The organism is Cryobacterium sp. SO2 (assembly GCF_026151165.2).
Taxonomy (GTDB): domain Bacteria; phylum Actinomycetota; class Actinomycetes; order Actinomycetales; family Microbacteriaceae; genus Cryobacterium.
Genome location: NZ_CP117849.1, coordinates 627561 through 742903 on the forward strand (window position 1 = coordinate 627561; position 115343 = coordinate 742903).

Sequence of the window (115343 nt, forward strand, 5' to 3'; positions counted from 1 at the left end):
AAAATTGGAACCCTAATTGGGGATACCCGTTCGGGGGACAGCACGTCGGGGTCGCCCTAGCCGCCCCTCAGGCCCCGGTCTATGGTGGCGACACCGTTTACCCGACCGGTGCCAGGAGGCAACCCGATGCCCACCGAACAGTCCGCTCCCGCGCGCCATCGAGCCGCCCCAGCGCCCGGCCGGAAGGCCTGGCGCATCGTTTTTGTGGTCTTCAGCCTCTTCGCCGTGATCGTGATCGGGGTGGCCGGCATGACCTTCTGGAACCTCACCAGCAGCTTCAACGCGGTGGAACGCATCCCGGAGGCGTTCCCGGACGATGACGCGGCGCGGCCGCCGGCATCCACCGGGGAAGCGGCCACGGCGCTGAACTTTTTGCTGCTCGGCTCCGACACCCGGGGCTCCACCGGTTCGATCGCCGACATCAGCGGGCAACGCTCCGACACCATCGTGATCGTGCACATCCCCGCCGACCGGTCCACGCTGTCGGTGATGTCGATCCCGCGGGACAGCTGGCTGGAGATCCCCGGGCACGGGGAGGCGAAGATCAACGCGGCGCTCTCCTACGGCGGGGTGCCGCTGGCGGTGCAGGCGGTGGAGGGGCTGATCGGCGCCCGCATCGATCATGTGGCGGTGGTGGACTTCGCCGGGTTCAAGGCGGTCACCGACGCGCTCGGCGGGGTGACCATCGACAACCCGATCGCGTTCGATTCCTACCATCTCAAGGGCCGGGTGTTCCCGGCGGGCACGCAGCACCTCGACGGCACCGAGGCGCTCGCCTTCGCCCGGGAACGGTACGCGTTCGCCGACGGCGACTTTCAGCGGGTGCGCAACCAGCAGTTGCTCATCGGCGCGCTGCTGAGCGGGCTCATGCAGAAGTCCACCCTCGCCGACCCGGTGAAGGTAGGCGCCGTGATCGGGGCCGTCACCCCGCACCTGGCCATTGACAACACCCTCACCACCACCGACCTGGCAACGCTGGGGGTGCAGCTGCGCGATGTGCGCTCCTCCGACGTGACCTTCTTCACGATCCCCACCAGCGGCACGGGCACTTCCGGCGACGGCCAGTCGATCGTGAACCTGGACTGGGCGGCGTTGCCGGCCCTGCAGGCCGCGTACCAGTCAGATTCCGTCGCGGCGGTCGCGCCGACGTTGCAGGCGGCCGGGTAGGAGGTGGCTGATGGCCACAGTTGAGTCCGATGCGCCGCGTCAGCAGACCGACCTGCCTGGCCGGCGCTTGGGCTGGAAGATCGTGCTCGTGGTGGGCGGGATCGTCGCCCTGGTCGCCGCAGTGACCATCACCGCGGTGGTCTGGACGATCACCAGCGCCTACCAGTCGGTGGAACGGTTCCAGCTCGCCTTCCCACCCGACGCGGAGCGCCCACCACTGACGACCGGCGACGCGGCCGGCGCGCTCAACTTTCTGCTGCTGGGTTCCGACAGCCGCGGTGCCTCCGGCTCGGCCGCGGACCTCACCGGGCAGCACTCCGACACCATCGTGATCCTGCATATCCCCGCCGACCGTTCGGCGCTGAGCGTGATGTCGATTCCCCGGGACAGCTGGCTGGAGGTGCCCGGCCACGGCGAGACGAGTATCAGTGCCGCGCTTTCCTTGGGCGGTGTTCCCCTGACCGTGCAGACGGTGGAGGGGGTCATCGGGGTGCGGGTCGACCATGTGGCGGTGGTGGACTTCGCCGGGTTCGAGGGGCTCACGGATGCATTGGGCGGGGTGGATGTAAACAACCCGATCGCCTTCGACTCCTACTACCTCGAGGGCCACGCCTTTCCCGCGGGCACCCAGCACCTCGACGGCACCGAGGCGCTCGCCTTCGCCCGGGAACGGGCCGCCTTCACCGACGGCGACTTTCAGCGGGTGCGCAACCAGCAGTTGCTCATCCGCGCCCTGCTCGACGGGGTGATGCAGCAGGAGACGCTCACGAACCCGGCCAAGATGGTGGATGTGGTCGGCGCCATCACCCCGCACCTGGCGATCGACGAGAAGCTCACCTCCGGCGACCTGGTGGCGTTGGGGGTGGCGTTGCGGGAGGTGCGTGCCGACGACGTGGAGTTCTTCCTGATTCCCACGAATGGCACCGGGTCCGGCACCACCACCGAGGGCCACCCCATCGTGAACATCGACTGGGCGGCAGTGCCGGCCCTTCAGGAGGCGTTCCGCACCGACGCCCTCACCGGCTTCGCGTCGCAACTGCAGGCGGCCGGCTGACCGGCCGGTGTGTAGTGCCTCGCGTCGTGCGCATAAGCTCGCGAGGTCTCGACAAGCTCGACCAGCGTGTGGTGGGTCGTGCCCGATCTTTGGTCGAGCTTGTCGAGACCCGGTGACCCGGCCTGTGGGTCGTGCCCGATCGTTGGTCGAGCTTGTCGAGACCCGGTGACCCGGCCTGTGGGTCGCGCCTGATCGCTGGTCGAGCTTGTCGAGACCTGGTGACCCGGCCTGTGGGTCGCGCCCGATCGCTGGTCGAGCTTGTCGAGACCCGGTGACGTGTCCGCTGTGTTGGCTCGTATGCAGGTCGTCTTGCGGGGTCTCGACAAGCTCGACCAGCGAGGGGGGCCTCGACCAGCGAGGGGGGGCTCGACAAGCTCGACCAGCGGGGCGGGGCGGGGCGGGCGTTCCTAGGAGAACGAGATGATGGCGTTGATGATCGTGGGCCCCAGCACGGCGATCATCAGCACCGGCAGGATGAAGAGCATCAGCGGGAAGAGCACCTTGACGGGGATCTGCATGGCCTTCTCCTCGGCGCGCTGACGCCGTTTCAGGCGCATCTCCTGCGCCTGCATCCGCAGCACCGTGCTGATCGAGATTCCATAGGCATCCGCCTGCACCACCGACCGGATGAACGTCTTGAGATCGGGCACCGACACCCGCTCGCCCAGGGCCAGGTAGGCCTCCCGCCGGCTCATCCCGAAACGCATGTCCTGCAGAGTGCGCACCAGTTCTTCGGCGAGCGGTCCCTTGCCGTTGTTGCCGGCACGCGCCATCGCCGCTTCGAAACCGAGGCCCGCCTCCACGGCGATCGTCATCTGATCGAGCGTGTCGGGCAGTTCCAGGCCGATGGTGGTTTGCCGCTCCTGCCCGCGGCTGTACAGCAGCAACTCGGGAAGGAAGTAAGCGATCACGGTGACGAAGACGATGAGTGCCAGCACCGGTCCGCTCAGCCGGCTACCGAACAGCAGCAGCGCCAGCAGCAGGGCCACGGCGGCGAGCACCGGTTTCACCGCGAGCACCCGGGCAAGCGGCCACGCGGCGGGCCGGCCCGCGGCGGCGTGCAGCTTGCCGAGCAGCGCTACGTTGCGCGGCACGGTGAGCTTGCGGGTGAATTCCGCCCAGGCCGGTTCGCGGGCGGCAGCGGGCGCGGTATTCGGGTGCAGGCCGCGGGCGAGGTTGGCCTGGATCTGTTTCTGCGCGCCGGAGCCGCCGCCGCCGGGCACGAATAAGGCCCAGAGGATGGCCGGCACGGCGAGCGATACGGCCAGTACGGCCAGGAGCACGGTCAGCGGCATGGGGTGGCTCCTCGGGACGAGGCGGTTGCGGGGGCGCCGGCGGGGTGCCGGCGTGCGGGAACGGTCAGAATTTGAACGTCACCACCTTGCGCATCCAGAGGCCGCCGACGGTCATCATTAGAACCATCAGGCCGATCAAGCCGAAACCGTAGATGCTCTGGCCGAACTGGGCGATATACGACGGGCTGGTGAGCGAGAGGATGCCGATGACGACGACCGGCAACGCCATCAGCACGTAGGCGCTCATTTTGCCTTCGGCGCTGAGCGACGCCACCTGGCGGCGGATCTGGTTGCGCTCCCGGATGGTGGCGCCCACCTGGTCGAGCACCGAGCCGAGGTCGCCGCCGACCTCCCGGTGGATGGCGATGGCCTGGGCGACCCAACTGAAATCCTCGCTCTTCATGCGCGCTGCGGTCTGGTCGAGGGCGTCATTGAGGTCGCGGCCCAGGCGGGTCTCGTTCACCGCCCGAGCGAATTCTTCGGCGGTGGGGGAGGCGGCCTCCTGGGACACCGCGTCGATTGCGCGCAGCAGGCTGTGCCCGGCGCGCAGACCGCCGGCGAGGAGCTGCAGGGTGTCGTCGAGCTGGTCGGCGAACGCCTTCTGCCGGCGGGTGGTGAGCACGCTGAGCAGCAGCTTGGCACCGACCGGGGCGACGAGCGCGACGAGAAGGGCCAGCGCCGGGCCGCCCAACAGCAGGCCGAAAAGGGCACCGACCACGGTGGCGGTGCCCACAAGCACCAGGAAGTCGGCCGGGGCGGACCGGATGCCGGCATGCTCGAGCGCGTCGGCGAGGGCGCGCGTCCAGCCGTGCCGGTCGAGCACGCCGCCGATCCCGTCGGTGGTGCGCCCGGTGAGGCGGCTCAGCCGGGAGGCGGGCGCGATGCTGGGCGGCCGTCGTCGTTCCTCGGGCAGACGCGGGGTGGCTGAGCGGGTGACGACGAGGAACAGTACGGCCAGGGCTAAGGTCCAGCAGAGCGCGCCGGCGATGAGCATCAGCGGGCCTTGGGGCGGTCGGGGGTGGCGAAAACAGACGGGGAGAGCGTGATCCCCAGGTCGTTGAAGCGGTCCACAAAGCGGGGGCGCACCCCGGTGGAGACCGGCTTGCCGAGGAAGCGGCCGGTCGGGTCGATGCCGGCGCTGTAGTCGAAGACGAAGGCATCCTGCAGGGTCACGATCTCGCCCTCCATGCCCTGCACTTCCGTGATGTGGGTCACCCGGCGGGTGCCGTCCCGAAGCCGGGTGAGTTGCACGATCACGTCCACGGCCGACGCGATCTGCTCCCGCACCGCCCGCAATGGCAGGTCCATGCCGGCCATCAGTACCAGGGTCTCCAGCCGGGAGATGGCGTCGCGGGGCGAGTTGGCGTGCACGGTGGAGAGCGACCCGTCGTGGCCGGTGTTCATGGCCTGCAGCATGTCCAGCGCTTCCCCGCCGCGGCATTCGCCGACGACGATGCGGTCGGGTCGCATACGCAACGAGTTCTTGAGGAGGTCACGGATGGTGATCTCACCCTTGCCCTCGATGTTCGCCGGCCGGCTCTCCAACCGCACCACGTGGTCCTGCTGCAGCTGCAGTTCCACGGCGTCTTCGATGGTAATGATGCGTTCCCCGGGCGGGATATAGGAGGAGAGCACGTTGAGCAGGGTGGTCTTGCCGGTGCCGGTGCCGCCGGAGACGATGATGTTCAGGTGCGCGGTGACGCAGGCGTCGAGCAGCTCGGCCATTTCGGGGGAGATGGTGCCGAAGCCGATCAGGTCGCGTGCCTTGAGCGGGTCGGCGGAGAACTTGCGGATGGTGAGGCTGGAGCCGTTCACGGCCAGCGGCGGAATGACCGCGTTCACCCGGGAACCGTCCTCGAGCCGGGCGTCGACGAGGGGTGAGGACTCATCGATTCGCCGGCCCACCCTGGAGACGATCTTCTCGATGACCCGGCGAAGGTCGCTCTCGGATTTGAACCGTGCCCCGCTGAGCGTCACCTTACCTGCGCGTTCCACGAAGATCTGATCGGCGCCGTTCACCATGATCTCGGAAACCGCGGTGTCGTCCAGCAGCGCCTGCAACGGGCCGTAGCCGAGCACGTCGTCACCGATCTGCTTCACCAGGCGCTGCCGTTCCTCCGGGCTCAGCGGCACCCGATCGGCCTCCACGATCTGGGCGAGTTCTTCCCTGGCGTAGGCGAGTAGGTCGTCTTCGGTGAGGGTGGGATCGTTCAGTCGGTTGCCGAGGCGTTCGAAGAGGGCCTCGGCCACCCGGTTCTTCAGGGCTACCACGGCGTCAACGACATTTCCGCTGGTCGAGCCTCCTCCGCTGGTCGAGCCCCCGCCGCTGGTCGAGCTTGTCGAGACCCCGTCACGAGGTCTCGACAGGCTCGACCCACGGTCGGTCGGGACCGGGTCGCCGGGTCTCGACAGGCTGGACCCACGGTCGGTCGCGCCAGTCTCGCTGGTCGAGCCCCCGCCGCTGGTCGAGCCCCCGCCGCTGGTCGAGCTTGTCGAGACCCCGCGAGCCGGCCCGTTGTCGCTGCCCGCCCCACCCCGGAGCGCATCCATTCGATCCGACAGCTTCATCTCAAGTCCGCTCTCTTGTGTAGCCCGGTGCGGGTGGCGCCGGCCGTGCTGGGGTCAAAGCGCGCCACCAGGCGGCGCATGGCCTTGGCGGCGGAATCGCGCGAGGGGTTTTGCAACAACGGTTCTCCCTTGTTGATCGAGTACACGACGGCGCGCGACCGGGGCACGACAACATCCACTGCCTGGCCCAGAGTTGCCTCGATGTCGCGCACGGACAGGCCGCTGTGCCGGTCGGCGATGTTCACCACCACATGGCGGCTCGCCGGCATCAGGCTCAACTCGCTGAGCACGTCGGTCTGCTTGCGCAGCCCGCGCACACTGGGCACGTCCATGCCGCAAAGCAGCACGGCATCTGTCGATGCCTCGAGCGCGGCGAGTACGTGTTCGCCGAGCCCGGGGGCGGTGTCGATGACCACGTACTGGAACTCGCTGGCGAGCTGGCGGATCATGTGGGTCACGTCGTCGCCGGTGATGCGGTCGGCGTGCGCGGGGGACAGCGGAGCGGCGAGAGCGTAGATGGAACTGGGGTGCACGCTGAGAAACGCCTTGAGCACAAGAGTGTCTTCGGCGGCGGCGCCGGTGACGGCGTCCAGCAGGGTGTGCTCGGGGTCGATGCCGAGCGCTGTGGCCACGTCACCGAACTGGGCGTCGAGGTCAACCAGCACCGTCGACATCGGTGCGATGCGGCCCAGGCCCACGGCGAGATTGGTGGCCACGGTGGTCTTGCCCACGCCGCCCTTGGGTGCCGTCACGGTGATGACTCGGCCGGTGGGCCCATCCACGACCGGTGCCGGCCCGAGGCCGCGGCGGCGGCTGGCGGCCGAGTGGCAGGCCCGCTCGAGCACCACCCGGACGGTGTCGGTCTCGGCGAGCGGGTCGACGAGGTCGCGGATGCCGGCGCGCATGGCGGCCAGGGCCAGGTCGGGGCCGGGATCGCAGACCAGCACGGCGCTTATCTCCGGGTGCTGCACGTCGAATACCGCGGCGAGGTGCAGGGCGTCCTCGGCCAGTACGCCGGGGCCGAGCACGATCACCTCGGGGGCACCGCCGGGCACCGCGCGCAGCAGTTCGCCCGGCGACTCCGGCAGCCGCACATCGGTGAAGGTGTGCATTGCGCCCGGTAGTCCGGCGATGGCAAGCTGCATCCGCTTGGCGAAGTCGGGATCATTGGTGATGAGTAGGAACCGGCTCATCAGTACAGGTCCGCCTCCGTGACGATCTTGGTGCCGTCCTCGTTGTCGTCGTCGGTCTGCAGTGACAGCCAAATGGACGCATTCTGCACGGCGAAGATGATGCGCTCGGCGTCGGCGGCGGTGAGCGCGAAGGTGATCATCAGTGCGCCGTCCGGGGTGGCGGGGGTGGCCGAGTCGTCGGTTGCCCCTGTCTCGGTGGTGACCACCGCAGGGGCGCCCTGCACGGTGGTGACGAGCACCTTGTTGAAGACCAGGTTGGTGGAGGGTTGCTGCGCGTCGTTGGTCTTGGTTACGAAGACGCCCACGGTGTCGCCGGCGGCGACCTGGCCGCCCACCATCGCGTCGGCGGCGAGGGAGATTGTCACCTCCTGCATGCCCTCCGGCACCCGGATCTTGCCGGGGGTGATGAGGTCTTCCGGGTTGGCCAGACGGCTGGTGAGCAGCTGTTCGCCGGGCAGCAGCTGCACGGTGGTGATCATGCCCGCCACGGTGGCCAGGTCCGTGACCGCGCCCTCGGCAACGGCGGCGCTGGGCAGCACCTGAACCCGGAGGTATTCGCCGAGAACTTCGGCCGGGGTGGCCACCGGAATGAGTTGGTCGACCACGTAGACGTCCACGGGGGATGCATCCGCCTGAGCGCGCTCGTCGGCGCCGGTGACGTACCCGGCAATGAGAACTGTGCCCGTGATGGCGAGGAGGAGCGCGGCGACGGCGGCGATCAGGCGGATTCTCATTGGTGTGGTACCTAGCGGGTCAGGGTGACAATCGACGCGCCCAAGTTGGGCCCGCCGGTGGTGAAACGGTCGTCGAGGGAGACAAAGGAGACGAACTCGCCGATGACGCCCTTGCAGCTGCCGGTGCAGCGCGCGCCGGTGTACGTGTTGTTGTTGTAGCTGGACGACGGGAACCGCCAGCCCAACAGTTTGAATGCTGCCCAGCCGCGGATCGTGTAACTGCCGCCGGAGCCGGAGCCGGTGGCGCTGGAGAACACCGGAAGCAGCACGGTTTTGCCGAGCGCAGCGGTGAGGACCGCAGCGCAGCCGGTGGGCAGGTTTGCACCGGTGTCGCTGCTCATCGCGGCGCTGGTGGCGATGTTGACGGTGGCGCGGCAGGTGCCGGTGGGGTCGTCGAGCCAGCCGAACCCGCCAGGCAATGGCGTACCCGACCCGTTGACGAGCGGGCAGGTCGCCGAGGAGCCGGTCGTGCCACCGGTGGTGATCACCTGCACCCCGGTGCGTGCGAAGGCGCACTCGGCGAAGGCGAGCGGGAGCATGGCGGGGCCGGAGGCGGGGCTGCCCCAACTGGCGGTGGCGGATGCGGCAACGGCCTTCGAGTCGATGCCCAGCACCGGGGCGAAGCTCAGGGCCAGCGTGCCGGCTCCGGTGGCGCCGTCCTTGGTGCTCGTTTGCACCCGCACGGTGGTGGGCGCGGCGGTTGACGGAGCCGTGACCGACACCGCGGCAGCGCCATCGTTGGCGCTGGCGTTGGCGAAGCTCTGGGCGGTGGCCTGGATGTTCCCGCAGGCACCCTTGGCGCAGTCCTGGGCCACGGCGAGGGCGGCGGCGTCCGCGCCGTTCTGCAGCTGGGCCCGCTCGGCGTAAAGCGCGCCGGTGTCGATGGCCAGGGCGGTGAAGCCGAGCAGCACCACCATGCTCACGGCCACGATCACGGCGACGGCGCCGTGCTCCTCGTTCCGCAGGGCGGCGGCGAGCCGGCGAACCGAGACGCGTAGGGCGTCGCTCATCCGCCGCATCGCATGGCCGCCCGCCCGGTGATGCCGAAGGACGGGCCGAACAGTCCGGTGAGGGCGGGAAGGGAGTAGCTGATAGTGATCTTGGCGGTGGCGCCGGAGACGCAGGCGCCGGAAATGGCGATTTGGGTGTCGGTGAGAGCTGGATCGAGCACCGGTGAAGCGGCGCGGGCGGCCGTGCGGGCGGCCGCGGGGTCGTTGCCGATGGCCATGACGCGTGCGGCCTCGCGGGCGGCGGCCGTGACGCTGATTTGGGCACTGTAGAACATGCCGAACTCCATGATCCCGATCAGCAACGTGACCAGTAGAGGCAGCAGCAGGGCGAATTCCACTGCCACGGCGCCGCGTTCGTTCCGCCATTTCCGCATGAGTGCTCCCGGGCTGGCTGGAAAGTGGGAAGGCGACGCTGCCGCGGTTCTGGGGGAGAACCGCGGCAGCGCCGGAAATGGGGGGACTGCTACGGAGCGGTCGTGGATCCGACGGCCGGGATGCTGTCGGATACACCCTGGAAGAGGCCGGCCAGCTGCGGCCCGAGGATGACCAGAACCGCGATGATCGCAACGGCGATGAGACCGATGATCAGGCCGTACTCCACGGCGGTCGCGCCGGTCTCCTCACGGGACAGACGCGCCTTGGCGCTGACGGCGAACGAATTTAGGGTCACGAAAAGAGCCAACATGGGACTGTCCTTTACTGGGAGATGAGAGACCAAACAGCACATTCAAGCGGTACCGGCCAAACAAAGAGGAGACCAATGACGAACAGTACCTGTGCTGGTAGAAGGGTATTGCTCACTTCCTGTTGCGCAAACCGACACGCCGTGCGGGAGTGAGAATTGATCACTCTCCCACCCGTTTGTGCCCGATTCGGGCGGTTTCGCCGCAAAAATATCGGCCGCCGACGCTAAATGACGACACAACGAAGACGTCGTCTCAGTACAACGCGGACGCCCACAGCACTGCCGCAAACGAACCGGCGACCATCGCCGGCCCGAACGGCACGGTCGAACCGCGGCGGCGGATGAGTGCCACCAGCCCCACCATTGCGCCGATGACGAACCCGGCCAACGCTCCCGCTAGAAGCACGGGCCAGCCCAGGTAGGCCAGGAACAATCCCACGACTGCGGAGAACTTCACGTCGCCCATTCCCATGCCCGATGGAGAGATGAGCGCCAGGGCCAGGTACGCGGCGAAGAGCACCGCAGCGCCGGCCAGAGCTCGGCCGAGTGCCGCCCAGTCGCCGGCCAGGCCGGAGGTCACGGTCAGCAGCCCGACCCCGGTGAGGAAGACCGGCAGGAGCGCCTTGTTGGGCAGCAGTTTGTGGCGCACGTCCACAACGCTCAGGAATATTCCGCTTGCGGCATAGAAGAGCCAGGCGCCCAGTCCGGTCGCCGGCGAGAGTGTGAGCGCCAGTACAGCGAACATCGCGGCGGTTGCCACGGCCCCCAGGATTCTATTCGTGTAGCGGCCACGGCGGCCATTCAACGGGGCCGGGCGGACGGGCCAGAATCTGTCGGCGATGACGCCACCCAGCCAGCCAACGATGAGTCCGGCAAGGCCGAATCCGGCCACGCCCCATCCGAGGCTGAACGCGTTGACCATCATGTTCACAGCCTCGCACACACCCGGCACACCCTCATTTGGGTGCTCGAGTGCCCCAAAGCAGGGGCAATTGGCCGACATTCAGCGAAACTTGAGCAAATCCGGTGGCAATCTTCACGGAGACGTACCAAGATCGACGGTGAACTACGGATGAGAGACCCCCGTAGTCGTTACGGCTTACTCGGCCGCGTGTCTGAGAACACCGGTCGATCGCCGTGTGAGAAGCCTCCGGCTGAGACCCCGGGGGCTTCTCGCACGCTGCCCGCCGTCCCGGTGACCTCGTCCCGCTGGTCGTCCGAGTCCCGTTGGTCGTCCGAGTCCCGTTGGTCGGGCAAGTCCCGCTGGTCGAGCTTGTCGAGACCTCGCGACCGATCAGCGAGGTTGTCGCGCCTCTCCCGTTGGTCGAGCTTGTCGAGACCTCGCGTCCGGTCAGCGAGGTTGTCGCGCCTCTCCCGTTGGTCGAGCTTGTCGAGACCTCGCGTCCGGTCAGCGAGGTTGTCGCGCCTCTCCCGTTGGTCGAGCTTGTCGAGACCTCGCGTCCGGTCAGCCCAACGAATGCGGCCCACCTCCCCAGCCGACCCGCACGAACACTATCCACAGGCGCGCCCCGCGCACCCCCGAGCCGCACACTGCCTGCGACCCTCCTAGCATGCCATTCATGTACATCCTCCATTGCTCTGACGGGTCGTTCTATGTCGGCAGCACGTGGGACCTCGAGCGCCGGGTCGCGCAACACAACACCGCCGATCAAGGCGCGGGCTACACCCGTCGTCGTCGCCCGGTGCAACTCGTCTACTTCGAGCAAACCGACCGAATAGCTGATGCCTACGCTCGTGAGAAGCAGATCCAAGGTTGGGGTCGTGCCAAGCGAATCGCGCTCATCGAGGGCCGCTATGACGACTTGCCTGGCCTGAGCAGGCCGCAGGACCCCTGAGCATTGCATCGGTATCGACAAGCTCGACCAGCGGGGCGGGGCCGGCCATCCGCTGATCGAGCCTGTCGAGATCCCGTGAGAGGGGAACGTTCTTGACGCCGGGTCACTGGGTCTCGACAAGCTCGACCAGCGGTTCGGGCCCGACCAGCGGTGATGGCCCCGACCGGCGGGGCGGGGCCGGCCATCCGCTGATCGAGCTTGTCGAGATCCCGCCAGACGGGCGGGCTCAGCCAGCGCGTGCGCTGAGAGTGCGGGAGCGGGCGGTGACGACGGCGAGGAGTCCCACCGCTAGGAGGGACCCTAGGGCGGCACCGGCCGTGTTGGCGATCACGTCGAAGGGTGTCGCGAAGCGGCCAGGCAGGAACACCAGCTGGCTCAGCTCGATGGCGACGCTGGCTACGAAACCGATCAGGGTGGCCAGCAGCCAGTCGTGTCGGCCGAGCAGAACCACCCCCAGAAGCCCTACAGGCACGAATAAGGCGATGTTCGCCGTGAATTCGACTACCGGGTAGTCGAACCACTGCGGCAGGCCGTGAGCGTGCAGGAAGGCGAGGGCGTGCACGATCGACCCGTGTGCACCGCGATCCACAGGGGTGGGCCAGAGCGCGATCAGTGCGAGGGCCACCAGGTACGCGGCGCCTAACCAGCGAGCGGCCACGCGGAGGGCGGCATGGCGGCGCGTTGTCAGAGCGTTCACGTGACCTCTCTCTGGATATGGTCACGGCCTCCCGCAGTGTGCATTGCAGGAGGACATTACCGTCAACGGATGAGGTGACCAGACTAGTGAGCCGGGCATCCCAGGGGAAGGTGCTTAGTGGCCGCCGGGAACCTCGACGCGCTTGGGTAGCAGGAACACCAGCAGCAGCGCCACCACGCTGAGCGCGGCACTGACGGCCATGGCAAGGGTGGCACTGTCGGTGAATCCGGTGGCCACGGCCTCCGGGCCCGGGCCGGCCACGACGAGGGTGCCGAAGAACACGCTGCCCACCACGGCGATGCCCGCGGCGCTGCCGACGCGCTGCATGACGCCGACGACGCCGCTGGCGGCACCAGCCTCGGAGCGGTCGACGGTGGCTACGATGAACGCCACGTTCGGGGCGATGAAGCAGCCGCTGCCCAGGCCCGCGATGAACAGCGGCGGCAGCAGGATCCAGTTGGTGAGGTCGGCAGGGGCGGTGAGCAACAGCACCAGCCAGATCCAGACGAGGCCGAGGGTCACCAGGGCGACGCCCGCGACGAGCACCGTGCGGCCCAGCCTGTTGGTGAGCCGGTTGCTCTGCGACGACGCGATGATCGAGCCGATCGCGAACGGGATGGAGACCAGGCCCGACTCGAGCGCGGTGTGGCCGAGGCCGGCCTGCCAGAGGATCGAGATGGTGAAGAAGATGCTCGTGAAGGCCGCGAAGTAGACCAGCGCCAAGATGACACCGCCGGTGAAGGCGGGGTGGGAGAACAGGTGCGGCGGCACCAGCGGGCTCTCGCCGCGCTTGCTCACCCGGATCTCCCACGCGCCGAACGCCACGATCAGCAGCGCGCCGGCGGCGAGCACGAGGTAGGTCCAGAGCGGCCAGCCCTGGTCCTGACCCTCAATGAGCGGCACGAGCAGGGCCACCAGGCCGGCGGAGACGAGCAGAAGGCCCACCCAGTCGATGCGGGAAGCGGCGGGGGAGCCGGCATCCGCTTTGGTGCCGGTGCCGGAGGGGAGCAGGATGGCGGCGGCGATGAGGGCGGCGGCGCCGATGGGCAGGTTCACCCAGAACACCAGGCGCCAGCCGTTCTCCACGCCGAAGGCCTCGATGATCAGGCCGCCCACGATGGGGCCGAGCGCGGTGGAGACACCGATGACCGAGCCCATGATGGCGAAGGCCTTGCCGCGGAAGCGCGGCGGGAACATCAGCTGGATGACGGCGGTGACGGCGGGCACGAAGATGCCGCCGGCCAGGCCCTGGAGGACGCGGGCGACGATGAGCTGCAGTTCGTTCTGGGCCAGGCCGCAGGCGAGGCTGGCGACGGTGAAGAGGGCCAGGCCGGTGAAGAACACCCATTTGTGCCCGATCCGGTCGCCGATGCGGCCGGCCGGGATGAGTGCGAGGCCGAACGCGAGGGCGTAGCCGGAGATGATCCAGGACAGCGTTGCCTCTGAGGCGCTCAGGCTGGTCTGGATGCTGGGCAGGGCCACGTTGACGATCGTGGTGTCGAGCAGCGCCATGAACATGCCGGCGAGGAGTACGACGAGGGCCTGCCAGGCGCGGCGGGACACGACCGGGGCCGGGGCGGCGGAGCGGGGGTCAGTCATGGTGTGCCTCTCGGGTGAAGGGGAACAGAAAAACCCCCACTCGCATGAGTGGGGGTTTATTTCTGTCGGGGTAACAGGATTTGAACCTGCGACCTCGTCGTCCCGAACGACGCGCGCTACCAAGCTGCGCCATACCCCGATGGCCCTGTGGACCTCGACAAGTATAACCCCATCGGGTCCTCGGGTCTGGACCACAACGCTGGCGGCGTTTGCGCGACGGCCCACGGGGTCTCGACAAGCTCGACCAGCGAGGTGGGTGCGACCGTGCGCAGGTCGCGTCTTCGAGACTTCGCGATGGGTGTGGCGGTCGCGACCCTACGCTGGTCGAGCTTGTCGAGACCTCGCGACATGCTCGACCAGCGTTGGGCTGGGCGGTGCTACTTCTTGCCGACGACCACGATCACGGTGCCGCCCGGCACGGCGGGGGAGCCGGCGACCGGGTTCATCACCGTGACCTTGCCCACCTGCGCGGGGTCGCTCACCTTGTCTTCAAGCACCTGGAGGCTGAAACCGCTCAGGGTGGCTCTGGCCTGCTCGGGTGTCTGCCCGACAACATCCGGCAACAGCACCTGCGAGCCGTTGCTCGTGTACGCCGTGATGATGGAGCCGGTGCTGGCGGTGCCGCCTCCGCCCGGGTCCGTGCGCGCCACCGTGCCGGCGGGCAGCTCGGAGTCGGTGATGCCGCCGTCGGCGAAGCCGAAGCCGGCGCCCTCGATCTTGCTCTTGGCGTCGGCCATGCTGAGGCCACGCACATCCGGCACCGACACCTGGGCGCCCTGGATGACGTTGTTGGAGGCGGCGTCGAAGTCGTCACCGCCGTACTTGGCGTTGGCCGCGCTCATGATCTGCGGCCAGATGCGGTGGCGGGCGGTGGCGACCGGGCCGCTCTCGAAGTTGCGGGCCTTTCGCTGGTTTTCGAACCCTGTGACGTTCACCACGCCCACGACGGTGGCGACCTTGGTGCTCGCCCCGCTCATCCAGGTGGCGTAGGCCTCGTCGGTGGTGCCGGTCTTACCGATCATCGGTACCCGCGGGTAGGTGTTGGCGTAGGACTGTCTGGCCGAACCGTTGGTGAGCACCCGCTCCATCGCATAAGCCATGCCAGCAGCGACCTCGGGTTCCACCGAGGCCGTGCAGGTCGACTTGGGTGCAGGAACGTCCTCACCTGCAGAGTTCACGATCCGGTCGATCACGATGGGAGTGCAGGTGGTGCCCTTGTTGGCGATGCCGGCGTATGCCACGGCCATGTTCAGCGGGGCGATCTCGTTGGTGCCCAACACTGTGGCGGGGGTCTGTAGAAGAGTGCCACCGTCGGCGCGCTTGATCCCGAATGCTTCGGCGGTCTTGCGGATGCCGCAAAGGTCCAGACGCTTGGCCATGCCGATGAATCCGGTGTTGATGGAGTTGATCGTCGATTCAAGGGCCGTGTAATTGGTGCCGGCCTCGTCCGCGTCGTTCCGGGGGTTGAAGTCGAAGCTGGAGTTGCCGTCGCAGCTGTCCTGGAAGACGCCCCAGTTGGTCTTGCGCGCCGAGTCGACCCGCTCGCCGAGAGCGTGGCCTTCCTTGAGCCATTCAGCCAGGGTGAAGACCTTGTAGGTGGAGCCCGGCTGGAAGCCGGTGGAGCCGCCCTCGTTGTAGTTGGTGTTGTAGTTGATGCCGGTGTACTCCGGGCCGGGAGCGACCTCCAACTGGGTGTACTTCTTGTTCTGCGCCATGGTGATCACGCGGCCGGTGCCCACCTGCACGCTCGTGGCCACCGCGCCCACATCCCAGCTCGCGGTCATCGGCACCTGCGAGTTGATGGCGTTCTCCGACGCCAGCTGCAGGTCGAGGTCGAGGGTGGTGTAAATCTGGTAGCCACCGCGACGGAAGTTGAGCATCCGGGTGTCTTCGTCTTCACCGAAGGTGGGGTCGTTGCGCAGCACGTGGGTGACGTAGTCGCAGAAGAACGCGGCGCCGCCGGCGGTCTGGCAGCCTGTGGACGGTTCGGTGATGTGCGGCTCGATCACGCTGGCGATGGCGGCGTCGTAGTCGGCCTGGTTGATCTTGTCGTACTTGAGCATCTCCGTGAGGATGTAGTCCCGGCGGTCCTTGTTGGCGGCGTAGCCGTTCGCGGCGCCATTGGTTTCGCTCTCGGGCACGTCGAGACGGAACTTCTCCGGGTTGTTCACGATCGCGATCAGGCTCGCGGCCTGCGGCAGCGTGAGGGTGGCGGCGCTAGCGGCGTAGTAGTACCGGGAGGCGGCTTCAATGCCGTACACGGTGCCGCCGAAGCCGGTGATGTTCAGGTAGCCCTGCAGGATCTCGTCTTTGGTGTAGACCTTCTCCACACCGATGGCCAGGCGCATCTCCTTGAGCTTGCGCTCCGGCGTGGTTTTCGTGGCCTCGAGGAAGCAGGCGTCCAGTTCCTCCTGCACGGTCATCACCTCGCACTTCTGCACGAGCACGTTCTTCACATACTGCTGGGTGACGGAAGAGCCACCGGAGACGTCGCCGCCCGGGGTGAGCGTGGAGAGGGCGCCACGGATGGTGCCCTGCAGGTCGATGCCGCCGTGCTCGAAGAAGCGGGGGTCTTCACCGGCGACGACGGCGTCTTGCACAAACTGGTTCATCTGGTCGATGGCCACTTCGACGCGGTTCTGGTCGTAGAACGAGGCGAGCGGGTACGGGTTGCCGTCGTTCTGCACGGCGTAGATGGTGCTCACCTGCGAGAGTTCTTCGATGGCCAGATAGTTCGGCAGGTTCTCGAAGGTGTTGATCGTGGTGCGGGTGGCCACCCCGGAGATCGCCAATGCAGGCGTGATCGCCACGGTGATCAGCAAACCAGCCACGGCGCTCATCGCGACGAGGCCGATGAGCCCTCCGACGACACCGGCGAATGAACGTTTGTATTCCCCCATGGTCGTGAGCCTATTGGAAGATCGGCGACGCACGCACGCCGCCTGCCCCCCAAACCCGGGGGTCAGCGGGCCTTGTTAGGCGGCGGTGAGGGTGAGCAGGGTCGCCTCGGGCGGGCAGGCGAACCGCACCGGCGCGTAGATCGAGGTGCCCAGACCCGCGGAAACATTGAGGAACGCGGTGCGCAGCCCCACGTTCCACAGGCTCAACCCCTTGACCTGGCGACGGGGAATATCACAATTGGTCACCAATGCGCCGAACTTGGGGATGCAGACCTGTCCGCCGTGGGTGTGGCCGGCCAGGATCAGCTGCGCGCCGTGGTTCACGAACGAGTTCAGCACCCGCTGGTATGGGGCGTGCACCACGCCCACGGTGAGGGTGGAACGCGCGTCGGCGGGCTGACCGGGGTCCGGCCAGGTCTCCTCGGCGAGCGGGTCGTTGCCGCGCAGCTCGTCGATCGCGCCGGTGATCAGGTCGAGCCGGTCGCGGCGGATGTGCGGGTCGTCGACCCCGAAGATCTCCAGGTGAGTGCCGTTGATGTCGAGGGCCTCGGCGGCGTTGTTCAGGTCGTGCCAGCCGAGCTCGGCGAACACCCGGTGCAGGTCGTCGGTGTCGAGCTCCACGTTGCGGTGGCGCAGCAGCGACGGGCCGCCGAAGTACTTGAGCGGGTTCTTCGGCTGTGGGCCGAAGAAGTCGTTCGATCCGTTCACGAAGATGCCCGGGATACCCGCGAACGGTTCGAGGGCGTACTCAACGCCCGCGATGCCGTCTTCGTGGCCCAGGTTGTCGCCGGTGTTCACCACCAGGTCGGGTTTCAGCGCGGCGAGACCGCGCACCCAGTCCTGCTTGTCGCGCTGCCAGGGGGCCATGTGCAGGTCGGAGAGGTGCAGCACCCGGATCGGGGCGGCGCCCGGTGCGAGCACCGGCGCGGTCACCTCGCGCAGGGTGAACCGGCGGCGCTCCACGAGGGAGCCCCAGGCGAACGCGGCCAGCCCGGCCGCCGTCACGGCGGCGGCCGAGGTGAGGAGAGCGCGGCCGGTGCGTGCGGCGCTCAACCTGCCGCTCCCGCTCCGGCGACCTTGCCCACGACGAGCGTGACGGTGCTGCCCTTGGTGGCCGCGGTGTCAGAGGAGGGGGTCATCGAGATGACCTTGTTGTTCTGGTCGGCATCGGTCACGGCCTGGTCGCTGGTCACGACGTTGAAGTCCGAGAGGGACTTCTTGGCCTGCTCCAGGGTATCTCCCACCACATCCGGCAGTAGTACCTGGTTGCCGCTGCTGGAGTACAGCGTGACTGTGTCGCCGAGGCTGGCGGTGCCGCCGCCGGCCGGGTCGGTGCGCGCCACGGTGCCGGCGGGCAGCTCGGAGTCGGTGGCGCCGCCGTCGACGACGTTGAAGCCGGCTCCCTCGAGAGCGTCGGTGGCGTCATCCACAGACTGGCCGCGCACGTCGGGGATACTCACCTGGGCGCCGCGGATGACGTTGGTGGACGCCTCGGCGAAGTCGTCTCCGCCGTACTTGGCGTTGGCGACGCTCATGATGTCCGGCCACATCCGGTGCCGGGCCGTGGCGGCCTGGCCGCTGTCGAAGTACGTCTGCCGCTGATTCTTGTCGCCGGTGACGGTCACGACACCCACGACGGTGGCTACCTTGGTGCTCGCGCCGCTCATCCAGGTGTCCTTGGCGTGGTCGGTCGTTCCGGTCTTACCGATCATCGGCACCTTGGGATAGGTGGCGGAGTTTGACTGTACGGCCGTACCCTCAGTCATCACACGCTGCATGGCGTAGGCCATGCCGGCGGCGACGGACGTTTCCACAGACTGCGTGCAGGTGGAGGTGGGCGGCGCGATCTCGGCGCCGTCGGCGCCGACGATCCGGTCGATCACGATGGGGGAGCAGGTCGTTCCCCCGTTGGCCATGCCGGCGAATGCCACGGCCATGGTCAGCGGAGCGATTTCCTGCGTGCCCAGGACCGACGAGGCGCCCTCAGACAGCTCATCCCCGTCGGCGCGGTGCACACCGAAGGATTCAGCGGTCTCCTTGATCCCGCAGAGGTCGAGTTTCTTGGCCATGCCGATGTAGCCGGTGTTGATCGATCCGATGGTGGACTGCAGAGCGCTGTAGTTGCTGCCCGACTCATTGGAGTCGTTCTTGGGGGCGAAGTCGGTGCCGTAGCTCACGGTGCCGCTGTCCACACAGGTGTCCTTGAAGGTGCCCCAGTTGGACTTGACGCTGGAGTCGACCCGCTCGTTGAGGGAGTGGCCCTCCTTGAGCCATTCAGCGAGGGTGAACGTCTTGTACGTCGACCCGGGCTGGAAACCGGACGACCCGCCCTCGGCCTTGTCGGTGTTGTAGTTGATGCTGGTGTACTGCGCGCCCTGCGCGAGCACATCGGGGTCTTGGCTGTACTGCTTGTTCTGCGCCATCACGAGCACGCGGCCCGTGCCTACCTGCACGCTGGTGGCAACGGAGCCCAAGTCCCACGCCACGCCGGTGTCGGGGTCGACGAAGGTCTGGGGCACATTCTCGGCCAGGGTGGCCTCGGCAGCGGACTGCATTTCGAGGTCGAGGGTGGTGTAGATGTCATAGCCACCGCGACGGAAGTTGAGCATCCGGGTGTCTTCGTCTTCACCGAAGGTGGGGTCGCTCTTGAGGATGTGGGTGACGTAGTCACAGAAGTAGGCGCTGCCGCCGGCGGTCTGGCATCCGGTGCTCGGCTCGGTGATGGTGGGCTCGATCGCACTGGCGATGGCCTCGTCGTACTGCTCCTGGGTGACCTTCTTGTACTTGAGCATCTCGCCCAGGATGTAGTCGCGGCGCTGCTTGTTGTCGGCGTAGCCGCTCGCGGCGCCGTTGGTCTCGCTGTCCGGCCGGTCGAGGCGGAACTTCTCCGGGTTGTTCACGATCGCCATCAGGCTGGCCGACTGGGCCAGGGTGAGGTTGGCCGCGGTGGTGTTGAAGTAGTAGTTCGCGGCGCTCTCGATGCCGTAGACGCTGCCGCCGAACAGGGTGATGTTGAGGTAACCCTGCAGGATCTCGGCCTTGCTGTAGGTCTTCTCCACGCCGATCGCGTAGCGCATCTCCTTGAGCTTGCGGTCTGCGGTGGTCTTGGTGGCGTCCTCGTAGCAGGCGTCGAGCTTGTCCTGATCGGTGAGCACCTCGCACTTCTGCACCAGAACGTTCTTCACGTACTGCTGGGTGATCGACGACCCGCCCTGCGTGCCGCCGCCGGTAATGGTGGAGAGGGCGCCACGGATGGTGCCCTGCAGGTCAACGCCGCCGTGCTCGTAGAAGCGGGGGTCCTCACCGGACACCGCGGCATCCTGCACGAACTGGCTCATGCTGTCGAGCGGAACCTCGATGCGGTTCTGGTCGTAGAAGGAGGCCAGCGGGTAGGGGTTGCCGTCGTTCTGCACGGCCCAGATGGTGCTCACCTGCGAGAGCTGGTCGACCTTGAGATAGTCGGGCAGGTTCTCGAACACGTTGATGGTGTTCGTGGCTGTCATGCCGGTAACGGCCAGAGCCGGGGTGACTGCAACGGTGACCAGGACACCGGCTACAGCGCTCATACCGATGAAACCGAGGAGCCCGCCGAGCGCTCCACTGACCGTACGTTTTTTGGCAGACATACAATTGAGCGTAAGGGACAATTCTGAAAAACAGCCTGAATCGGAGCCGCATGACCGCCTGGGAGTACCTCACCACACCGCTGATGATCCACAACACCGCCGCGATCCTGAACAACTGGGGTTCGGAAGGATGGGAGCTCGTTCAGGTCGTCACCGGCCCGGAGGGCGGCCTCGTCGCCTACCTCAAGCGTCCCGTCGCCGGCGCGGAAGGAGCCTGACATGGCACTGATTGAAGCCCGCCTGGCCGAGTTGGGAATCGAGCTGCCGTCGGTCGTCCCGCCGGTCGCCACGTACGTTCCCGCCGTCGTGAGCGGCTCGCTGGTGTTCACCTCCGGGCAGCTGCCGATGGTGTCCGGCGCGCTGCCGGCCACGGGCAAGGTCGGCGACGGCCACGGCCTCGTTCCGGCATCCGACGCCAAGGACTATGCCCGGCAGTGCGCGCTGAACGCGCTCGCCGCCATCCAGAGCGTGATCGGGTCGCTCGACCGGATCACCCAGGTAGTCAAGGTCACCGGTTTCGTCGCTTCCGCGCCCGATTTCACCGGCCAGCCCGGCGTGGTCAACGGCGCCTCCGACGTGCTCGGCGAGATCTTCGGCACCATCGGCGTGCACGCCCGCTCCGCCGTGGGCGTGGCCGTGCTGCCGTTGGACTCGCCCGTCGAGGTGGAGCTCATCGTCTCCTTCGCCTAAGTTTCACGCGCGTCTCTCGCGAGCCGTGAGTTGAGCCCCATCCGGACGCCCGGGTGCGTGCTTACCTCACGGCTCGCGTGCGTTTAACCCGCGCCTGAGGAGATCTTCAGGCCCCGGCCCCCCCACGCCCGGCTGTCGCCCGGTCTGAGTGGCGTTCCCCTCCGCTGGTCGAGCTCGTCGAGACCCCGCGCCCGATCTCTGTGCGCGGGTACCGCTGGTCGAGCTCGTCGAGACCCCGTGACCCCATCTGCGTGCGCGACCACTCATCCCGCGAGCCGTGAGTTAAGCCCCTTCCCGGTGCCCGTTTTGGGGCTTAACTCACGGCTCGCGGGTCTGTGCTTGCACCTGCGGGGCGGCGGGGGCGGGGTGCGGATGCCCGGCCGAGAACGCGGTGCCGGCGCGGGTGGCCAGGGTCTGCGCGGGCAGCTCCACCCAGCGGTACATCAGCTGGGCCAGGCCGAGGCTCAGCGGCACCGAGATCAGCGCGCCCCACCACCAGTGCTCCGGGCCGGCGAGCTGGCCGAAGGTGACCACGATGGGGAAGTGCACGAGGTACAGGCTGAAGCTGATCGCGCCGAGCCAGGCCAGCAGGCGCCCGCTGAGCATCCGTTGCACCGGCGGCCACAGCGCCACGGTCGCCACGATCAGCGCCGCGCCCGGCACCCGCAGCGCGAGGGTCAGCTCGCTCCACGGTTCGGTGAGCACGGGCCGCAGCAGCCAATGCGCGATGAGCAGCAGCGGGCCGAGCACCGCGATCAGGGTCCAGACCAGGGTGCCGCCGGGGCGCCGGGCCAACCGCGCCGACCGCGCCGCCAGGCCCTCGTGGTTGGCGGCGAGCAGGGCGCCGAGCCCGAACGCCGGCAGGTACATCAGCGGTTCGCTGCCGAGCAGGTACCCGGCGGTAGAGGCGCCCAGCAGCACCGCCACCCAGGCCAGCGGCCACCGTCGGGTGGCGACGGCGAAGATCACGCCCACCGGCAGGAGCAGCGAGAACCACAGCTCCCAGGCCAGCGACCAGAGCGGGGGATTGATGTCGGGGCGGCCGGTGAACCCCACGATGCTGGCCTCGCGCAGCAGGTTGCCGATGCCGAGGTCGGGGCTGCCCTGCTTCGCCATCCAGGCGCCGCCGTCGCCGGTGCGCGGCACGAGCAGGATCCACAGGGCGGCCAGGGCCACCGAGACGATCACGGGTATCGCCAGCCGGATGATGCGGCGCGGGTAGTACGCCAGCCAGTCGTAGCCGTGTGGCGGGGCCGGCGCATCCGTGGTCGGGGCAGCTGCGGAGGCCCCCGCCGGCGCATCGGCGGCGGCACCCCGGGCGGGCCCGCGCAGCCACGGCCAGCGTCGCAGTGGGGTGAGCACGAGCACGAACCCGCTGAGCACGAAGAACACGAGCACGAACTCCGGGCCGGCGAAGAAGATCTTCAGCGGCGAGAGGGTGGCCCACCAGCCGGTGGAGAACACGGCCACGTGGGCGCTGGAGGAGTACGCGGCCGAGATCGACGGCGCGGTCATCGACACGTGGTGCACGAGCACGATCACGGCCGCGACCCCGCGCAGGGCATCGAGGGCGACGAGTCGGGTGCGGGGTTCAGCTGCAGCCATTCCGCCCACCGTAAATGCCCTTCGTGAACGTTTCCTCCGAAACCCGCCCGCCGGCTCCCTGCCGGCTCCCCGCCGGCTCCCTGCCGGCTCCCCGCTGGGAGGTCGCACTGCCACCCCCGCGAGCCGTGAGTTGGGCCCCTTCCCGGGCCCCGGATGCGTGCCTACCTCACGACTCGCGAGGTTTGCTGGCCCGCTCCGGGTGCCTCTCGGCCGCAACTGGTGCCCGCGCGGACAAGTGGTCCCGGTGTGCCGGGTGCAAATGTCCGATCGGGCAACAGTTACGCGCCCGCGGCCGTAGCGGATGCCCGCAGGCGGCCGGCCCGCGGGCGGCCGGCCCGCAGCCGCGGGCGCCGCGATGACGGCCTTCAGCCTCGCGCCGCAGGTCTACGGCCTACGGTCTAACTGTTCCCCGTGCGGACAATTGCGTCCGGTGCGCCGGACGCAGAAGTCCGCTTCGGGAACAGTTAGGCCTCGGGGCTCGGCTCAGCGCATGCTGTCCGTGATGATCTGCATGATCGAGGTGTCGGCGAGCGTGGTGGTGTCGCCGATCTCGCGGCCCTCGGCCACATCGCGCAGCAGCCGCCGCATGATCTTGCCCGAGCGGGTCTTGGGCAGCTCGTTCACGATGAAGATCTCCCGCGGCCGGGCGATCGCCCCGATCTGCAACGTCACATGCGCACGCAACACGGCGCTGATGTCAGCGTGCGACGCCGCATCCGTCTGGCTGTACTTGATGATCACGAACGCCACCACGGCCTGCCCGGTGGTCTCGTCGTGCGCGCCCACTACCGCGGCCTCGGCCACCGTGGGATGCGCCACCAGCGACGACTCGATCTCCGCGGTCGAGAGCCGGTGCCCGGAGACGTTCATCACGTCGTCCACCCGGCCGAGCAGCCAGATGTCGCCGTCGCGGTCCAGGCGGGCGCCGTCGCCGGCGAAGTACAGCGGGCCGTTCGGCGCATCCTGGAACTTCTCCCAGTAGGTCTCGATGAAGCGCTCCGGGTCACCCCAGATGCCGCGCAGCATCGACGGCCACGGTTCGGTCACCACGAGCAGGCCGCCGTTGCCGTGCCCCACATGGTGGCCGTCTTCGCCGATCACGTCGATGGAGATGCCGGGGATGGCGACCTGCGCGGCGCCGGGCTTGGTCTCGGTGAGGCCGGGCAGGGCGCTGATCATGATCGCGCCGGTCTCGGTCTGCCACCATGTGTCCACCACCGGGGTGAGCTGGTTGCCGATCACCTCGCGGTACCACATCCAGGCCTCGGGGTTGATCGGTTCGCCCACGGAGCCGAGCAGGCGCAGGCTGGTCAGGTCGAACTTCTGCGGTTCCTGCCGACCGATCTTCATGAAGGTGCGGATGGCGGTGGGCGCGGTGTACAGGATGCTCACCCTGTACTTTTCGATGATCTCCCACCACCGGCCGGGGTGCGGGGTGTCGGGGGTGCCTTCGTAGAGCACCTGGGTGGCGCCGTTGGCCAGTGGCCCGTAGACCACGTAGCTGTGCCCGGTGATCCAGCCCACGTCGGCGGTGCACCAGAAGACGTCCTTCTCCGGCTTGAGGTCGAAGACGTTCTTGTGCGTGAAGGCCACCTGGGTGAGGTAGCCGCCGCTGGTGTGCAGGATGCCCTTGGGCTTACCGGTGGTGCCGGAGGTGTAGAGGATGAACAGCGGGTTCTCGGCGGGGAACGGCTGTGCCTCGTGCTCGGCGTCGACGGCGGCGAGTTCCTCGTGCCACCACTTGTCGCGTTCGGTCCACTCCACGTCGCCGCCGGTGCGCTCCACGACGAGCACGGTGTGCACCGAGGAGTCGCCGCTGGCCAGGGCCGCGTCGACGGCCGGCTTGAGTGGGGTGGCGCGGCCCTTGCGGTAGCCGCCATCCGCGGTGATCACGACCACCGCTTCGGCGTCGTCGATGCGGGAGCGCAGGCTCTCGGCGCTGAAGCCGCCGAAGATCACCGAGTGCACGGCGCCGATGCGAGCCACGGCGAGCATCGCCACGACGGCCTCGGGGATCATCGGCAGGTAGATGGCCACCCGGTCGCCGGCGCGCACGCCCAGGCCGAGGAGCACGTTCGCGGCACGCTTGACCTCGGCGGTGAGCTGCGCGTAGCTGATGGAGCGGGAGTCGCCCGGCTCGCCCTCCCAGTGCAGCGCCACCCGGTCGCCGTGGCCGGCGAGCACGTGCCGGTCGAGGCAGTTGTACGCCACGTTGAGTTCGCCGTCGTCGAACCACTTCGCGAACGGCGGGTTGGTCCAGTCGAGGGTGCGGGTGAACGGCTTGTGCCAGTGCACGAGCTCCCTGGCCTGGTCGGCCCAGAAACCGAGCCGATCTGCTGCGGCCTGCTCATAGAGGGCCTCGGTGGCGACGGACTCGGCGGCAAACTCCGGCGAGGGTGGGAATCGGCGGGATTCGTGGAGAAGGTGGTCGATTTGCACGCTCATGATGTGTCGCTCCTTTGCGATTACAGGCAGTGTCGAGGTGCCGCGGCGGCCTCATCCCTGAACCCTACACGGCGAGGGCGGCCCATCCGACGGTGATTCGCACCGGAAGAAACACCGATTTTCTGCCACGAATATATTCGGAAATGGCGTCTCATGAGCACTTCTTTCCGTGTCCTCATTTAGGGGGACCCAGAGGACTTGCGCATCTGATTTTCCCCAGTATGCTTATCCATGTCTGAACGAAAGTTTTGACCTGTGGTGCGTTTGGTTCCCCCCAATCAGCGCACTGCCGAGGCGGCACCTGTTCCCCCCAATAGGTGCCGCCCCCCTCTTTTAACTGCACGCCTGCGCCTCTCAACGGCGCACCCGTGTTTTCCCCGCCCGGCTCGTGCGCACCGTGCGAACCGTGCAACCTGCGTGACCCGCTGTACCGCACTATCGCTGTATCGGCCCCCTCCAGGCAGAACTGTTGCCCGGCCGGACATGTGCGCCCCGTACGCCGGGCGCAGAAGTCCGACCGGGCAACAGTTGTCTCCGGCCTCATGCCGGTCGAGTTCGTCGAGACCCGGCGACCCGGTCCGTGGGTGGCTCCCGTCTCGTTGGTCGAGCTCGTCGAGACCTCGCGACCCGGTCCGTGGGTGGCTCCCGTCTCGTTGGTCGAGCTCGTCGAGACCTCGCGACCCGATCTGTGGGTGGCTCCCGTCTCGTTGGTCGAGCTCGTCGAGACCTCGTAACGTGCGTGCGTGTCGTCCCCCGAGGGCGCTCCCTCGATTTCGCGAAAGCGGCCTTGAGACTGCTTCGTAGCGCTGACGTGACCGTTCCACCGCTTTCGTGGGCGCCATAGTTCGCGAGAGCGGCCTTGTGGCTGCTTCGTGGCGCTGAGGCGACAGTTTCGCCGCTTTCGCGTTTCAGTTCGATCGGGCAGCGACGGGATGAAGCTCCTGCCGCCGCTCCTCCACACCCCGGATGCCCGCGCCCGCCCCACCGCCCGGCCCGCCACCGGGCGCACCCACCTGGGCTCGGGCTAGCGTGCCCGCATGCTCGAGCCCTACGTCGCCGTCCCCTCCTACCTGCCGCATACCCCTCCGCCCCGGCCGGGGGAGAGCATTGCGGATGCCGGCGCGGCCCGGCATGCCCGCGCCGCGCCCATCCGCTCGGCGCCGCCCGACGGCACGGCGCCGTCCGATGGCACGGCGCCGCGCGATGGCTCGGCGCCGTCCGATGGCCCAGCGCGGCCCGGCGGCCCAGAGCCTTCCGTGGGCCAGGCGCTCCCCCCGGGCCGGGCGCAGCCCGAGGGGCGCGACCACCCACCCCGCACCGACCTCTCCGCCCTCGGCCCGCTCGCCCGCTTCGCCCACGACGCCGACGTCACCGACCTGTTCGTAAACGGCGAGGCGGGCCTCTGGCTGGATGCCGGCGCCGGGCTGGTGCGCGCGACGGATTGGCAGGGCGAGGAGACGGGCATCCGCGAGCTGGCCGTGCGGCTGATCGCGCTCGGCGGGCGGCATATCGACGAGGCCAGCCCCTGCGTCGATGTGCGGCTGGCCGACGGCATCCGGGTGCACGCGGTGCTGCCGCCGGTGTCGAGCACGGGCACGCTGCTCTCGATCCGGCTGCCCCGGGTCACCCGGCAGAGCCTGGACATGCTCGCCGACGGCGGCCTGTTCGGCGCGGGAGAGGCCGCGGCCGCCCAGACCCTGCGGCTGCGCGCGGCGGTGCTCGGCCGGGAGAACCTGCTCGTGACCGGGGCCGCCGGCAGCGGCAAGACCACCCTGCTCGGCGCGCTGCTGGGCGAGGCGCCCGCCGCCGAACGCATCGTGGTGATCGAGGACGTCGCCGAACTGCGCATCGACCACCCGCACGTCGTGGCCCTCGAGGCCCGCCAGGCCAATCTCGAGGGCGCCGGCCGGATCGGCCTCGACGCCCTGCTGCGCGAGGCGCTCCGGATGCGTCCGGACCGGCTGGTGCTCGGCGAGTGCCGGGGTGTGGAGATCCGCGAACTGCTGGCCGCGCTCAACACCGGGCATGACGGCGGTGCCGGCACCCTGCACGCCAACTCGTTGGCCGACGTGCCGGCCCGTCTCGAAGCGCTCGGCGCGCTCGCCGGGATGAGCGCCGCGGCGGTGGCCCGGCAGACCGTGAGTGCCATCGGGCTGGTGCTGCACCTCGAACGGCACGACGGGCAGCGCCGGCTCGCCCAGGTCGGCCGGTTCGTGCTCGACCCGGCCGACCGGCTCAGCACGGTGCCCGCATGAGCCGGCGCCCGCCGCCCACCCCGGCGATCGAGGAGGTCGCCCGCGTCGCCGAACGGTTGGCCGTGCTGCTCTCCGCGGGCGTCTCCCCGGTCTCGGCCTGGGACTACCTGATTCCACCCGGCCCGTCGGGGTTGGTGCCGCCGACGGCGCGCTCGTTCGAGTCAGCCGAGCCAGCCGGATGGGACGCCCCGCCTGCCGTGCCCGGCGCCGGGATGCCTTCGCCCGGGTTCTCGCCCTCTCCCGAGGTGCGGGCGCGCCCCCGCAGGCGCCGTCGCCGCAGCCTCCGATACCCCTGGCGCCGCCGCCCCGATACCCGGGACAGCCGCGCGCTGCTGCAGGCCGCATCCGTGGCCGCGCACGCCGGCGGCAGCGTCGCCGACGCGATCAGCGCCGAGGCCGCGCTCCTGGCGCCCCAGGCCGGCGACGCCTGGCGGGCGTTGGCTGCGGCGTGGGATGTCGCCACCCAGGCCGGCGCCCCGCTCGCCGCCTGCCTGCGCGACCTAGCCGGCGCGTTCCGCGACCTCGGCCAGCTGCACCGCGACCTCGACGTGGCCCTCACCGGCCCGCGCGCCACCGCGCGGATGGTGCTGGTGCTGCCGGTGGTGGCCCTGCTGTTCGGCACCGTGCTCGGCTTTGACACCCTGCACACGCTGTTCCTCACCGTGCCCGGCCTGGCCTGCCTCACCGTGGGGTGCCTGCTGATGCTCGCCGCCGCACGCTGGAACCGGCGCCTGGTGGCCGCCGCCGGCAGCCAGGGCCCGGCGCCTGGCCTGGAACTCGACCTCACCGCCATCGGCATGGCCGGAGGCGGATCGCTGGCGCGGGCCCGAGCGACCGCGCGCCGCAGCGCCGAACGGTTCGGCCTGCGCTCGACCGGCGGCACCGACAGCCCGACCGAGAGCCCCGCCGATGCCATCATCGACCGGGTGCTCGACCTCTCGGCCCGGGCCGGCGTGCCCGCCGGCGAGTTGCTGCGCAGCGAGGCCGCCCAGGCCCGCCGGGATGCCCGCACGGCCGGTCGCCAACGGGCCGAAACCCTCGCCGTGAGCCTGATGATCCCGCTCGGCGTCTGCGTGCTGCCCGCGTTCATGCTCGTCGGGGTGGCGCCGCTGCTGCTCAGCGTGCTGTCCTCCACCCTCGGTGGTTTCTCGTAAGGATGCCCGGGCGGCGTCTCCACGGAGTGCTCGCGAGAGCGGTCGTGCGGCTGCTTCAGCACGGTGAGGCGACCGCGCGGCCGCTTTCGCGGGCGGTGAGGCGCTTCCCTTTGCGCGAGAGCGGTCCAGTGGTTGCTTCAGCACGGTGAGGTGACCGCGCGGCCGCTCTCGCGGGCGCGCCTCGCCAGAGCTGGCGCGGTTGCGGTCAGCGACTTGCCGCGGTGCGAGCGTCAAGCTCCCGGGGCTCCCGGGGCTCCCGGGGCACCCGGGCCTGCCGGGCCTGCCGGGGCCGCAACGGTGGGCGTAATGCGCAGGGTGCGTTCGTGGGTGGCCGCATCGGTCATGCCGAAGCTGCCGCCGTACTTCTGCACGTAAGCGCCGTCGATCTCCGTGTGCACGGGATCGCCGCTGTGGAGGTGCGTGAAGATCGCGGGCCACTCGTGACCCTCGATGCGCACCATCCCGCACCGGGCGTCTCGCGCCCGCGGAAACCACTCGCTCACGCCGCCGTACCCCGCTCCTGCTCGCACGTACACGTCGGCGCCGATGCGCACCATCCACATGGTGACGAACGAGCGGATGCTGCCATCCTGACGCCGGGACGCCAGTTGCAGTTCGGGTGCGCGATCGACCAGACCAAGCTCGCTGGTCGACCACGGTCGGGTGGTGTCGGTCATCCGGTTCTCCTCGCTCGACAACGGGCTCTCCTCCACAGTCTGTCGTTGGACCGACTCTGCACCGACGGGCCGCCGACGTCCAGGCGCCCGGTGGCGCCGGGGCACGCTGGTGGTACTCGAGCCGCTTGGACCGCGTCCTGCACGCGAAAGGAGATCCACCATGACCACTCTCACCAGCACGCCCGCCCCGCCGACCGAGAACGACCCTGACGGTGAGGAGGTCGCCGGCACCGAGGCGGAGGCCGAGACGCCCGACTCGGGCCCTGCCACGGCCGCCGCCCCGTCGCGGTACCGCCCCAGCGTGGGAACCGGGGTGCGCAACGGACTCGTGCGCACCCGAACGGTGCGATCCAACACCCTGCGAGCTCTCTGGCGCATGAAGGATGAGCGCGGTGCAGCCACCGCCGAGTACATCGTGGCCACGATGGCGGCGGTCGGCTTCGCCGGGCTGCTCATCGTGATCCTGCGCGGCGACGAGGTGCGCGGCATCCTCACCGACCTGGTGCGCAGTGCGCTCACCGTGGGCTGACCGGCATCGCGGCAGCGTCACGGCCGAGTTCGCGGTGGTGCTGCCCGCCGTGCTGGTGGTGCTCACTCTGTGTCTCGGCGCCGTGCAGGTGGTGGGCCAACAGGTGCGACTCACGGATGCGGCCGGCTCGGCCGCCCGACTGCTGGCCCGCGGGGAGAGCCCGGCACGTGCCGCCGGGTTGGTTGACGGGCTGGGCCTGCACGCCACGGTGGCGGCGGAACCGGTGGGGGAGTTCGTCTGCGCCCGGCTGAGCGCACCGAGCGGCTTCGCGCCCTTCGCGGCGGCCGGCCTCACCCTCGGAGCACGCTCCTGCGCGTTGGCCGGGCTGCCGTGATCGTCGGGCCCGTCACGACCGCCCGGCATCCGGTGACCGCCCGGGTGGCTGGGCGCACGGCTGGCCGCGCGGCCGACCGTGGGTCGGGGTCGGTGCTGGCGGTGGCCCTGCTCGGGGCGATCGTCGCCCTCACCGTGCTGCTCCTGCCGGTGCTCGGCCTGCTGGTCGTGGCCGGGCAACTGCGCACGGCGGCGGATGCGACGGCGCTCGCCGCGGCCGACACCGCTTCCGGCTTGCTGCCCGGGGTGCCCTGCGAGTCGGCGCAGCGTACCGCCACGCTCAACGCCGTGGAGCTGTCCGGATGCGAGGTGGACGGCCTCATCGCCACCGTCACGACGACCCGCGTCGCGGCCGGCTTCCTGCTCAGCGCCCGGGCGCGGGCAGGGCCGCCCCCGGCCGAACCGGCCGAACCGGCCGAACCGGCCGTTGTGGACTCAGGCTGAGGAGTCCGGTGCGTCGAAGAGTGCCTCCAGGTAGCGGTAGTCCACGGCGGAGGGTTGGTCCGGGTGCTCGGTGGAATCGAACTCCAAGCCCGCGGCACGGGCGTAGAGGTAGCGCTTGCCGTGCGAGTCGGCGGGGATTTCGATCCTGGGTCGAGGATCCCCGGACTCGAGGAACGCGGTGGTGACGGTCTTGCCTTCGAGCGGGCCATCCGTGAGCTTCGCGGTGTATGTGCCCTGCGCTGCAGTACTCATGCTTCCATTGTGCGTCTCCCCATCGAAGAGGCAACCCCTTGATCCGCATCCGAGCTCGCTGGGAGGCGGCTGGAGGTTCTCGGGATGGAGTCCGAGAAGATGTGCGCGCCCGTGATCTTGCCCTTGTATTGAGCCGCACCGGGGCTACGGTGGAGGCGATTGGGGGCACTCCCACGCGGGCTCGATAGGCGCGCACTCGATTCCTGTGTGTATGGTGTGGCTTGGTCGTTACACAGACCGTTACCTATAAAGAGGAGTCTGGTGCCAGGCACTAAGAAGCTGGTCATTGTCGAGTCGCCGACGAAGATGAAGTCGATCGCCGCCTATCTGGGCGACGGATACGAGGTTTTGTCGTCGGTCGGGCATATCCGAGACCTGATCGAGCCCAAGAATCTGCCGCCGGAGCTGAAGAAGGGCCCGCTGGGCAAATTCTCGGTTGACGTCGACAACGGTTTTGAACCGTACTACGTCGTCTCCGACGCCAAGAAGAAGACCGTCAGCGACCTCAAGCGCGCGCTGAAGAACGCCGACGAACTCCTGCTCGCAACTGATGAGGACCGCGAAGGCGAGGCCATCGCCTGGCACCTCCTGCAGGTCCTGCAGCCCAAGGTCCCGGTCAAGCGGATGGTCTTCCACGAGATCACCAAGGACGCGATCATCGCAGCCACCAACAACACCCGCGATCTCGACACCGCTCTGGTGGATGCGCAGGAGACCCGCCGCATCCTCGACCGCATCTACGGCTACGAGATCTCGCCCGTGCTCTGGCGCAAGGTCGGCCCCGGCCTGTCCGCCGGCCGTGTGCAGTCCGCTGCCACCCGCCTCGTCGTCGACCGCGAACGCGAACGCCTGGCGTTCGTCTCCGCCGGCTACTGGGACCTCATCGCCCAGCTCGCCCCCGGCGCCAGCGCCGAGAACGGCTTCCAGGCCAAGCTCGTGCGCCTCGGCGGCGAACGCATCGCCACCGGCAGCGACTTCGACGACTCCGGCAAGCTCAAGCCCAAGGTCGTTGCGGCCACGCTCGACGAGGCATCCGCCCTCGCCCTCGCCGACGCCCTCAAGGTGCCCGGTGTGCCGATCACGGTCACCAAGGTCGCCTCCAAGCCCTACCGTCGCAGCCCCGCCGCGCCGTTCACCACCTCCACGCTGCAGCAGGAAGCCGCGCGCAAGCTGCGCTTCACCGCCCGCCAGACCATGAGCGTGGCCCAGTCGCTGTACGAAAACGGCTACATCACCTACATGCGTACCGACTCGCCGTCGCTGTCGCAGCAGGCGATCACCGCCGCCCGCAAGCAGGCCGCGTCGCTCTATGGCGCCGAGACCGTGCCGGCCAGCCCGCGTCTGTACAAGGGCAAGAGCAAGAACGCGCAGGAGGCCCACGAGGCCATCCGCCCGTCCGGTGACACGTTCCGCACGCCGTCGTCGCTGTCGAGCACCCTGCGCGGCAACGACTTCAAGCTCTACGACCTGATCTGGAAGCGCACCGTTGCCAGCCAGATGGCGGATGCCACCGGTTCGACCGCATCGGTGACCATCGCCGCGGGCCCCACCGGCACCGCGGCGCACCCGGCCGCGTCCGAGGCGCTCGCCGAGTTCGCCGCCAGCGGCACCGTCATCACGTTCCGCGGTTTCATGCTCGCCTACGAGGAGTCGAAGGACGAGGAACGCAACGCCTCCACCGACGCCACCGAGTCGAAGCTGCCGCCGCTGGAGGAGGGCCAGACGTTGGCGCTTCTCGAGGTGGAGGCCAAGGGCCACGAGACCACGCCCGCCGCCCGGTACACCGAGGCCAGCCTGGTGAAGAAGCTCGAAGAGCTCGGCATCGGCCGCCCGTCGACGTACGCGTCGATCATCTCCACCATCACCGACCGCGGCTACGTCACCCCGCGCGGCCAGGCCCTCATCCCCAACTGGATCGCCTTCTCGGTGGTGCGCCTGCTCGAGGAGTTCTTCTCCGACCTGGTGGAATACGACTTCACCGCCGAGATGGAAGACGACCTCGACCGCATCGCCGGCGGCACCGCCGACCGGGTGGACTGGCTGACCAGCTTCTACTTCGGCTCCGAGAAGCACCGGGGACTCCGCCAGGTGGTCGACAACCTCGGCGAGATCGACGCCAAGTCGATCAACTCGATCCACATCGTCGACGACATCACCCTGCGCATCGGCAAGTATGGCCCCTACCTCGAGGTCGTCGACCCCAATGCCGATCCGGATGCCACGCCCCGCCGGGTGAACATCCCGCCGGACCTGGCACCGGATGAGCTCACCCCCGCCAAGGCCCGCGAGCTCGTGGATGCCCCGGTCGTCACCGACCGCGTCATCGGCGTGAACCCGGACAACGGCAAGGAGATTGTCGCCAAGGACGGCCGCTTCGGCCCCTATGTGACCGAGCTCGAGCCGCCCGCAGACACCGACGGCCCCGGCGAGACCGTGGACCCGCTCACCGGCGAGGTCACCTCGCTGGCCGACGCCGCCGCGGCGGCCCCCGCCGGCGCATCCGCTGCCGCGACCAAGCCCAAGCGCAAGGCCCCGGCCAAGAAGGCCGCCGCCGCGGTGAAGCCGCGCACGGCGTCGCTGTTCAAGTCCATGGACCTGGCCACCGTTGACCTCGACACCGCGCTGGCGCTGCTGAACCTGCCGCGCGTGGTGGGCCTGGACCCGGAGACACAGACCGAGATCCTCGCCCAGAACGGCAAGTTCGGTCCGTACCTGAAGAAGGGCGTCGACACCCGTTCGCTCACCAGCGAGGACCAGATCTTCGAGATCGACCTGGCCGGCGCCGTGGACCTGTACGCGCAGCCGAAGTACGGCGCCCGCCGTGCCTCCAGCGCGCTCAAGGACTTCGAAGAGCCCGACCCAGAGAGCGGCAAGGCCATCAAGATCAAGGACGGCCGGTTCGGCGCCTACGTGACCGATGGCATCACCAACGCCACCATCCCCAAGGCCGAGAGCGTGGAAGAGGTCGACTACGAGCGGGCCGTGCAGCTGCTCGCCGACAAGCGCGCCAAGGGCCCGGTTGTGAAGCGCGGCGCCGCCGCGAAGAAGGCCCCCGCCAAGAAGCCGGCTGCCAAGAAGCCGGCCGCCAAGAAGGCGCCGGCGAAGAAGGCCGGCGCGGTCACGAAGACCGCCGCCAAGCGGGCTCCCGCCAAGAAGACCGGCACCTCAACGGCCACCCCGGGCGTGCGCGCCGAGCGCACCCCGGAGCAGAAGGCCGCCACCGCCGCGAAGGCTGCGGCCACCCGCGCGGCCACCGCGGCCGCGAAGGCGGCCCAGGCCGCCCAGTCGTGACGGATGCTGTGACGCCCGGCCTGTTCATCACCCTGGAGGGTGGCGACGGGTCGGGCAAGAGCACCCAAGCGCAGCTGCTCTCCGAGTGGCTCCAGGAGCAGGGGCGCACGGTTGTGCGCACCCGCGAGCCCGGCGGCACCGAGGTGGGCGTCGCCATCCGCGAAATCGTGCTGCACCACCGCGGCGAGGTCTCACCGCGCGCCGAGGCCCTGCTCTACGCCGCCGACCGTGCCCAGCACGTGGCCACGCTGGTGCGCCCGGCGCTCGCCCGCGGCGAGATCGTCATCCAGGACCGCTACCTCGACTCATCCGTGGCCTACCAGGGTGCCGGCCGGGTGCTCGGCGGCACCGAGGTGCGCGACCTCTCGCTCTGGGCGGCCGAGGGGCTGCTGCCGCACCTCACCCTGCTGCTCGACCTCGACGAGACCGCCGCCCGCGGCCGGCTCGACGCCGACAAGAAGGTCTTCGACCGGCTCGAGGCCGAGAAAGGTGAGTTCCACGCCCGCGTGCGCGCCGCCTTCCTCGACCTCGCCGCCGCCGAGCCCGACCGCTTCCTGGTGCTGGATGCGTCCCTCCCGGTCGCCGAGCTGGCCGAGCGCATCCGCGCCCGCGTCGCCGCCCTGCTCTAGCGTCCGCGGGTGTCCGCGCCCGGGTCCCCGCCCCGGCTGCCCGGGCGCCCCGCGAGTTGCCGCAAAACGCCCCTTCCGAGCGCCCGAAGGGGATGTTTGCGGCAAGTGGGCAAGAACCACTGTGCCGACTTGCCGCAAAGTGCCCCTCAGCGGGCGCCCAAGGGGAACTTTGGCGGAAGTCGGCGAATGCTGCCTCCGCGAGTTGCTGCAAAGTGCCCCTTCGCGGGCGCCCAAGGGGCACTTTGGCGGCAAGTCGGCAGGTCTTTTCGGCAGGATGCGTCGGTGCGCGCAGCTGTCCTATCTCGCGAGTTGCCAGTTGCGGCCCCTTCGCGGGCCTGCAGGGGGCGCCAACTGGCAACTCGCCGGGGCGCACCTCCGCGAGTTGCCAGTTGAGGCCGTTTGGTGCGCATCCATGGGGCTTCAAGTGGCAACTCAGTGACGCCGGCGTTGCTCGCGGGTGCCCTGCTCTGCCGCGAGTTGCTGCAAAATGCCCCTTCGCGGGCGCCCAAGGGGAACTTTGACGGAAGTCGGCGAATTCTGTCTCCGCGAGTTGCCGCAAATGTCCCCTTGAGGGGCGCTCATGGGGCACTTTGGCGGAAGCCGGCGGCAGTGGGCGGCAGCGGGGGAAGGCTGGAGTGGGACGGAACCTGGGAGCACCGTCTTGTCACCGGCGGCAGGTACCCTTGACGAATGGCAGTGTGGGACGACCTGACGGGTCAAGCAGACGCGATCGCCATCTTCCGGGCCGCCGCCGAGCGGCCGGGAGCGGTCGCCACTCTGGAGCGCCCCGACTCAACCGCTGACACCCCCGCCGGCACCGGCACCGCCCCCGCATCCGGCAGCACGGATGCCGCGCCGAGCACGTCGTCGTCGATGACCCATGCCTGGCTCATCACCGGTCCGCCCGGCTCCGGCCGCTCCAACCTCGCGTTCGCGTTCGCCACCGCGCTGCTCAGCCCGGGCACCCCACAGGGCGACCTTTCCACCCAGAAGCTCGTCGATGCGCGCACCCACCCCGACCTCACCGTGCTCAGCACCGAGGGCGTCATCATCAAGATGGAGTCCGTTAAAGAGGCCGTGTCCCGGTCCCAGTACTCCCCGTCGGTGGGCCGCTACCGGGTGATCGTCGTCGAAGACGCCGATCGCATGGTGGAGCGCACCTCCAACGTGCTGCTCAAGGCCCTCGAAGAGCCGCCGGAACGCACCGTGTGGATCCTCTGCGCCCCGAGCGAGGCCGACCTGCTGCCCACGATCCGCTCCCGGGTACGCACCGTGCGCCTGCGGGTGCCGAGCATCGAGGATGTCGCGACCCTGCTCATCCGCCGCACCGGCGTTGACCCCGCGACCGCCGAACGCGCCGCCCGAGAAGCGCAGAGCCACATCGGCATGGCCCACCGACTGGCCACGAACGCCGAAGCCCGCTCCCGCCGGGAGGAGACCCTGCGCGCGGCGCTGGGCCTCACCGGCATCGCGAGCGCCGTGAACGCTGCCGCCCGGCTGCTGGCCATCGCCGGCGACGACGCCAAGGCCATCACCCTGGAACGTGACGCCACCGAGCGTGAGGGTGTGCTGCGCTCGCTGGGCGTGGAGCCCGGCCAGTCGGTGCCGCCGGCCCTGCGCGGCCAGATCAAGAACCTCGAAGACGACCAGAAGCGTCGCGCCACCCGCAGCCTCCGCGACGGCATCGACCGGATCCTGGTAGACCTCACCTCGCTGTACCGCGACGTGATGATGCTGCAGCTGGGCCGGGAGAGCACCATCATCAACCGCGAGCTGCTCCCCGAGCTGCGCCGGGCGGCGGCCGCGTGCGGCGCGGCGGCGACGGTGGCCACGATGGATGCGATCGCCCTGGCCCGGCAGAGAATTGAAGCGAACGTAGCACCGGCACTGGCGCTGGAAGCCATGCTGGTGTCGATGATCCGACGGTGACGGCGCCGACGGTGCGGCACCCCCTGCAGCAGAGAAGAGGAACCCTGTGACCAAGCGCTCCCGCGTATTCACGACCATGGCGGCCGCGGTGGCAGTGACGCTCGGACTCACCGGCTGCGTGCCGTGGTTCCTGCCCCAGCCGGCCCCATCCACCTCCACGCCCACCGGCGAGAAGGTGGAGTCGGATCTCGACCCGTTCTACAGCCAGGTGCTGGACTGGACCGACTGCGACGACGGCATGCAGTGCACCACCGCGACCGCCCCGCTGGACTGGGACGACCCGGCCGCCGGGTCGGTGGAGCTCGCCCTGGTGCGCCAGCCCGCCACGGGGGAGCGCATCGGCTCGTTGCTGGTCAACCCCGGCGGCCCCGGTGCTTCCGGCTATGAGTTCGTCAAGGATTCCGTCGACTACGCCACGGATGCCGCCCTGCAGGAACGCTTCGACATCGTCGGATTCGATCCCCGCGGCGTCGGTAAGTCCTCCGCGGTGGCCTGCTACGAACCCGCGCAGATGGACCAGTACCTGTACGGGCTCACCGAGGCTGAACGCGGCAGCGACGCCTGGATCCAGGAGCAGGAGGCCAGCGCCACCGCGTTCGCCACCGCCTGCACCGAGAAGACCGGCGCGTTGCTCGGTGAGGTCGACACCCAGAGCGCCGCCCGCGACCTCGACCTGCTCCGGGCCGTGCTCGGTGATGCGCAGCTGAACTACCTCGGTTTCTCCTACGGCACCTTCCTCGGCGCCACCTACGCCGAGCTCTACCCCGACAAGGTCGGCCGGCTCGTGCTCGACGGCGCGTTGGACCCGTCCACCAGCAACTTCGAGGTGACCGCCACCCAGGCGCAGGGCTTCGAAAGCGCCCTCCGCGCCTACCTCACCGACTGCCTGGCCGGCACCGACTGCCCGTTCGACGGCACCGTCGACGACGCCATGGCCACGATCAAGGCCCTGCTCGCCTCGGTCGACGTGAACCCGATCACCGCCACGGATGGCCGCCAGCTGGGCGCGAATGCGCTGCTCACCGCCATCATCTACCCGCTCTACCAGGCCACGGCGTGGGACTACCTGAGCGACATGTTCGACACCGTGCTGCAGGGCAGCGCGGATGGCGCGATGCAGTTCGCCGACGCCTACAACGGCCGCAACGCCGACGGCACCTATGCCGACAACTCCACCGAGGCGTTCATGGCCATCAACTGCGTCGACTACGCCTACGACGACGACCCGGCCGCGATGCGCGACCAGGCCGCTCAGATCGAGGCGCTGGCTCCCACCATCGGCACCTACATGGCCTACGGCGACATCTCCTGCGCCAACTGGCCGTACGCCTTCACCGGCGAACGCCAGGAGATCCACGCCACCGGCGCCGCCCCAATCCTCGTCGTGGGCACCACGAACGACCCCGCCACCCCCTACGTGTGGGCGCAGAACCTGGCCGAGCAGCTCGACAGCGGCCAGCTCGTCACCTACAAGGGCGAGGGTCACACCGCCTACAACAAGTCGAACTCCTGCGTGAACGACGCCGTCGACAACTACCTGATCGACGGCACCGTGCCCGCGGCCGACCCGATGTGTTGACGAATGGCCGCAGAATCTGAGGAGATGGGCCTGCGCGAGCGCAAGCGTCTGGCGACCCGCCGCGAAATCCAGCGCGCCGTACTCACGCTCTGTTCGCAGCGGGGGATCGACAAGGTCACCGTGGAGGAGATCAGCCGTTCGGCGGACATCTCGCCGCGCACCTTCTTCAATTACTTCGCCTCCAAGGACTCCGCGCTCGTCGGCGACGAACTGGAGCTGGCCTGCGACTCCGATATCGAACGGTTCATCGCCGGTGAACCGCACGGCGAGATCATGGCCGACCTAGCCACCCTCATCGGCCAGAGCCTGCAAAACACCGACGGCGACCGCGAGATCCATGAGCTGCGCCGCGCGGTGATGAAGGACAACAGCTACCTCTTTACGATGCGGATGGCCACCCTGCGCAACTTCGAAGCGGGCCTGCAAGACATCGTCGAGCGCCGGTTCGCGGCCGATGACCCCCGCCTCGCCGAGGATCCGCGGGCCCTATCCCAGCGGGCGCTGCTGTTCACCCTCGTGGCCATGGCGGCCACCCGGCACGCCTGGCGCTGCTGGGCCGAAGCGGATGACCTCAGCCCGCTGTCGGCCTGGGTCGCCAAATCCTTCACCGAGCTGTACACCGTGACCTCCGCGACCGACTAAGCTTGGATGCTGTGTCACCGAGCGGCTTTCGTAAGGAAGTATTCGGTCTCACGCCGCCTTAGCTCAGTTGGTAGAGCGATTCACTCGTAATGAATAGGTCATCAGTTCGATTCTGATAGGCGGCCCTCTCCTTCCCGCAGCTCCCGGCCCATCCGCTGGTCGAGCCCGTCGAGACCTGGCAAAATTGGGCATCCGAACGAGGGTCGTAGCCACTAATGTGATCGAAACGACTATCAGCACTCGCTCAGGTCGCGGACAGAACGGCACCCTCGTGAACGACCACAGCCTGAACGAAGACTCACTGGCCCACACCATCCCGCTCGAGCCGGACAACGCCCCCCGCGGGCTCAGCCGCAGGACACTCGTAAAGGGCGCCGCCTGGTCCGTCCCCGTCGTGGTGCTGGCAACTGCGACGCCGGCCGCCGCGACCAGCATCGGCCCGGGCGTGATCGTCATCGAAGACTCGTACTGGATTCCGGCAGGTGAACGCATGGGAGTGCTGTACGGCAGGGTGGATCCCGAGGCCTATCCCGATCTCGATCTCTCGTACTTCAGCTACAGCACCACCGCCGTGCGATCGAGCAGCGTCAATTACTACGGGTCGGGCTCGCAGTTCAGCCTCTACGTCACGACAGACGATGCCGTGGGGCCGAACTCCTTCACCGTCACCGTCGCCATTCCCGGCTACCCCACCGTTCAGAAACGGATGGCTGCCGATGGTGCGCTCGGCACCCTGGCCGTGACGGAAAAGTACTGGGACCCGTCCATGAATTACGGTGCGGTGTCGGTGCAGCTGAGCCCCGCTCCGGGCCCGGATCTGGACACGGGCCAACTGGTGTACGACGACCTGACGATGGTGACCGGCGGCTACGAGTACACCTCCCTCGACCGCGACACCCTGACTTTCAACTTCAGCAGCTCATCCCCGGCGCCGGACACTTTCACAGTCACAATCACCCTGACCGGCTATGAGCCCTTAGACGTCAACGTCCTCACCGTCTGAGTCACCACGACCTGAGGAGTACCGTCATGACAGTCAATGTGCCAGCTGCGAGCAGCCCCGACCCCGCCCGGCGGCTTCTCATCAAGGCCGCCGCCTGGTCCATACCGATGGTGGCCCTGGCCACGTCCGCTCCGGCGGCAGCGTCCAGTGTGCCGCCCGGCGGCACTCTCGTAGAGCTTTCATCCAGCTGGGACGCGCCCAGCAACTACGGTGAGGTGAAGGTGTTGCTGAGCCCTGCCCCGGGCCCGGCAGCCAGTGCCGAGTACGTCGTCTTCAGCGACACGGCTTTCGAGGTCGCCTCTGCGGAGTACGACGACGATGACAAATCGATCTTCCGAGTCACCTTCACAGACATCGCCCCGCCGCCCAACCAGTTCACAGCCACGGTGTCCATTCCCGGATACACCCCGCTCGTTGTGCAGTTGTTCGCCGCCGGGTGAGCAAGCAGAGCGTGACCGCGCCCAACGCGCCGGTGGTGCATCGGCCAGCACCCACATCGGTAGTCGCGGCGGCTCTCGGCGTGCACATCACCATCGCGACCGCGCCGCACCTGGCCGACACGGTGCGCCGCGCCTGGAGTGGGGCCACGGCGCTTCCGCACGACGTTGCGGCGCTCGTGGCCCGCAGTGTGCCGGCCGAGCAGCCGCACGAGGCTGAGCTCGATCTGGCCGGTCTCTCCACCCGGGTGACCCTGGCGGCGATCGAGGCCCGGCGCGGCGAACTCACCATGCTGCACGCCTGCGGGCTCGCGGCAACGGATGGCGCTGTCGTCGCCTTCGTGGGCCCGTCCGGCCGGGGCAAGACCACGGTGGCGGCCACCCTCGGCCGGCACTTCGGCTATGTCAGCGACGAGACCGTCGGCATCGGCGCCGACTGGTCTGTGGCGGCGTACCGCAAACCCCTGTCGATCCTGCGGGCCCCCGGCACACCCAAGGAACAGCTCTCGCCCGACGCCCTTGGCCTGCTCCCGCTGCCGACGGCGCCGCTGCGGGTGGTCTCGGTCATCGTGCTCGACCGCTCCCCGGATGCCCCGGCAAGCCCCGAACTGCACAGGCTCGGCCTGATCGACGCACTGCCGCTGCTCATCCCCAATCTCAGTTATCTGAACGACCAGGCGCAGGGTTTGAAGGTCCTGAGCGAGCTTGCCGACCGCGTCGGCGGCTTCGCCCAGGTGCGGTACCGGGATGCGGTCGACCTGGTCGACATCGCGGCCGACCTGTTCGCCATCCCCCTCTCGCCCGTGCCCTCGGTGACCGGCACCTATCGGCTCACCCCGGAGCTGGCACCTCATCACCCCGGGGCACGCAGCTTCGCCCGGCGTCCCGGCGTGCACTGGGTGCACGACCGCGGGCGCACCGCCATGCTCGGGCACGGGCAGGTGCGGATCCTCGACGGTATCGGCCCGGCGATCTGGGCCGGCCTCGAGCAGCCGGCGACCTTCGACGAGATCCTGCGCAGCGTTCTCGCCGAGCTGGGGCCGCCGCCCACCGGCGATCCGGCCGACCCGGTCGCCCAGGCCCTCACCGACCTCACCGGCCTCGGACTAGTGGTTGTGCGGGAGTAGCCGACGTGCGCACTGCCACCTGCGGCGCCGCCGGGGACGGCGCGGATCAGCCGCGATCTGCCCCGCGAACGAGCAGACCCGCCGCGGCCAGGCTGTCGACGAACATGGTGAGATCGTGCTGCAGAGCGGCCGGCTGCACAGCGAACTCGGCAGCCAGGGCTGCACCGATGTCGCCGAGGCTGGCGCGCCCGTCGATGCGGCGCCAGATCACGCCGGCGGAGCCCTGGATCGCTCGGGGGACACCATCAGAGCGCAACCGGGCGAGATCGAGCACGAACACGTCGTCGCCATCTTCGACCACCGCCGCATCCGCCGAGTGCGACCACACTTCGGCCGATCGGGCAGCGGCCGATGGTTGCGTTTGCGTCACGGTTGATCGTCTCCCAGCCCGTCGCGACGGTCGTCGCGTTTCTCCCCAGAGCGGGGTGAGATGATGATAGCCGCCGCGGAACCCTGACCTGCACCAGGTCAATCAGCTCACGATCCCTCGTCGGGATCGCCGCATCGTTCGAAGGGGATCCGCCGTGGAATTGGAAGACTATCTGCGGGCTTTGCGCCCGCACTGGTGGGCGATCCTGCTCATCACCCTGCTCGGCACCGGGATCGGCTACGGCTGGACCCTCGTGCAGGACGAAGTCTTCCAGGCGGATGTGACCGGGGTCGTGCAGCCCATCGGGACGGAAGGCGTGAACGAGGAGATCATCGCCCAGAACCTCGCGATGTCCAAGGTCGTCGCCTACGTCGAATACGGGTCGTCCCGGTCCGTGGCCGAACGCGCGATCGAGTCCCTCGACCTCGCCACCAGCCCCGAGGCACTGGTGCAGCGAGTCTCCGTGACGAACCCGCTCGACACCGCCATCATCAAGGTCACCGCAAGCGCGGGCACACCGGTGCAGGCCCGCGACCTGGCGAACGCCTGGCTGGCCGGCATGGTCGCCGAAATCAACGAGATCGAGGGCGGCACCGGCGAGACAACGGATGCGGCGCCCACCGGGTCGACGGCCGTTCTCGCCCTCGTCCCCATCGACTCCGCCCGCCTGGCCAGCACACCCAGCTTCCCGAACGTGCGCCTCACCCTCGCCTTGGGCGCCCTCATCGGCCTGGCCCTCGGTGTGGCCTACGCGCTGGTGCGGCACACCCTGGACCGGCGCATCCGCTCGGCTGAGACCGTGGAGCAGCTCACCGGCGTGCCCGTGGTGGGGCGGATCCCGCTCAACCACGACTTCACCGCGGACAACCACATCGTGCCCCTCACCACGGCGCAACGCCGGGACGCCGAGGGCCGCCGGCACAGCCGCGACGACGCCGCGACGGCTGAGGCGCTGCGGGAGCTGCGCACCAACCTGCAGTTCATGGATGTGGACAACCCGCCACGGGTGATCGTGGTGACCAGCCCGGCGCCCGGCGACGGCAAATCCACCATCACCGCCAACCTCGCCATCACCATCGCGGCCAGCGGCCAGAATGTCGTGCTCGTCGACGCCGACCTCCGCCGCCCCACAGTTTCGGCCATGTTCGGACTCCCGGCCGGCGGCGGGCTGAGCGACGTGCTGGCCGGGCGCGCGGCACTCGACGACGTCATGCACCGCTGGGTCGGGGCCGATTCGATGCGCATCCTCACCGCCGGCAACATCCCGCCCAACCCCAGCGAGGTGCTCGGCTCCGCGCGGATGATGGCGTTGATTGCCCAGCTGGCCGAGAACGCGATGGTCATCATCGACGCTCCGCCGCTGCTGGCGGTCACCGACGCGGCTGTGCTCACCGGCCGGGCCGACGGCGCCTTCGTGGTCGTGTCCGCCGGCAAGACCACCTTCGACGCCCTCACCAACGCGTTGAACATCCTGAACCGCTCCAAGGGCCGCACGATGGGCGTGATCCTCAACCGGGTGCCGCGCCGCGGGCTGGGGTCCGACCGCTACGATTACCGGTACACCTATCAGAGCGGCCCGGCGCTGACCGCCCAGAGCGTGGACGACCTGACCCTGATCGAGCCGGATTCGGCTCTGACCGGGCAGGACTTTGCGGCGCTTCTCGGCGAGGGCGACGACCCGCCCCGGCCGGCCGGCCGGCGACGGCTCTGACGCTGGCGGCTGCGTTCATCGAGCCGGTAGTGTGAGCACACCAGCCGCACCACAGTCGTTCGGCGCCCCCAGCCGAGGAGACGATTCCGTGAGCACCGAACCAGACAACCAGCCTGACGCCAACGACGCCCGCGGCAGTCGTCGGGCCCTGATCAAGGCCGCGGCCTGGTCGATCCCGGTCGTCGTCCTCGCCACCGCAACTCCGGCGGCCGCGTCCAGCTGACAACGGCCCGCGCCGGGCGTCCACTCACAGCCCGGCGGCGCTGAGCGCGTGCACGATCGTGAGCACCGCCGGCCGGATCTGCCGGGCGCTGCTCACCCACACGGCCTGCGGCCGGCGGTACGGGTCCAGCACGTCGAGTGACTCGTCGGCGGGCAGGCGCACGGCCGTGCGCTGCAGCGATGCGAGGTCGACGATCTTGGCCAGCCGCGCCTCCGGGTCATCGGATGCGCCGAGCTGGGCGAGTCGGTGCACCCCGAGGTCGTCGATCAGCGCGGCGAACTCGCGCAGCGTGAACACCCGCCGGGTCAGCCCGGGGGAGAGCTCGAGAACCTCCGCGGAGTGCGTCCTGGACAGGGTGAGGACCAGGCCGGCGCCCTCGAGGATCGGCCCGGTGAGCTGTCGTGCCCGGTGCGTTGACGCATCCGCGCCCAACTGCCGCACGATCTCCGCGCCGATGGGCTCCATCGGCCCGCCGACCAGCGCGCCGGTGCCGGCGCTGGCCACCTCCACGTTCGCCAGGCCCGCACGCAGCCACGCTTCGGCCATCGGCGAGCGGCAGACGTTGCCCGTGCAGACGGTGAGGATGCGCGCCGGCCGGGACGAGGAGCCGTCCGCGGTCGTGCTCGCGCCGGTCGGCACCGTCACCGCCGGGTCCGCCGGGCCCGCACGATGCCGCCCAGCGCCGTGGTGCCCCGACGTGCGCGCCGCCACCGGGCGCGCAGAATCGGCAGAGCTCCCGCCGGCAGGTCGGGCTCGTTGCGCCGGATTTCGGCCGTGGGCAGCCAGACCGCGCGGAGCACGGCGCCGGGCTTCTGCCGCCAGGGCACTTCACGGATGTGCATGAGCCAGATGTAGGTGCCGTAGGCGGGGCTCATCCGCACCCGCCAGGCCTTCGCCTGGCGGGAGTTCTCGTCAGACGGCTCCACCTGGATGCCGGCCGACGACAGCGTGCCGCGCAACGCATACCCGGCCCCCAGCCCCCGCACGATCGCGGTCACCTCGTCCTGGTCCGCGCGGGCGAGGGCCTGCACTGCGTTCGTCAGCTCGGTGTCGCGTGCGGGGTCCCCGATGTTGCGCAGGCTGTGCAGCGCGAGCAACACCGCATGGCAGAGCGGGTCAGGCACCACCACGCTGTGCCCGGCGAAGACCTGCTGTGTGCGCCGGTCCCAGAGCACCTCGAAACTGTCGGCCGGATCACGTACGAGGCCCGGGATGTACCGGTGCAGATCGAGGTCGCCCCGCCACTGGTCGTGTACCAGAGTGACCGAGTGCGGCGAATCGGCCGCGCCGGCACGCTGGTGCCAGCCCAGAGCGCGAAGCCCCCCGACCAGGGCAGGCAGTCCGCCCGGATCGACGAGCACGTCCACGTCGGCCGACACCCGCTCGGCGCGCAGCCCCTGCCGGGCCAGGGTGGGCCCTTTGATGAGGAGGACCCGCACTCCCGCATCCGTGGCCACCCGGCTCACGAGAGCGTGCAACAGCTCGATCGAGACGGCGACCGGTGGGGCGACGGATTGCATAGCGCCAGTTTGGCATGCAGCCCGGCGACCCGTCCGCCCGTCTGCCCACGGATGCTGCGCCCGGGGTGCCGCGGTACAGTCAAAGCGTGCCTGACTGGACCGAACACGTGATCTGGTGGCACGTGTATCCGCTCGGCTTCGTCGGCGCCGACACCACCGGGGTCGACCGGGCGCCCACGCATCGGCTGCGGATGCTCGAGCCCTGGCTGGACTACCTGCTCGAGCTCGGCGCAAACGGGCTGGCCCTCGGACCGGTGTTCACCTCGCGCACCCACGGTTACGACACCACCGACTACTTCGAGGTGGACCCGCGGCTCGGCGACACCGCCGACCTCGAGCACCTCATCAGTGAGTGCCACCGCCGCGGCATCAAGGTGATGCTCGACGGCGTGTTCAACCACGTGGGGCGGGATTTCGGCCCGCTCGTCACGGCGCTCGCCGACCCGGCCGCGCCCGAGAACGCCCTGTTCCGCCGCACCCCGGCCGGCGAGCTGCTGGCCTTTGAGGGGCATGACGCCCTGGTGACACTCAATCACGACAACCCGGCCGTAGCCGAGCTGGTCACCGCCGTGCTGACCCACTGGCTCGACCTGGGGGCGGATGCCTGGCGGCTCGACGCCGCCTACGCCATCCCCGCCACGTTCTGGGCGGGCGTGCTGCCGGGGGTGCGGGAGCGGCATCCGGAGGTGTACGTGATGGGCGAGGTGTTGCACGGCGACTACGCCGGTTTCGTTGCGGCCTCCGGGGTCGACACGGTCACCCAGTACGAACTGTGGCAGGCGATCTGGCACGGCATCGCGGAGCGCAACTTCTTCGAACTTGACTGGGCGCTCACCCGGCACACCGCGTTCCTCGGTGCGTTCGTGCCGTATACCTTCGTGGGCAACCACGACGTCAGCCGGCTGGCGAGCCAGATCCCCGACGCGCGGCACCACGCGCACGCCCTCGTGCTGCTGCTCACCCTCGGCGGCACCCCGGCGATCTACTACGGCGACGAACGCGGGCTGCGCGCGGTGAAGGAGCAGCGCGCCGGCGGCGACGACGCCATCCGCCCCGCGTACCCGGCGACCCCGGCCGACCTGCCGCCCGGCGATCAGGATCCGATCGGCGCGGCCACCTTCGTGCTGCACCAGGAACTGATCGGGCTGCGCCGCCGGCACCCCTGGCTGCACCGGGCCACGAGCCGGCCGCTCGACCTCACCAACACCGGCTACGTGCTCGAGGTGACCGACGGCATCCACCGCCTGATCGTGGCGCTGAATCTCGGCGATGAGGCCCTGTCGGCGGCCACGGATGGAGCCCGGCGGCTTGCCGGCACGGCCGACACCATCCCGACCGGGCACGCGGTGCCGGCGCACGGCTGGGCGATCTTCGGCTGACCGTTCGATGGCGCTCGGAGCAGCTTCGCGGCTCGCCATAGTGCTCGCGGCTCGCGATATTGCGGCACATAACCCACGCCACGAGCACTAACCTGCGCCACGAGCATCCGCCCGCCCGCGACACGGCCCGGCGCGGGCGTGATTGACTTTGGTATGGCTGACACAGGGCGCGAACGGGTTGAAACGGATGCGCGGGCGCGCGGACTCGAGATCGACATCGTCGAGCGGCCCGCCGCCGACAGCCTCGAGAGCGCGGCCCGGCTGCTGGGTCTCGACCCGGCCGGCATCGTGAAGTCGCTCGTGGTGAAGCGGCACGACGGCGACTACATCTTCGTGCTCGTGCCCGGCGACCGGCAGATCAGCTGGGCCAAGCTGCGCGCGCTGGTGGGCGTGAACAAGCTCTCGCTGCCGCACGAAGACCTCGCGCTGGCCGCCACCGGCTACGCCCGCGGCACCATCACGCCGCTGGGCAGCAGCACCGCCTGGCCGGTGTTCGCCGACGAACGGATGCGCGGCACCCGCGTAGCCATGGGCGCGGGGGAGCACGGCTACTCCGCGTTCGTCGACGCGGACGCCCTCATCACCGCCTACGGCGCCACGGTCGCCGACATCACCGACGAGCTCAAGCCGCGCCCCTGACCCCCGGCGCCGCCGGCTCGCGGCACTCGATAGGTACTCGCGGCACGCAGACGTACACGTGCCCGCGCGCCTTACCCGTGCCGCGAGCTCCGCCGATCAGGTAAGCGCGGCGAACCACTCTTTCAGCTTCGGCACCTGCGTGGCCGTCCAGGTCGCCGAGAGGTGGTTGTAGTCCCGGAAGACCGGCACGCCGTCGTCGATCACGGCGCAACGGTCCGCCGTGCAGATCTGGTCGGTCACGTCGAACACCTGCGTCACGCCGGTCTCGGTCCAGACCTTCTGGCTGAGATCGTTGAGCGTGGAGACCTCGTCGAACGCGTCGGCGCGGGAGGACGAGCAGTCGTCGGGGAACAGGTGCCAGCGCACCAGGCACTCGTTCGGTTCGAAGTCCAGGCGCGGGTTGTCCACCACCACACCGACCGTGCCCGTCGCCGGGGTGAGCTCGGCAAGGTAGCTCTTGTACGCGGTCTCCCAGGTGGCCAGCTGCTCGGACTCGGGGATGGTGGAGCCGTTGTCGGCGATGATCTCGCCGTCATAGGCGGAAGACTGCGACACGATCACAGCGGTCGGCTGCAGTTCCTTGGCCAGCTCAAGAGTCTGGTCCTGGTACGGGGCGCAAGACTTGTCACGCACGTTGTCCAGGGCGAGAACCTGCACCTGGATCGCCGGGCAGGCGCTGTGCCAGCGCATCACCAGACGGATGCCGCTCTCGCTGGCCGCGGTCGCCATGGCGGCCTTCCACTGGGCGGCGTGGGAGTCGCCGACGAGCATCACGGTGGTGGCGCTGTCCACGTCGCCGAGTTCGCAGATCGGGATCCCGGACTCCGAGGGCGTGGTGCGATCGCAGCTGTCGTCGGGTGTGATGCTGATGGCCACCTTCGCGGCCGAGGCGATCGGCGAGAGCGGCAGCTGGTTGATGTAGCGTCCGGCGCCATAGACCGACCCGGCGAGCAGGCACAGGCCCGCGGTGACCGCCGCGGCGAAGATGAAGGTGCGCTTGAGCGAGACGGTGAGCCGGCGGCTGTAGCGCAGCGGGTTCTCCACGAAGTAGTAACCCAGGGCGGCGGCGCCCAGCGACGCGATTGCGGCCACACACTTGACCAGCACCGAATCGGTCTGCAGCGCGGCAGCGGTGAGGATGATGAACGGCCAGTGCCAGAGGTACCAGGAGTAGGAGATCGTGCCGATCCACTGCACCGGCCGGGCGGCCAGCAGCCGGGACGGCAGGCTGTGATCGTCCATGGTGGGCGTCGAACCGCCCGCGATCACCAGCAGCGTGCCGAGCACGGGGATGAGGGCGATGTAAGAGGGGAACGGGTCGTTCTCGGTGATGCCGAAGAAGGAGTACCCGAGCAGGGCCAGGCCGGCGACGGTGACGATCGTGCCGACCCGGCGGGTGCGGATGAGCCGGGAGACCGGCAGGGTGGCGAGCAGCCCGGCGGCGGCGAACTCCCACGCCCGGGTGGGCAGCATGTAGAAGGCCCAGGTGGGGTGGGCATCCGTGGCCCAGATCGACAGCCCGAGCGACACCACGAAGGTGATGCCGAACGCCACGGCGAGCACCCGGCGCAGCGGGATGCGGCGGCGGTAGGCGATCCAGCAACCCAGCAGGATCAGGAAGGGCCACACCACATAGAACTGTTCTTCCACACCGAGCGACCAGGTGTGCAGGAACGGGCTGCGGTTGACGTCGACCGCGAAGTAGTCGGTGGACTGCTGCGCGAAGAGCAGGTTGGAGAAGTAGAGCAGGGAGGCGCCGGCCTGCTTGCCCAGCAGCGGCCAGCGCGACGGGGAAGCGAGGAGCGCCGCGACGGGTAGGGCGACGAGCACCATGAGTGCCATCGCGGGAACCAGGCGGCGCAGGCGTTTGGCCCAGAACGTGCCGAACCGGATTGTGCCCGTTGCCGTGGCTTCCTTGAGCAGGATGCTGGTGATCAGGAACCCGGAGATGACGTAGAAGATGTCCACGCCCACGAACCCGCCGGGGATCGCGGTGATGCCGGCGTGGAAGACCACGACCGGGATGATAGCGAACGCCCGGAGGCCGTTGATGTCGCCGCGGAACCACTTCTTCGGTGTTGCTGGATCGCTATTGGTCACGTTCGGTGCCTTCCCCCGTGGTGGCGTGAGCGCCGTGTGACATGGTAGCAACTCTTGTCCGTCGCCCAGATCGCCCTCACGGGTGCCGCTGGGCGAGGCGCCCCGGAACGGATCCTAAGCTGGAGGCCATGGCCATCGATCACCCGACCTCGCCCCGCCGGGGCCGGCGACCGCGCTGGCAGCTGCTCGCGGCGCTCGGGCTGGTCGGCCTCATCCTCGCGGCCGTGACGGCGGCGGTGCTCTCCGGCCTGGGCGGCGCATCCGCCGGCACCCCGCTGCTGCCGTCGGTCACGCCGTCGGCGACCCCGTCGGTCACGCCCGCCCCCACGCCGTCGCCCACCCCGACGAGCCCGCCGGTCGCGTTGTTCCTCGGCGACTCCTACACGCTCGGCCGCGGCGCATCCGACCCCGCGCTGCGCTGGACGACGTTGGTGGCGAGCAAGGCCGGCTGGAAAGAGGTGAACCGGGGTGTGGGCGGCTCCGGGTACGACACGGTCTCCGGTCTGGTCGGCTGCAGCGCGGACTACTGCCCCACCTATGTGACCCGGGCCATGGACGTGATCACCGCCCACCCCGACATTGTCATCATCTCCGGCGGTCAAAACGACCGGCCGATGCTCGCCGCCGACCCGGATGCGGTGCACACGGCCGTGAACGAGACCTACCGGCTGATCCGCCAGGGTTTGCCGAACGCCCGCATCATCGCCGTCGGGCCGTCAACCCCGGAGGCGGCGACGCCGGCCGTGATCGCGCTGGACTCCTGGGTGCGGGCCGCCGCGACCGGGGTGGATGCCGAGTACGTGAGCCTGCTCGACCCCGTGGTGATCACGGCGCCGATGGTGGCGCCCGACGCGCTGCACGTCAACGACGCCGGACACCGGGCCATCGCCGCCCGGGTGCTGGCCGCCGTGACCGCGCCCGCCGCCCCGACTGCGACCCCGACCCCGACTCGGACTGCGACCCCGGCCCCGACTCGGACTGCGACCCCGGCCCCGACTCGGACTGCGACCCCGGCCCCGACTCGGACTGCGACCCCGGCCCCGACTGCGCCGTGACCATGAACGTGCCGCGACCCTGACGTCTCCGTCTCCGTCTCCGTCTCCGTGTCCGTGTCCGTGTCCGTGTCCGTGACCGGCTGAGGCCGCCCGGCGTCGACGCGGGTGGCCTCGGCGGCTCCTATGCTGGGGCGATGGACACCGGGTCTGCGCGTACCTCTCCGGCCGGTACCTCTCCGGCCGGTGCGTCGCGCCGCCGGCTGCCCCTGTGGCTGCTGGCCGGCGTGGTGCTCGCGGTCGCCGTGGGCGGGGCGGTGGCGGCAGTCGTGCTCGGCGGCGCCGGGCGGAGTGCGCCGGAGTCGCTGCTGCCGCCGGCGGAGACCCCGCCGACGATAGTTCCCGGCGACACCGTGGCCGTGTTCCTCGGCGACTCCTACACGCAGGGCTGGGGCGCCTCCGAGCCGTCCCGCCGCTGGTCGGCCCTCGTGGCGGCGGAATCCGGCTGGGTGGAAGTAAACCAGGGCCAGGGCGGCACCGGGTTCGTGAGCACGTCAGGCCGGGGCGGCTGCGGCCTGGACTACTGCCCGACCTACCTCGAGCGGGTGCCGGACGTGATCGCCGCGCATCCCGACATCGTCGTGATCGCGGGCGGCCAGAACGACCTGTCCGAGTTCGCCGCCGACCCCGAAAAGGTGCGCGCGGCCGTGACCGAGACCTATGGGCTGATCCGCCAAGGCCTGCCGGAGGCGCGCATCATCGTGGTGGGCCCGTCGCTCGCACAGCCGGGCAACGCGCTGATCACGGACCTCGACGAGTGGGTGCGGGCGGCCGCGGTGCAGGTGGACGCCGAATACGTGAGCCTGCTCGCCCCCGCCGTGATCGACCCGGCGATGGTGGCCGCGGACGGGGTGCACGTCAACGACGCCGGCCACCGGGCGATCGCCGACCGGGTGCTCGCCGGCATCCGCGCCCCGTGAGCGCGCCCTCTCGCCCGCCATCACCCCACACCCCTAGGCGTCTGACGCTGACCTCTCCACCCGCCGACTTGCTTCATATCGCCCCATGGATGCCCGCCAAGGGGACTTTTGCGGCATGTCGGGGAGTGGATCTCCGCCGACTTGCTTCATATCGCCCCATGGATGCCCGCCAAAGGGACTTTTGCGGCAAGTCGGTGAGTCACATCCCACCACCAGCAGCGCTGTGCCGAGCCGAACGGAACCTCAGCGCGGCAGCTTGTGGTCCTTGAGCACGAGCACCACGAACACGTAGACGCCCACCAGCTGCCAGAGCGCCCGGAAGAGCAGATCGGTGGGGGAGTTGCGCGCGGCGAAGGCGGGCTGGGCGAGCACCGCGCGGCGCGGCAGGGCGACGGGACTCGGCACGGCTTGCTGGGGCGGGGCCGGACGACGGCCCAGAAGCAGATTCTCGGTCACGGGCGCCAGCGTACGCGCGCCCGGTGACCGGGCGGCAAACGTCCGGTGAAAACCGGTCCGACTACTCCGAGGTCGGTTTGCCGGGTCGCACGGCGGCGGTGTCCGCGATGTCGATGCGGGTGGGCCCGTCGTCGGTCTCCTCCACGGTCACCCGGGGCGCGGCATCCGCCTCGCTGGCCTTGGGCGCGGTGGTGAGCTGGTCGTGGCGCTTTTCGTCGAAGGATTTTTCGCTCATGACCGGCACAATAACACGTCAATCTGGTGTGCCGCCATGCGTTGTCGCTAGGCTCGCAGCATGACAGATGCACTTCGCTGGGGAATCCTGGCCACGGGCGGAATCGCCCATCAATTCGCCGGTGACCTCGTGAAGAACGGCTTCACCGTGCAGGCCGTCGGGTCCCGCAGCCAGGCGGCAGCGGATGCCTTCGCCGCCGAGTTCGGCATCCCCACGGCGCACCCGAGCTACGAGGCTCTCGTGGCCGACCCGAACGTGGACATCATCTACGTGTCCACCCCGCACCCGTTCCACGCGGCCAACGCCAGCCTCGCCCTCGAGGCCGGCAAGCACGTGCTCGTGGAGAAGCCGATCACCCTCAACGCCGCAGAGGCGCGGCAGCTGGCGGCGCTCGCCGAGAGCAAGAACCTGCTGCTGCTCGAGGCCATGTGGACCCGGTTCCTGCCGCACATGGGCCGCATCCGCGAGATTCTCGCCGCCGGCACCCTCGGTGACGTGCACTCGCTCATCGCCGACCACACCCAGGACCTGCCCGACGACCCCACCCACCGCATCAACTCGCTGGCGCTCGGTGGCGGCGCGCTGCTCGACCTCGGGATCTACCCGGTGTCGTTCGCGTCGGCGCTGTTCGGCCGGCCCGAGACGATCCTCGCCTCCGCCACGTTCAAGGACACCGGCGTGGATGCGCAGATCGCCACCATCTTCCGCTACCCGGGCGGCCAGATCGCCACCCTGCTCTCCGCGAGCGACACCAAGGGACCCAACACCGCCAGCATCCTCGGCACCGAGGGCCGGATCGACATCGACGCGGTCTGGTACTCGCCCACCACCTTCCGGGTGCTGAACGGTGCCAATGAGGTCGTCGAGTCGTACGAGACGCCCGCGTTCGTGGGCCGGGGCATGCACTTCCAGGCCGTCGAGGCCGAACGGCTCGTGGCCGCGGGGCTGATCACCAGCGAGCTGCTCACCACGGCGGAGTCGGTGCAGATCATGGAGACCCTCGACGAGATCCGCTCCCAGATCGGGCTGGTCTACGCGGGCGACTGACGCCGCCGCACTGCTCGAGCGTGGGTGGCTTACGTCGCGGCACGTGTTAGGTCCGGCGGCACGTGTTGCTACACGTGCTGCCGGGACGAACGCGTGCCCCAAGCGTGCGTGCGCATGCCGCCGGGACGAACGCGTGCCGCGGGCTACTGCTCGCGGCGTGTGAAATTCCTCACGGCGGAGGTAGGTGCTCGTGGCACGCGAAAATGCGCGCAAGATCGCGTGCCACGAGCATTTTCGCGTGCCGCGAGAGTTCTCGCAGGCCACGGGCGCATCCCAGCGGCACGCAGATTGGGTCGCGGGGTCTCGACGAGCTCGACCAGCGATTGCTTCGGCGCGCAGATTGGGCCGGGGGTCTCGACGAGCTCGACCGGCGGCGGGTGCGGCGCGTGGAGTGGGCATCAGTGACGGAGCCTGGCAGGGCTCACACCCTCACTCGCTAAAATACTGCGGTGGATACACCAGACCCGTCTGTGCCGGACAAGGACGCCCCCTCAGAGGCCTCGGCCGATCAGCCGACCGAGTTCCTCGCCGCGCAGCCGGCCGCCGACGCGGATGCCGCGCACCCGGCCTCGGCCGATCAGCCGACCGAGCTCCTCGGCGCGCAGCCGGCCGCCGACGCGGATGCCGCACAGTCCGCTACCTCCACCGACCCGGCCACCTCCGCCACCGCCACCGACCCGGTCACCCCGCATGCCGCCCCCGCCGGCGCCGGCCGCCGGATCACGGTGCTCGTCGCCGCTGCCGTGGCCTTCGTGCTGCTGGGCAGCGGCGCCATCTGGGCCGGAGCGGCCACCGCCGGCAACCCCGAGCCGGTTGCGGTCGCCGCCCCCACCGAATCCGCCACCGCGACACCCACCCCCACGCCCACCACCCCAGCCGCCCGGCCGGGCCCCACCGCGGCCACCGTCGCGAGCCCGCTGCGCACCTGCTCGGTCGCGGGACTGGCCGCTGACTCCCGGCTGGGCGAGTTCCAGGCGCAGGTCGTGAACGCTGACACCGGTGAGGTGCTCTTCGACCGGGGCGGCAGCACCGCATCCCGCACCGCCAGCGTGCTCAAGGTTCTCACCTCGGCCGCGGCGCTGAGCGTGCTCGGCGCCGACTACCGGGCCACCACCACCGTTGTCGCCGGCACCGAACCCGGCCAGGTGGTGCTCGTCGGCGGCGGCGACCTCACCCTGTCGAGCACACCCACCGGCGACGAGTCGGTCTACGAGGGTGCCGCGCACCTCGACGCCCTCGCCGAGCAGGCCCGCACCGCGATGGGCGGCACCCCGATCACCTCCGTGGTGCTGGACTCCAGCTACTTCGGCGATCCCGGCTGGGAGCCGAGCTGGAACCGCAAGGAGCAGACCGACGGATACATGCCCCTGATCACCGCCCTGCAGGTGGACGGCGACCGCGACAACCCGTACAACAACACCTCCCCGCGCAGCGACGACCCCGTCGGCCGGGCCGGCGCCGCGTTCGCGGCCGAGCTCGGCGGCGACGTGGCCGTGAGCGTCGGCACCGCCCCGGCCGGCGCCGCGGTGCTGGCCTCCGTGCAGTCGCAGCCGGTGGGCGTGCTCATCAAGCAGGCGCTGATCGTGTCCGACAATGCCATCGCCGAAATGCTCGCCCGGCTCGTGGCCGTGGAGTCCGGCTCCGGCAACACCTTCGCCGCCATCCAGCCCGCCGTGCTCGGCGGCCTGGCCGACTACGGCATCGACACCACGGGCATCCTCATCGCCGACGGCTCCGGGCTCTCCGACAACAACGCCGTGCCGCCGGCCTACCTCACCAAACTGTTCCGGCAGACCAACACCAGGGAGGGCAGCCTGGGCGAGATCTTCGACGGCCTGCCCATCGCCGGCGGCAACTCCGGATCGCTGTCCTACAGCGACCGGTTCTCCGGCGCCAACGCGGATGCCGATGGCGCCGTGTTCGCGAAGACCGGCTGGATCGACACCGGCTACACCCTCGCCGGCATCATCCGCGCCCAAGACGGCAGCACCCTCACCTTCGCCGTATACGCGCTGGGTGATGTGGGTGATAATGCGAAGCAGGCGATCGACACCATCACGACGGGGTTCTTCCGCTGCGGAAACAACCTCTCGAACAACTGATTCTCAACCGACAGGAGTGTTTCCGTGACCCGCGCACTGATCATCATTGACGTTCAGAACGACTTCACCGAGGGCGGTGCCCTCCCGGTCACCGGCGGCGCCGCCGTGGCCGGGGCGATCACCACCCTGCTTAAAGCGCATCCGCACAGCTACGATCACGTCTACGCGTCCCGCGACTGGCACGACGCCGAGGGTGGCAACAACGGCCACTTCGCGGTGGACATCGAACCCGACTTCATCGACACCTGGCCGGTGCACTGCGTGGCCGACACCGCCGGCGCCGAGTATCACCCGGCGCTGAGCCTGCCGGAGTCGACGGTGCACATCCTCAAGGGGCAGGGCCAGCCCGGCTACTCGATCTTCGACGGCGTCGACGCGGCGGGCGTGAGGTTCGGCGAGCTGCTCATCGAGGCGGGTGTGACGGATATCGACCTGGTCGGCTTGGCCACCGACTACTGTGTGCGGGCGTCGGGGCTCGACGCGCTCGACCATGGCCAGCACGTGCGGGTGTTCACCGACCTCGTGGCCGGGGTGGCGCCGGAGTCCAGCGTGCAGGCGTTGGCCGAACTCGCCCACGCCGGTGCGGTGTTGGCCAGCTCGGAGCTCGTCGAGCACGCCTGACCCGCGCTGCCCTCGGATGCGCCCGCCCGCGTTGCCAGGGCTGCGCCGAGTTGCCCGTGCCGCCCGCGTTGCCAGGCGCCGCCCGCGCCCGCGCTCACCCGCCCGCGCCGCCGGGGATGCGCCGAGTTGCCGCAAAGCACCCCTTCACGGGGCCCGAAGGGGGCTTTTGCGGAAAGTGGGCGAGAAACACTGTGCCGACTTGCTGCAAAGTGCCCCTTGCGGGCACCTGAAGGGGGCTTTTGCGGCAAGTCGGGATTTCTTGTGGGCAGGTGCATCCGAACGGGGGTGTGCTCCGGAAGTAACGGGTAACGGGAATCCAACTGGTTCCCACTCTCGTTCCACTGACTGGAGGACACCATGCGCAAGATCCTATTCGGCGGCATCGCAGCCGGCGCCCTTGTCGCCCTCGTGGGGATCGCCCCGGCGCACGCCGCAGACGACGTCGCCCAGCTCTCCGTGCTGCACGGGGTGCCCGGCCTCACCGTCGACGTGTACGTGAACGGCGACCTCACCCTGGACGACTTCGCCCCCGGCGATCTCGCCGGCCCGCTCGAACTGCCGCCGGGCACCTACACGGTGGCGATCACCGCCTCGGATGCCGCCGACGCGAGCGCGCCCGCCATCGGCCCCGTCGACCTGCCGTTGGAAGCCGGCCAGAACTACACCGCCGTGGCCCACCTCGACCCGGCCGGCACCCCCACCGCCACCCTGTTCACCAACGACATCAGTACGATCGGCGCCGGCGACGGCCGGCTCACCGTGCGACACGTGGCCGCGGCGCCCGCCGTGGACGTTCTCGCCGGCGGCACTGCCGTGATCACCAACCTGGCCAATCCCGCCGAGTCGCTGCTCACCCTGCCGGCCGGCACGGTGTCGGCGTCGGTGGCCGCAACTGGGACCACCGAACCGGTGATCGGCCCGGCCGATGTGAACGTGACCGAGGGCACGAACACCATCGTCTATGCCTGGGGCAGCCTGGCTGACAAGAACCTGGCGTTCGCCGTGCAGACCATCGACGGCCTGCACTCCACCCCCGGCGGCGTCCCGGCCGGTAGTGCGGGCCTGGTGGCCACGAACCAGCCCGGCGACAGCACCGGGTGGTGGATCGGAGGCGCGGCAGTCGCGCTGGCGCTGGGCATCAGCGCGGCGGCGGTCTACGGCACGCGGCGCGTCGAGGCCCGGCGCTGAGAGCGTCCCGGACAGAGGAGGCGGGTCGCGGTGAGCCTGTTCGGGTGGCGCACCCCGGCCCGCACCCTGCCCGGGCGCCGGGCGGGTTCGCCCGGTCACGGCACAGACCGGCAGCTCCGCCGGTTCCCCGGCCGGCCAGCCGGCCCGGCACCGGTCCGGTTCGGCACGGTGGCGGCGATCGGGCTGGTGGTCGCCCTGTTCAGCGGATGCGGGGCCCACGTTCCGGGCTCCGCTCCGGCCGGCGCCGTGTCCAGCGGCACCGCGGCAGCAGGCCCGGGTCGGGCCGCAACCGAGCGGGGCGGCGCTGATCCCGTCAGCTCCGCTCGGGCCGAGAACGGCCTCGCCGGTGTTGGCGCGTCCCGTGCGGGCGTGTCCGCGCCGGCGCCGAGCGGTGCTGAAGCGGCCGAAGCCGATTCCCCAGCCGTTGTGGACGGCACCCTCGGCAGTCTCGGCGGGCCTGCTGCCGCAGCCATGCCCGGCGGCCTCCCCGACCGGGCGGTCGTCCGGATCGGCACCGGACCGACAGACGGTCTCACCGGCAGCCCGACCGGCAACACCCCCCCGCCGTCGACCCTTTGGCCGCCCGTACCCCCGGCGCTGGCCGCGGCGGCGCCCCGCGCCCCGGAGCCGCCCCGGGCGTCCGCTGACCTCGCCGGTCAGCCGGCGCCGGTGAGCGCCCCGGTGCGGGTGACGGTCGACGCCCTCGAGATCGACATGCCGATCGAACCCGTGGGCCTGGCCGACGACGGTGCCCTGGCGCTGCCGGCCAACCCGGCCGTCGCCGCCTGGTACCGCTACGGGCCCGGCCCCGGCAGCGCGGCCGGGGCCACCGTGGTCGCCGCGCACGTCGACTCGCTCGTGTACGACCTCGGCCCGTTCGCCCGACTGGCCGATGCCCCGGCCGGCACCGAGATCGTGGTGCACACCAGTGACGGGTCGGCGCATCGGTACACGATCGCATCCATAAACACAGTGGAGAAGCAGGCGGTGCCGTGGGCGGGGGTGTTCGACCGGGCGGGGGAGCCGCGGTTGACGCTGGTGACCTGCGGCGGCGAATTCGACTATGAGGCCAGACGGTACCTGTCGAACGTGATCGTGACGGCGGTGCCGGCGCCATGACGGCCGAACGGGGCGTGCCGGTATCGGCCGGACGCGGCTATGCTGGGCGCACCTGCGGCCCAGGACGGCCGAGCCGCGGGCACCGAGAGCACTGAGATGGACACCCGCACAACGCGTGACCGATCCCGGAGGCAGCCCCCTGACGTGAGCGCACCTTATGCGAACAGCACCGACGACGACCGGGACCTGGCCGGCTTGGTCGCCGGCTTTCGCGCGGGCGACGAGCGGGCGCTCGCCGAGGCCTACGCGCGCTGGTCGTCGCTGGTCTACACCCTGGCGATCCGGTCGCTCGGCGACACCGGCGAGGCCGAGGACGTCACCCAGAAGGTGTTCATCGCCGCCTGGCGCGGGCGGGCGGGCTTCGACCCGGCCCGGGCGGCGCTGCCCGCCTGGATCGTGGGCATCGCCCGGCACACCATCGCCGACGCGCACGAGGCCAGGGCCAGGCGGCGACGCCTGGAGCAGACCCTCGTCGACGACGCCGAGTTGTACACCATCGACGAGTCCGCCGACGTGGCCGAACGGCTGCTGCTCGGCGAGGAGCTGAACCGGCTGGAACCGGTGCCGCAACGGGTGATGCGGCTCGCGTTCTACGACGATCTCACCCACGTGCAGATCGCCGATAGCCTCGGATTGCCGCTGGGCACCGTGAAGAGTCACATCCGCCGCAGCCTCACCCGGCTGCGAACACGATTGGAGGCGAACGATGACGCATCTTGACCGCGACACGCTCGCCCTCGTGGCGCTCGCCGAGCTCGAGCTCAGCACCGCTGAACGTGACCACCTGGCCGCCTGCCCGGCCTGCACCGGCGAGTTGGATGCGCTGCGCCGCACGGTGCTGATCGGTCGAACCGCCGGCAGCGTCGACCTGGTCGAACCCGCGGATGCGGTGTGGGGTCGCATCCACGCGGCGCTCGGCCTTTCCGACGCCGTGGCCGCTCCGCCGCGCCTGCCCGGGGCCGAGTTCGAGGCAGAACCAGCGTCCGTGCCCATCGGCACCGGCATAGTGCCCGATCCCCTCGCCGAACCGGCGACCCCCGGCACCCGACCGGCACCGACCGCGAGCGCCTCAGCGGCCGACGCCACACCATCGGCGGACAAGCCGGCATCCGTGGTGCCCCTGGCCGACCGCCGCCGCCGTGTGTGGCTGCCGGTGGCCGCAGCGGCCTGCGCGGTCGGCATCGTCGGCGGCATTGCGGCTGGAGCCTGGTGGCAGTCGACCCGTGCCCCGGCGCCGGGCCCGGTGATCTACGAGGCCCAACTCGACGCCCTCCCCGGCTGGACGGCCAGCGGCAGCGCCGAGGTGGAGGAGTCCGCCGACGGGCGCCGCGACGTCGTGGTGGACCTGTCCGCCGCCGACGCCGCCGGCGCTGGCCTGCGCGAGGTATGGCTGCTCACCGCCGACGCCACCGGCCTGGTGAGCGTGGGCCTGCTCGACGGCTCGACCGGCCGGTTCAGCATCCCGGCGGGCATCGACCTGGCCGAGTACCCCGTCGTGGACGTCTCGGCGGAGCCGGACGACGGCAACCCGGCGCACTCCGGCGACTCCATCGTGCGCGGCACCCTGCGAACGACCTGACACGGGGCGGTACCGGGCACCCGAGCGGGGGATTGTCGTCCCCCCGGCGCGGGAGCACGATGAGGTCATGACCCGCGACACTGCCACCACGTCCCGCATGCCCGCCGACACCCTCGCCGCACCCCGGCACTGGCGGATGGCCCTGCTGGTGGTCGGCTGGTTCAACCTGGTGTCGGCGGTGGGCGGGGCGCTCGGCCTGGTCTTCGCGAACGGGATGGGGATGCCGCTCAGCTGGCTGGCCGGCACCCCGTTCGACTCCTTCGTGATCCCGGGGCTCGTGCTGCTGCTGATCGTAGGTGGCACCCAGGGGCTCGCCGTGCTGCTGCAGCACCGGCGCCATCCGTGGTTCCCGGCCGCGGCCGGGGTGGCCGGGTTCGGCATGGTGATCTGGATCTACGTTGAGGTGGCCCTGCTGCCGGTGTACTCGATCCTGCACACCATCTACTTCACCACCGGTGTCCTGCAGCTCATCTTCCTCCTGCTGTGCCTGGGCATCCTGCCCGCCGACCGGATGGCGCGCACCGCGAAATAGACACCGCCGGCGCCGGTCAGGGGCCGGCCAGCGGCACGCGAGTACATTTGGAGGCGACGACTTCAGGAGGCATTTGTGGCGCACGTAACCGAAGCAGAGCTGCTCCAGCACGTTCCCAACGAGCTGTACATCAACGGGGAGTGGGTGCCCGCCGCTGACGGGAACACCCTCACCGTGCACGACCCGTCCACGGGGAAGGTGATCAAGACCATCGCTGACGCCGGCGTCGCCGACGGCCTGGCCGCCCTCGATGCCGCCGTCGACGCCCAGGATGCCTGGGCCGCGACACCGCCGCGGGTGCGCGGCGAGGTGCTCCGCCGCAGCTTCGAACTGCTGCAGGAGCGCAAGCATGAGTTCGCGCTGCTGATGACGCTCGAGATGGGCAAGCCGCTGGCCGAGGCCTACGGGGAGGTCGCCTACGGCGGCGAATTCCTGCGCTGGTTCAGTGAGGAGGCCGTGCGCATCACCGGCCGGTACGGCACCAATCCAGAGGGCACCGGTCGCATGATCGTGTCGCAGCACCCGGTGGGCCCCAGTTTCCTGATCACACCGTGGAACTTCCCGCTGGCGATGGCCACCCGCAAGATCGCGCCGGCGCTCGCGGCCGGCTGCACCGTCGTGATCAAGCCCGCCGAACTCACCCCGCTCACCACCCTCTACCTGGTGAAACTGTTCGAGGAGGTCGGCCTGCCCGCCGGCGTCGTGAACGTGCTCACCACCTCCACGTCGGCGGCCGTCTCCGGGCCGATCATCGCCGACCCGCGGCTGCGGAAGCTGAGCTTCACCGGCTCCACCGGCGTCGGCCAGAAGCTCATCCAGCAGTCGGCGCAGAATGTGCTGCGCACCTCGATGGAGCTCGGCGGCAACGCCCCGTTCCTGGTGTTCGAGGACGCCGACATGGACCGCGCCGTCGAGGGCGCCCTGGCCGCGAAGTTCCGCAATGTGGGCCAGGCCTGCACCGCCGCCAACCGGTTCATCGTGCAGGCGTCGGTGGCCGACGAATTCGCCCGTCGGGTCACCGAGGCCGTCACCGAGTTCACCGTGGGCCGCGGCACCGAGACCGGCGTGAAGATCGGCCCGCTGATCAACGCGGATGCCGTGACCAAGGCCGACACCCTCGTGCAGGATGCCCTCGGCCGCGGCGCTACGCTGCTCGCCGGCGGGCACGCGCTCGACCGGGCGGGCACGTTCTACGAGCCCACCGTGATCAGCGGCGTGCAGCCGGGCAGCGCCATCCTGCGGGAGGAGATCTTCGGACCGGTGCTGTCGATCGTGCCGTTCGACGACGAGGACGACGCCGTGCGTATCGCCAACGACACCGAATACGGCCTGGTCAGCTACGTCTTCACCCAGGACCTCGCCCGCGGGCAGCGCATGATCGAGAGGCTGCAGACCGGCATGATGGGCCTGAACATGGGTGTGGTCTCCAACGCCGCAGCCCCGTTCGGCGGGGTCAAGCAGTCCGGCCTCGGCCGTGAGGGCGGTGCAGAGGGCATCCACGAGTACCTCTCCACGAAATACACCCTCACTCCCGACCCCTTCGCCGACCACGACTAGCGCCACCCCTCCGCGAGCCGTGAGTTGAGCCCCGAAAACACGCGAGTTTCGGGGTCATACTCACGGCTCGCGTGCTTTGACGGGATCGTTAAGCTCAAGGGTGCCCGTTTTTGAGATATGCGATTTAGCCGACCCCCGGCTGGCCGACTACAACCAGGCGACGGATGTGGCGCTCAAGAAGGCGCGTGACACCGAGCACGGCCTGTACATCGCCGAGTCCGCGCTGGTGCTCGAGCGGGCGCTGCGCGCCGGGCACCGACCCCGCTCGGTGCTCACCCTGGCGAACACCCTCGACGAGGCCCGCGCACTCGTCGGCGACGACGTGCCGATCTTCGTGGGCCAGGGCGAGCTGCTCACCGAGCTCACCGGGTACGTGCTGCACCGAGGCCTGATCGCCGCGATGCACCGGCCCGCGCTGCCGGAACCGGCTGCGCTGCTGGCGGACGCCCGGCGCATCCTGATCCTGGAGAACGTCACCGATCCCACCAACGTCGGCGCCATCTTCCGCTCGGCCGGCGCGATCGGGGCCGACGCGATCCTGGTCACCCCGCGTTGCTCCGACCCGTTCTACCGCCGCGCCATCCGGGTGTCGATGGGCACCGTGCTGCAGGTGCCGTGGACCAGGGTGGGCGACTGGGCGAGCACCCGGCAGCTGCTCAGCGAGCACGGCTTCCACGTCGCCGCGCTCGCGCTCACCCCGGATGCGGTGAGCCTGCGCGATTTCCGCGGCGACCAGCACGCCCGGCTGGCGCTGCTGCTCGGCGCCGAGGGCGAGGGGCTCACGGATGAGGCGCTCGCCGCGTCGGACTCCGTGGTGCAGATCCCCATGAAGCACGGCATCGACTCCCTTAATGTCGCCGCGGCCAGCGCCGTCGCCATGTGGGCACTTTCCGGCTGACTGAGGTCGAACTCTGAGCCTCGCGTCATCTGTTGTTTACACAGGGGCCCTCTCTGGAATGTGTTGGAAACAAAGTCTGGCTGAAGGTGTAACACAGCCCTGTCAAGGTGTGTTCTACCCGACGCGAGCCGCTGCGTCCGTGCAGAGAGGTTTTTCAAATGGATCAAGGCAATACCGCTTTCTTGCTTCTGTCCGCAGCGTTCGTGCTGCTCATGACCCCAGGCCTGGCCTTCTTCTACGGTGGACTGGTCAAGGCCAAGAGCGTCATCAGCATGATGATGATGAGCTTCGGCGCTCTCGGCCTGATCGGCGTGCTCTGGGTCATCTACGGCTACGCAATCGCGTTCCCCGGATCCGAAGGCACCGTCGCTCCGTGGGCCATCGACTGGTCCAACATCGGCCTGAACGCCGCCCTGGTCACCCCGGAGGGCGCCGCTTACCCGCCGCTCGCTTTCGTCGCGTTCCAGGCCACGTTCGCCATCATCACGGTCGCACTCATCTCCGGCGCCATCGCCGACCGCGCCAAGTTCGGCTCCTGGATGATCTTCTCCGCCATCTGGGCCACCGTCGTCTACTTCCCGGTCGCTAGCTGGGTGTTCAACTTCGGCCTCGCCGAGGACGGCAGCTTCGCTTACGGCGGCTGGATCACCCACGGCCTGCAGGACGTCTTCGGCCTCGGCGCGATCGACTTCGCCGGTGGTACCGCTGTGCACATCAACGCCGGTGCCGCTGCCCTGGCCCTCGCCCTGGTGCTCGGCAAGCGTGTCGGCTTCCAGAAGGGCGTCAGTGTTCCCCACAACCCGCCGTTCGTTCTCCTCGGCGCCGGTCTCCTGTGGTTCGGCTGGTTCGGCTTCAACGCCGGCTCCGAGCTGGCCGCGGACGGCATCGCCGCCCTCGCCTTCGTGAACACCATCGCGGCACCCGCCGCCGCCCTGCTCGCCTGGCTCGTCGTTGAGAAGATCCGCGACGGCAAGCCCACCTCGGTCGGTGCCGCATCCGGTGCCGTCGCAGGCCTCGTCGCCATCACCCCCGCCTGTGGTTCGCTGCAGCCGATCTGGGCGATCCTGCTCGGCCTGCTCGCCGGTGCGATCTGCGCCATCGCGGTCGACCTCAAGTTCAAGCTGGGCTTCGACGACTCGCTCGACGTCGTGGGCATCCACCTCGTCGGCGGCCTGCTCGGAACCCTGTACCTGGGCTTCTTCGCCAACGGCACCGGCCTCTTCCTGGGCGGCGACGGCACCCAGCTGCTCGTTCAGGCGATCGCAGCGTTCTCCGTGCTGATCTACTCCTTCGTCCTCGCGTTCATCATCGCGTTCGCCATCGAGAAGACCATCGGCTTCCGCGTGAAGAACGAAGACGAGATCGCCGGCATCGACTCTGTCGTGCACGGTGAAGAGGGCTACGTCCTCGTTGACGCCAAGGCCTGAGTAACCTCAAGTCCCGAGTAATCCCGAGATGTGCTGGATGGTTGAAATGCGAACCATCCAGCACATCTTTGTGTCGGCCGACGCCGGCCCAGCCCGGCCCGGCCAAGCCAGGCAATGAGCAGCACCGCAGGAGCGGATGACGGCGTCGATCCCCAGAGGATCCCACCCCGCGCCATCCGATTCTCCGAACTTCCCCGCCAGCCGCTCGACCAGGGCAGAGGCAGCGCCCGCGAGATCGCGGCTGACCTCGGCTACGACCTGACGCTGCGCTGGCAGCTCCGGGTCGTGGAGATCAAGGACTCCACCGGCCAGCTGGTCGGCCCCGCCGGCACCCACCACTTCGTGGTCGGGCTCTCCGGCCCGCAGGTCGCGGTGCGCAACGCGGAGTCGAGTCGGGTGCTCCGCCGCGACCATGTCATGCCGGTGCCCTCCTCCACGGTGTACTTCGAGCGGCCCAAGCTGCGTCCTCCCGGGGCGAGTTCCCTCATCGTGCTCACCTTTCCCGGCGCCGGTGAACCGCCCGGTTTCGTCATCAGCATGGCCGACCCGGATGCCGACCTCGGCGCGGGCGCGCAACTCCTGGTGGCCCTGCGCGGCACCGCGCACGTGGACGGAGCCGAGGTCGGCCAGGGGTCGGCGCTGCAGCTGGATCCGGCGCAGAGTTACCGTCCGCTCGCCTCCTCCGCACAGCTGCTCACCGTGCACAGGCCCGGATCCCTCGAGGAGTCCTAGGCTGGGGGCATGAGCACTGATGCTGTCATCGTCGACGTTGTCCGCACACCATCCGGCCGCGGCAAGCCCGGCGGCGCGCTCTCGGGGGTGCACCCGGCCGACCTGCTCGCCGGGGTGCTGAAGGACCTGGTCAACCGCAACAACCTCGACCCGGCCCTCGTCGATGACGTGATCGGCGGATGCCTCACCCAGGTGGGCGAGCAGAGCACCAACATCACCCGCACCGCGCTGCTCAGTGCGGGGTTCCCCGAATCGGTGCCCGGCACCACCATCGACCGGCAGTGCGGCTCGAGCCAGCAGGCGGCCACATTCGCCGCGCAGGGTGTGCTCGCCGGCAGCTACGACATCGTGATCGCCTGCGGGGTCGAGTCGATGAGCCGCATCCCGTTGGGCTCGGCCGGGGGACCGGTGCCGGCCGGCGGCTCCGACGCCGCCGCACGCTCCGAGGGCTGGGGCTCGCCCACCGCCTGGTCGGCCATCGCCAGCCAAGACCCGCACGGCCGGCTCATGCACGCCCGCTACCCGCAGGGCCTGGTGGGCCAGGGCGTCTCGGCCGAACTGATCAGCGCCAAGTGGGGCCTCACCCGCACCGAGCTCGACGAATACGCCGCCCGGTCGCACCGGCTCGCGGCGGCGGCGGCCGACCGCGGCGACTTCGACGCGGCCCTGCTGCCGGTGGCCCTGCCGGACGGCCGGCTGGTGACGGCCGACGAGACCATCCGGCGTCGCAGCACCGTGGACACCCTCGCCGACCTGCCGCTGGCCTTCCGCACCGACGAGCTCGCCGCCCGGTTTCCCGAGGTGGACTGGCAGATCACCGCCGGCAACTCCTCACCGCTCACCGACGGCGCCTCCGCCGCCCTGATCATGAGCGCCGACCGCGCCGCCGCGCTCGGCCTCACGCCCCGCGCCCGGTTCCACAGTTTCGCGGTCACCGGCAGCGACCCGCTGCTGATGCTCACCGGCGTGATCCCCGCCACCCGGCGCATCCTGGCCCGCTCGGGGCTGGGCATCGACGACCTCGATGCCTACGAGGTGAATGAGGCGTTCGCCTGCGTGCCGCTGGTGTGGCAGTCCGAACTGCACGCCGACCCCGCGCGGCTCAACGCCAGCGGCGGCGCGATCGCCCTCGGCCACGCCCTCGGGTCCTCCGGCACCCGGCTGCTCGGCACCCTGCTCAGCACCCTCGAGGCCGGCGGCGGCCGCTATGGCCTGCAGACCATGTGCGAGGGCGGCGGCATGGCCAACGCCACCATCATCGAACGGCTCTAGGCATGCGCGTCGACGGATGCTCCGCCCTCGTCACCGGCGCGGCCTCCGGGCTCGGCCTGGCCACCGCGCGGGCCCTGCACGCGGCCGGCGCGCACGTTGTGCTGTTCGACCTGCCTGGCTCGGCCGGGGCGGAGCGCGCCGAGGAGCTGACCGAGTTTGCCAGGTCAACGGTCGATTCCGCGAGTGTCGGCGGCACACCCGGTGCGGCGGTCGCGGCTGTATTCCGTTCCGGGGATGTAACCGTGGAGGCCGAGGTGCAGGCCGCGGTGGATGCCGCCGGTGCCCTGGGTCCGCTCCGGATCGTGGTGAACTGCGCCGGTATCGCCCCTGCCGCCCGCACGGTGGGCCGGCACGGCCCGCAACCCCTGGCCGACTTCGAGCGCGTACTGCGGGTGAACCTCCTCGGCACCTTCAACGTGGTGCGTCTGGCCGCCGCGGCCATGCAGGCCACCGACCCGATCGGCGGCACCCCTGAGCGCGGCGTGATCGTGAACACGGCATCGGTGGCGGCCTTCGACGGGCAGACCGGCCAGGCCGCGTATGCCGCCTCGAAGGGTGGCGTCGCGGCGATGACCCTGCCGCTGGCGCGGGAGTTTGCCCGCTCGCTGATCCGCGTCGTCACCATCGCACCCGGCCTGTTCGACACTCCGCTGCTGCAGGGGCTGCCCGCCGAGGCCCGCGCCTCCCTCGGCGCCCAGGTGCCGCATCCGGCCCGGCTCGGCGACCCGGCCGAGTACGCCGCCCTGGTGCGCCACATCGTGGAGAACCCCATGCTCAACGGCGAGACCATCCGCCTCGACGGGGCCATCCGAATGGCCCCGCAGTAGCAGCTCCGTGCTCGCGGCAGGTGTTAATCCCGGGGGCACGTGTTCATACGCGGGCCCCGAGCACCCAACGCGTGCCGCGAGCACCAACACCTGCCGCCACATCCGCACCGAACGGCAGCGACGGGGCCACTACACTCATCAGAAAAACCCCCACAGGGAAGGTGCCAGCGTTGACATCATTCGACTCCGAGCTGCGCCGGGTCGTGCAGCCGCGCGCCCGGGTCATCATCGACAACGACTTTTCCGGCGACCCAGACGGCCTCGTGCAGCTTGCGCACCACGTGCTGTCGCCGTCTGTCGAGATCCGCGCGATCATCGGCTCGCACCTCAAGCCGGGCGACCCGTTCGACCCCTCGGAGCACACCGCCGACAACGCCGCCGCGGCCGCCGCCACGGTGCTCGAGCTGCTCGGCCGCGCCGGCGCGATTCCGGTGCTGGCCGGCTCCAATCTGCCCATGACCGACCCGCTGTCGCCGCTCCGCTCGGCGGCAACGGATGCGATCATCGCCGAAGCCATGCGCACCGACACCGACCTGCCGCTGTTCGTGGCCTGCGGGGCCGGCCTCACCGAGATCGCCAGCGCCTACCTGCTCGAACCCCGGATCGCGACCCGGCTCACCCTGGTCTGGATCGGCGGTCCCGAACACGACGGCCTCGCCGTGCCGCCGCCCGGGTCGCACGGCCCGGAGTACAACCTGGCCATCGACATCCCGGCCGCCCGGGTGATCTTCGACTCGTTCATGCCGATCTGGCAGGTGCCGCGCGACGCGTACCGGCAGACGCTGTTCTCCTGGGCCGAACTGCTCACGGATGTGCGCCCGCACGGCGCCATCGGCGCTCACCTCTACGACGCCCTCGCGCAGGTCGCCGTCATGGCCGGCAGCCACGGCCTGCACATCGGCGAGACGTACATCCTCGGCGACAGCCCGCTCGTGCTGCTGACCGCGCTGCAGTCGTCGTTCGAGGCCGATCCTTCCTCGAGCGAATACGTCACCCGCACGGTGCCACGCATCCGCGCCGACGGGTCGTACGACATCATCCCGCGGCAGGGTCCCCGACCGATGCGGGTCTACACCCGGCTCGACCTGCGGCTGCTCTTCGCCGACTTCACCGCCAAACTCGCCGCCCACGCCGTGGCCGGCTGAGCGCCCGGCCACCTCGGGCTTCCAGCCCGCGCGACGCGCGACGCGGGCAGCGCGCCGTTCCGCGGGTGGCGCGCCACCCGCGAAACGGCGTATCACCCGCGCACCGGCATCCGGCGGCGCGGCGCGGCGAGGCGCGGCGCGGCCGCGCGGGGCTAGAGCTCGACCGCGAGCAGGGGGTGCAGGTAGTTGCGCATCTCCTGGGCCATGTCCAGGGAGTCGGGGGTGAGCAGCCACTGCACCTGCAGGCCGTCGCTCATGGCGATCATGCCGCGCGCCGCGCTGGTGGGATCGATGCCGATGGCCAGCTGTCCGGCAGCCTGCATCGCCTCGAACGCCTCGGTGAGAAATGAGAGCACCCACGCGTACCTGCGCACGAAATAGTCGTGGGCCGGATGCTCCGGTGAGGTCGCCTCGGCCGAGAGCACACAGTGCAGTTCCACCAGGCCGGGTTTCTCGCGGGCGTTGTAGTCGATCAGGCGCACGAAGCCGCGGATGGTCTCGATGTCGGCCTGGCCCGCGGTGTCGACGTACTCGGTGGCCCGGTCGTCGCGGAGCTCCAATACCCCGGCCAGCAGCTCATTCTTGTTGGAGAAGTGGTGCAGCAGTCCGGCCTGGCTCATACCGACGACCTCGGCGATCTCGCGAATGGAGCCGCTGCGGAAGCCGTTCGTGGCGAAGACATCCATGCCGGCCTCGAGGATCTCCCGGCGTCGTGCCGCCGTCTTGGCGTAGGCGCCGCGCGGCTTTCGGATCGTGGCGGTAGGGATCATGGGCCGACTCTATCGCGGTCGGTAACAATTTGGCGAAAACCTACCAAGTATTCGCTTTTCGTGTTAGCTTCGGTTTTCGAGGCGGCCCAACGAAGGATCGCACGTACCGAAAGGGAACACCGATGTTCCGATGGAAAAGCGTAACAGCGGCAGTCGCCGTTGCGGCCCTGGCTCTCACGGGTTGCTCCGCGAGTGACACGTCATCCAGCGACTCAGCGTCCAGCACTCTCACCCTGGGCCTGATCGTGCCCGCCACGACTTTCGAAGCCGCGAACATGAACTTCGCCAACGAGTCGCCCTACGGCCAGGCCGTCTACGACACCCTGCTCAAGGAAGACCCCTCCGGCGAGCTGCTCCCGAGCCTGGCTACCGAGTGGTCGTACAACGACACCAACACCGTGCTCACCCTCACCCTGCGCGACGACGTGAAGTTCACCGACGGCACCGCCTTCAACGCGGATGCTGCGGCACAGAACCTCACCCGCTTCCGCGACGGCACCTCGCCGAACAAGTCCTTCCTCGCCTCGCTCGGCAGCGCCACCGCGATCGACGACACCCACGTTGAGCTCACGCTCACCCAGCCGGACCCCGCGCTGCTGCACTACCTGACCCAGAACGCCGGCATGCAGGGCAGCCCCGCCGCGTTCGGCGCCGCTGACGCCAAGACCAACCCGGTCGGCTCCGGCCCGTACATCCTCGACACCAAGAAGACCGTCGTGGGCACCTCGTACGAGTTCACCGCGAACCCCGACTACTGGGACAAGGACAGCGTGCACTACGACAACCTGTCGCTGAAGGTCTTCGCCGACACCACGTCGATGCTGAACGCCGTCAAGGGCGGCCAGGTCAACGGAGCCAAGCTCGGTGACAACACCAACAACGCCGAGGTGGAAGCCGCCGGGTACACCCTCAACCCGTTCGAGCTCGACTGGACCGGCCTGATCCTCTTCGACCGCGCCGGCACCCTGAACCCCGCCCTCGCCGACGTCAAGGTTCGCCAGGCCCTCAACTACGCCATCGACGGCCCCGCCATGCTCAAGGCAGTCGGCGAAGGACTCGGCACCCCCACCACGCAGATCTTCCCCGAGTCCTCCGCGGCCTACGACAAGAAGCTCGACGACCGCTACGCCTACGACCCCGACGAGGCCAAGAAGCTGCTCGCCGAGGCCGGCTACGCCGATGGCCTCACCCTGGACATGCCCAGCACCTCGCTCGGCAACCCGGCGGTCTTCACTCTCATCGAGCAGCAGCTGAAGGATGTCGGCATCACGGTGAACTACACCGACACCGGCACCAACTTCATCGCCGACATCCTCGCCCCCAAGTACGGGGCCACCTGGATGCAGCTGCAGCAGGACAACGACTGGGCGCTGATTAACTTCGAGCTCACCCCGAACGCCTCGTTCAACCCGACGCACTACCAGGACCCGACCGTCGACGCCCTCGTCGCCACAATCGGCACCACCACCGGTGACGAAGCCGACGCCGCGCTCAAGGAGCTCAACGCCTACGTCGTCGAGCAGGCCTGGTTCGCCCCGTGGTACCGCGTGCAGTCCAACTACGCGACGGATGCCAAGACCCAGGTGGAAACCCAGGTCGGCAACGCCTACCCCTACCTCTGGAACTTCACCCCCGCCTCCTAGGTAGCTCTCCGGCCGGGCCGCGCCACGCGCGCGGCCCGGCCCCTCCCCGGCCCATCCCCACGGGCCGGTTCCCTCTCACACGGGTCGCACAACAGTCAGGAACAATGGTGTTCAGATTCATACTCCGGCGGCTGCTCTCGGGCGTCGTCCTCCTCTTCCTCATCTCCACGATCGCGTTCTCCCTCCTCTACGTCGGCGGCGGTGACATCGCCCGCCGCATCCTGGGCCAGATGGCCACCCCGGAGACCGTCGCCCAGAAGAGCGAGGAGCTCGGCCTCAACCGTCCGCTCTATGAGCAGTACGTCGACTGGCTCTCCGGCGCTGTGCGCGGCGACCTCGGCTCGTCCTGGTTCACCGGGCAGCTCGTCACCGAGGGCATCACCTCCCGCCTGGCCGTCACCCTCTCCCTGGTCATCGGCGCGATCATCCTCATCGCCATCGTGGCCGTGATCCTCGGCGTCTGGGCCGCCATCCGCGGCGGCTGGGCCGACAAGTTCGTGCAGGCCATCTCCATCCTCGGCTTCGCCATCCCCGGCTTCCTCATCGCCCTGGGCCTGGTCACCCTCTTCGCGCTCAACCTCAAGTTGTTCAAACCCACCGGCTACACGGCGTTCACCGATTCGCCCAGCGGATGGGCCGCCAGCGTCACCCTGCCCATCATCGCGTTGGCCATCGGCGGCATCGCCGGTGTGGCCCAGCAGGTGCGCGGCTCGGTCGTCGATGCGCTCCGCCAGGACTACGTGCGCACCCTCCGTTCGCGCGGCCTCTCCTTCAACCGGGTGGTCTTCAAGCACGTGCTGCGCAACGCCGGCGGTCCCGCCCTGGCCGTGCTGGCCGTGCAGTTCGTCGGCCTCCTCGGCGGCGCCGTGATCGTGGAACAGATCTTCGCGATCCCGGGCCTCGGCCAGGTGTCCGTGCAGGCCACCACCCAGGGTGACATCCCCATGGTGATGGGCCTGGTGGTGGCCACCGCCGCCATCGTCGTCATCGTCAACCTGCTCATCGACCTGCTCCAGGGCTGGCTGAACCCGAAGGTGCGCCTCTCATGATCGACCTCACTCCCACCGTGATGGCCCCGGCGCTGCCCCGTGCCGCCCGCCGTTCGCTGTTCAACCGCCTGCTGCGCAACCCCGTCGGCCTCGGCACGATGCTGTTCCTGGCCCTGCTCGTGCTCAGCGCGATCTTCGCCCCACTGCTCGCGCCGCACGACCCCAACTCCTCGTCCATCCAGGACGTGCTCGGCGGGCCCGCCGACGGGCATCCGCTCGGCTTCGACAGTTCGGGCCGCGACGTGTTCTCCCGGCTCATCTTCGCCGGCCGGTTCAGCCTCGCCGGCGCCGCCCTGGCCCTGGTGATCGCCCTGGTCATCGGCGTGATCGGCGGTCTCATCGCCGGCTACTACGGCAAGTGGTTCGACTCGGTGTCGTCCTGGCTCACCGGCCTGCTGATGGCGCTGCCCGGCATCGTCGTGCTGCTGGCCGCCCGCTCGGTGCTCGGCCCGTCGATGTGGCTGTCGATGATGATCTTCGGCGTGCTGCTCTCGCCGGCCTTCTTCCGGCTCGTCTACGCGTCCGTCACCGCGGTGCGCAACGAACTGTACGTGGATGCCGCCCGGGTCGCCGGCCTCAGCGACACCCGCATCATCGGCAAGCACATCCTCACCGTGGTGCGCGCTCCCGTCATCATCCAGTCCGCCATGGTGCTCGGCATCGCTATCGCCATCCAGGCCGGGCTCGACTTCCTCGGCCTCGGCGACCAGTCGATCCCCACCTGGGGCACCATGCTTAACGACGGGTTCCGGCAGATCTACAAAGAGCCGATGCTGATCCTCTGGCCCAGCGTGGTGATCGCCCTCACCTGTGTGGCTCTCACTCTGCTGGCCAACACCATGCGCGACGAACTCGAGCGCAGCGGCAAGGCCAAGCGCCGCCGCCGCCCGCCGCTGCGCCCGGTCGACGTGAACAAGACCGCCGCCGTCTTCCACGCCGACGACCTCTCCTCCTCCGGCCGCACCGGCGAGGTGCTGCTGGATGTGCGCGACCTCGCGATCGGCTACGACCAGGCCGACGGCACCGTGAAGACCGTCGTGCACGACGTGTCGCTCATCGTGCGCCGCGGCGAGGTGCACGGCCTGATCGGCGAATCCGGGTCGGGCAAGACCCAGACCGCCTGGTCGATCCTGCGCCTGCTGCCCGACGGCGGCCGGGTCACCGGCGGCGCGATCTTCTTCGAGGGCAAGGACCTCGCCCTCGCCTCTGAGAAGGAGATGACGAAGATCCGCGGCAAGAAGATCGCCTACATCCCGCAGGAACCGATGTCGAACCTCGACTCCGCGTTCACGATCGGCAGCCAGCTGGTCGAGCCGATGCGGGTGTGCCTGGGCCTGTCGAAGAAGGCCGCAACCAAGCGGGCGCTCGAACTGCTCGCCCGGGTCGGCATCCCCAACCCGGAGCGCACCTTCGCCGCCTACCCGCACGAGGTGTCCGGCGGCATGGCCCAGCGGGTGCTCATCGCCGGCGCCGTCTCCTGCGACCCCGACCTGCTCATCGCCGACGAGCCCACCACCGCCCTGGACGTGACCGTGCAGGCCGAGGTGCTCGACCTGCTGCGCGAGCTGCAGAGCGAACTCAACATGGGCGTCGTGCTCGTCACGCACAACTTCGGCGTCGTCGCCGACCTGTGCGACCGGGTCTCGGTGATGCGCGACGGCCGGGTGATCGAAACCGGACCGGTGCGGGCCATCTTCAACGAGGCGAAGCATCCGTACACCCAGTCGCTGCTCGCGGCGATCCTCGAAGACGGCGAAGCGCGCGGCGACCTCGCCGAGGGCAACTCCGCCACGGCCGCCGCCGTCGCCCTGACGACCCCCAGCATTTCCGACACCATAGGAGCGCAGTCATGACCGAGCTTCTCCTCGACGTGAAGAACGTTGTCGTCGAATACCCGATCAAGGGGTTCCGCAAGGAGCCGTTCCAGGCTCTCAAGGGTGTCTCGCTCGACATCCGCCCGGGTGAAACCGTGGGCCTGGTCGGCGAGTCCGGCTCGGGCAAGACCACCCTGGGCCGCGCCGTACTGGGCCTGGCCCCGGTCACCGGCGGGGAGATCCTCTACCGCGGCAAGGACATCGCCCACCTGGGCCGCCGGGAGCGCAAGGCGCTCTCCAGCGAGATCCAGGTGGTCTTCCAAGACCCGTACACCTCGCTGAACCCGAGCCTCACGATCGAGCAGATCCTGGTGGAACCGCTCACCGTGCGCAAGGTCGCCAAGAAGGACGCCTCCAAGCGGGTGCTCGACCTGCTCGACCAGGTGGGACTGCCCAGCAACGCCGCCGATCGCCTGCCCCGGGAGTTCTCCGGCGGGCAGCGGCAGCGCATCGCGATCGCCCGCGCGCTGGCGCTGGACCCGCGCCTGATCGTCTGCGACGAACCCGTTTCGGCGCTGGACCTCTCCACCCAGGCCCGTGTGCTCGACCTGTTCAAGGAGATCCAGGAGCGCACCGGCGTGGCCTACCTCTTCGTCTCGCACGACCTCGCCGTGGTGCGGCACCTCAGCCACCGGGTCGCCGTGATGTACCACGGTGAGATCGTGGAGTGGGGCGCCGGCGACCAGGTCACCAGTGACCCCGTGCACCCGTACACGCAGAAGCTGTTCCTGGCCGCGCCGGTGCCGGACCCCGACCGCCAGGAGCAGCGCCGGGCCGTGCGCCAGCGGCTGATGTTCGAGCAGCAGCAGGCCGAGCTCCAGGCCGGGGCGGCCTGATGGCCGGCTTGGGGGAGCCGCCCTTCGACGGCATCCGTTTCGGCGCCGCCTACTACCATGAGTACCAGCCCAGCCCCCGGCTGGACACCGATCTCGACCTGATGCAGGAGGCCGGCTTCACGGTCATCCGGGTGGGCGAATCGGTCTGGTCCACCTGGGAGCCCGAGCCCGGCGTCTTCGACCTGGACTGGCTGCAGCCGGTGCTCGACGGCGCCCACCGGCGGGGGATCGGGGTCATCCTCGGCACCCCCACCTACGCCATCCCGATGTGGATGAAGCGGCTGCACCCCGAGGTGGCCGGTGACTCGGCCACCGGCACGCCCAACCACTGGGGCATGCGGCAGGAGATGGACTTCACCAACCCGACGTTCCTCTTTTATGCCGAGCGCATCATCCGTGCCATCATCAACCGCTACGCGGACCACCCCGCGGTGATCGGTTTCCAGGTCGACAACGAGCCCGGCATCCGGCTGCTCTACAACGAGGGTGTGTTCCAGCGGTTCACCGACGAACTGCGGCACCTCTACGGCGACGTGGAAACCCTCAACCGGGAGTGGGGCCTGGTCTACTGGTCGCACCGGCTGTGCACCTGGGCCGACCTGTGGCGGCCGGACGGCAACTTCCAACCGCAGTACGACCTGGCCTGGCGCCGGTTCCAAGCCAAACTCGTCACCGAGTACATCGGCTGGCAGGCCGACATCGTGCGCGAGTACGCCCAGCCGCGGCACTTCGTCACCACCTGCATCTCCTACGACCAGCTCGGCGTCGAAGACGTGAACCTATCCGCCAACCTCGAGATCGCCAGCGGCAACGCCTACTACGAGGGCGAAGGGTCGCTGGCGCACCCGTCCACCGACGAGCGAAGCGCCGACTGGATCGTGAAGGGCACCTGGGCGCTCTACCACCTGGCCGACGTGATGTACTCGTCGAAGCAGGCGCCGTTCCTGGTCACCGAGACGAACGCCTCCTCGATCGGGTTCTCCCAGCTCAACTTCTCGCCCTACGACGGCCAGTGGCGCCAGGCCGCCTGGGCGCTGGTGTCGCGCGGCGCGGGCATGATCGAGTACTGGCACTGGCACACCCTGCACTTCGGCGCCGAAACCTATTGGGGCGGCGTGCTGCCGCACAGCCAGAAACCCGGCCGCGCCTACCGGGAGCTCGCCCGGATCGGTCAGGAGTTCCAGACCGCCGGCGCAATCGTGGCGCGGGCCCGGCCCGACTACGACGTGGCGGTGCTCTACGACTCCGACAGCAAGTTTGCGCTCTCCGCGCAGGCCCCGTTCTCGGCCCCTGGCCAGTACTTCGACCCGGATTCGTACCGGCGCATCATCGCGTCCTTCGTGCGTGGCGCCTTCGACGCCGGCCTGCAGACCCGGCTGGTGCGGCCGCAACAGATCTTCCCCGGCCGTGCCACGGCCGGGGTCGACCAACTCGAACGCGGCGACGCGGCCGATTTCGCCGTCGCCTACCCGGTGCTCCTGGTGCCGGCGTTCTTCACCGCCGCGGATGCCGAGCTCGACTGGCTGGCCGCCTACGCGGCCGCCGGCGGGCACCTCGTGCTCGGCCCGCGCTCGGCGTACGCCGACAGGGAGGGCCGCGCCCGGCAGGACGTGCAGCCGGCCCGGCTCAGCGACGCGGCCGGGGCCTGGTACGACGAGTTCGCCACCCTCACCCAGCCGGTGCCGGTGACGGATGCCGGCGCCGGGTTCCCGCTGCGACCCGGCTCCGCCGCCACCGCCTGGCTCGACGGGCTCACGCCCGCCGGCGCGACCGGGCTGGTCGGCTACGAGCATCCGCACTACGGCCGCTGGCCGGCGGTGACCAGCCACGCCCACGGCGACGGCACCGTCACCGTGGTGGGCACGGTGCCCAACCAAGCGCTGGCGCACTCACTGGCCGAGTGGCTGGTGCCGGCGCCGGTGGCCGGCTGGGCCGGGCTGCCCGAGAGCGTCACCGTGACCACCTCGACCGCCCCGGACGGCTCGCGGGTGTTCTACGTGCACAACTGGTCGTGGACCCCGCAAACCCTCACCGCACCCACCCAACTGAGCGACCTGCTCTCGGGCAGCGCCCACGACGACGGCTCCAGCCTGGAGCTGGGCGCCTGGGACGTGCGCGTGTTCACCGACAGCGCCGCCGAATAGTTTTTCCACACTCAGAACCGATTCCCACGAAAGCGATTGCACCATGACGATCTCCGAAGACCTCGACGCCGCGGTCACCGACCACACCACCGATTCCAGCACGGATGCCCGACTCAGCGCCCTGCTGGACCGGCTCACCCTCGAGGAGAAGGTGCTGCTGCTCACCGGCCGCGACTTCTGGACCACTGCGCCGATCGAGAAGATCGGCCTGCGCCGCATCCTCGTCTCCGACGGCCCGAGCGGTGTGCGCGGCGAGGTCTGGGACGAACGGTCGCCGTCGCTGAACCTGCCGTCGTCGACGGCGCTCGGCGCCGCCTGGGACCCGGATATCGCCCGCCGGTACGGCAATGTCGCCGCCGTCGAGGCCCGCCGCAAGGGCGTGGACGTGGTGCTCGGCCCGACCATCAACCTGCACCGCTCCCCGCTGGGCGGCCGGCACTTCGAGGCGTTCAGCGAAGATCCGCATCTCACCGCCAAGCTCGCCGCCGCCTACGTGGCCGGCGTGCAGGAGAACGGCGTGGGCGCCACCCCCAAGCACTACATCGCCAACGACTTCGAAACCGACCGGTTCACCGCCAACGTGGTCGTCGACGACCGCGCGCTGCGGGAGCTCTACCTGCTCGCCTTCGAAGAGGCTGTCACCGAGGCGCACGCCTGGCTGGTGATGAGCTCCTACAACTCCGTCAACGGCGCCACCGTCACCGAGAACGATCTGCTCGAGACCCCGCTCAACTCCGAATGGGGCTTCGACGGTGTGGTGATCAGTGACTGGACCGCCGTACGCAGCGTGAACAGCGCCCGCTACTCGCAAGACCTCGTCATGCCGGGCCCGGCCGGCCCCTGGGGCGAGGCCCTCGTGGCCGCTGTCACCGCCGGCGAGGTGGACGAAGCCGCGATCGACCGCAAGGTGCTGCGCATCCTGCGGCTGGCCGCCCGGGTGGGCGCGCTCGAAGGCTTCGAGCCGGCCGTCGCCGCGCCCGTGGTCGTCGAAGACGGCATCCGCTTCGCCAAGGAAGCCGAGGTCGCCGGCAGCGTGCTCGTGGCCAACACCGGGGAGCTGCCCTGGCAGGCCGAGACGCTCACGAAGGTGGCCGTGATCGGGCACAACGCCCGGTTCGCCCGCACCCAGGGCGGCGGCAGCGCCACCGTGCTGCCCGAGCGCGTGATCACCCCGCTGGACGGCCTCATCGCCGCGCTGCCGAACGCCTCGGTGTCCTACTCGGTGGGCGCCGTCGTGCAGGAGGGCATCGCCGAACTGCCGCTGACCAGCATCGTTAACCCGCAGACCGGTGAGCCCGGCGCCCGGGTGCGTTTTCTGGACGCCGACGGCGGCGAACTGTTCGTGGAGGACCGCCGCGCCACCGCGCTGGTCTGGTTCGGCGGCGACGCCCCGATCGCGGAGTCGAAGGTGCTGGAGTTCAGCACCCGCTACACGCCCGAGGCCACCGGCGAGATCCTGCTCGGCTTCGCCAGCGCCGGCAACGGCCGCATCATCGTGAACGGTGCCCTGCTGCACGAGGAGACCGTCGTTCCCGAGGGCACCGACCTCGGCGCCGCGTTCCTGTCCCCGCCGTCGGCCTCCGTTGCCGTGCAGGTGACCGAGGGCGTGCCCATCGAGCTCGTCGTCGAGTACGACATCGCGCCGGAGGGCGCCCTGATGGGCGCGCTGTCGATCACCATCGGCATCGAACCCGACCTCTCCAGCCCGGATGCGCTCATCGCCGAGGCCGTCGCCGCCGCGGCCGCCGCCGACGTGGTGGTGCTCGTTGTGGGCACCAACTCCAAGGTGGAGTCCGAGGGCTACGACCGCTCCGACCTCGACCTGCCCGGCCGGCAGGACGACCTCGTGCGCGCCGTGGCCGCGGTCAACCCGCGCACCGTCGTGGTCGTCAACTCCGGCTCGCCCGTGCTGATGCCGTGGCGCGATGATGTCGCCGCGATCCTGCTTAGCTGGTTCGGCGGCCAGGAGTACGGCGACGCCGTCGCCGCCATGCTGCTCGGCGAGGCCGAGCCGGGCGGGCGCCTGCCCACCACCTGGCCGGCGACGCTCGACGACGTGCCCGTGTTCAACGTCACCCCGGAGGACGGGGTCGTGCGCTACGACGAGGGCATCCACATCGGCTACCGTGCCTGGCTCAAGGCCGGCACCGCACCGGCCTACGAGTTCGGTCACGGCCTGGGCTACACCACCTGGACGCTCGACGGCGTGACCGTGGACGAAGCCGCGTTGCCGGCCGTGGGCGCCACCAGCGTGTCGGTGAGCCTGACCAACACGGGTGACCGCGCCGGCAAGCAGGTCGTGCAGGTCTACGCGTCCCGCGCCGACTCCTCGATCGACCGCCCGGTGCGCTGGCTGGTGGGCTTCGCGCCCGTGACCGCGGCCGCCGGCGAGAGCGTGAGCGTGGACATCCGCGTGCCCGAACGGGCCTTCGCCGACTGGCAGGACGGCTGGCACTACGAAACCGGCCGGTACCTCTTCGAGGTGGGCACCAGCGTGAGCAACCTGCCCCTGTCCGTGCCCGTCACCCTGAACTGAGCGGAACGATCATGACCGACACAGTGCAGAACGACACCGCCCAGACCGACTTCGCGCCGCCCGCACCGGCCGACAACGCTTGGCCTAACCCGCTCGTCGCCGGCTTCTACCCCGACCCCAGCGTGGTCAAGGTGGGCGGGGACTACTACCTCGCCAACTCCACCTTCGAGTACCTGCCCGGCATCCCGATCTTCCACAGCACCGACCTGGTCGACTGGACCCAGATCGGCCACGTGGTGGAGCGTCCCGGCCAGCTGGCGTCGGCGCACGTGCCCACGCTCGGCGGCGCCTGGGCGCCCACCATCCGGCACCGCGACGGCATCTTCTACGTGGTGGTGACGGATGCGATGGGCCGCGGCATGCTCATCTTCAGTGCCACCGACCCGGCCGGCCCGTGGAGCGACGGCACCCTCATCCAGGGCATCCACGGCATTGACACCGACCTCGCCTGGGACGAGAACGGCCTCGCGTACATCACCTACTCCGGCCTGGACGTGACCAGCGGCGAGCTGCCCACCGGGCACAAGGGCATCCTGCAGTTCACCGTGGACCTGGAGACCGGCGTGCCGTTGTCGCAGCCGGTCTCGGTGTGGTCGGGCACCGGGCTGAAGTTCCCCGAGGCGCCGCACCTCTACCAGCACGGCGAGTACTGGTACCTGATGATCGCCGAGGGCGGCACCGAACGCGGCCACGGCATCAGCGTGGCCCGCGGCGCGCGACCGAACGGCCCGTTCACCGAGGGAGCGGCGGCGGGCGGCCCGGCCAACCCGATCCTCTCCGCCCGCAGCACCAACCGACCGATTCAGAACACCGGACACGGCGACCTCGTCGAGACGCCCGACGGCGGCTGGGCGATCGTGATGCTCGGCATGCGGCCCACCGGCATGACCCAGGCGTTCTCCGCGCTGGGCCGGGAGACCTTCATCACCAGTGCCCGCTGGGAGAACGGTTGGCTGGCCGCCGACCCGGTGCTGCTGAACCCGAGGCCGGGCGAGACCGTGTTCGCGGATGACTTCGCCGGCGAGACGCTCGCGCCGGAGTGGCTCGCCGTGCGCCGCTACCCGGCCGAGGTGTCGACGCTCGCCGCCGGGCCTGGCGATGCCGGCGCGGATGCCCCGGGCGGTTCGGCCGTCGCGGACGCCGCATCCGCCCCCGGCCGGCTCGTGCTGACCGGCGAGGGCAGCACCCTCGACGCCGAGCAGCCCGTGCTCGTGGGCGTGCGGCAACGCAACCCGTGGTCGAGCACCTCGGTGCGGGTTGGCGGTGTCGCCGGCAGCGGCACCGGACTCGGCGGCCTGGGCGTGCGCTACGACGAGGAACACCACTACGAGATCGAGGTGGGCAACGGCGTCGTGACGGCGCGGGCCTGCGTCGCGGGCATCCGCCAGGAGTGGACGGTGCCGCTGGCCCCGCAGCACCTGGTGGACGGCGCCGTGACCCTGGGTTTGGACACCGTGCCGCCGGATGCGTCGTCGATGCTGTCCGGCCTCACCAGCGACATCGTGGTGCTCAGCGTTGGCGCCGGCGCCGACCGGGTGGAACTCGCCCGGGTGGACGGCCGCTACCTCTCCCAGGAGACCGCGGCCTCGTTCACCGGCCGGGTGCTCTGCCTGTACGCGGTCACCGGCGAGGTCTCCTTCGCCGCCTTCCGCTACGCCGGCACGGAGTAACAGATCCGCGAGCCGTGAGTTGGGCCCCAAAAACTCCAGTTTTTCGGGGCCCAACTCACGGCTCGCGCGCGTAATCGCACCCGCTTACGCCCGACCCCACGCGCTCGCGCCCGCATCCGCCCACGCCTAACTGTTCCCCGTGCGGACAATTGCGCCCGGCGTACCGGACGCAGAAGTCCGCACGGGTAACAGGTGCGTCGGGTGCGGGCCCCTAGGGGCCCGTCCCCGGCCCCGGCGACGGGTCTCTCGCCCGCCCCGCACATCCCGCGAGCCGTGAGCTGAGCCCCGAAAACTCGCGTTTTTTGGGGCCCAACTCACGGCTCGCGGATGCTCACGGCTCGCGCGTTGAGGTGCTCCAGGAGGGACTCCACCCGGGCCACACCGGCCGGGGGCATCATGATCAGCGACGTGCCCAGCGGCGAGTTGCTCTTCCAACGGCCGCCGGTGGTCCAGCCCAGGCCGATGAAGTAGCCCAGCTCGGCGAACAACCCCTGCAGGGCGGATGCCGCGTCGGCGTCGGTGATGATCTCCGACAGCGAGGTCTGCATGTTCAGCAGCGCCGGGGCGGCGGTCGCCACGAGCGCGGCCACATCGGTGACCCACTCGTGCGCACCGGAGCCCACCTCCTCGGTCTCGGTCCCTCCCGGCAGCCGCACCACCGCGGTGGTGTTCGGCGGCACCGACACGGCCAGCGCGAAGGTGCTGCCGGTGAGGGTCCAGTCCACGGTGACTGGGCCGTAGCCGGTGTCGAGCGAGGCGGACGCACTGGTGAGTCCGCCGCCGAGCACCGGCGCCACCAACACCACGCGCGAGCCGGGCTCGCCGGTGGCGATGCCGCCGATGGCGCGGTGCATCCAGTCGGCGACCGCGCCGAGGGCGTAGTGGTTGAACGAGGTCATCTCGCCGGGGTTGATGCTGCCGTCCGGCAGCATGCTGTCCCAGCGCTCCCAGATGGTGGTGGCGCCCATCGACACCGGGTACAACCACGACGGGCAGCCCTCCTCGAGCAGCAGCCGGTACGCCACGTCGCTCTGGCCGCCCAGGCACAGCGCGTCGCAGATCAGCGGGGTGCCCACGAAGCCGGTGCCGATGCGGTAGCCGTGCGAGCGCACCAGCTCGGCCAGCCGGGTGCCCGCCTTCTCGATCAGCGCCGGGTCGGTGAGCAGGCCGAAGCCGATCGCCAGGGCGTACGCGGTGTGGGCGTCGGAGAGCATCCGCCCGGCCGGGGTGACGTATTCGGCCACGAATGCGGCGCGGATGTCCTCGGCCAGCCCGGCGTACCGGGCCGCGTCGGCGTCGTGGCCGAGCACCTCCGCGGCGGCGGCGAGCCGGCTGGTGGAGCGGAAGAAGTACGCCGTGGCGACGATGTCGGGGTCGGTCTTGGCCGCGGCCGGGTTCTCCGGCGGGGCGCTCGGGTCGAGCCAGTCGCCGAACTGGAACCCGCCGCTCCACAGGTGATCGGGGCCGGCCAGCCCGTCGACCACATCGACCCAGGCGCGCATGCTTTCGTATTGGCTGGCCAGCGCGGCCCGGTCGCCGTAGCGCGCGAAGAGCGCATCCGGCACCAGCGTGGCGGCGTCGCCCCAGGCGGCGGCGGCCATCGGCGTCATCGGCAGCGGGTTGGGCACCACGAACGGCACCACCCCGCCGGCCCGGCGCTGGTCGGCGTCCACGTCGCGCAGCCAGGAGCCGAGGAATCCGGCCACGTCATAGAGGTAGCTCGCGGTGGGCGTGAACACCTGGATATCGCCGGTCCAGCCGAGCCGTTCGTCGCGTTGCGGGCAGTCGGTGGGCAGGCTGAGGAAGTTGCCGCGCATGCCCCAGACCACGTTCTGGTGCAGCTGGTTGAGCAGCGGGTTGCTGGTCTGCAGGTGCCCGGTGCGCACCATGTCGTTGTGCACGACCACCGCGCGGATGTGCTCCGGCCGCAGGTCGCCGGGCCAGTCGGTAACCTCCGCGTAGCGGAAGCCGTGGAAGGTGAAGGCGGGGCTCCAGACGCGCGGGCCATCGCCGTCGCCGGTGAAGTGGTCGGTGGCCTCGGCGAACCGCAGCGGCCGCACGCCGAGCTCGCCGTTCTCGAGCACCTCCGCGTGCCGCAGGGTCACGGTGTGCCCGGCGGGTGCATCCACGGTGAGCTCGAGCCAGCCGACCAGGTTCTGGCCGAAGTCGAGCAGGGTCGCCCCGCTCGGGCTGGTGCTGATCTGCTGCACGGCCAGGTGTTCGATCCGGCGCACCGGCGGAGCGAACGACGGGGTGAGCCGGACCGGGTTCGCGATGTCCGTACCGAGCACGGTGACGGGCAGCGGATGCGGCAGCGCCGTCCCCGGGTCCACCAGCGCGGCATCGTCCAGCCGGGCGTCGAAGCTCTCGCCGGGGTAGATGCCCGCGCGGGTGACCGGGCCGGTGTCGCTGGCGGTCCAGGTGTCATCGGTGAGAACCGTCTCGACCCGGCCGTCGGCGTACTCCAGCCGCAGCTGCAGCGACAGCGCCCGGGGCCCGGGGTAGCCCTGCTGGAAGTTGCCGTCGAAGCCGAACCGTTCGCGATACCAGCCGTCGGCCACGGTGGCGCCGAGCACGTTCGCGCCCTCCGTGAGCAGCCCGGTCACGTCGTAGGACTGGAAGGTGAGCCTGTCGTCGTAGCTGGTCCAGCCGGGGGTGAGCACCTCGTCGCCGACGACCTGGCCGTTGATCACCGCCTGGTAGATGCCGTGCGCGGTGGCCGAGAGCACGGCGGAGACCAGGCCGGGGCCGGTCTCGACGAGGGTGCGGAACCGGGTGCTGCCGCGGTCCTCTGGATCGGTGGTTTCCGATGTGGCCGCGATGAAGGGCGCGGTCCAGTCGGCGGGGGAGAGCGGTCCGGTGCGCAGCTCCAGCCACGGGCTGAACTCCGAGACCGACCCGTCGGTTCCGGTCACCCGCACCCGCACCGCGGTCGACGTGTAGGGGCCGAGCGGCTCGGCCGGCCAGGGCTGGTGCTGGGAGTGCACGGTTTGCCGGCGCTCGCCGCGGATGGTCGACCCGAGCCGGGTTTCCAGCTCGTAGGAGTGTTGCAGCCAGCCCGGCGCATCCGTCTCGATCTGCCAGGACAGGGTGGGCGAGCCCGTCGCGAGGAAGTCGGGCCGGCCACGGCCCTCCGCCCAGAACGCGGTGACGGTGACGGGAAACGCGGCGGGCTGAGGCATGAATCTCTCCATTGAGACGGTGGCGCAGGGGCAGAGCAGACGCGGGAACAACGGGCACCGGATGCGGCGCCCGAACACCCTAAAACCATATAGTCATTCGGTATTTGTTTTCTAGTGCCGGAACCTATTCTCGTGGCGCACCCTGTTCATGGTGGCGCAGGTTCTACCCTGCGCCACCAGACATATCCTGCGCCACGAGGCCCTACGACGCTCAGTGCCCGTCGACGTCCGAGTCCACGCCCACACCGGGGCCCTGGTCGAGGGTCGCGATCGCTGCGAGGTCGTCGGCGTCGAGGCTGAAGTCGAAGATGTCCAGGTTCTCTTGCAGCCGGGTGGCACTCGCCGACTTCGGGATCGCCACCAGGCCCAGCTCCAGGTGCCAGCGCAGCACGACCTGGCCGGGGGTCTTGCCGTGCTTTGCGGCCAGCCCGCTGATCAGCGGCTCGGCGAGCAGGGTGTTGCCCTGGCCGAGCGGGCTCCACGAGGTGGTGACGATGCCGTGCGCCGAGTCGTAGGCGCGCTGCTCGGCGCGAGGGATGTATGGGCTGATCTGGATCTGGTTCACGGCCGGCACGATGTCGGTCTCGGCGCGCAACCTGTCCAGGTGCGCCGGCGTGAAGTTCGAGACGCCGATCGACCGGGCCTTGCCGGCGGCGAGCAGCTTCTCGAAGGTGCGCCAGGTAGACACGTAGAGATCGCGCGCGGGCACCGGCCAGTGGATGAGGAGCAGGTCTACATAATCCAGGCCGAGCCGGCCGAGCGAGGCATCCAGCCCCGCGATCGCCCTGTCGTCACCCTGGTAGACGCCGTCGAGCTTGGTCGTGACGAAGAGTTCCTCACGCGGCAGTCCGCAGTCCCGCACGCCCTGCCCCACCCCGGTTTCGTTGCCGTACTTCACGGCCGTGTCGATGTGCCGATAGCCCAGCTCCACCGCGGTCACGATCACCGGGGCCACCGCGGCGTCGGTGAGCGGCCAGGTGCCCATGCCCAACTGGGGAATGCTGTGGCCGTTGTTGAGGGCCAATTCGGGTACAGACATGGTGTGCCTTCCTAGGCTGGTCCGCGAAGCAATCCAGTCATGTTATCCGGCGACGATGCGGTCCCGTCGTTGAGGGCGAGCGTCATGAAGACGCTGTGCGGGTCGAGGGTGTAGTCGGCGAACGGCGGGCAGTCGGTGAAACCGTGCCGGGCGTAGAGCCGGCGGGCCGGCGTGAAGAACTCCTCGCTGCCGGTTTCGAGGAACAGCTGCTCCAGCCGGCGCTCGCGGGCCTCATCCATGACCTGGGTGAGGAGAAGCGTGGCGACGCCACGGCCCCGCGCGGCGGGCGTGGTGCGCATCGACTTGATCTCACCCTGCTCGCCGGTCAGCAGTTTCAGCGCGCCACAACCCAGCAGCGCGCCGTCCTCGCGGGCCGTCCAAAAGCTGATCTCCGGCGCGGACAACGCCGAATGGTCCAGCGCGTGCACGCTCTCGGCCGGTGAGGTGGCGAACATGTCGGCCAGGTGCTCGTCCAGGAGGAGTCGCACATCCTCCCGCATGGGGTCGTCGCGTTCGATGAGAATCATGGCGATCAATTTACCGGCCGGGCGGCGACGGCGCACACTCGCCCCGACGCCGAGGGCAGTCGCGGCCCGGGTTTATCCCGGCGGCGCGTGTTGCAACGAGTGCCGCCGGGACGAACGCGTGCCGCGAGCGGCCAAGGTCACGGCGCCGGCGGCAACCCGGCGGCGATGGCCTGCAGTGCGGCGACGTGGATGCGCATGGCGGCGACGGCGCACCCCGCGGTCTACGTCAAACGCAGTAGAACAGCTGATCCCTCTGAACGATTCGGCCCTCTGTCGCCGACGTCACACTCGGAATTACAGTTTCCCGCACATCTGAGGAGTAGTAATGTCCAGGTTTCTTGCACAGATCGGCCGGTTTAGCGCCCGGCACCGATTGGTCGTGATCGGGGCCTGGCTCTTGATCTTCGCCACCCTCATCGGAGCGCTGGTGGTCGGCAGCAACAACGGTTCGACCGACGAGGCGACCACCTCCATCCCTGACTCGCCCGCGTCGCAGGCGCTCGAGCGGATGAACGACGAGTTTCCCGCCGCCGAAGCCACGGGCAGCACTCTCCAGCTGGTCTTCCAGCCCAGTGCCGGCACAGTGTCCGATCCCGCCGCCGCCGCCGAGATCGCCGGCGTTCTCAGCGACGCCGCCGACCTGCCCGGTGTCGAATCGGTGAGCGACCCGTTCGATCCGGCCCAGCCCTACATCTCGGCGGACCAGAGCATCGCCGTGGCGACTCTGGCCTACGGAGACCTGTCCGACGAGGACCAGGTCACCTTCTATGACGCGGCCCTGCAGCTGCAGGCCGACTCCGCGAGCGATCTGGGCGTCGAATTGGGCGGCAACCTCGTTCCGCTGGGCGCTCCGGCACCCGGTATCGGCGAGGGCGTCGGCGTGATTATCGCCTTCCTCGTGCTGATCCTCACCTTCGGTTCCATGCTGGCGGCCGGTGTCAACCTGCTGATCGCGGTGTTCGGGGTCGGCGTGAGCATGGTGGGTGTCATCGCCTATGGGCTGTTCTTCCCCATCGGTGAGAATGCCATCATTCTGGCGGCCATGCTCGGCCTGGCGGTGGGCATCGACTACACCCTGTTCATCCTGTCCCGCTTCCGCATCGAACTTCGTGGCGGAAAGAGCGTTGAGGATGCCGTCGCCCGCGCGAGCGGCACCGCAGGCACGGCCGTCGTGTTCGCCGGACTCACCGTGATCGTGGCCCTGGTGGCCCTGCTGGTGGCGAACCTCAGCTTCATCACCGAGATGGGTTTCGCCGCCGCCGCCGCGGTCGCCGTGTCCGTCCTGCTGGCGCTCACCCTGCTGCCGGCGATCCTGCGCACCATGGGCACCAAGGCGCTGTCGAAGAAGCAACGCCAGGACCTCGCCAACGGAGTCCTCTGGCAGGAAGGCGCCGTGCAGAAGCACGGGATCATGCGCGGCTGGGGAAGCTTCGTCGTGAACCGGCCGATCATCTCGGTCATCGCCGGCGTGGTCATCCTCGTCGTCGTCGCGCTGCCGTTCTTCAGCATGAAGACCGCGTTCAACGTGCCCGGCGGCTCGGACCCCAGCTCGACCGAGCGCACGGCGTACACCCTCATCGTCGACGAGTTCGGCGGCATCCAGAGCCCGCTCATCGTTCTCGCCGAGGGCGACGACATCGCCACGAAGACCGCCGGTCTCGAGGCCGACCTGGCCGCGCTCGACGGAGCGCAGACGGTGGTGCCGGCCGAAATCTCCGTCGACGGAACCATGGCCCGGATCATCATCATCCCCGCGGAAAGCCCCATCGACGAGCAGACCAAGGATCTGGTGCACAGCATCCGGGATGACGCAGATGCCGTGACCGGGGTACACCTCGAAGTGACCGGCGAGACGGCGATCGGCATCGACCAGGACGCAGCGCTGATGAGCGCCCTGATCAAGTACATCATCGTCATCGTCGTGATCTCGATGCTGCTGCTGATCGTGATGTTCCGCTCGCTCCTCATTCCCCTCATCGCCACACTGGGCTACCTGCTGTCCGTCGGCGCGTCGTTCGGTGCGAGCACCGCCGTCTTCCAGTGGGGCTGGCTGGATCCCTTCATCGCGGCCCCGCAGGGCGACCCGATGCTCAGCCTGCTGCCGCTGCTGCTGGTCGGGGTGCTGTTCGGCCTCGCCATGGACTACCAGGTGTTCCTGGTCTCCCGCATCAAGGAGATGCACGACAAGGGGATGCCGCCCAAGCAGGCCATCCGCGAAGGCTTTGCGCGTTCGGGCCCGGTGCTCGTGGCTGCCGCGACCATCATGACCGTCGTCTTCGGCGGCTTCGCCACCGGCACCTTCGCAATCGGCGCATCCATCGCGTTCGGTCTCATGGTCGGTGTGATGGCGGATGCCTTCATCGTGCGCCTGGTGCTCATGCCGGCGATGCTCAGCCTGCTCGGCGAATCGGCCTGGTGGCTGCCGAAGTGGCTGGACCGCATCATCCCGAACATTGACACCGAGGGCCACGCGCTCGATGCCGCCCCGGCTGCCGAGGAGAAGCCGACGCTCGTCGGCGTCTAGGTGCTGCCGAACAGGGGCCGTCGCCGGGAGGCGACGGCCCTCTTGTGGCTGTAATCATCGTCTCCGATGACAGGCGTTTATCAGGACACGGGCAGAAAAGGGCCCTAGCTCCAGTCCGTGCCTTGTGCAGCCCCGGGGAGAGGGCATCCATCTGGATCGGGTGCAGGCTAGATCGGCTCGATGAGCAGGCTGTTGATCAGGCGGCGGATGTCCTCAGCCATATCGACCTCGAGACCATTGAGCCAGAGGAGTTCGAGACCCTCGGTCGTGGCGAGGGTGAGGAGGGCTGCGTTGCGCGGGTCGACTCCGTCTCGCAGCCCGTTGACTGCGCCCACCTCCTCGAAGGCCAGGGTGACGGCGGCGGCGATGCGCTCGAAACGGTCGACGAAGTAGTCGTGCGCCGGATGATCGGGGTCGGTCGCCTCGGCGGACAGGATCGTGTAGAGCTGCACCACGCCGCGCAGCCCTGCCTGGGCGCGTGAGATTTCGACGAGGCTCGCGAGAAAATCCCGGCCGCTGCGCCCGTCGAGCAAGAGCTCAGCCCGGGTGTCGCGCTGCTCGAGGACGGCCTGCAGCAGGGCCAGTTTGCCGGCGAAGTGATGCACGACACCGGTCTGCGTCATGCCCACGGATCGGGCGATCTCGTTGACGGAGGTGGCCGAATAGCCGCTCTTGGCGAAGGTGGTGAAAGCTGCCTCGAGGATCTCAGCACGCCGTTCGACGCTCTTGCTGTACTCACCTCGGGGACCGGCCATGGTCGTCAGGTTATCAGCTTCTTGTGAAAATATGACACCCATAACATTTTTGTGTTAGCTTCTCCTCGTCGTCGCAAATCGAAGACAGCAGTTCAACGTAGAGCAGCCGCATCAGAGCGGACCATTAGGCAAGGAAGCCCCTATGACCCTCCCATCCCCATCCGCGAATCCCCGGGTATCCAGCACATCGAGCGTGGCCGTTTCGGCCTCGACCCTGAACGAGCTGACCCCGACAGCGTTACTGCGAGCGCAAATGCATCAGAGTCGCGGATTTGTCTTCTTCTTGGTGTTCGCGACGATCGGTGCCGGTGCGGCGCAGATGTCGGCCGTGCTGCTGACCCTCACCCTGAAGGCCACCGAGCTCAACGCCGACGGAGCCGCGACGATACTCGCGATCTCGAGCGGCATCGTCGGGCTGATCACGCTCGTCGCGCTGCCGGTCTTAGGTTCGATGAGCGACCGCTCACGGTCTCGATTCGGTCGCCGCCGCCCGTTCCTGGTTGCCGCCGCCGTCTTCTTCATTGTCGGCGGATTCCTGCTCGTGACGGCGACTACGGTGCCACTTTTCGTTCTCGCGCACGCCGTGATCAACCTCGGGTTCATCGCCACTGTCGTGACAGCGACGGCTCTTCTCGCCGATCAGATCCCCGCCAACAAGCGCGGGCCGGCCTCGGCCTTCGTGAGTCTCGGCACGCCGATGGGAGCCCTGTTGGGCACGGTGATCGCCCTGCCCTTCGGTGCGGACCTGGTGCCGCTGATCGGGATCCCCACCGCCATTGCCGTGATCGCGGTTCTCTTGCTCGCCGTCGTGCTGCGTGATCCCCAGTTCGAACAGCGTCGCGACCGCCGCAGTCTCGGTGAACTGCTCAGTGTCTTCTGGGTCAACCCGCTCAAGTTCCCCAGCTTCGCCTGGGTCTTCACCAGCCGGATGCTCGTGTTCTCCGGCGTTGCCGCACTCAACGGCTTCCAGGCGATCTACCTGCTGCAGAGCGTCGGCCTGGCGCCGGCCGAGCTGGGCGGCGCGATCCTGCTCACCGTCGTGGTGAACACCGGAATCTCCCTCGCTGTCGCCCCCGCCATCGGCCGGCTCAGCGATCGCCTCAACGTGCGTAAACCGTTCATTGTCGCGGCCGCGGTCATCCTCGGCGTCGGCCTCGTCCTGGCTTCGATGGCACCGAGTTTCGGCTGGTACCTGGCCGCCGCCGGTGTGGTGGCCCTCGGCCAGGGCGTCTACTTCGCCGTGGAGCTGGCGCTGGCCACGAGCGTGGTCCCCGACCCGGACAACCCGGCGAAAGACCTCGCGATCTTCAAGATCGCCGACAACCTGCCGGTGTCCTTCGTCTCGGCAGCGGCCCCATTCCTGCTGGCAATCGGCGTGGGTACCTCAGGCGGGCAGAACTTCGCGGCCCTCTTCATCACCGGCGCGGTCGCCGCGATCGTCGGCGGCCTCTCGATCCTCTTCGTGCGCGGCGCACGGTAGGGAGGCTGTGGGCCGCCCACCTGGCGGCCCACGCCCGGCACATCCAACGGACCTAGTCCAACGAAAGAAAGAAAGTTTCCCGAATGACATCTCAGTTCCCCGCAGACTTCCTCTGGGGCGTGGCGCAGGCCGGGCACCAGAACGAGGGTGACAACATCCACAGCGACATCTGGTTTCTGGAGAACACGGTGCCCTCGCTCTTTCAAGAGCGCAGCGGGCCCGGCTGCCGGGGCTATGAGCGGTGGCCGGACGATCTCGACATCGTCGCCGGCCTGGGTTTGAACGCCCTCCGCTTCTCGTTGGAGTGGGCGCGCATCGAGCCCGTGCGTGGTCAGGTGTCGGTCGACGCTCTCGACCACTACGAACGGGTGGTCGACGGATGCCTCCAGCGTGGGCTCGCGCCCATCGTCACGCTGAATCATTTCGCCGCGCCGAGCTGGTTCTCCGCAGCGGGCTCCTGGCTCGCGGATGACGCGGCGACGCTCTTCGCCGAACAGAGTGACCGGGTGATGGAGCGTTTCGGCGATCGCATCGCTGCCATTGTGACGCTCAACGAACCCAACCTCGAACAGCTGCTGCAGGCCGGCGGCAAGCTGCCTCCGCAGGCCGAGCAGCTGAAGGTCGACATGCTGGCCGCTGCGGCCCGCGCGGCCGGAACCGAGCGCTATTTCGCGTCGAACGTGCTGCCTGCCGACGCCCAGCAGGAGTTTCAGGAGGCGTTCACGGTCGCGCATCGCGCGGCGAAGGCAGCGGTCAAGGCGCGCCGCGCCGATGTGCCGGTGGGGGTGTCGATTGCGATCAGCGACGAAGTGGCCGTCGCCGGTGGCGAGAAGAGCCGTGACGCCCGGCGTGCCGCGGTCTATGACCACTGGCTCCGGGTAGCCCGGGACGACGACTTCATCGGGGTGCAGAACTACGAGCGCACCCTGCACGGACCCGACGGAGAGTTTCTGCCGGAGGGGCCGCGAAACGACATGGGGTCGGTGATTGCGCCCGGGTCGCTTGCTGGTGCGGTTCGCTATGCGCACGAAGTCTCCGGCGTGCCGGTGTTCGTCACCGAACACGGCATGCAGACAGACGACGACACGAAACGAGCCGCGTTCATTCCCGCCGCCCTCGACCTGCTGGCCGAGGAGATCGCCGCCGGCACGCCGGTGCTTGGCTACACGCACTGGACGCTGATGGACAACTTCGAGTGGATCTTCGGCTACGGCCCCAAGCTCGGACTGCTCTCCGTGGACCGGGAGACCTTCGAGCGCACACCCAAGCCCAGTGCAGCTGTCTACGCCGCCGCCGTGGCCGGGCACCGAGCCGGCGCGGCCTAGCGGAGACGATCGCGCGTCGGCCGGGAACTGGCCAGGGCACGTGAGTGGAGGTTCTCCTCAGGCAAGCACAGGCATCCGGTGCTACACCGGAACGGGCGGACCCCGTGCGCGTGTGCTGTGGGACCCGTCGTACTGATTCGATTCGTTGACCACCGGAAAGGAACAGAACCATGGCAACTTACAAGATCGGCTACCTGATCGGGAGCCTCGCTAGCGCCTCCATCAACCGCACCCTGTCGACGGCCCTGATCAAGCTGGCCCCGGCGGAGTTGGAGTTCACCGAGATCCCGATCCGGGACCTCCCGCTGTACAACTCGGACTACGACGCGGACTTCCCGGCGGCCGGCCGGGCACTGAAGGCGGCGATCGACGCTTCCGACGGCATCCTCTTCGTGTCGCCGGAGTACAACCGGTCCATCCCCGGCGCGCTGAAGAACGCCATCGACTGGGGGTCGCGGCCCTGGGGCACCAACTCCTTCGCCCGCAAGCCCACCGGCATCATCGGCGCCTCACCCGGCGGCATCGGCACGGCCGTGATGCAGTCCTCGATGCGCAGCGTGCTGAGCTTCCTCGACGCGCCGCAGCTGAACTCGCCCGAGGCGTACATCCAGTTCTCCGCCGACGTCTTCACCCCGGATGGCGAGGTCACCAACGAGGGCACCCGAACCTTCCTGCGGCACTACATGGAGGAGTATTCGGCCTTCGTGCAGCGGGTGCTCGCCGCGAACGCGCCCGGGCACATCGGCGACGACGACCCGGGCTCCCGCAAGTAGTCACACCCCGCCCGGGTGGTGTGCGTAACTCCTGCAGAATTCACCACCGCGCCCACGGAAGCCCGCAATCACCCGGGCAGAGTCACGGTCGAGAGCAAAATTGCAGGAGTTATGCCTCCACGGGCGGGCTACTGGTCGGCGTGGGACTCGAGGAAGTTGTAGACCTCGGTGTCGTCGACACCGGGGAAGGTGCCGCTGGGCAGCGGGGAGAGCACGTGCGCGTGCAGCCGGGCGCTCGGCCAGGCCTGCCCGGCCCAGCGGGCGGCGACCGCGCCCGAGGGGCGCCGGCAGCAGGACTCGTCGGGGCAGCGGGACACCGCCCGCTGCGTGGTCTCCCGGCCGCGGAACCACTTGGCTTGCGCGAACGGGGCGCCGACGCTGATCGAGAATTCGCCATCCGCGGTGGTGCCGGTCTGGGTGGCGCACCAGAACGTGCCGGCCGGGGTGTCGGTGTACTGGTAGAACTCGGTGGTGCGGTTGGTGTGCGTGAAGGCGCTGCGGGCGCTCCACTGCTTGCAGACCAGTTGGCCCTCGATCGAGCCGGTCACATCGGCCGGCAGCGGCAGGCCGTCGTTCTCGTAGCCCTTCTGCAGGGCGCCGTCGCCGGAGACCCGGAGGAAGTGCACGGTCATGTCCAGGTGTTCGGTGGCCAGGTTGGTCAGCCGCAGCGCCGCGGCCTCGTGGGTGACCCCGAACGCGTCGCGCAGGTCCTCCACCGAGAGCACCCGCTCGCGTTTGGCCGTCTGCAGAAAGCTGCGGGTCGCGTCCAGAGGCATCAGGCAGCAGGCGGCGAAGTAGTTGATCTCCAACCGCTGCCAGAGGAACTCTGCGTAGCTGGCGGGGCGCTCGTGCCCGAGCAGCCGGTGCCCCATCGCCTGCAGCGCCATCGAGCGCAGCCCGTGCCCGCCGGGGATCGACGCCGGCGGCAGGTAGATGCGGTGGTTGGCCAGGTCGGTCACCGACCGGGTGGAGTTCGGCAGGTCGTTCACGTAGAGCAGGGTGAAGCCCAGCTGCTCGGCCATCACGCTCACCTCGCGGTGGGTGAGCGCGCCGGAGACGTGCCCGGATGCCCGCACGCGCTCTTCGGCGAGCTTCTCGATGTCGGGCATGTAGTTGCCGCGCTCACGCATCCGCTCGCGTAGCTCGGTATTGGCCCGGCGGGCCTCCTCCGGGGTGGCGATGGCCTCGCTGGCGCGGCGGGCCAGCTCCCGGTGCAGGCCGACGAGCGACTCGATCGCCGGCAGCGGCATGCCGCGGGTCACCTTCACTTGAGGCAGGCCGAGCGCGCCGTAGAGCGGGTTCTTCTGCGCCCGGGCCAGCTCGATCTCCAGCGCCGCGCGGATGTTCGGCGCCTCGCCGCTGAGCAGCTCCGCCAGCGGAACGCCCAGCGCCTGCGCCAGCTGCTGCAGCGTGGAGAGCTTGGGCTCGCGCCGGCCGTTCTCGATCAGGGAGAGCTGGCTGGCCGCCAGGCCCACCTGCTCGCCGAGCTGGTCGAGGGTGAGCGCGCGCTCGCCGCGAAAATGACGGATGCGATGACCCAGGGTGACGAGGTCGGAGGCCGGCGTTGGCATTCCTTAAGCATACGTAAAGAACGACGTTTCTTAACGCTTGTTTTTCCGTCCAGGACCCGGAATCGGTCGCATTGTTAATGAACAGGACGAAATTAGCGCTCCTGCCCCCGACTTCCCGCCCCGTCCGCACCTGAGGAAGGCCAGACAATGACCGTCACGCACCCCACCCGCAGCGACATCCGCACCCACGCCGCCCACGCGACCCAGACCACGGCCGCCCCCGTGTACGGCGCGCCCACCGGCACCACCGACCCCGCCCTGCAGGCCTGGGTCGACGAGATCGCCCGCCTCACCCGGCCGGATGCCGTCGTCTGGTGCACCGGGACCGCCCAGGAGGCCGACGTGCTGTCGAAGCAGCTCGTCGCCGAGGGCAAACTCATCCGGCTCAACCCGGAGTGGCGTCCGAACAGCTTCCTCGCCCGCACCAGTCCGAATGACGTGGCGCGGGTGGAGGACCGCACCTTCATCTGCTCCACCCACCGCGATGACGCCGGCCCCACCAACAACTGGGCAGAGCCCGGCCGGATGCGCGCCGAGCTCGGCGCCGTTTTCGACGGCAGCATGCGCGGCCGCACCATGTACGTCGTGCCGTTCTCGATGGGCCCGCTCGGCGGCCCCATCTCCCAGCTCGGCGTTGAGCTCACCGACTCGCCCTACGTCGTGCTCAACATGGGCATCATGACGCGGATGGGCGCCGCCGTGTTGCGCCTGATCGAGGCCGGCACCCCGTGGGTGCGCACGGTGCACAGCGTGGGCTTCCCGCTGGTGAACTCCGCGGGCATCCGCCGGGCCGACGTCACCTGGCCCAGCAACGACACCAAGTACATCGTGCAGTTCCCCGAAGACCGTGAGGTCTGGTCGTTCGGCTCCGGCTACGGCGGCAACGCGTTGCTGTCGAAGAAGTCGTTCGCGCTGCGGATCGCCTCGGTGATGGCCCGCGACGAGGGCTGGCTGGCCGAGCACATGCTGCTCATCAAGGTCACCTCGCCCGAGGGCGGCACCTACCACGTGGCCGCCGCGTTCCCCTCGGCCTGCGGCAAGACCAACCTGTCGATGCTGCAGCCCACCATCCCCGGCTGGAGCGTGGAGACCATCGGCGACGACATCGCCTGGCTCCGCCCCGGCGACGACGGCCGGCTCTGGGCGATCAACCCGGAGGCCGGGTTCTTCGGCGTCGCCCCCGGCACCGGCGAGACCACCAACCCCACCGCCGTGCAGACGGTGTGGGGCAACACCATCTTCACCAATGTCGCCCTTCGCGACGACGGCGACGTCTGGTGGGAGGGCCTCACCGACACCCCGCCGGCGCACCTCACCGACTGGGAGGGCAACTCCTGGACGCCGGACAGCGGCCGCCCGGCCGCACACCCCAACTCCCGATTCACCGTGCCGGCGGCGCAGTGCCCGTCGATCGCCGACAGCTGGGAAGATATCGGGGGAGTGCCGATCGACGCGATCATGTTCGGCGGCCGCCGCGCCACCAACGTGCCGCTGGTCGCCGAGGCTCGCAGCTGGAAGCACGGCGTCTTCATGGGCGCCACCATCTCCTCGGAGAAGACCGCCGCCGCCGAGGGCACCGTAGGGGAGCTGCGCCGCGACCCGTTCGCGATGCTGCCGTTCTGCGGCTACAACATGGCCGATTACTGGGCGCACTGGCTGCGCGTCGGCCGGGGCCTGGGCAGTAAGGCGCCCGCGATCTTCCAGGTCAACTGGTTCCGCAAGGGCGAGGACGGCAGCTTCCTCTGGCCCGGTTTCGGTGAGAACTCCCGGGTGCTCGAGTGGATCATCCGCCGGGTCGAAGGCTCAGCCGACGCCGTCGACACCCCGATCGGGCGGATGCCGGTGGCCGGCGACCTCAACGTGGACGGCCTCGACGTAAGCGAGGAGGCCCTCGACCAGCTGTTCCGCATCGATCCGGCCTCCTGGCTGGCCGAGTGCGATCTCACCGAGGCGTTCTTCGGCCGGTTCGGCGGCCGGGTGCCGCCCGCCCTGCAGTCCGAGCTCGCCAGCCTGCGCTACCACCTCGCCCCGTAGCCCGCGCCGCGCCGCGCCCCGCACCCCGTCGATCCGTCACCCCCGCCCGCGGATCGGGCTAAGGTGCCCGCGAAGCGGAGGCGATCATGCATCACAACGAACGACTGCACGACGAGCGACTCGAGCGGGTGCTGCGGGAGCGGCTGCTGCCCGCCGTGTACCGGGCCCGGCATCCGCTCGAGGTCGCCGGGTGGTCGGCGGATGCGGCGGTGACCGACCCGCCCGTCCCCTTCGACGAGGCCGTGCGCCAGACCTTCTCCCCGAGCGGCCCCGGCGCCGGCTGGGGAGCCCCGTGGGGCACCACCTGGTTGCACATCACCGGCGATGTGCCCGCGGAGTGGACCGGCGTGCCCGGCACCGAGCCTGAGGTGGTCATCGATCTCGGCTTCACCGCCGCGATCCCGGGCTTCCAGGCGGAGGGACTCGTGTATGCCGCTGACGGCATGGTGATCAAGGGGCTGCAGTCCCGCAACCGCTGGGTGCCGGTGCGGGCCGGGACCCCGGCCGACGATGGCACCTCCCCGGCCGCGGTGGCCACCAGCCCCGGCGGCCTGATCGACCTCTATGTGGAGGCCGCGTCGAACCCCGACCTCGTGCACGACTTCGGCTTCGCCCCCACCGCCCTCGGCGACCCGGCCACCCTCGGCCCCGGCCCGCTCTACACCCTGGGCCGGGTGGATGTGACGCTGCGGGACCTGACGGTGTGGAACCTCGTGCAGGACATCCGGGCCCTCGACGGGCTGCAGGGCGAGCTTCCCGCCGCATCCACCCGCCGGGCGCAGCTGCGCGCCGGCCTGGAACGCTGCCTGGACCGGCTCGACCCCGACGATGTGGCCGACACCGCGGCCGCGGCCCGAGCGGAGCTGGCGCCGCTGCTGGACCATCCGGCGTCGACCAGCGCCCACCATGTGCACGCCGTCGGGCACGCCCACATCGACAGCGCCTGGCTCTGGCCGCTGCGGGAGACCCCGCGGAAGGTGGCCCGCACCCTGGCGAACGTGCTCGCCCTGGGGGAGGAGAACCCCGATTTCCACTTCGCCATGTCGTCGGCGCAGCAGTTCGCCTGGGTCAAGGAGCACGACCCGCGACTCTTCGAGCGGGTGCGCGCGGCCGTCGCGGCGGGCATTATCGTGCCGGTGGGCGGCATGTGGGTGGAATCCGACACCAACCTGCCCGGCGGTGAGGCCCTGGTGCGGCAGTTCGTCGCCGGCCAGCGGTTCTTCCGGGCGGAGTTCGGCCTCGAACCGGGCGAGGTGTGGCTGCCCGACTCGTTCGGCTACTCGGCGGCGTTCCCGCAGATCGCCCGGCTGGCCGGGATGCGCTGGTTCCTCACCCAGAAGCTCTCCTGGAGCGACACCAACGTGTTCCCGCACCACACCTTCCTCTGGGAGGGCATCGACGGCAGCCGCATCTTCACCCACTTCCCGCCCGTCGCCGATTACAACGCCGAACTGACCGCCGCCGAACTTGCCCGCGCCGAACGCCTGTTCGCCGAGAAGGCGCACGCCACGGTGTCGCTCGTGCCGTTCGGCTGGGGCGACGGCGGGGGAGGCCCCACCCGGGAGATGCTCGCGGCCGCCCGCCGCAGCCGCGACCTTGAGGGCTCGCCCACCGTGGAACTGTCCACCCCGCAGCGGTTCTTCCAGGCGGCCGAGGCGGAGCATCCGTCGCCGCCGGTGTGGTCGGGCGAGCTGTACCTCGAGTTCCACCGGGGCACGTACACCTCGCAGGCCCGCACCAAACGCGGCAACCGGCGCAGCGAACACCTGCTGCGCGAGGCCGAGCTGTGGGCCGCGACGGCCGCCGTGCGCACCGGGGCGCCCTATCCGTACGACGTGCTGGAGCGGGCCTGGCAGAGTGTGCTGCTGCTGCAGTTCCACGACATCCTGCCGGGTACCTCGATCGCCTGGGTGCACCAGGAGGCCGAGCGCCGGCACGCCCACACCGCACACGCCCTAACCGGCGTCATCGACGAGGCGGTGCGCGCCATCGCGGGCGTGGGCGTGCGCCGGCTGCGGCTGAACGCCGGCCCGTATGCGGCGGATGGCGTGCCCGCGCTGGGTGCGGACGCCGACGGTGCCCTCGCCCAGCCTGGCTATGCCGCCGCCCTGATCGAACGCACCGCGGCCGGCATCGTGCTGCGCAACGACCGCCTCGCGGTCACCATCGACGCCGACGGGCTCATCTCCTCGCTGCGGGACGTGCTCGCCGGCCGCGAGCTCATCCCTGCCGGCAGCCGGGGCAACCTGCTGCAACTGCACCGCGACACCCCCACCCGCTGGGATGCCTGGGACATCGACGCGTCACACCGGCGCACGGTGACGAACCTCACCGCCGCCGACACCGTGGAGGTGAGCGTGCAGAGCGACGAACTCGTGGGCGTGCGGGTGGTGCGCACATTTGGGCGCTCCCGGGTGGAGCAGCACCTCATTCTGCGGGCCGGATCGCCCACCCTCGACCTGCGCTTGGTGATCGACTGGCACGAACGGCAGAAGCTGCTGCGGCTGGTGTTCCCGCTCGACGTGCTCGCCGAGCGGGCGGCGTCCGAGATCCAGTTCGGGCATGTATTCCGCCCCACGCATGCGAACACCACCTGGGATGCGGCCCGGTTCGAGACCGTCGCGCACCGCTGGGTGCACGTGGGCGAGCCCGGCTATGGGGTGGCGGTGGCGAACGACTCCACCTACGGGCACGCCATCGACCGCACCCTGCCGGTCGACCCTTCCGGCGCACCTTCGGTCGTGGCCGGCGCCGACCGCACCGGCACCACCGTGCGGCTCAGCCTGCTGCGCGCCCCGCTCTACCCCGACCCCGGCGCCGACCAGGGCCGGCACGAACTGCGGGTGTCGGTGCGCCCTGGCGCCGGCATCGCCGACGCCGTGGCCGAGGGCTACCGGCTCAACCTGCCGGTGCGCACCGTCACCGGGGTGGCCGCCTCGAGCATCGAACCCCTGCTGCGCGTCGACAATCCGGCCGTGGTGGTGGAGGCGATCAAGCTGGCCGAGGACCACAGCGGCGACCTCATCGTGCGGCTCTACGAGGCGCACGGCAACCGGTCGACGGCGCGGCTCATCCGGCACTTCGAGGCCACGGATGTGGTCGAGACCGACCTGCTCGAACGCCCGCTGGCCGCACCCCGCGCCGACCTCGCCGCCGGGCGGCCTCCGGCGGAGGAGTCCGCGGTGCCGGGCCCGACCGAGGCGTCGCGGGAACTCGTCCTCACGCTGCGTCCTTTCGAGATCGTCACGCTGCGCTTTCGCCGCCCCTAGTTCGCGGTGGGGAGAGGTACTCGCGAAAGCGGTCAAACGGTTGCCACGCGGGCACCAAGCAGCCACAAGTCCGCTTTCGCGAGATGAACAACTCGCGAAAGCGGCAAAGTGGTTGCTTCGCGAGTGCCCAGGCAGCAACACGACCGCTTTCGCGAGATGTGCGGGTGTCTCGACTGGCTGGCGGCCGGCGGGTTAGACCAGCAGCTGGTGCTTCGCCAGGTCGCGGTAGAGCGGCGTGGAGACGACCAGCTCGGAGTGCGTGCCCGTGCCGACGACCTGGCCGTGGTCGAGCACCACGATCTGGTCGGAGTCGACCACCGTCGACAGGCGGTGCGCGATCACGATGAGGGTGCGGTCAACGGCCACCGCGTCGATGGCCTCGCGCATCAGCTGCTCGTTCATGCCGTCCAGGCTCGAGGTCGACTCGTCCAGCAACAGGATCGGCGGCGCCGCGAGGAGCGCCCGGGCGATCGCCAGGCGCTGGCGTTCGCCGCCGGAGAGCTTGACGCCGTCCTCGCCGACCGCCGCGCCGAGTCCGGCCGGGTCGCGGTCGAGCACCTCGCCGAGGTTCACCGCGTGCAGCACCGCCACGCACTGTTCGTCGGTGGCGTCCGGCGTGGCCAGGGTGAGGTTGTCCCGCAGCGAGCCGGCCAGCACCGGGGCGTCCTGCTCCACGTAGCCGATCTGTCCGCGCAGGTCGGTGCGGTCCAGGCTGCGGATGTCGAGGCCGCCGAGGCGCACCACGCCGGAGTCGGCGTCGTAGAAGCGCTCGATCAGAGCGAGGATGGTGCTCTTGCCGGCGCCGGAGGGGCCGACCAGCGCGGTGCGCAGGCCCCGAGGGGCGCTGAATGACACGCCGCGCAGCACCGGGGTGCGTTCGGCCGGGGCAGCGGCATCCGACACCGCGGCGGGGGCGGCCGCAGCCGACCCGTCTTCGGCGGCGAGCAGGGCCTCGGCGGCGGCCGCAGGCGCGAGCGCGCCGGGCACGAGAGCGGCGAGCGGCTCGCCGGTCACGGCATCCGTGGTCGCGGCGACGGAGGGGGCGTAGTGGAACCGCACGTCCTCGAACGAGATCGCCGGCGCATCCGGGTTGACCTTGGCGTTCGCGGCGCCGACGACGATCGCCAGCGGCGCGATGTCGCGGTCGAACTGGTCTTCGCTGGGCAGGTCGATGATCTCCTGGATGCGGCCGAGCGCGCCCAGTGCGGAGTTGATCGAGGTGATCGCGCCGAAGAACTGGCCCAGCGGCATGATCATCATGAACAGGAACAGGATGAACGAGACCAGGTTGGCGATGGTGATGCTGCCGTCGGCCACCCGGAAGCCGCCAACGCCGAGCACCACGAGCAATGACACCTGCAGGGCGATGCCGGCGATGGGCACGACCAGGGCGGAGACCTTGGCGACCTTGATGCCCATCTGCCAGGCACCCTCGGCGTCCTTCTCCACCACGGCGACCTCGCGGGCGGTGGCGTTCGCAGCGCGCACCGTGCGCACGGCGCTGATGGCGCGTTCCACACTGGCGGCCAAATCGCCCACCTTGGTCTGGGCGGCCAGGCTGGCGGTGCGGATGCGCTGGGAGAGCAGCACCACGGTGACCACCGACACGGCGATCACCAGCACGGTCAGGCCGAGCAGCACCGGGTCGATGATGAGCATCGCGATGATCGCGCCGATGAAGGTGAGTGACCCGCCGATGGCTTCAACGGCGCCCTGGGTGAGTACGGCGCGCAGCAGGGTGGTGTCCGAGCTCACCCGGGAGACCAGGTCGCCGGTGCGGCGGGCGTCGAACTGGCTGATCGGCAGGTTGAGCATCCGCCCGATCAGGCGTTTGCGGCTGGAGAGCACAACGCCCTCGCCGGTGCGCTGCAGCAGGTAGTGCTGGTAGCCGCTGATCAGTGCGGAGACCACGACGAGGGCGACGAGCCCGCCGACGATGCCGTCGAGCGGGTCGCCGGCTTCGACGAGGGTGATTACCTGGCTCACCAGCAGCGGCTGGGCCAGGCTGGCGGCGGCGCCGAGCACGCTGAGCACCACGACCACGCTGAGCACGGCCTTGTGTTCGAAGAGGTAGGGCAGCAGCTGGCTGAAGGAGGCCCGCGGCCCCTCGGCCGGCGTGCCGCGGCGGCCCATACGGGAGCGGGGCTTCGGGGCGGGGGTGTCGGGCTGAGCGTTTCTGGTGCCGGGGCTTGTCGTACTCACCAGTCGAGCTTAACCGCCGCCCGCGCCCCGCCAGGCACGCGAAAGCGGCCATGTGGTCACCTCAGCGAGCTGAGGCAACACCATGACCGCTTTCGCGAACCGTGCTGTGGGGGCCGAGCGGATGCTGCGGTCAGCGCTCCAGGTCGAGGTCGCGGGTCTCGCGGCTGAGGTACAGCGCCACCAGGGTGATCAGACCCATCACCGAGAGGTAGATGCCCACCCAGAACGGGCTGCCCTCGCCGAGGGTCCACAGCCACACCGCGATGAACGGGGCCACGGCCGCGCCGAGGATCGAGCTCATGTTGTAGGCGAAGGCGGAGCCGGTGTAGCGCACGTGGGTGGGGAACAGCTCGGGCAGCAGTGCGCCCATCGGGCCGAACGTCATGCCCATCAGGGTGAAGCCGAGGATCAGGAAGATCATCACGCCGATGAACCCGGCGCCCAGCAGCGGCACGAACAGGAAACCGAACACCACGATGCCCGCGGTCACCCAGAGCAGGGTGCGGCGGCGGCCGAACCTGTCGGCCCAGGGTCCCGACGCGAGGGTGAAGACGCCGAAGAACAGCACCCCGCCGATCATCATCAGCACGAACGTGGTGTAGCTGTAGCCGAGGCCCGCCACCGGCGCATCCGTGGCCGCACGGCCGTAGCTGAGGCTGAACGTGGTCATCAGGTAGAACAGCACGTAGGTGGCCAGCATGATGAAGGTGCCCAGGATGAGTTCACGCCAGTTGGACTTGAACACCGCGGCGAGCGGCAGCTTGGCGACCTTCTTGGTGGTGACGATCTTGGTGAACGCGTCGCTCTCCACCAGGCGCAGGCGCACCCAGAGGCCCACGATCACCATGACGGCGCTGAACAGGAACGGTACCCGCCAGGCCCATTCGAGGAACGCGTCGGACGGCCGGGTCGGGTCGTCGGAGGGCAGCAGCAGCGCGATGAGCAGGAACAGGCCGTTGGCGATGATGAAACCGAGCGGGGCACCGACCTGCGGGAAGGTGCCGTACCAGGCGCGCTTGCCCTTGGGGGCGTTCTCGGTGGCCACAAGTGCCGCACCGCTCCACTCGCCGCCGAGCGCGAAGCCCTGGGCGAGGCGCAGGATGACGAGCATCGCCGGGGCGAGCCAGCCCACCATCGCGTAGGTGGGCAGCAGCCCGATCAGGAAGGTGGCGATGCCCATGGTGAGCAGCGCGCCGACCAGGGTGGCCTTGCGGCCCTTCTTGTCGCCGAAGTGGCCGAAGAACAGGGCGCCGAGCGGGCGGGCGACCATGGCGGCGCCGAACACCGCGAAGGAGGCCAGCAGTGCGGCTGTCTCGTTGCCGGTGGGGAAGAACAGGTGCGGGAAGACCAGGACCGCGGCGGTGGCGTAGACGTAGAAGTCGTAGAACTCGATGGTCGTGCCGATGAGGCTGGCCAGGATGACGCGGCTGCGAGGATTCGTGGGCGCGGGAGCGACGGATGTGCCCGTCGCGGTGGATGCTGACATGGGGAACGGCGCTTTCAACAGAGGGGAGGGGCGTGGCTGAATCTCGGCGCGAGACGGCGGTCAGTCGTCTGGGGCGTGACGGGCAACGCACAGAAAAGAGGTCGGCCGCTTGTGGCGGCCTGATTCACCCTACATTCGCGTTGTGGCGCCCGACGAATCCGGTGGCGTGGTCGCGGCCGGGAGCACGGTGCGCAGCCGGGGCAGCGCCACCGTCACATGGGTGCCGTTCCGGCCGTCGGACTGCAGGTCGATGCTGCCGCCGATCCGGTCGACGAGCCCCTTGGTGAGGGGGAGGCCGAGCCCGGTGCCCGCCAGCGATTCGGCGGTCGCCGACCTGAAGAACCTGTCGAAGACCCGTTCCAGGTCGCCGGCGGGGATGCCGACGCCGTTGTCGCTCACGGTGAGCAGCATTCCGAGGCCGTCCTGCGCGGCTGAGCAGCCGATCCACACCTGCCCGTGCGGCGGGGTGAACTTCAGCGAATTCGAGACCAGGTTCGTCAGGATCCGGCGGAGGTCGGAGGCCGAACTGCGCACGTCGAACGGACCGTCGCCGAACTCGGCGGTCAGGCTCACCCCGGCGGCCTGCGCCTGGGGAGCGAGTTCCTCCACGCAGTCGGTCACGAGCGCCTCGAGGTCGACGGGCTCGATCTGGCCGGCGTCGGGCTGGGTGCTCATCCGGGACAGGTCGAGCAGGTCCTCCACCAACTGCGCCAGCCGGTGCGAGTTCCGCACGATCACCCGGGTGAACCGGGCCTGGTCGGCGTCGAGGGTGGTGTCCTCCAGCTCTTCGGCGAAGCCCAGGATGCTCGTGATCGGGGTGCGCAGTTCGTGGCTGACCGAGGAAACGAAGATGTCCTTCTGCAGGTTGAGGTCGCGCAGGGCGTGCACGACCTCCCGTTCCCGGTCGAGCAGGGCGTCGCGTTGGGCGAGCTCGGCGGCCAGCAGTAGCACGGAGCTGGCGTAGGTGACCAGGAAGATCTGCACGAAGGAGCCGCTGGTGCCGACGGCGCCGCTCTGGCCGGCGGTGAAATAGCCGATCCCCAGCGAGGTGAGGCCGGACGCGACCAGGGCGGCCCCGCAAAGTTCCCAGGCCACGATCCGGATGCCGAACCTGAAGGCCGCCCAGGTGAGCAGGGGCAGGATGAGGAAGGAGATCGGCAGCGACCGGCCCGGCCCGTACGCGACGCCGAGCACCAGGAGCAGGAAGCCCATCTGGATGAGCAGTTCCAGCCGCCGCTCCGGCCGGCCGGGCCCGCTCCGCACCAGGGCGAGCGGCACGAGCACGAAGACCGCGAACGCGTGGGAGGGGATGGCGTTGAGCAGAACCGTGCCGAACACGGCGCCCTCGAAGAGCACCAGGGTGCCGGCCGCGACCAGGCCGATGACCACGGCGCCGCAGATCACGGCGATCGAGAAGCGCAGCACGTCACGCACGGTGTCGAGTCGGGCCGGCTCACCGCGGCGCGCGACGATGCTGGTGAAGACCCAGGCCTCGAGCGCGTTGGCCAGCCCGAAACCGAGCGCCACCGACAGGGGGCGGCCGCCGCCGACGTTCGCCGCGACGCTCACGGCCGCCACCAGCACCGCCACCAGAATGCGTTCCCTGCCCCTGGCCACACACATCGCGAGCACCGCGGCCGCGGCGGCGGGCCACCAGGCGGCGACACCGGTCTGGTCGGTCGGTGCCGCGAGCGCGGCGCGGCCGAGGCCGTAGGTCAGTAGCAGCAACAGCAGAACGGCCGCGTACCGCCACCGGCGCGGAGCGGCCCAGAGCGAGACGACGACGTTGTTCATCGGCGTGGTGTCCCCCCTGTGCGCTCCGGCCGCGGGCGCGGTTGGATAATGTCAACGTAGCGTGTCCTGTGCCCTGAGCTGGGGACAGACCCGAAATGAGTGACGGCCGAATCAGGAGACAGTGCGGATGCCGCGTATTTTGATCGTCGAGGACGATGAGGATGTCCGTGCGCTGATCGCGCACAAGCTCCGCCGGGCCGGGCACGAGGTGTCGGAGGCCGGCGACGGCGAGGAGGGCCTCGCGGCCGCCCGCGCCAGCCCGCCCGAGCTGATGGTGCTGGACTGGATGATGCCCAAGCTCACCGGCATCGAGGTGTGCGCGCAGATCCGGGCGGACACGACGATGGTGCAGCCGCGCATCCTGCTGCTCACCGCGAAGTCGCAGGACAGCGACATCGCTCTGGCCATGCAGACGGGCGCCGACAGCTACCTGATCAAGCCGTTCCGGGCCAACGACCTCCTCGAGCGGGTCACCGCGCTCCTCGACACGCCCTGACCGTCGCCCCCAGCGGGCGCGCTGTGGCAACCATCTCGCTGGTCGAGCTTGTCGAGATCTCGCGATCCGTCCTCGTTAACGCATTTGCCTCACGGGATCTCGACAGGCTCGATCAGCGGAGTGGTCGAGCGTGTCTCCGCTGGTCGAGACTCGGTGACGGGCGCGCTGTGGCGACCATCTCGCTGGTCGAGCTTGTCGAGACCTCGCGATCCGTCCTCGTTAACGCACTTGTCTCACGGGATCTCGACAGGCTCGATCAGCGGAGTGGTCGAGCGTGTCTCCGCTGGTCGAGACTCGGTGACGGGCGCGCTGTGGCGACCATCTCGCTGGTCGAGCTTGTCGAGACCTCGCGATCCGTCCTCGTTAACGCACTTGTCTCACGGGATCTCGACAGGCTCGATCAGCGGAGTGGTCGAGCGTGTCTCCGCTGGTCGAGACTCGGTGACGGGCGCGCTGTGGCGACCATCTCGCTGGTCGAGCTTGTCGAGACCTCGCGACCAATCCGCCAGCGGATGCGCCACATCTCCCCAGCCGACTCGGGCCGGAGGATATCCACAGACACGCCCCAAGGCATCGGCGAGCCGCCCACCGACTGCGACCCTCCTCGCATGCCCTTCATCTACATCCTGCAGTGCTCTGACGGTTCGTTTTATGTAGGCAGTACCTGGGACCTCGAGCGCCGAATTGCGCAACACAACACGGCGGATCAGGGAGCGGCCTACACCCGTCGTCGGCGCCCGGTACACCTCGTCTATTGCGAGGAGACCGACCGAATAGAGGATGCCTACGCCCGCGAGAAGCAGATCCAGGGTTGGGGGCGCGCGAAACGCATCGCGCTCATTGAGGGCCGCTTCGACGACCTGCCTGGCTTGAGCAAACCGCACGACCCCTGAGCAGCCCACCGGGTCTCGACAAGCTCGACCAGCGCGACTCGCTCGACCAGCGCGACGAGCTCGACCGCGCGCCGGCTCGACGAGGGGGAGGCGGGCTGTCGGCTAGCGGTCGCGCAACGCCTTGAGCACCAGGGCCGTGGCCAGCGCCGCTGTCGCGGCCTCCTCGCCCTTGTCCTCCTTCGAGCCGGGCAGACCGGCCCGGTCCAGGCCCTGCTGCTCGTCGTCGAGGGTGAGCACGCCGAAGCCAACGGGCTTGCCGGTGTCCAGAGCCACCCGGGTGAGGCCATCCGTCGCCGCCGCCGACACGTACTCGAAGTGCGGGGTGCCACCGCGGATGATGACACCGAGCGCCACCACCGCGTCGGCGCCGCTGTCCAACGCTACCTTGCTCGCCACGGGCAGTTCGAAGCTGCCGGGCACGCGAACGAGCGAGAACGTCGCCCCGGATGCCTCGAGCACCCGGGTGGCCCCGGCGATGAGCCCGTCGGTGATCACGTCGTGCCAGCGGCCGGCGATGATCACGACCTCCAGTCCGGTGCCGTCGACGTCGATTGCGGGCGAGCCTGCTCCACTCATAGTGCGAGTCCTTTCACGATCTGGTGTGCGGTGATGTCATGTCCCATGCGGTCGCGCTTGGCCGCCAGGTAGTCCTCGTTGTGGCTGCCGACGCCCACGACGAGCGGCACGCGTTCGGTCACCGTCACGCCGTGCGTCTCGAGCTGGCGCACCTTCTCCGGGTTGTTGGTGAGCAGGCGCACCGAGCTCACGCCGAGCTCGTCGAGGATGGCGGTGGCGGCGCCGTAGTCGCGGGAGTCCGCCGGCAGTCCCAGCGCGAGGTTCGCGTCGAGGGTGTCCAGGCCGTCTTCCTGCAGCTTGTAGGCGCGCAGCTTGTTGATCAGGCCGATGCCGCGGCCTTCCTGGCCGCGTAGGTAGATGACCACGCCGCCGGATGCCTCGATGGTGTCCAACGCGGCCTGCAGCTGGGGGCCGCACTCGCATTTGAGTGAGCCGAACGCCTCGCCGGTGAGGCACTCGGAGTGCACTCGCACCAGCGATCCCTCGGTGGGGGTGCCGGAGACGATCGCCACGTGGTCGGCGCCGGTCATCCGGTCGCGGTAGGCGCGGATCTGGAAGGACCCGTGCTCGGTGGGAACCGTGGTCTCCACCTCGAAGTCCACCCGCGGGGATTCCCGGATCGGGCTGACCGAGGCCAGGTCGTCACCGCCGTGGAACTCCTGCAGGTACTCGATCAGGTCGGCGATGGTGATCACCGGAACGCCCTCGCGCTCGCCGAGCACGAGCAGGCCGGGCAGGCGCATCATCTCGCCGTCGTCGGCGACGATCTCGGCGATGCCCGCCACAGGGACCAGCCCGGCGAGCTTCATCAGGTCGACGGCGGCCTCGGTGTGGCCGTCGCGTTCCCGCACGCCGCCGTCCATGGCGCGCAGCGGCAGGATGTGGCCGGGCCGGTTGAGGCTGGCCGGGGTGGAGGTCGGTTCGGCCAGCACGCGCAGGGTGTGCGCGCGGTCCGCGGCGCTGATGCCGGTGCTCAGGCGGTCGGCGGCGTCCACGGTGACCGTGTAGTTGGTGCCGCGCGGGTCTTCGTTGTTCAGCACCATCACGGGCAGGTCGAGGGTGTCGGCGATGTCGTTGGTCATCGGCGCGCAGATGAACCCCGAGGAGTTGCGCACGGTCCAAGCGATCCACTCCTGGGTGGCCAGCTGGGCGGAGATGATCACGTCGCCCTCGTTCTCACGGCCCTCGTCGTCGGCGACGATGACGGGCTTGCCGAGCCGGAGTGCCGCGAGTGCGGTGGGGATGTCGGCGAGGCTCATGGGGTGCTCCTTAGAACTGCGGATGGTTCGGATGGTTCAGAAGTGACGGCGGGGGTGGCGGTTGCCCGGGTGGCGGCGCTCGCCGCGAGGGCCAGCATCCGCTCGACGTGCCGGGCGAGGATGTCGGTCTCGAGGTTGACCCTGTCGCCGACGGCGAGGCCGCCGAGGGTCGTGGCGGCGAGGGTCTCGGGGATCAGCGACACCTCGAACCACTGCTCGGGCAGCTCGGCGGGGGAGATGGAGCTCACCGTGAGGGAGACCCCGTCGATGGCGATCGAGCCCTTGTCGACCACGAGCGGCGCCAACGTCTCGTCGAGACTGAAGCGCACGACCCGCCAGGCGTCGCCGGGCCGCACGGCCAGCACGGTGCCGGTGCCGTCGATGTGGCCCTGCACGATGTGGCCGCCGAGCCGGCCGCCCACCAGCGCGGCGCGTTCCAGGTTCACCGGGGAGCCCGCCGTGGCGCCGGCGAGGGTGGACATCGACAGGGTCTGCGCCATCACGTCGGCGGTGAAGGTCTCCGGGGTCTGCTCCACCACGGTGAGGCAGACGCCGTTCACCGAGATGGAGTCGCCGTGGCCCGCGCCGTCGACCACGAGCGGGCCGCGGATGGTGAGCCTGGCGGCATCCGCCGAGTGCTCGATGCGCTCGACGGTGCCGAGCTCCTCAATGATTCCGGTGAACATGCTGGTCCTCAGTTCGTCTGGTTCAGGGCGGCCGGGATGGCCCGGGTGGTCTGGTCGATGTGGTCGGTCTGGTCTGCGCCAGGGCCCTCGGCGCCGGCCGGCTGGGCGACCAGCAGAAGGTCGTCACCCAGGCGCAGCAACTGCCCGATCCGCAGCCTGCGCTGCTCGGTGATGCCGGTCACCCCGATGTCGCCGAGGGCGAGCCGGTCGCCGCCGAGCAGGGTGGGGGCCAGGTAGACGAGGTACTCGTCGACCAGCCCGGCGCGCACGAAGGCGCTGGCCAGGGTGGGCCCGCCCTCCACGAAGACCCGGCGGATGCCGCGGCCGTGCAGCTCGTGCAGCAGCGCGGTCAGGTCGTGCCCGGGCAGAAACCACGGGGTGAGCGGATGCCGGTGCACGGCCGCGCCGGCCGGCACCGGGCGCCGCCCCACCACCACGGGCCGCGGCTGCCGGGCCAGCAGGGTGCCGTCGGCGGCGCGGGCGGTGAGTGCCGAGTCGTCGGCCAGGGCGGTGCCGGTTCCCACCAGGATCGCGTCGGCCGCCGCTCGGCGCTCGTGCACGTCCTGACGGGCGGCCGGCCCGGTGATCCAGCGGCTGGAGCCGTCGGCGGCGGCGGCGCGGCCGTCGAGGCTCGACGCCCACTTCACGGTCACGTGCGGCCGGCCCAGGCGCGCCGAGACCAGCCAATCGGCCAGGAAGGCCTGCGCCTCGTCGGCGAGCACACCGCCGGTAACATCCACGCCGGCGGCCCGGAGACGGTCGGCGCCGCCGGAGGAATGCGGTCCGGGGTCGGCGACGGCGTAGACCACGTGGGCCACGCCGGCCTCGATGAGGGCGAGCGCACACGGGCCGGTGCGGCCGGTGTGGTTGCAGGGTTCCAGAGTGACCACGGCGGTGGTGCCGCGGGCGGCGTCTGCGTCGAGGTGGGCGAGGGCATCCACCTCGGCGTGGCAGGTGCCGGCGCCACGGTGCCAGCCCTCGGCGAGAATGTCGCCGGCCGGGCTGAGGATCACGCAGCCGACCCGGGGATTGACGCCCTCGGCGGGTCCGTTGCCCGCCAACTGCAGGGCTCGGCGCATCGCGTCCTCGAGCTCGTGCTGCTGGTGCATTCCCTGTCCCGTCGTTATGACGCTCTCCGGGAGGGGGTTTTCGCGTTCGCGAAAGCCGTCGACGGTCGACAAACACACCGTCGAATCGTGCGCCTCCCATCCGGACTTTAACCGTCGGTGCTGGAATTTCACCAGCTCAACCGGAGCCCAAACAACAGGATCCAGCTCGCGGACTTTCACCGCCGGTTCGGATTCTCACCGACCCCGGAGCACGTTTCTTATAGTCAGTTATATCTCAACGCACGGCACCCTCGGGTATTCCCGACGAATTGTGACGCCCTCTCGGATTCGTCAGGCGGTGGCGACGAGTGCTCGCGCGGTGCTCTCGTCCACGAACAAGTCCGTGATCAGATCGGCCTTCAACGCCCCGCGCAGGCTGGGCAGCTTGGCCGTTCCGGAGACCACGCAGAGACGCCGGGGCGTCTGCCGGAGCACGTCGAAATCGGGGCCGGTGCCGCGGGCGTTCAGCAGGATTCCGTCGGTGGAGCCGTCGGCGCGGTAGAAGATCGTGGCCACGTCACCCACCACCCCCGCACGGCTGAGCGAGGCGTAGTCGGCCTCCTCGAGGTAGCCGCCCGCGTACACGTGGCTGGGCACCTCGGAGAACGGCGAGCCCAGGCCGAACAGGGCAACGTCCATCCTGGCCTGCATCTCGAGAAGCCGGCTCACGCTGCGTTCGCGCCAGAGCGCCTGCTTGGTGGCGGGGCTGTCGAAGAACGCGGGCACCGGGAACTGGTGCACGTGGGCACCGAACGCGTAGCCGAACCGGCCGAGGATTTCGCTCGCGTAGCCGAGCCCGGTGGTGCGCATATTGCCGGCGCCGTTGAGCTGGATGATCTGCGACCCGTGGGTCTGCTTGGGGGTGACGTGACGGCTGATGGCGTTCATCGTGGACCCCCAGGCGATGCCCATGACCATGTTCGAGTCGAAGAACTGGCCGAGAATCCGTGCAACGGAAAGAGCCACCCGCTCCAATCTGTCGACATCCGTGGCGTGATCGGGCACCGGAACGACGTGCGCGGTGATCTTGAAACGCTCCTGGATGAGCAGCTCCAGGCGGCTCGGAGCGTCCAGTGGGGAGCGGATTTGGATGTCGACCAGACCGGTCGCGCGAGCGTGACTGAGCAGGCGGGACACCGACGAACGGGAGGTATGCAGCTCGTGGGCGATGGCATCCATCGTCAGATCCTGCATGTAGTAGAGGTGCGCGGCCGTGAGGGCGTCACGCACCCGATCGGACTGCGCTGACTCGTCGACGAGGCTCACAGCCCCTCCTTGCACGTTTGTTCACTCGGCTTGACCGTATGTGTTTGATCTACTCAAGCTTGATTAATCCATATGGATGGCCCCCGCGCAAACCCGGCTGGGCCATTCGGCGGATTTCGGCCGAGCTTCACCCGGTCGCCAGCCCGGTCGCATGACGAACAAAGGTAGTGAACAGTGCAGTCCATCCCCGTCTCCTCGCCCGCCGATACCGCCCGCGCCGCGCTCGCCGAGCGCCCCCAGGCCAAGGTGCTCATCATCGGCGCCGGCATCAACGGCATCGCCACGTTCCGCGATCTGGCGCTGCAGGGCGTCGACGTCACCCTCATCGACCGGGGCGACTACGTCTCCGGCGCCTCCGCTGCGTCCTCGCACATGATCCACGGCGGCATCCGCTACCTGGAGAACGGCGAGTTCAGGCTCGTCAAGGAATCGGTCACCGAGCGCAACGGCCTGCTCAAGATCGCGCCGCACTACGTGAAGCCGCTCAAGACCACCGTGCCGATGTTCTCCGCACTATCCGGGGTGCTCGCCGCCCCGCTGCGCTTCCTCACCCACAAGCAGGGCAAGGCGCAGGAGCGCGGCGCGCTGCTGATCAAGGTGGGACTGGTGCTGTACGACTCCTTCTCCCGCGATGGCGGCTCGGTGCCCAAGCACGAGTTCCACGGTCGTAAGAAGTCGCTTCAGCGCCTGCCCCGGCTGAACCCCGGCCTCAAGTACACCGCCACCTACTACGACGCGTCGATGCACGACCCGGAGCGCCTCGCGCTCGACGTGCTCCGCGACGGTCTGGACACCGGCCCGCACGCCCGCGCCGCCAACTACATCGAAGCCGTGGGCATGGATGCCGACGGCGTGCGCCTGCGCAACACCGTCACCGGGCAGGAGTTCAGCTTCGCCGCCGACGTGGTCGTGAACACCTCCGGCCCCTGGACCGACCTGACCAACTCGGCGCTCGGCCAGGCCAGCACCTACATGGGCGGCACCAAGGGCTCGCACATCGTGCTCGACCACCCCGAGCTGCTCGCGGCCACCGGCGGCGGCGAAATCTTCTTCGAGAACAACGACGGCCGCATCGTGCTGATCTACCCGCTCGCCGGTCGCGTGCTGCTGGGCACCACCGACCTCGAGCACGACATGAGCCAGCCCATCCGCACCACCGAAGACGAAATCGACTACTTCTTCGACCTGGTCAAGCACGTCTTCCCCGACATCGAGGTGAACCGCTCGCACATCGTGTTCAGGTTCTCCGGCGTGCGCCCGCTGCCCAGGCACGACGATGAGGCTCCCGGCTTCGTCTCCCGCGACTACCGCATCGAGTCCACCCCGCTGGGCGCGCGGCCCGGCACCCTGCTCAGCCTGGTCGGCGGCAAGTGGACCACCTTCCGTGCTCTCGCCGAGCACCTCAGCGGCGACATCCTCGCCCTGCTCGGCCAGACCCGCACGGTGTCAACGGTGGGGCTCGCGATCGGCGGCGGCAAGGACTTCCCGGCCACGCCCGCCGCGCACACGGTCTGGCTCGCCGCGCACGGCGACGAGGTCGGCCGCCCGCGCGCCCAGGCGCTGCTCACCCGGTACGGCACCCGCGCCGGCGCCATCATCGACTTCCTCACCGAGCAGGCGGATGCGCCCCTGACGCATAACCCGCTCTACAGCCGCCGGGAGATCGAGTACCTGGCCCGCGAGGAGTCGGTCACCCACCTGATCGACCTGCTGCTGCGCCGCACCAGTCTCGCCTTCGTCGGCGGGCTCACCACCGAGCTGCTCGAGGAGCTGGCCGGGGTGCTCGCCCCCGTGCTCGGCTGGGATGCCGCGCGCAGGTCCGACGAGGTCGCCCAGGCGACGCACGAGTTGCGGGAGGTGCACGGCGTCGACCTCGCCGGCGCCGACGCGGTGCAACCGCTCTAGCTCTTCGATGTGAGGGAGCGGAGGACTTCTCCGCTCCTCACTGCTTGCACGACGGCGTGCGTGGAGCCTTTCTGCGTCCGTCGAAAAACACGAAAGGTCAATGTGGACAATCTCGGTGTTGTATTCCTCTCGGAGCTGGTGGGCACAGCCCTCCTGGTGCTCCTCGGCTGTGGCGTCGTCGCCAACGTCGCCCTCACGAAGAACAAGGGCTTCGGCGCCGGGTTCCTCATGGTCACGATCGGCTGGGGCCTCGCGGTCTTCGCCGGTGTGATCGTCTCGTACAACTCCGGTGCGCACCTGAACCCGGCGGTGACCCTCGGCCTCGTGGCATCGGGCGCCACCGAGTTCGGCTCGGGCGTGCCGGTCAACGTCGTCTCGGTGCTGGTTTACATCCTCGCCCAGATGATCGGCGCCATCCTCGGCGCCGTTGTGGTGTGGCTGGCGTACAAGCAGCATTTCGACCAGGAACCGGATCCGGCCAACAAGCTCGGCGTGTTCTCCACCGGTCCGGCCATCCGCTCGTACGGCTGGAACCTGGTCACCGAGATCATCGGCACCTTCGTGCTGGTGTTCGTGGTCATCGCCTTCGGTGGCGGTCGTCAGGGTGAGGGCGGCGGCCTCGCGGCACTCGGCGCGCTGCCCGTTGCGCTGCTGGTGATCGTGATCGGCACGTCGCTCGGTGGCCCCACCGGCTACGCCATCAACCCGGCCCGTGACCTCGGCCCCCGCATCGCCCACGCCCTGCTGCCCATCAAGGGTAAGCGGGGCTCCGACTGGGCCTATTCCTGGGTGCCCGTCGCCGGCCCGGTTATCGGCGGTGTGCTCGCCGGCTGGGCCTCCCTGGTGCTGCTGCCCATCCTCACCTGATCCATTCGCCTCACCCGAACCATCCGCCCCATCCGTCTCACCCGCTTTAGCCGTTTCAGCAAACACGTCCCAACACAGGAGTTCCGACATGAGTGACAAATACATTTTCGCCATCGACCAGGGCACCACCAGCACCCGCGCGATCATCTTCGACCACGCCGGTTCGATCATCTCCACCGGTCAGCTCGAGCACGAGCAGATCTTCCCCCGCGCGGGCTGGGTCGAGCACGACCCGATGGAGATCTGGGGCAACACCCGCCAGGTCATCGGCCAGGCGCTGTCCAAGGCGAACCTCACCCGGCACGACATCGAGGCGGTCGGCATCACCAACCAGCGCGAGACCGCCGTGGTCTGGGACCGCACCACCGGGCTGCCGATCTACAACGCCATCGTCTGGCAGGACACCCGCACCCAGCCGATCGTCGACCGTCTCGCAGCGGATGGCGGCGGCGACAGGTTCAAGGCCACCGTCGGCCTGCCGCTGGCCACCTACTTCTCCGGCACCAAGATCGCCTGGATCCTGGAGAACGTGGACGGCGCCCGCGAGAAGGCCGACGCCGGCGACCTGATGTTCGGCACCACGGACTCCTGGGTGCTCTGGAACCTCACCGGCGGCCTGGAAGGCGGCGTGCACGCCACCGACGTCACCAACGCCAGCCGCACCCTGTTCATGAACCTGGAAACCCTCGAGTGGGACGATGAGATCCTCGGGATCTTCGGCGTGCCGCGCTCGATGATGCCCGAGATCCGCTCCTCCAGCGAGGTCTACGGCACCGTCAACGAGCACAGCCTGCTGCGTGAGGTGCCGATCGCCGGCATCCTCGGCGACCAGCAGGCCGCCACGTTCGGCCAGGCCGCGTTCGACCAGGGCGAGGCCAAGAACACCTACGGCACCGGTAACTTCCTGATCTTCAACACCGGCACCGAGATCATCCACTCCAAGAACGGGCTGCTCACCACGCTCGGCTACAAGCTCGGCGATGCCGAACCGCACTACGCGCTCGAGGGATCCATCGCCGTCACCGGGTCGCTGATCCAGTGGCTGCGCGACAACCTCGGCCTGATCAACTCGGCGAGCGAGATCGAGACACTCGCCGCCACGGTCGACGACAACGGCGGCGCCTACTTCGTGCCGGCGTTCAGCGGCCTGTTCGCGCCGTACTGGCGTTCGGATGCCCGCGGAGCGCTCGTGGGCCTCACCCGGTTCGTCAACAAGGGCCACATCGCCCGCGCGGCGCTGGAGGCCATCGCGTTCCAGACCCGCGAGGTCATCGACGCGGTCAACGCCGACTCCGGCGTGCCGCTGACCGAGCTCAAGGTCGACGGCGGCGCCACCGGCAACAACCTGCTGCTGCAATTCCAGGCCGACATCCTCGGCGTGCCCGTGGTGCGCCCGGTCGTCGCCGAGACCACCGCGCTGGGCGCCGCCTACGCGGCCGGCCTGGCCGTGGGCTTCTGGAGCGGCCTGGGCGAGCTGCGCGCCAACTGGCAGGAAGACGCCCGTTGGGAGCCCGACATGGAGGACGCCGAGCGCGCCCGCCTGCTGCGCAACTGGAAGAAGGCCGTCACCAAGACCCTCGACTGGGTCGACGAAGACGTCCTGTAGTCCCACGGCCCCATAGGCCTTCCGCGGACACCACTTTCGGCGCCGCATCCGTCGCTCTTGTGAGCTGCGCGGGTGCGGCGCCGTTGCGCGTGTGGCGCGCCACCCGCGAAGCGGCGCAACCCCCGCGCAACGCGCTGCGCG

Annotated in this window: 96 protein-coding genes, 2 tRNA genes and 1 riboswitch; of the genes, 59 read left to right on the forward strand and 39 right to left on the reverse strand. The window is 69.6% G+C overall.

The window, feature by feature from the left end; translation table 11 throughout:
• The first annotated feature begins 126 nt into the window (after positions 1–126).
• Positions 127–1167, forward strand: a complete 1041-nt coding sequence (locus BJQ94_RS02870) for an LCP family protein (protein WP_265398029.1) — start codon at positions 127–129, stop codon at positions 1165–1167.
• Positions 1168–1177: 10 nt separating this feature from the next.
• Positions 1178–2221, forward strand: a complete 1044-nt coding sequence (locus tag BJQ94_RS02875) for an LCP family protein (RefSeq protein ID WP_265398028.1) — start codon at positions 1178–1180, stop codon at positions 2219–2221.
• A 407-nt stretch (positions 2222–2628) separates the two neighbouring features.
• On the opposite strand, the gene BJQ94_RS02880 is transcribed toward BJQ94_RS02875, so the two are convergent.
• The 9 genes from BJQ94_RS02880 to BJQ94_RS02920 form a co-directional block, all read right to left on the reverse strand.
• Positions 2629–3516: a type II secretion system F family protein gene (locus BJQ94_RS02880; protein WP_265398741.1), complete on the reverse strand. Its 888-nt coding sequence runs from the start codon at positions 3514–3516 to the stop codon at positions 2629–2631.
• Between the two features lie 64 nt (positions 3517–3580).
• Positions 3581–4510: a type II secretion system F family protein gene (locus BJQ94_RS02885; RefSeq protein WP_265398742.1), complete on the reverse strand. Its 930-nt coding sequence runs from the start codon at positions 4508–4510 to the stop codon at positions 3581–3583.
• Positions 4510–5883 (reverse strand): CpaF family protein, encoded by a 1374-nt coding sequence (locus tag BJQ94_RS02890; RefSeq protein WP_265398840.1) that lies wholly within the window; start codon positions 5881–5883, stop codon positions 4510–4512. Before BJQ94_RS02890 ends, BJQ94_RS02885 begins: the two co-directional genes overlap by 1 nt.
• A gap of 197 nt (positions 5884–6080) precedes the next feature.
• On the reverse strand, positions 6081–7277 hold the full coding sequence (locus BJQ94_RS02895) for an AAA family ATPase (protein WP_265398743.1): 1197 nt from the start codon (positions 7275–7277) through the stop codon (positions 6081–6083).
• Positions 7277–8011: a Flp pilus assembly protein CpaB gene (cpaB, locus tag BJQ94_RS02900; RefSeq protein WP_265398744.1), complete on the reverse strand. Its 735-nt coding sequence runs from the start codon at positions 8009–8011 to the stop codon at positions 7277–7279. Before cpaB ends, BJQ94_RS02895 begins: the two co-directional genes overlap by 1 nt.
• Positions 8012–8022: 11 nt before the next feature.
• Positions 8023–9021, reverse strand: coding sequence for a pilus assembly protein TadG-related protein (locus tag BJQ94_RS02905; protein WP_265398745.1), 999 nt, complete (start codon positions 9019–9021; stop codon positions 8023–8025).
• Complete coding sequence (locus tag BJQ94_RS02910; RefSeq protein ID WP_265398746.1) at positions 9018–9395, reverse strand: TadE family protein; 378 nt, start codon at positions 9393–9395, stop codon at positions 9018–9020. Before BJQ94_RS02910 ends, BJQ94_RS02905 begins: the two co-directional genes overlap by 4 nt.
• Before the next feature lie 89 nt (positions 9396–9484).
• Positions 9485–9691 (reverse strand): Flp family type IVb pilin, encoded by a 207-nt coding sequence (locus BJQ94_RS02915; RefSeq protein WP_345893472.1) that lies wholly within the window; start codon positions 9689–9691, stop codon positions 9485–9487.
• A gap of 268 nt (positions 9692–9959) precedes the next feature.
• The gene (locus BJQ94_RS02920) at positions 9960–10631 is read right to left on the reverse strand and encodes an A24 family peptidase (protein ID WP_265398748.1); all 672 of its coding nucleotides are present in this window, start codon (positions 10629–10631) and stop codon (positions 9960–9962) included.
• Positions 10632–11277: 646 nt separating this feature from the next.
• Here BJQ94_RS02920 and BJQ94_RS02925 point away from each other — a divergent pair.
• Positions 11278–11562, forward strand: coding sequence for a GIY-YIG nuclease family protein (locus BJQ94_RS02925; RefSeq protein WP_265398749.1), 285 nt, complete (start codon positions 11278–11280; stop codon positions 11560–11562).
• A gap of 226 nt (positions 11563–11788) precedes the next feature.
• Here BJQ94_RS02925 and BJQ94_RS02930 read toward each other — a convergent pair whose 3' ends face one another.
• The 6 genes from BJQ94_RS02930 to BJQ94_RS02955 all read right to left on the reverse strand — a co-directional run bounded on the left by BJQ94_RS02930 (position 11789) and on the right by BJQ94_RS02955 (position 20384).
• Positions 11789–12259, reverse strand: a complete 471-nt coding sequence (locus tag BJQ94_RS02930; protein WP_265398750.1) for a VanZ family protein — start codon at positions 12257–12259, stop codon at positions 11789–11791.
• A 114-nt stretch (positions 12260–12373) separates the two neighbouring features.
• Complete coding sequence (locus tag BJQ94_RS02935; protein WP_265398751.1) at positions 12374–13858, reverse strand: MFS transporter; 1485 nt, start codon at positions 13856–13858, stop codon at positions 12374–12376.
• A gap of 65 nt (positions 13859–13923) precedes the next feature.
• Positions 13924–13997: transfer RNA gene (locus BJQ94_RS02940), tRNA-Pro, on the reverse strand.
• Between the two features lie 238 nt (positions 13998–14235).
• Positions 14236–16758 carry a transglycosylase domain-containing protein gene (locus tag BJQ94_RS02945; protein ID WP_265398752.1) on the reverse strand — a complete coding sequence of 841 codons (2523 nt, stop codon included), beginning with the start codon at positions 16756–16758 and terminating at the stop codon, positions 14236–14238.
• Between the two features lie 75 nt (positions 16759–16833).
• Positions 16834–17811, reverse strand: a complete 978-nt coding sequence (locus BJQ94_RS02950) for a metallophosphoesterase (protein ID WP_265398753.1) — start codon at positions 17809–17811, stop codon at positions 16834–16836.
• Complete coding sequence (locus BJQ94_RS02955) at positions 17808–20384, reverse strand: transglycosylase domain-containing protein (protein WP_265398754.1); 2577 nt, start codon at positions 20382–20384, stop codon at positions 17808–17810. Before BJQ94_RS02955 ends, BJQ94_RS02950 begins: the two co-directional genes overlap by 4 nt.
• A gap of 50 nt (positions 20385–20434) precedes the next feature.
• Here BJQ94_RS02955 and BJQ94_RS02960 point away from each other — a divergent pair, with 50 nt between their 5' ends.
• Positions 20435–20602 (forward strand): hypothetical protein, encoded by a 168-nt coding sequence (locus tag BJQ94_RS02960; RefSeq protein WP_166793334.1) that lies wholly within the window; start codon positions 20435–20437, stop codon positions 20600–20602.
• 1 nt (position 20603) lies between these two features.
• A complete protein-coding gene (locus BJQ94_RS02965) occupies positions 20604–21074 on the forward strand; it encodes a RidA family protein (RefSeq protein WP_265398755.1) in 471 nt (156 codons plus the stop codon).
• A 318-nt stretch (positions 21075–21392) separates the two neighbouring features.
• Here BJQ94_RS02965 and BJQ94_RS02970 read toward each other — a convergent pair whose 3' ends face one another.
• Both BJQ94_RS02970 and acs read right to left on the reverse strand, forming a co-directional pair.
• Positions 21393–22679 (reverse strand): acyltransferase, encoded by a 1287-nt coding sequence (locus BJQ94_RS02970; protein WP_275875548.1) that lies wholly within the window; start codon positions 22677–22679, stop codon positions 21393–21395.
• 483 nt (positions 22680–23162) lie between these two features.
• Complete coding sequence (acs, locus tag BJQ94_RS02975; protein ID WP_265398757.1) at positions 23163–25124, reverse strand: acetate--CoA ligase; 1962 nt, start codon at positions 25122–25124, stop codon at positions 23163–23165.
• 542 nt (positions 25125–25666) lie between these two features.
• Between acs and BJQ94_RS02980 the strand changes: the two genes are divergently transcribed.
• From BJQ94_RS02980 to BJQ94_RS02990, 3 genes are all read left to right on the forward strand, one after another.
• On the forward strand, positions 25667–25858 hold the full coding sequence (locus tag BJQ94_RS02980) for a hypothetical protein (protein ID WP_265398758.1): 192 nt from the start codon (positions 25667–25669) through the stop codon (positions 25856–25858).
• 303 nt (positions 25859–26161) lie between these two features.
• Positions 26162–27379, forward strand: a complete 1218-nt coding sequence (locus BJQ94_RS02985; RefSeq protein ID WP_265398759.1) for a TadA family conjugal transfer-associated ATPase — start codon at positions 26162–26164, stop codon at positions 27377–27379.
• Positions 27376–28533 (forward strand): hypothetical protein, encoded by a 1158-nt coding sequence (locus BJQ94_RS02990; protein ID WP_265398760.1) that lies wholly within the window; start codon positions 27376–27378, stop codon positions 28531–28533. The genes BJQ94_RS02985 and BJQ94_RS02990 overlap by 4 nt, the downstream gene beginning before the upstream one ends.
• A gap of 230 nt (positions 28534–28763) precedes the next feature.
• Here the strand turns inward: BJQ94_RS02990 and BJQ94_RS02995 are convergent, their stop codons facing one another.
• Entirely contained in the window at positions 28764–29210 is a 447-nt protein-coding gene (locus BJQ94_RS02995) for a DUF2255 family protein (protein ID WP_265398761.1), read from the reverse strand.
• 376 nt (positions 29211–29586) lie between these two features.
• Between BJQ94_RS02995 and BJQ94_RS03000 the strand changes: the two genes are divergently transcribed.
• The 3 genes from BJQ94_RS03000 to BJQ94_RS03010 are packed head-to-tail and all read left to right on the forward strand — an operon-like array spanning position 29587 to position 30516.
• Positions 29587–29739 (forward strand): DUF4244 domain-containing protein, encoded by a 153-nt coding sequence (locus BJQ94_RS03000; protein WP_265398841.1) that lies wholly within the window; start codon positions 29587–29589, stop codon positions 29737–29739.
• Positions 29720–30073: a TadE family type IV pilus minor pilin gene (locus BJQ94_RS03005; RefSeq protein WP_265398762.1), complete on the forward strand. Its 354-nt coding sequence runs from the start codon at positions 29720–29722 to the stop codon at positions 30071–30073. The genes BJQ94_RS03000 and BJQ94_RS03005 overlap by 20 nt, the downstream gene beginning before the upstream one ends.
• Positions 30070–30516, forward strand: coding sequence for an Rv3654c family TadE-like protein (locus BJQ94_RS03010; protein ID WP_265398763.1), 447 nt, complete (start codon positions 30070–30072; stop codon positions 30514–30516). The genes BJQ94_RS03005 and BJQ94_RS03010 overlap by 4 nt, the downstream gene beginning before the upstream one ends.
• Here the strand turns inward: BJQ94_RS03010 and BJQ94_RS03015 are convergent.
• Complete coding sequence (locus BJQ94_RS03015) at positions 30508–30768, reverse strand: hypothetical protein (RefSeq protein WP_265398764.1); 261 nt, start codon at positions 30766–30768, stop codon at positions 30508–30510. The two genes, BJQ94_RS03010 and BJQ94_RS03015, sit on opposite strands and share 9 nt — an antisense overlap.
• Before the next feature lie 261 nt (positions 30769–31029).
• On the opposite strand from BJQ94_RS03015, the gene topA reads away from it, so the two are divergent.
• The 9 genes from topA to BJQ94_RS03060 all read left to right on the forward strand — a co-directional run bounded on the left by topA (position 31030) and on the right by BJQ94_RS03060 (position 41405).
• Entirely contained in the window at positions 31030–34059 is a 3030-nt protein-coding gene (gene topA, locus BJQ94_RS03020; RefSeq protein ID WP_265398765.1) for a type I DNA topoisomerase, read from the forward strand.
• Between the two features lie 8 nt (positions 34060–34067).
• Positions 34068–34688 (forward strand): dTMP kinase, encoded by a 621-nt coding sequence (gene tmk / locus BJQ94_RS03025; protein WP_265398842.1) that lies wholly within the window; start codon positions 34068–34070, stop codon positions 34686–34688.
• A 690-nt stretch (positions 34689–35378) separates the two neighbouring features.
• Entirely contained in the window at positions 35379–36617 is a 1239-nt protein-coding gene (locus tag BJQ94_RS03030; protein ID WP_265398766.1) for a DNA polymerase III subunit delta', read from the forward strand.
• A 76-nt stretch (positions 36618–36693) separates the two neighbouring features.
• Complete coding sequence (locus tag BJQ94_RS03035; protein WP_265398843.1) at positions 36694–38196, forward strand: alpha/beta hydrolase; 1503 nt, start codon at positions 36694–36696, stop codon at positions 38194–38196.
• A 3-nt stretch (positions 38197–38199) separates the two neighbouring features.
• On the forward strand, positions 38200–38838 hold the full coding sequence (locus BJQ94_RS03040) for a TetR/AcrR family transcriptional regulator (RefSeq protein ID WP_265398767.1): 639 nt from the start codon (positions 38200–38202) through the stop codon (positions 38836–38838).
• A gap of 52 nt (positions 38839–38890) precedes the next feature.
• A tRNA-Thr gene (locus BJQ94_RS03045) sits at positions 38891–38963 on the forward strand.
• Positions 38964–39055: 92 nt separating this feature from the next.
• On the forward strand, positions 39056–39841 hold the full coding sequence (locus tag BJQ94_RS03050; RefSeq protein WP_275875549.1) for a hypothetical protein: 786 nt from the start codon (positions 39056–39058) through the stop codon (positions 39839–39841).
• Positions 39842–39867: 26 nt separating this feature from the next.
• Complete coding sequence (locus BJQ94_RS03055) at positions 39868–40281, forward strand: hypothetical protein (protein WP_265398830.1); 414 nt, start codon at positions 39868–39870, stop codon at positions 40279–40281.
• An 11-nt stretch (positions 40282–40292) separates the two neighbouring features.
• Entirely contained in the window at positions 40293–41405 is a 1113-nt protein-coding gene (locus tag BJQ94_RS03060) for a hypothetical protein (protein WP_275875550.1), read from the forward strand.
• A gap of 46 nt (positions 41406–41451) precedes the next feature.
• Here the strand turns inward: BJQ94_RS03060 and BJQ94_RS03065 are convergent, their stop codons facing one another.
• Positions 41452–41775: a PqqD family protein gene (locus BJQ94_RS03065; RefSeq protein WP_265398832.1), complete on the reverse strand. Its 324-nt coding sequence runs from the start codon at positions 41773–41775 to the stop codon at positions 41452–41454.
• A 154-nt stretch (positions 41776–41929) separates the two neighbouring features.
• Here BJQ94_RS03065 and BJQ94_RS03070 point away from each other — a divergent pair, with 154 nt between their 5' ends.
• Together BJQ94_RS03070 and BJQ94_RS03075 are read left to right on the forward strand one after the other, a co-directional pair.
• Positions 41930–43486: a polysaccharide biosynthesis tyrosine autokinase gene (locus BJQ94_RS03070; protein WP_265398833.1), complete on the forward strand. Its 1557-nt coding sequence runs from the start codon at positions 41930–41932 to the stop codon at positions 43484–43486.
• Between the two features lie 88 nt (positions 43487–43574).
• Positions 43575–43709 carry a hypothetical protein gene (locus BJQ94_RS03075; protein WP_265398834.1) on the forward strand — a complete coding sequence of 45 codons (135 nt, stop codon included), beginning with the start codon at positions 43575–43577 and terminating at the stop codon, positions 43707–43709.
• Between the two features lie 24 nt (positions 43710–43733).
• On the opposite strand, the gene BJQ94_RS03080 is transcribed toward BJQ94_RS03075, so the two are convergent.
• Both BJQ94_RS03080 and BJQ94_RS03085 read right to left on the reverse strand, forming a co-directional pair.
• Positions 43734–44354, reverse strand: a complete 621-nt coding sequence (locus tag BJQ94_RS03080; protein WP_265398835.1) for a low molecular weight phosphatase family protein — start codon at positions 44352–44354, stop codon at positions 43734–43736.
• Positions 44351–45229 carry a nucleotidyltransferase family protein gene (locus BJQ94_RS03085; protein ID WP_265398836.1) on the reverse strand — a complete coding sequence of 293 codons (879 nt, stop codon included), beginning with the start codon at positions 45227–45229 and terminating at the stop codon, positions 44351–44353. Before BJQ94_RS03085 ends, BJQ94_RS03080 begins: the two co-directional genes overlap by 4 nt.
• A gap of 86 nt (positions 45230–45315) precedes the next feature.
• Between BJQ94_RS03085 and BJQ94_RS03090 the strand changes: the two genes are divergently transcribed.
• Together BJQ94_RS03090 and BJQ94_RS03095 are read left to right on the forward strand one after the other, a co-directional pair.
• A complete protein-coding gene (locus BJQ94_RS03090; RefSeq protein ID WP_265398837.1) occupies positions 45316–46608 on the forward strand; it encodes an alpha-amylase family glycosyl hydrolase in 1293 nt (430 codons plus the stop codon).
• Between the two features lie 153 nt (positions 46609–46761).
• A complete protein-coding gene (locus tag BJQ94_RS03095) occupies positions 46762–47247 on the forward strand; it encodes a YbaK/EbsC family protein (protein ID WP_265398838.1) in 486 nt (161 codons plus the stop codon).
• A gap of 96 nt (positions 47248–47343) precedes the next feature.
• On the opposite strand, the gene BJQ94_RS03100 is transcribed toward BJQ94_RS03095, so the two are convergent.
• The gene (locus BJQ94_RS03100) at positions 47344–49347 is read right to left on the reverse strand and encodes an acyltransferase family protein (RefSeq protein ID WP_265398839.1); all 2004 of its coding nucleotides are present in this window, start codon (positions 49345–49347) and stop codon (positions 47344–47346) included.
• 128 nt (positions 49348–49475) lie between these two features.
• Between BJQ94_RS03100 and BJQ94_RS03105 the strand changes: the two genes are divergently transcribed.
• Entirely contained in the window at positions 49476–50402 is a 927-nt protein-coding gene (locus BJQ94_RS03105; protein WP_275875551.1) for an SGNH/GDSL hydrolase family protein, read from the forward strand.
• Between the two features lie 134 nt (positions 50403–50536).
• A complete protein-coding gene (locus BJQ94_RS03110; protein ID WP_265399028.1) occupies positions 50537–51319 on the forward strand; it encodes an SGNH/GDSL hydrolase family protein in 783 nt (260 codons plus the stop codon).
• Positions 51320–51562: 243 nt separating this feature from the next.
• Here BJQ94_RS03110 and BJQ94_RS03115 read toward each other — a convergent pair whose 3' ends face one another.
• On the reverse strand, positions 51563–51775 hold the full coding sequence (locus BJQ94_RS03115; RefSeq protein ID WP_265399027.1) for a hypothetical protein: 213 nt from the start codon (positions 51773–51775) through the stop codon (positions 51563–51565).
• 61 nt (positions 51776–51836) lie between these two features.
• Complete coding sequence (locus BJQ94_RS03120) at positions 51837–52010, reverse strand: multidrug transporter (protein WP_265399026.1); 174 nt, start codon at positions 52008–52010, stop codon at positions 51837–51839.
• 60 nt (positions 52011–52070) lie between these two features.
• Here BJQ94_RS03120 and BJQ94_RS03125 point away from each other — a divergent pair, with 60 nt between their 5' ends.
• From BJQ94_RS03125 to BJQ94_RS03195, 15 genes are all read left to right on the forward strand, one after another.
• Positions 52071–53057, forward strand: coding sequence for a Gfo/Idh/MocA family oxidoreductase (locus BJQ94_RS03125; RefSeq protein ID WP_265399025.1), 987 nt, complete (start codon positions 52071–52073; stop codon positions 53055–53057).
• Positions 53058–53506: 449 nt separating this feature from the next.
• Positions 53507–55159, forward strand: coding sequence for a D-alanyl-D-alanine carboxypeptidase (locus BJQ94_RS03130; RefSeq protein ID WP_275875552.1), 1653 nt, complete (start codon positions 53507–53509; stop codon positions 55157–55159).
• Between the two features lie 24 nt (positions 55160–55183).
• Positions 55184–55780 (forward strand): isochorismatase family protein, encoded by a 597-nt coding sequence (locus tag BJQ94_RS03135; protein WP_265399417.1) that lies wholly within the window; start codon positions 55184–55186, stop codon positions 55778–55780.
• Between the two features lie 357 nt (positions 55781–56137).
• Positions 56138–56968 (forward strand): DUF4397 domain-containing protein, encoded by an 831-nt coding sequence (locus BJQ94_RS03140; protein WP_265399416.1) that lies wholly within the window; start codon positions 56138–56140, stop codon positions 56966–56968.
• 30 nt (positions 56969–56998) lie between these two features.
• Entirely contained in the window at positions 56999–58087 is a 1089-nt protein-coding gene (locus tag BJQ94_RS03145; RefSeq protein WP_265399415.1) for a sortase, read from the forward strand.
• Between the two features lie 144 nt (positions 58088–58231).
• The gene (locus BJQ94_RS03150) at positions 58232–58807 is read left to right on the forward strand and encodes a sigma-70 family RNA polymerase sigma factor (RefSeq protein ID WP_265399414.1); all 576 of its coding nucleotides are present in this window, start codon (positions 58232–58234) and stop codon (positions 58805–58807) included.
• A complete protein-coding gene (locus BJQ94_RS03155; protein WP_265399413.1) occupies positions 58794–59666 on the forward strand; it encodes an anti-sigma factor in 873 nt (290 codons plus the stop codon). Before BJQ94_RS03150 ends, BJQ94_RS03155 begins: the two co-directional genes overlap by 14 nt.
• A 67-nt stretch (positions 59667–59733) precedes the next feature.
• Positions 59734–60198, forward strand: coding sequence for a hypothetical protein (locus BJQ94_RS03160; protein WP_265399412.1), 465 nt, complete (start codon positions 59734–59736; stop codon positions 60196–60198).
• Positions 60199–60273: 75 nt separating this feature from the next.
• Positions 60274–61755, forward strand: a complete 1482-nt coding sequence (locus BJQ94_RS03165) for an NAD-dependent succinate-semialdehyde dehydrogenase (protein ID WP_265399411.1) — start codon at positions 60274–60276, stop codon at positions 61753–61755.
• Between the two features lie 100 nt (positions 61756–61855).
• Positions 61856–62653 (forward strand): RNA methyltransferase, encoded by a 798-nt coding sequence (locus tag BJQ94_RS03170; RefSeq protein ID WP_265399410.1) that lies wholly within the window; start codon positions 61856–61858, stop codon positions 62651–62653.
• 158 nt (positions 62654–62811) lie between these two features.
• Positions 62812–64080: an ammonium transporter gene (locus tag BJQ94_RS03175; RefSeq protein ID WP_265399409.1), complete on the forward strand. Its 1269-nt coding sequence runs from the start codon at positions 62812–62814 to the stop codon at positions 64078–64080.
• A gap of 114 nt (positions 64081–64194) precedes the next feature.
• Positions 64195–64812: a hypothetical protein gene (locus BJQ94_RS03180; RefSeq protein WP_265399408.1), complete on the forward strand. Its 618-nt coding sequence runs from the start codon at positions 64195–64197 to the stop codon at positions 64810–64812.
• Between the two features lie 9 nt (positions 64813–64821).
• Positions 64822–66084, forward strand: a complete 1263-nt coding sequence (locus tag BJQ94_RS03185) for a thiolase family protein (RefSeq protein WP_265399407.1) — start codon at positions 64822–64824, stop codon at positions 66082–66084.
• Positions 66085–66086: 2 nt separating this feature from the next.
• Positions 66087–66911: an SDR family NAD(P)-dependent oxidoreductase gene (locus BJQ94_RS03190; protein WP_265399406.1), complete on the forward strand. Its 825-nt coding sequence runs from the start codon at positions 66087–66089 to the stop codon at positions 66909–66911.
• 170 nt (positions 66912–67081) lie between these two features.
• A complete protein-coding gene (locus BJQ94_RS03195; RefSeq protein WP_265399405.1) occupies positions 67082–68056 on the forward strand; it encodes a nucleoside hydrolase in 975 nt (324 codons plus the stop codon).
• Positions 68057–68208: 152 nt separating this feature from the next.
• Here BJQ94_RS03195 and BJQ94_RS03200 read toward each other — a convergent pair whose 3' ends face one another.
• Positions 68209–68826 (reverse strand): TetR/AcrR family transcriptional regulator, encoded by a 618-nt coding sequence (locus BJQ94_RS03200; protein WP_265399404.1) that lies wholly within the window; start codon positions 68824–68826, stop codon positions 68209–68211.
• A gap of 122 nt (positions 68827–68948) precedes the next feature.
• Here BJQ94_RS03200 and BJQ94_RS03205 point away from each other — a divergent pair, with 122 nt between their 5' ends.
• The 7 genes from BJQ94_RS03205 (at position 68949) to BJQ94_RS03235 (ending at position 80578) form a co-directional block, all read left to right on the forward strand.
• A complete protein-coding gene (locus BJQ94_RS03205) occupies positions 68949–70469 on the forward strand; it encodes an ABC transporter substrate-binding protein (protein ID WP_265399403.1) in 1521 nt (506 codons plus the stop codon).
• A gap of 104 nt (positions 70470–70573) precedes the next feature.
• The gene (locus tag BJQ94_RS03210; protein ID WP_345893473.1) at positions 70574–71518 is read left to right on the forward strand and encodes an ABC transporter permease; all 945 of its coding nucleotides are present in this window, start codon (positions 70574–70576) and stop codon (positions 71516–71518) included.
• Positions 71515–73371, forward strand: a complete 1857-nt coding sequence (locus BJQ94_RS03215) for a dipeptide/oligopeptide/nickel ABC transporter permease/ATP-binding protein (protein ID WP_265399402.1) — start codon at positions 71515–71517, stop codon at positions 73369–73371. Before BJQ94_RS03210 ends, BJQ94_RS03215 begins: the two co-directional genes overlap by 4 nt.
• Positions 73368–74228 (forward strand): ABC transporter ATP-binding protein, encoded by an 861-nt coding sequence (locus tag BJQ94_RS03220; protein WP_265399401.1) that lies wholly within the window; start codon positions 73368–73370, stop codon positions 74226–74228. Before BJQ94_RS03215 ends, BJQ94_RS03220 begins: the two co-directional genes overlap by 4 nt.
• Positions 74228–76372, forward strand: coding sequence for a beta-galactosidase (locus tag BJQ94_RS03225; protein ID WP_265399400.1), 2145 nt, complete (start codon positions 74228–74230; stop codon positions 76370–76372). Before BJQ94_RS03220 ends, BJQ94_RS03225 begins: the two co-directional genes overlap by 1 nt.
• Before the next feature lie 43 nt (positions 76373–76415).
• Positions 76416–78908 (forward strand): glycoside hydrolase family 3 C-terminal domain-containing protein, encoded by a 2493-nt coding sequence (locus tag BJQ94_RS03230; protein WP_265399399.1) that lies wholly within the window; start codon positions 76416–76418, stop codon positions 78906–78908.
• A gap of 11 nt (positions 78909–78919) precedes the next feature.
• Complete coding sequence (locus BJQ94_RS03235) at positions 78920–80578, forward strand: glycoside hydrolase family 43 protein (protein ID WP_265399398.1); 1659 nt, start codon at positions 78920–78922, stop codon at positions 80576–80578.
• A 314-nt stretch (positions 80579–80892) separates the two neighbouring features.
• Here the strand turns inward: BJQ94_RS03235 and BJQ94_RS03240 are convergent, their stop codons facing one another.
• The 3 genes from BJQ94_RS03240 to BJQ94_RS03250 form a co-directional block, all read right to left on the reverse strand.
• The gene (locus BJQ94_RS03240; RefSeq protein ID WP_265399397.1) at positions 80893–83760 is read right to left on the reverse strand and encodes an alpha-L-rhamnosidase; all 2868 of its coding nucleotides are present in this window, start codon (positions 83758–83760) and stop codon (positions 80893–80895) included.
• A gap of 211 nt (positions 83761–83971) precedes the next feature.
• Positions 83972–84799, reverse strand: coding sequence for an aldo/keto reductase (locus tag BJQ94_RS03245; protein ID WP_265399396.1), 828 nt, complete (start codon positions 84797–84799; stop codon positions 83972–83974).
• Between the two features lie 11 nt (positions 84800–84810).
• A complete protein-coding gene (locus BJQ94_RS03250; RefSeq protein ID WP_265399395.1) occupies positions 84811–85326 on the reverse strand; it encodes a GNAT family N-acetyltransferase in 516 nt (171 codons plus the stop codon).
• Between the two features lie 325 nt (positions 85327–85651).
• Here BJQ94_RS03250 and BJQ94_RS03255 point away from each other — a divergent pair, with 325 nt between their 5' ends.
• Complete coding sequence (locus BJQ94_RS03255; protein WP_265399394.1) at positions 85652–87850, forward strand: MMPL family transporter; 2199 nt, start codon at positions 85652–85654, stop codon at positions 87848–87850.
• Positions 87851–88017: 167 nt separating this feature from the next.
• Here BJQ94_RS03255 and BJQ94_RS03260 read toward each other — a convergent pair whose 3' ends face one another.
• Positions 88018–88605 carry a TetR/AcrR family transcriptional regulator gene (locus tag BJQ94_RS03260; protein WP_265399393.1) on the reverse strand — a complete coding sequence of 196 codons (588 nt, stop codon included), beginning with the start codon at positions 88603–88605 and terminating at the stop codon, positions 88018–88020.
• Positions 88606–88858: 253 nt separating this feature from the next.
• Here BJQ94_RS03260 and BJQ94_RS03265 point away from each other — a divergent pair, with 253 nt between their 5' ends.
• The 3 genes from BJQ94_RS03265 to BJQ94_RS03275 all read left to right on the forward strand — a co-directional run bounded on the left by BJQ94_RS03265 (position 88859) and on the right by BJQ94_RS03275 (position 92183).
• On the forward strand, positions 88859–90085 hold the full coding sequence (locus tag BJQ94_RS03265; protein ID WP_275875553.1) for an MFS transporter: 1227 nt from the start codon (positions 88859–88861) through the stop codon (positions 90083–90085).
• Positions 90086–90168: 83 nt separating this feature from the next.
• Positions 90169–91410: a family 1 glycosylhydrolase gene (locus tag BJQ94_RS03270; RefSeq protein ID WP_265399392.1), complete on the forward strand. Its 1242-nt coding sequence runs from the start codon at positions 90169–90171 to the stop codon at positions 91408–91410.
• Positions 91411–91580: 170 nt separating this feature from the next.
• Positions 91581–92183, forward strand: a complete 603-nt coding sequence (locus BJQ94_RS03275; protein WP_265399391.1) for an NADPH-dependent FMN reductase — start codon at positions 91581–91583, stop codon at positions 92181–92183.
• A gap of 128 nt (positions 92184–92311) precedes the next feature.
• On the opposite strand, the gene BJQ94_RS03280 is transcribed toward BJQ94_RS03275, so the two are convergent.
• A complete protein-coding gene (locus BJQ94_RS03280; protein ID WP_265399390.1) occupies positions 92312–93754 on the reverse strand; it encodes an XRE family transcriptional regulator in 1443 nt (480 codons plus the stop codon).
• A 147-nt stretch (positions 93755–93901) separates the two neighbouring features.
• On the opposite strand from BJQ94_RS03280, the gene BJQ94_RS03285 reads away from it, so the two are divergent.
• Together BJQ94_RS03285 and BJQ94_RS03290 are read left to right on the forward strand one after the other, a co-directional pair.
• Complete coding sequence (locus BJQ94_RS03285; RefSeq protein WP_265399389.1) at positions 93902–95788, forward strand: phosphoenolpyruvate carboxykinase (GTP); 1887 nt, start codon at positions 93902–93904, stop codon at positions 95786–95788.
• 86 nt (positions 95789–95874) lie between these two features.
• A complete protein-coding gene (locus BJQ94_RS03290; RefSeq protein WP_265399388.1) occupies positions 95875–99057 on the forward strand; it encodes a glycoside hydrolase family 38 C-terminal domain-containing protein in 3183 nt (1060 codons plus the stop codon).
• Positions 99058–99249: 192 nt separating this feature from the next.
• Here the strand turns inward: BJQ94_RS03290 and BJQ94_RS03295 are convergent, their stop codons facing one another.
• The 3 genes from BJQ94_RS03295 to BJQ94_RS03305 form a co-directional block, all read right to left on the reverse strand.
• On the reverse strand, positions 99250–101190 hold the full coding sequence (locus BJQ94_RS03295) for an ABC transporter ATP-binding protein (protein WP_265399422.1): 1941 nt from the start codon (positions 101188–101190) through the stop codon (positions 99250–99252).
• 199 nt (positions 101191–101389) lie between these two features.
• Entirely contained in the window at positions 101390–102745 is a 1356-nt protein-coding gene (locus BJQ94_RS03300) for an MFS transporter (protein WP_265399387.1), read from the reverse strand.
• A 129-nt stretch (positions 102746–102874) separates the two neighbouring features.
• Positions 102875–104539 (reverse strand): ATP-binding protein, encoded by a 1665-nt coding sequence (locus tag BJQ94_RS03305; protein ID WP_265399386.1) that lies wholly within the window; start codon positions 104537–104539, stop codon positions 102875–102877.
• 127 nt (positions 104540–104666) lie between these two features.
• On the opposite strand from BJQ94_RS03305, the gene BJQ94_RS03310 reads away from it, so the two are divergent.
• Positions 104667–105035, forward strand: coding sequence for a response regulator transcription factor (locus tag BJQ94_RS03310; RefSeq protein WP_265399385.1), 369 nt, complete (start codon positions 104667–104669; stop codon positions 105033–105035).
• A gap of 608 nt (positions 105036–105643) precedes the next feature.
• Positions 105644–105928, forward strand: coding sequence for a GIY-YIG nuclease family protein (locus BJQ94_RS03315; protein ID WP_265399384.1), 285 nt, complete (start codon positions 105644–105646; stop codon positions 105926–105928).
• 102 nt (positions 105929–106030) lie between these two features.
• Here the strand turns inward: BJQ94_RS03315 and ribH are convergent, their stop codons facing one another.
• The 5 genes from ribH to BJQ94_RS03340 form a co-directional block, all read right to left on the reverse strand.
• A complete protein-coding gene (gene ribH, locus BJQ94_RS03320; RefSeq protein WP_265399383.1) occupies positions 106031–106504 on the reverse strand; it encodes a 6,7-dimethyl-8-ribityllumazine synthase in 474 nt (157 codons plus the stop codon).
• Positions 106501–107763, reverse strand: coding sequence for a GTP cyclohydrolase II (gene ribA, locus BJQ94_RS03325; RefSeq protein ID WP_265399382.1), 1263 nt, complete (start codon positions 107761–107763; stop codon positions 106501–106503). The genes ribH and ribA overlap by 4 nt, the downstream gene beginning before the upstream one ends.
• Positions 107760–108449, reverse strand: coding sequence for a riboflavin synthase (locus BJQ94_RS03330; protein WP_265399381.1), 690 nt, complete (start codon positions 108447–108449; stop codon positions 107760–107762). The genes ribA and BJQ94_RS03330 overlap by 4 nt, the downstream gene beginning before the upstream one ends.
• A gap of 8 nt (positions 108450–108457) precedes the next feature.
• The gene (gene ribD / locus BJQ94_RS03335) at positions 108458–109558 is read right to left on the reverse strand and encodes a bifunctional diaminohydroxyphosphoribosylaminopyrimidine deaminase/5-amino-6-(5-phosphoribosylamino)uracil reductase RibD (protein WP_265399380.1); all 1101 of its coding nucleotides are present in this window, start codon (positions 109556–109558) and stop codon (positions 108458–108460) included.
• An 84-nt stretch (positions 109559–109642) separates the two neighbouring features.
• Positions 109643–109774: riboswitch (FMN riboswitch) on the reverse strand.
• Between the two features lie 75 nt (positions 109775–109849).
• The gene (locus BJQ94_RS03340; protein ID WP_265399421.1) at positions 109850–110752 is read right to left on the reverse strand and encodes a sugar-binding domain-containing protein; all 903 of its coding nucleotides are present in this window, start codon (positions 110750–110752) and stop codon (positions 109850–109852) included.
• Between the two features lie 246 nt (positions 110753–110998).
• Between BJQ94_RS03340 and BJQ94_RS03345 the strand changes: the two genes are divergently transcribed.
• The 3 genes from BJQ94_RS03345 (at position 110999) to glpK (ending at position 115202) form a co-directional block, all read left to right on the forward strand.
• Positions 110999–112729: a glycerol-3-phosphate dehydrogenase/oxidase gene (locus BJQ94_RS03345; RefSeq protein ID WP_265399379.1), complete on the forward strand. Its 1731-nt coding sequence runs from the start codon at positions 110999–111001 to the stop codon at positions 112727–112729.
• A gap of 102 nt (positions 112730–112831) precedes the next feature.
• Positions 112832–113596: an MIP/aquaporin family protein gene (locus BJQ94_RS03350; protein WP_265399378.1), complete on the forward strand. Its 765-nt coding sequence runs from the start codon at positions 112832–112834 to the stop codon at positions 113594–113596.
• 88 nt (positions 113597–113684) lie between these two features.
• On the forward strand, positions 113685–115202 hold the full coding sequence (gene glpK / locus BJQ94_RS03355) for a glycerol kinase GlpK (protein ID WP_265399377.1): 1518 nt from the start codon (positions 113685–113687) through the stop codon (positions 115200–115202).
• Positions 115203–115343: the final 141 nt, after the last annotated feature.

Bases quoted from the DNA above. Each gene is read 5' to 3' on its own strand.
- BJQ94_RS02870 (WP_265398029.1), top strand. From the start codon at position 127: ATGCCCACCGAACAGTCCGCTCCCGCGCGCCATCGAGCCGCCCCAGCG.
- BJQ94_RS02875 (WP_265398028.1), top strand. From the start codon at position 1,178: ATGGCCACAGTTGAGTCCGATGCGCCGCGTCAGCAGACCGACCTGCCT.
- BJQ94_RS02880 (WP_265398741.1), bottom strand. From the start codon at position 3,516: ATGCCGCTGACCGTGCTCCTGGCCGTACTGGCCGTATCGCTCGCCGTG.
- BJQ94_RS02885 (WP_265398742.1), bottom strand. From the start codon at position 4,510: ATGCTCATCGCCGGCGCGCTCTGCTGGACCTTAGCCCTGGCCGTACTG.
- BJQ94_RS02895 (WP_265398743.1), bottom strand. From the start codon at position 7,277: ATGAGCCGGTTCCTACTCATCACCAATGATCCCGACTTCGCCAAGCGG.
- cpaB (WP_265398744.1), bottom strand. From the start codon at position 8,011: ATGAGAATCCGCCTGATCGCCGCCGTCGCCGCGCTCCTCCTCGCCATC.
- BJQ94_RS02905 (WP_265398745.1), bottom strand. From the start codon at position 9,021: ATGAGCGACGCCCTACGCGTCTCGGTTCGCCGGCTCGCCGCCGCCCTG.
- BJQ94_RS02910 (WP_265398746.1), bottom strand. From the start codon at position 9,395: ATGCGGAAATGGCGGAACGAACGCGGCGCCGTGGCAGTGGAATTCGCC.
- BJQ94_RS02920 (WP_265398748.1), bottom strand. From the start codon at position 10,631: ATGATGGTCAACGCGTTCAGCCTCGGATGGGGCGTGGCCGGATTCGGC.
- BJQ94_RS02925 (WP_265398749.1), top strand. From the start codon at position 11,278: ATGCCATTCATGTACATCCTCCATTGCTCTGACGGGTCGTTCTATGTC.
- BJQ94_RS02935 (WP_265398751.1), bottom strand. From the start codon at position 13,858: ATGACTGACCCCCGCTCCGCCGCCCCGGCCCCGGTCGTGTCCCGCCGC.
- BJQ94_RS02945 (WP_265398752.1), bottom strand. From the start codon at position 16,758: ATGGGGGAATACAAACGTTCATTCGCCGGTGTCGTCGGAGGGCTCATC.
- BJQ94_RS02955 (WP_265398754.1), bottom strand. From the start codon at position 20,384: ATGTCTGCCAAAAAACGTACGGTCAGTGGAGCGCTCGGCGGGCTCCTC.
- BJQ94_RS02960 (WP_166793334.1), top strand. From the start codon at position 20,435: ATGACCGCCTGGGAGTACCTCACCACACCGCTGATGATCCACAACACC.
- BJQ94_RS02965 (WP_265398755.1), top strand. From the start codon at position 20,604: ATGGCACTGATTGAAGCCCGCCTGGCCGAGTTGGGAATCGAGCTGCCG.
- BJQ94_RS02970 (WP_275875548.1), bottom strand. From the start codon at position 22,679: ATGGCTGCAGCTGAACCCCGCACCCGACTCGTCGCCCTCGATGCCCTG.
- acs (WP_265398757.1), bottom strand. From the start codon at position 25,124: ATGAGCGTGCAAATCGACCACCTTCTCCACGAATCCCGCCGATTCCCA.
- BJQ94_RS02980 (WP_265398758.1), top strand. From the start codon at position 25,667: ATGCCGGTCGAGTTCGTCGAGACCCGGCGACCCGGTCCGTGGGTGGCT.
- BJQ94_RS02985 (WP_265398759.1), top strand. From the start codon at position 26,162: ATGCTCGAGCCCTACGTCGCCGTCCCCTCCTACCTGCCGCATACCCCT.
- BJQ94_RS02990 (WP_265398760.1), top strand. From the start codon at position 27,376: ATGAGCCGGCGCCCGCCGCCCACCCCGGCGATCGAGGAGGTCGCCCGC.
- BJQ94_RS02995 (WP_265398761.1), bottom strand. From the start codon at position 29,210: ATGACCGACACCACCCGACCGTGGTCGACCAGCGAGCTTGGTCTGGTC.
- BJQ94_RS03000 (WP_265398841.1), top strand. From the start codon at position 29,587: ATGAAGGATGAGCGCGGTGCAGCCACCGCCGAGTACATCGTGGCCACG.
- BJQ94_RS03015 (WP_265398764.1), bottom strand. From the start codon at position 30,768: ATGAGTACTGCAGCGCAGGGCACATACACCGCGAAGCTCACGGATGGC.
- BJQ94_RS03030 (WP_265398766.1), top strand. From the start codon at position 35,379: ATGGCAGTGTGGGACGACCTGACGGGTCAAGCAGACGCGATCGCCATC.
- BJQ94_RS03035 (WP_265398843.1), top strand. From the start codon at position 36,694: ATGGCGGCCGCGGTGGCAGTGACGCTCGGACTCACCGGCTGCGTGCCG.
- BJQ94_RS03040 (WP_265398767.1), top strand. From the start codon at position 38,200: ATGGCCGCAGAATCTGAGGAGATGGGCCTGCGCGAGCGCAAGCGTCTG.
- BJQ94_RS03055 (WP_265398830.1), top strand. From the start codon at position 39,868: ATGACAGTCAATGTGCCAGCTGCGAGCAGCCCCGACCCCGCCCGGCGG.
- BJQ94_RS03085 (WP_265398836.1), bottom strand. From the start codon at position 45,229: ATGCAATCCGTCGCCCCACCGGTCGCCGTCTCGATCGAGCTGTTGCAC.
- BJQ94_RS03095 (WP_265398838.1), top strand. From the start codon at position 46,762: ATGGCTGACACAGGGCGCGAACGGGTTGAAACGGATGCGCGGGCGCGC.
- BJQ94_RS03105 (WP_275875551.1), top strand. From the start codon at position 49,476: ATGGCCATCGATCACCCGACCTCGCCCCGCCGGGGCCGGCGACCGCGC.
- BJQ94_RS03110 (WP_265399028.1), top strand. From the start codon at position 50,537: ATGGACACCGGGTCTGCGCGTACCTCTCCGGCCGGTACCTCTCCGGCC.
- BJQ94_RS03120 (WP_265399026.1), bottom strand. From the start codon at position 52,010: ATGAGCGAAAAATCCTTCGACGAAAAGCGCCACGACCAGCTCACCACC.
- BJQ94_RS03125 (WP_265399025.1), top strand. From the start codon at position 52,071: ATGACAGATGCACTTCGCTGGGGAATCCTGGCCACGGGCGGAATCGCC.
- BJQ94_RS03140 (WP_265399416.1), top strand. From the start codon at position 56,138: ATGCGCAAGATCCTATTCGGCGGCATCGCAGCCGGCGCCCTTGTCGCC.
- BJQ94_RS03155 (WP_265399413.1), top strand. From the start codon at position 58,794: ATGACGCATCTTGACCGCGACACGCTCGCCCTCGTGGCGCTCGCCGAG.
- BJQ94_RS03160 (WP_265399412.1), top strand. From the start codon at position 59,734: ATGACCCGCGACACTGCCACCACGTCCCGCATGCCCGCCGACACCCTC.
- BJQ94_RS03175 (WP_265399409.1), top strand. From the start codon at position 62,812: ATGGATCAAGGCAATACCGCTTTCTTGCTTCTGTCCGCAGCGTTCGTG.
- BJQ94_RS03180 (WP_265399408.1), top strand. From the start codon at position 64,195: ATGAGCAGCACCGCAGGAGCGGATGACGGCGTCGATCCCCAGAGGATC.
- BJQ94_RS03185 (WP_265399407.1), top strand. From the start codon at position 64,822: ATGAGCACTGATGCTGTCATCGTCGACGTTGTCCGCACACCATCCGGC.
- BJQ94_RS03190 (WP_265399406.1), top strand. From the start codon at position 66,087: ATGCGCGTCGACGGATGCTCCGCCCTCGTCACCGGCGCGGCCTCCGGG.
- BJQ94_RS03200 (WP_265399404.1), bottom strand. From the start codon at position 68,826: ATGATCCCTACCGCCACGATCCGAAAGCCGCGCGGCGCCTACGCCAAG.
- BJQ94_RS03205 (WP_265399403.1), top strand. From the start codon at position 68,949: ATGTTCCGATGGAAAAGCGTAACAGCGGCAGTCGCCGTTGCGGCCCTG.
- BJQ94_RS03210 (WP_345893473.1), top strand. From the start codon at position 70,574: ATGGTGTTCAGATTCATACTCCGGCGGCTGCTCTCGGGCGTCGTCCTC.
- BJQ94_RS03215 (WP_265399402.1), top strand. From the start codon at position 71,515: ATGATCGACCTCACTCCCACCGTGATGGCCCCGGCGCTGCCCCGTGCC.
- BJQ94_RS03220 (WP_265399401.1), top strand. From the start codon at position 73,368: ATGACCGAGCTTCTCCTCGACGTGAAGAACGTTGTCGTCGAATACCCG.
- BJQ94_RS03225 (WP_265399400.1), top strand. From the start codon at position 74,228: ATGGCCGGCTTGGGGGAGCCGCCCTTCGACGGCATCCGTTTCGGCGCC.
- BJQ94_RS03230 (WP_265399399.1), top strand. From the start codon at position 76,416: ATGACGATCTCCGAAGACCTCGACGCCGCGGTCACCGACCACACCACC.
- BJQ94_RS03235 (WP_265399398.1), top strand. From the start codon at position 78,920: ATGACCGACACAGTGCAGAACGACACCGCCCAGACCGACTTCGCGCCG.
- BJQ94_RS03240 (WP_265399397.1), bottom strand. From the start codon at position 83,760: ATGCCTCAGCCCGCCGCGTTTCCCGTCACCGTCACCGCGTTCTGGGCG.
- BJQ94_RS03245 (WP_265399396.1), bottom strand. From the start codon at position 84,799: ATGTCTGTACCCGAATTGGCCCTCAACAACGGCCACAGCATTCCCCAG.
- BJQ94_RS03250 (WP_265399395.1), bottom strand. From the start codon at position 85,326: ATGATTCTCATCGAACGCGACGACCCCATGCGGGAGGATGTGCGACTC.
- BJQ94_RS03255 (WP_265399394.1), top strand. From the start codon at position 85,652: ATGTCCAGGTTTCTTGCACAGATCGGCCGGTTTAGCGCCCGGCACCGA.
- BJQ94_RS03260 (WP_265399393.1), bottom strand. From the start codon at position 88,605: ATGGCCGGTCCCCGAGGTGAGTACAGCAAGAGCGTCGAACGGCGTGCT.
- BJQ94_RS03265 (WP_275875553.1), top strand. From the start codon at position 88,859: ATGCATCAGAGTCGCGGATTTGTCTTCTTCTTGGTGTTCGCGACGATC.
- BJQ94_RS03270 (WP_265399392.1), top strand. From the start codon at position 90,169: ATGACATCTCAGTTCCCCGCAGACTTCCTCTGGGGCGTGGCGCAGGCC.
- BJQ94_RS03275 (WP_265399391.1), top strand. From the start codon at position 91,581: ATGGCAACTTACAAGATCGGCTACCTGATCGGGAGCCTCGCTAGCGCC.
- BJQ94_RS03280 (WP_265399390.1), bottom strand. From the start codon at position 93,754: ATGCCAACGCCGGCCTCCGACCTCGTCACCCTGGGTCATCGCATCCGT.
- BJQ94_RS03285 (WP_265399389.1), top strand. From the start codon at position 93,902: ATGACCGTCACGCACCCCACCCGCAGCGACATCCGCACCCACGCCGCC.
- BJQ94_RS03290 (WP_265399388.1), top strand. From the start codon at position 95,875: ATGCATCACAACGAACGACTGCACGACGAGCGACTCGAGCGGGTGCTG.
- BJQ94_RS03295 (WP_265399422.1), bottom strand. From the start codon at position 101,190: ATGGGCCGCCGCGGCACGCCGGCCGAGGGGCCGCGGGCCTCCTTCAGC.
- BJQ94_RS03300 (WP_265399387.1), bottom strand. From the start codon at position 102,745: ATGTCAGCATCCACCGCGACGGGCACATCCGTCGCTCCCGCGCCCACG.
- BJQ94_RS03305 (WP_265399386.1), bottom strand. From the start codon at position 104,539: ATGAACAACGTCGTCGTCTCGCTCTGGGCCGCTCCGCGCCGGTGGCGG.
- BJQ94_RS03310 (WP_265399385.1), top strand. From the start codon at position 104,667: ATGCCGCGTATTTTGATCGTCGAGGACGATGAGGATGTCCGTGCGCTG.
- BJQ94_RS03315 (WP_265399384.1), top strand. From the start codon at position 105,644: ATGCCCTTCATCTACATCCTGCAGTGCTCTGACGGTTCGTTTTATGTA.
- ribH (WP_265399383.1), bottom strand. From the start codon at position 106,504: ATGAGTGGAGCAGGCTCGCCCGCAATCGACGTCGACGGCACCGGACTG.
- ribA (WP_265399382.1), bottom strand. From the start codon at position 107,763: ATGAGCCTCGCCGACATCCCCACCGCACTCGCGGCACTCCGGCTCGGC.
- BJQ94_RS03330 (WP_265399381.1), bottom strand. From the start codon at position 108,449: ATGTTCACCGGAATCATTGAGGAGCTCGGCACCGTCGAGCGCATCGAG.
- ribD (WP_265399380.1), bottom strand. From the start codon at position 109,558: ATGCACCAGCAGCACGAGCTCGAGGACGCGATGCGCCGAGCCCTGCAG.
- BJQ94_RS03340 (WP_265399421.1), bottom strand. From the start codon at position 110,752: ATGCAGGATCTGACGATGGATGCCATCGCCCACGAGCTGCATACCTCC.
- glpK (WP_265399377.1), top strand. From the start codon at position 113,685: ATGAGTGACAAATACATTTTCGCCATCGACCAGGGCACCACCAGCACC.